The 112,723-nt window shown below is 71.4% G+C and carries 96 protein-coding genes, 2 rRNA genes, 2 other RNA genes and 6 pseudogenes (2 of these 106 running past the window's edge); 74 read left to right on the top strand and 32 right to left on the bottom strand.

Annotated elements, in window-relative coordinates:
• Together FPZ22_RS09315 and rrf are read left to right on the top strand one after the other, a co-directional pair.
• Nucleotides 1-2,873 (top strand): 23S ribosomal RNA (locus FPZ22_RS09315); it begins 6 nt to the left of the window's first position.
• A 171-nt stretch (nucleotides 2,874-3,044) separates the two neighbouring features.
• Nucleotides 3,045-3,158 (top strand): 5S ribosomal RNA (rrf, locus tag FPZ22_RS09320).
• A 322-nt stretch (nucleotides 3,159-3,480) separates the two neighbouring features.
• On the opposite strand, the gene rpiA is transcribed toward rrf, so the two are convergent.
• The 7 genes from rpiA to FPZ22_RS09355 form a co-directional block, all read right to left on the bottom strand.
• A complete protein-coding gene (gene rpiA / locus FPZ22_RS09325; RefSeq protein ID WP_144892398.1) occupies nucleotides 3,481-4,128 on the bottom strand; it encodes a ribose-5-phosphate isomerase RpiA in 648 nt (215 codons plus the stop codon).
• Nucleotides 4,125-4,610, bottom strand: coding sequence for an EVE domain-containing protein (locus tag FPZ22_RS09330; protein ID WP_144892400.1), 486 nt, complete (start codon nucleotides 4,608-4,610; stop codon nucleotides 4,125-4,127). Before FPZ22_RS09330 ends, rpiA begins: the two co-directional genes overlap by 4 nt.
• Entirely contained in the window at nucleotides 4,607-5,155 is a 549-nt protein-coding gene (locus FPZ22_RS09335; RefSeq protein ID WP_246121030.1) for a 5-formyltetrahydrofolate cyclo-ligase, read from the bottom strand. The genes FPZ22_RS09330 and FPZ22_RS09335 overlap by 4 nt, the downstream gene beginning before the upstream one ends.
• Before the next feature lie 78 nt (nucleotides 5,156-5,233).
• Nucleotides 5,234-5,419, bottom strand: a non-coding RNA gene (gene ssrS / locus FPZ22_RS09340) — 6S RNA.
• A 90-nt stretch (nucleotides 5,420-5,509) separates the two neighbouring features.
• Nucleotides 5,510-5,803: a cell division protein ZapA gene (locus FPZ22_RS09345; protein WP_144892404.1), complete on the bottom strand. Its 294-nt coding sequence runs from the start codon at nucleotides 5,801-5,803 to the stop codon at nucleotides 5,510-5,512.
• Complete coding sequence (locus FPZ22_RS09350) at nucleotides 5,800-6,021, bottom strand: TIGR02449 family protein (RefSeq protein ID WP_144892406.1); 222 nt, start codon at nucleotides 6,019-6,021, stop codon at nucleotides 5,800-5,802. Before FPZ22_RS09350 ends, FPZ22_RS09345 begins: the two co-directional genes overlap by 4 nt.
• A gap of 32 nt (nucleotides 6,022-6,053) precedes the next feature.
• Nucleotides 6,054-8,186, bottom strand: coding sequence for a putative bifunctional diguanylate cyclase/phosphodiesterase (locus FPZ22_RS09355; RefSeq protein WP_168198978.1), 2,133 nt, complete (start codon nucleotides 8,184-8,186; stop codon nucleotides 6,054-6,056).
• A 214-nt stretch (nucleotides 8,187-8,400) separates the two neighbouring features.
• On the opposite strand from FPZ22_RS09355, the gene FPZ22_RS09360 reads away from it, so the two are divergent.
• A complete protein-coding gene (locus FPZ22_RS09360; protein ID WP_425462999.1) occupies nucleotides 8,401-8,934 on the top strand; it encodes a UPF0149 family protein in 534 nt (177 codons plus the stop codon).
• Between the two features lie 59 nt (nucleotides 8,935-8,993).
• Complete coding sequence (locus FPZ22_RS09365) at nucleotides 8,994-10,259, top strand: aminopeptidase P N-terminal domain-containing protein (RefSeq protein WP_144894095.1); 1,266 nt, start codon at nucleotides 8,994-8,996, stop codon at nucleotides 10,257-10,259.
• Between the two features lie 7 nt (nucleotides 10,260-10,266).
• On the opposite strand, the gene pepQ is transcribed toward FPZ22_RS09365, so the two are convergent.
• The 6 genes and pseudogenes from pepQ to rph form a co-directional block, all read right to left on the bottom strand.
• On the bottom strand, nucleotides 10,267-11,607 hold the full coding sequence (gene pepQ, locus FPZ22_RS09370; protein ID WP_144892412.1) for a Xaa-Pro dipeptidase: 1,341 nt from the start codon (nucleotides 11,605-11,607) through the stop codon (nucleotides 10,267-10,269).
• A gap of 64 nt (nucleotides 11,608-11,671) precedes the next feature.
• A complete protein-coding gene (locus FPZ22_RS09375) occupies nucleotides 11,672-12,022 on the bottom strand; it encodes a PilZ domain-containing protein (RefSeq protein WP_144892414.1) in 351 nt (116 codons plus the stop codon).
• On the bottom strand, nucleotides 12,019-14,376 hold the full coding sequence (locus tag FPZ22_RS09380) for a DUF1631 family protein (RefSeq protein WP_168198979.1): 2,358 nt from the start codon (nucleotides 14,374-14,376) through the stop codon (nucleotides 12,019-12,021). Before FPZ22_RS09380 ends, FPZ22_RS09375 begins: the two co-directional genes overlap by 4 nt.
• A 122-nt stretch (nucleotides 14,377-14,498) precedes the next feature.
• Nucleotides 14,499-15,649, bottom strand: a pseudogene (gene hemW / locus FPZ22_RS09385) (radical SAM family heme chaperone HemW).
• Nucleotides 15,649-16,248 carry an RdgB/HAM1 family non-canonical purine NTP pyrophosphatase gene (gene rdgB, locus FPZ22_RS09390; protein WP_144892418.1) on the bottom strand — a complete coding sequence of 200 codons (600 nt, stop codon included), beginning with the start codon at nucleotides 16,246-16,248 and terminating at the stop codon, nucleotides 15,649-15,651. Before rdgB ends, hemW begins: the two are co-directional and overlap by 1 nt.
• A 3-nt stretch (nucleotides 16,249-16,251) precedes the next feature.
• Nucleotides 16,252-16,983, bottom strand: coding sequence for a ribonuclease PH (gene rph, locus FPZ22_RS09395; RefSeq protein WP_144892420.1), 732 nt, complete (start codon nucleotides 16,981-16,983; stop codon nucleotides 16,252-16,254).
• Between the two features lie 64 nt (nucleotides 16,984-17,047).
• On the opposite strand from rph, the gene FPZ22_RS09400 reads away from it, so the two are divergent.
• From FPZ22_RS09400 to FPZ22_RS09440, 9 genes are all read left to right on the top strand, one after another.
• Nucleotides 17,048-17,908 (top strand): YicC/YloC family endoribonuclease, encoded by an 861-nt coding sequence (locus FPZ22_RS09400; RefSeq protein WP_144892422.1) that lies wholly within the window; start codon nucleotides 17,048-17,050, stop codon nucleotides 17,906-17,908.
• Between the two features lie 7 nt (nucleotides 17,909-17,915).
• Nucleotides 17,916-18,566, top strand: coding sequence for a guanylate kinase (gene gmk, locus FPZ22_RS09405; protein WP_425463044.1), 651 nt, complete (start codon nucleotides 17,916-17,918; stop codon nucleotides 18,564-18,566).
• Nucleotides 18,567-18,659: 93 nt separating this feature from the next.
• Nucleotides 18,660-18,959 (top strand): DNA-directed RNA polymerase subunit omega, encoded by a 300-nt coding sequence (gene rpoZ / locus FPZ22_RS09410; RefSeq protein ID WP_144892426.1) that lies wholly within the window; start codon nucleotides 18,660-18,662, stop codon nucleotides 18,957-18,959.
• Between the two features lie 133 nt (nucleotides 18,960-19,092).
• Nucleotides 19,093-21,249 carry a RelA/SpoT family protein gene (locus FPZ22_RS09415; RefSeq protein ID WP_144892428.1) on the top strand — a complete coding sequence of 719 codons (2,157 nt, stop codon included), beginning with the start codon at nucleotides 19,093-19,095 and terminating at the stop codon, nucleotides 21,247-21,249.
• A 69-nt stretch (nucleotides 21,250-21,318) separates the two neighbouring features.
• Nucleotides 21,319-21,702 (top strand): RidA family protein, encoded by a 384-nt coding sequence (locus FPZ22_RS09420; RefSeq protein ID WP_144892430.1) that lies wholly within the window; start codon nucleotides 21,319-21,321, stop codon nucleotides 21,700-21,702.
• 4 nt (nucleotides 21,703-21,706) lie between these two features.
• Nucleotides 21,707-23,827 carry an ATP-dependent DNA helicase RecG gene (recG, locus tag FPZ22_RS09425; RefSeq protein WP_144892432.1) on the top strand — a complete coding sequence of 707 codons (2,121 nt, stop codon included), beginning with the start codon at nucleotides 21,707-21,709 and terminating at the stop codon, nucleotides 23,825-23,827.
• An 18-nt stretch (nucleotides 23,828-23,845) separates the two neighbouring features.
• Entirely contained in the window at nucleotides 23,846-24,784 is a 939-nt protein-coding gene (locus tag FPZ22_RS09430) for a nucleoside hydrolase (protein ID WP_144892434.1), read from the top strand.
• A 64-nt stretch (nucleotides 24,785-24,848) separates the two neighbouring features.
• Nucleotides 24,849-25,091 (top strand): type B 50S ribosomal protein L31, encoded by a 243-nt coding sequence (locus FPZ22_RS09435; RefSeq protein ID WP_144892436.1) that lies wholly within the window; start codon nucleotides 24,849-24,851, stop codon nucleotides 25,089-25,091.
• A 258-nt stretch (nucleotides 25,092-25,349) separates the two neighbouring features.
• A complete protein-coding gene (locus tag FPZ22_RS09440; protein ID WP_144894096.1) occupies nucleotides 25,350-26,624 on the top strand; it encodes a citrate synthase in 1,275 nt (424 codons plus the stop codon).
• Nucleotides 26,625-26,692: 68 nt separating this feature from the next.
• On the opposite strand, the gene FPZ22_RS09445 is transcribed toward FPZ22_RS09440, so the two are convergent.
• Together FPZ22_RS09445 and FPZ22_RS09450 are read right to left on the bottom strand one after the other, a co-directional pair.
• The gene (locus FPZ22_RS09445; protein WP_144892438.1) at nucleotides 26,693-27,349 is read right to left on the bottom strand and encodes a hypothetical protein; all 657 of its coding nucleotides are present in this window, start codon (nucleotides 27,347-27,349) and stop codon (nucleotides 26,693-26,695) included.
• Nucleotides 27,350-27,393: 44 nt separating this feature from the next.
• Nucleotides 27,394-29,878: pseudogene (locus tag FPZ22_RS09450) on the bottom strand (penicillin-binding protein 1A).
• 241 nt (nucleotides 29,879-30,119) lie between these two features.
• On the opposite strand from FPZ22_RS09450, the gene FPZ22_RS09455 reads away from it, so the two are divergent.
• The 17 genes and pseudogenes from FPZ22_RS09455 to FPZ22_RS09530 all read left to right on the top strand — a co-directional run bounded on the left by FPZ22_RS09455 (nucleotide 30,120) and on the right by FPZ22_RS09530 (nucleotide 49,260).
• Nucleotides 30,120-31,178, top strand: coding sequence for a pilus assembly protein PilM (locus FPZ22_RS09455; protein ID WP_144892440.1), 1,059 nt, complete (start codon nucleotides 30,120-30,122; stop codon nucleotides 31,176-31,178).
• Nucleotides 31,178-31,810: a PilN domain-containing protein gene (locus FPZ22_RS09460; RefSeq protein WP_144892442.1), complete on the top strand. Its 633-nt coding sequence runs from the start codon at nucleotides 31,178-31,180 to the stop codon at nucleotides 31,808-31,810. The genes FPZ22_RS09455 and FPZ22_RS09460 overlap by 1 nt, the downstream gene beginning before the upstream one ends.
• Nucleotides 31,807-32,474, top strand: a pseudogene (locus FPZ22_RS09465) (type IV pilus inner membrane component PilO). Before FPZ22_RS09460 ends, FPZ22_RS09465 begins: the two are co-directional and overlap by 4 nt.
• A gap of 7 nt (nucleotides 32,475-32,481) precedes the next feature.
• The gene (locus tag FPZ22_RS09470) at nucleotides 32,482-33,015 is read left to right on the top strand and encodes a pilus assembly protein PilP (protein ID WP_144894098.1); all 534 of its coding nucleotides are present in this window, start codon (nucleotides 32,482-32,484) and stop codon (nucleotides 33,013-33,015) included.
• A 14-nt stretch (nucleotides 33,016-33,029) separates the two neighbouring features.
• Nucleotides 33,030-34,963 (top strand): annotated as a pseudogene (locus FPZ22_RS09475) (type IV pilus secretin PilQ).
• A 145-nt stretch (nucleotides 34,964-35,108) separates the two neighbouring features.
• Nucleotides 35,109-36,101 carry an AAA family ATPase gene (locus FPZ22_RS09480; RefSeq protein ID WP_144892443.1) on the top strand — a complete coding sequence of 331 codons (993 nt, stop codon included), beginning with the start codon at nucleotides 35,109-35,111 and terminating at the stop codon, nucleotides 36,099-36,101.
• A 110-nt stretch (nucleotides 36,102-36,211) separates the two neighbouring features.
• Nucleotides 36,212-37,090, top strand: a complete 879-nt coding sequence (locus tag FPZ22_RS09485; protein WP_246121031.1) for a DUF58 domain-containing protein — start codon at nucleotides 36,212-36,214, stop codon at nucleotides 37,088-37,090.
• A complete protein-coding gene (locus FPZ22_RS09490; RefSeq protein WP_144892444.1) occupies nucleotides 37,090-37,545 on the top strand; it encodes a DUF4381 domain-containing protein in 456 nt (151 codons plus the stop codon). The genes FPZ22_RS09485 and FPZ22_RS09490 overlap by 1 nt, the downstream gene beginning before the upstream one ends.
• Complete coding sequence (locus FPZ22_RS09495) at nucleotides 37,542-38,555, top strand: vWA domain-containing protein (RefSeq protein ID WP_144892449.1); 1,014 nt, start codon at nucleotides 37,542-37,544, stop codon at nucleotides 38,553-38,555. The genes FPZ22_RS09490 and FPZ22_RS09495 overlap by 4 nt, the downstream gene beginning before the upstream one ends.
• Nucleotides 38,552-38,845, top strand: coding sequence for a hypothetical protein (locus FPZ22_RS14100; protein ID WP_246120681.1), 294 nt, complete (start codon nucleotides 38,552-38,554; stop codon nucleotides 38,843-38,845). Before FPZ22_RS09495 ends, FPZ22_RS14100 begins: the two co-directional genes overlap by 4 nt.
• On the top strand, nucleotides 38,842-40,383 hold the full coding sequence (locus FPZ22_RS09500; protein WP_246120682.1) for a vWA domain-containing protein: 1,542 nt from the start codon (nucleotides 38,842-38,844) through the stop codon (nucleotides 40,381-40,383). Before FPZ22_RS14100 ends, FPZ22_RS09500 begins: the two co-directional genes overlap by 4 nt.
• A gap of 4 nt (nucleotides 40,384-40,387) precedes the next feature.
• The gene (locus FPZ22_RS09505; RefSeq protein ID WP_144892451.1) at nucleotides 40,388-42,064 is read left to right on the top strand and encodes a BatD family protein; all 1,677 of its coding nucleotides are present in this window, start codon (nucleotides 40,388-40,390) and stop codon (nucleotides 42,062-42,064) included.
• Between the two features lie 61 nt (nucleotides 42,065-42,125).
• Nucleotides 42,126-43,463: a dicarboxylate/amino acid:cation symporter gene (locus tag FPZ22_RS09510; RefSeq protein WP_144892453.1), complete on the top strand. Its 1,338-nt coding sequence runs from the start codon at nucleotides 42,126-42,128 to the stop codon at nucleotides 43,461-43,463.
• Between the two features lie 133 nt (nucleotides 43,464-43,596).
• Nucleotides 43,597-45,585, top strand: a complete 1,989-nt coding sequence (gene tkt, locus FPZ22_RS09515) for a transketolase (RefSeq protein ID WP_144892455.1) — start codon at nucleotides 43,597-43,599, stop codon at nucleotides 45,583-45,585.
• Nucleotides 45,586-45,605: 20 nt separating this feature from the next.
• Nucleotides 45,606-46,709 (top strand): PLP-dependent cysteine synthase family protein, encoded by a 1,104-nt coding sequence (locus FPZ22_RS09520; protein WP_144892457.1) that lies wholly within the window; start codon nucleotides 45,606-45,608, stop codon nucleotides 46,707-46,709.
• A gap of 636 nt (nucleotides 46,710-47,345) precedes the next feature.
• Complete coding sequence (locus tag FPZ22_RS09525) at nucleotides 47,346-47,717, top strand: BlaI/MecI/CopY family transcriptional regulator (protein WP_144892459.1); 372 nt, start codon at nucleotides 47,346-47,348, stop codon at nucleotides 47,715-47,717.
• Nucleotides 47,704-49,260, top strand: coding sequence for a TonB family protein (locus FPZ22_RS09530; protein WP_144892461.1), 1,557 nt, complete (start codon nucleotides 47,704-47,706; stop codon nucleotides 49,258-49,260). Before FPZ22_RS09525 ends, FPZ22_RS09530 begins: the two co-directional genes overlap by 14 nt.
• 34 nt (nucleotides 49,261-49,294) lie before the next feature.
• On the opposite strand, the gene FPZ22_RS09535 is transcribed toward FPZ22_RS09530, so the two are convergent.
• From FPZ22_RS09535 to FPZ22_RS09560, 6 genes are read right to left on the bottom strand one after another with little or no spacing between them, the layout of a single operon-like run.
• Nucleotides 49,295-49,915, bottom strand: a complete 621-nt coding sequence (locus FPZ22_RS09535) for a molybdenum ABC transporter ATP-binding protein (RefSeq protein WP_144892463.1) — start codon at nucleotides 49,913-49,915, stop codon at nucleotides 49,295-49,297.
• On the bottom strand, nucleotides 49,909-50,619 hold the full coding sequence (gene modB / locus FPZ22_RS09540) for a molybdate ABC transporter permease subunit (protein ID WP_144892466.1): 711 nt from the start codon (nucleotides 50,617-50,619) through the stop codon (nucleotides 49,909-49,911). The genes FPZ22_RS09535 and modB overlap by 7 nt, the downstream gene beginning before the upstream one ends.
• A 34-nt stretch (nucleotides 50,620-50,653) precedes the next feature.
• Nucleotides 50,654-51,439, bottom strand: a complete 786-nt coding sequence (gene modA / locus FPZ22_RS09545) for a molybdate ABC transporter substrate-binding protein (protein WP_144892468.1) — start codon at nucleotides 51,437-51,439, stop codon at nucleotides 50,654-50,656.
• A 38-nt stretch (nucleotides 51,440-51,477) separates the two neighbouring features.
• Nucleotides 51,478-52,356 (bottom strand): MBL fold metallo-hydrolase, encoded by an 879-nt coding sequence (locus tag FPZ22_RS09550; protein ID WP_144892470.1) that lies wholly within the window; start codon nucleotides 52,354-52,356, stop codon nucleotides 51,478-51,480.
• A complete protein-coding gene (locus tag FPZ22_RS09555) occupies nucleotides 52,353-53,192 on the bottom strand; it encodes a S1/P1 nuclease (protein ID WP_144892472.1) in 840 nt (279 codons plus the stop codon). The genes FPZ22_RS09550 and FPZ22_RS09555 overlap by 4 nt, the downstream gene beginning before the upstream one ends.
• A gap of 36 nt (nucleotides 53,193-53,228) precedes the next feature.
• Complete coding sequence (locus FPZ22_RS09560) at nucleotides 53,229-53,855, bottom strand: OmpW/AlkL family protein (protein WP_144892474.1); 627 nt, start codon at nucleotides 53,853-53,855, stop codon at nucleotides 53,229-53,231.
• 169 nt (nucleotides 53,856-54,024) lie between these two features.
• On the opposite strand from FPZ22_RS09560, the gene gap reads away from it, so the two are divergent.
• Nucleotides 54,025-55,029 (top strand): type I glyceraldehyde-3-phosphate dehydrogenase, encoded by a 1,005-nt coding sequence (gene gap / locus FPZ22_RS09565; RefSeq protein WP_144892476.1) that lies wholly within the window; start codon nucleotides 54,025-54,027, stop codon nucleotides 55,027-55,029.
• Nucleotides 55,030-55,630: 601 nt separating this feature from the next.
• On the opposite strand, the gene FPZ22_RS09570 is transcribed toward gap, so the two are convergent.
• Both FPZ22_RS09570 and FPZ22_RS09575 read right to left on the bottom strand, forming a co-directional pair.
• Nucleotides 55,631-56,356: a DsbA family oxidoreductase gene (locus FPZ22_RS09570; RefSeq protein WP_144892478.1), complete on the bottom strand. Its 726-nt coding sequence runs from the start codon at nucleotides 56,354-56,356 to the stop codon at nucleotides 55,631-55,633.
• A 5-nt stretch (nucleotides 56,357-56,361) separates the two neighbouring features.
• Entirely contained in the window at nucleotides 56,362-56,859 is a 498-nt protein-coding gene (locus FPZ22_RS09575; RefSeq protein WP_144892480.1) for an RDD family protein, read from the bottom strand.
• A gap of 47 nt (nucleotides 56,860-56,906) precedes the next feature.
• On the opposite strand from FPZ22_RS09575, the pseudogene xerD reads away from it, so the two are divergent.
• From xerD to FPZ22_RS09660, 16 genes and pseudogenes are all read left to right on the top strand, one after another.
• Nucleotides 56,907-57,855 (top strand): annotated as a pseudogene (xerD, locus tag FPZ22_RS13670) (site-specific tyrosine recombinase XerD).
• Nucleotides 57,856-57,958: 103 nt separating this feature from the next.
• Nucleotides 57,959-58,810 (top strand): DsbC family protein, encoded by an 852-nt coding sequence (locus tag FPZ22_RS09590; protein ID WP_144892484.1) that lies wholly within the window; start codon nucleotides 57,959-57,961, stop codon nucleotides 58,808-58,810.
• A gap of 73 nt (nucleotides 58,811-58,883) precedes the next feature.
• Nucleotides 58,884-62,888, top strand: a complete 4,005-nt coding sequence (gene purL / locus FPZ22_RS09595) for a phosphoribosylformylglycinamidine synthase (RefSeq protein ID WP_144892486.1) — start codon at nucleotides 58,884-58,886, stop codon at nucleotides 62,886-62,888.
• Between the two features lie 201 nt (nucleotides 62,889-63,089).
• On the top strand, nucleotides 63,090-64,799 hold the full coding sequence (gene gspE, locus FPZ22_RS09600) for a type II secretion system ATPase GspE (RefSeq protein WP_144892488.1): 1,710 nt from the start codon (nucleotides 63,090-63,092) through the stop codon (nucleotides 64,797-64,799).
• A gap of 2 nt (nucleotides 64,800-64,801) precedes the next feature.
• Nucleotides 64,802-66,019: a type II secretion system protein XpsF gene (xpsF, locus tag FPZ22_RS09605; RefSeq protein ID WP_144892490.1), complete on the top strand. Its 1,218-nt coding sequence runs from the start codon at nucleotides 64,802-64,804 to the stop codon at nucleotides 66,017-66,019.
• A gap of 52 nt (nucleotides 66,020-66,071) precedes the next feature.
• Nucleotides 66,072-66,503, top strand: coding sequence for a type II secretion system major pseudopilin GspG (gspG, locus tag FPZ22_RS09610; protein ID WP_144892492.1), 432 nt, complete (start codon nucleotides 66,072-66,074; stop codon nucleotides 66,501-66,503).
• A 216-nt stretch (nucleotides 66,504-66,719) separates the two neighbouring features.
• Nucleotides 66,720-66,986, top strand: coding sequence for a hypothetical protein (locus tag FPZ22_RS14440; RefSeq protein ID WP_425463000.1), 267 nt, complete (start codon nucleotides 66,720-66,722; stop codon nucleotides 66,984-66,986).
• Nucleotides 66,983-67,423 carry a type II secretion system protein XpsI gene (xpsI, locus tag FPZ22_RS09620; protein WP_144892494.1) on the top strand — a complete coding sequence of 147 codons (441 nt, stop codon included), beginning with the start codon at nucleotides 66,983-66,985 and terminating at the stop codon, nucleotides 67,421-67,423. Before FPZ22_RS14440 ends, xpsI begins: the two co-directional genes overlap by 4 nt.
• On the top strand, nucleotides 67,420-68,040 hold the full coding sequence (locus tag FPZ22_RS09625) for a prepilin-type N-terminal cleavage/methylation domain-containing protein (protein WP_144892496.1): 621 nt from the start codon (nucleotides 67,420-67,422) through the stop codon (nucleotides 68,038-68,040). Before xpsI ends, FPZ22_RS09625 begins: the two co-directional genes overlap by 4 nt.
• Nucleotides 68,040-68,894: a type II secretion system minor pseudopilin gene (locus FPZ22_RS09630; RefSeq protein ID WP_144892498.1), complete on the top strand. Its 855-nt coding sequence runs from the start codon at nucleotides 68,040-68,042 to the stop codon at nucleotides 68,892-68,894. Before FPZ22_RS09625 ends, FPZ22_RS09630 begins: the two co-directional genes overlap by 1 nt.
• A gap of 48 nt (nucleotides 68,895-68,942) precedes the next feature.
• Nucleotides 68,943-70,067 carry a PilN domain-containing protein gene (locus FPZ22_RS09635; RefSeq protein ID WP_144892500.1) on the top strand — a complete coding sequence of 375 codons (1,125 nt, stop codon included), beginning with the start codon at nucleotides 68,943-68,945 and terminating at the stop codon, nucleotides 70,065-70,067.
• Nucleotides 70,048-70,680 carry a type II secretion system protein GspM gene (gene gspM, locus FPZ22_RS09640; protein ID WP_246120684.1) on the top strand — a complete coding sequence of 211 codons (633 nt, stop codon included), beginning with the start codon at nucleotides 70,048-70,050 and terminating at the stop codon, nucleotides 70,678-70,680. The genes FPZ22_RS09635 and gspM overlap by 20 nt, the downstream gene beginning before the upstream one ends.
• Entirely contained in the window at nucleotides 70,670-71,557 is an 888-nt protein-coding gene (locus FPZ22_RS09645; RefSeq protein ID WP_144892502.1) for a hypothetical protein, read from the top strand. The genes gspM and FPZ22_RS09645 overlap by 11 nt, the downstream gene beginning before the upstream one ends.
• Before the next feature lie 10 nt (nucleotides 71,558-71,567).
• Nucleotides 71,568-73,763, top strand: a complete 2,196-nt coding sequence (gspD, locus tag FPZ22_RS09650; RefSeq protein WP_144894106.1) for a type II secretion system secretin GspD — start codon at nucleotides 71,568-71,570, stop codon at nucleotides 73,761-73,763.
• A 2-nt stretch (nucleotides 73,764-73,765) separates the two neighbouring features.
• Complete coding sequence (locus tag FPZ22_RS09655) at nucleotides 73,766-74,629, top strand: glycosyltransferase family 2 protein (RefSeq protein ID WP_144892504.1); 864 nt, start codon at nucleotides 73,766-73,768, stop codon at nucleotides 74,627-74,629.
• Nucleotides 74,626-75,522 (top strand): glycosyltransferase family 2 protein, encoded by an 897-nt coding sequence (locus tag FPZ22_RS09660; protein WP_144892505.1) that lies wholly within the window; start codon nucleotides 74,626-74,628, stop codon nucleotides 75,520-75,522. Before FPZ22_RS09655 ends, FPZ22_RS09660 begins: the two co-directional genes overlap by 4 nt.
• Before the next feature lie 22 nt (nucleotides 75,523-75,544).
• On the opposite strand, the gene pyrF is transcribed toward FPZ22_RS09660, so the two are convergent.
• Nucleotides 75,545-76,363 (bottom strand): orotidine-5'-phosphate decarboxylase, encoded by an 819-nt coding sequence (gene pyrF / locus FPZ22_RS09665; RefSeq protein ID WP_144892507.1) that lies wholly within the window; start codon nucleotides 76,361-76,363, stop codon nucleotides 75,545-75,547.
• Nucleotides 76,364-76,663: 300 nt separating this feature from the next.
• Nucleotides 76,664-78,325: an energy-dependent translational throttle protein EttA gene (gene ettA / locus FPZ22_RS09670; RefSeq protein ID WP_144892510.1), complete on the bottom strand. Its 1,662-nt coding sequence runs from the start codon at nucleotides 78,323-78,325 to the stop codon at nucleotides 76,664-76,666.
• Between the two features lie 211 nt (nucleotides 78,326-78,536).
• On the opposite strand from ettA, the gene FPZ22_RS09675 reads away from it, so the two are divergent.
• A complete protein-coding gene (locus FPZ22_RS09675; protein WP_144892512.1) occupies nucleotides 78,537-79,040 on the top strand; it encodes an RcnB family protein in 504 nt (167 codons plus the stop codon).
• Between the two features lie 36 nt (nucleotides 79,041-79,076).
• Here the strand turns inward: FPZ22_RS09675 and FPZ22_RS09680 are convergent, their stop codons facing one another.
• From FPZ22_RS09680 to FPZ22_RS09690, 3 genes are read right to left on the bottom strand one after another with little or no spacing between them, the layout of a single operon-like run.
• On the bottom strand, nucleotides 79,077-80,258 hold the full coding sequence (locus FPZ22_RS09680) for an efflux RND transporter periplasmic adaptor subunit (protein WP_144892514.1): 1,182 nt from the start codon (nucleotides 80,256-80,258) through the stop codon (nucleotides 79,077-79,079).
• A gap of 4 nt (nucleotides 80,259-80,262) precedes the next feature.
• Nucleotides 80,263-82,623 (bottom strand): ABC transporter permease, encoded by a 2,361-nt coding sequence (locus FPZ22_RS09685; protein ID WP_144892516.1) that lies wholly within the window; start codon nucleotides 82,621-82,623, stop codon nucleotides 80,263-80,265.
• Nucleotides 82,620-83,345, bottom strand: a complete 726-nt coding sequence (locus tag FPZ22_RS09690; protein WP_144892517.1) for an ABC transporter ATP-binding protein — start codon at nucleotides 83,343-83,345, stop codon at nucleotides 82,620-82,622. The genes FPZ22_RS09685 and FPZ22_RS09690 overlap by 4 nt, the downstream gene beginning before the upstream one ends.
• 146 nt (nucleotides 83,346-83,491) lie before the next feature.
• Here FPZ22_RS09690 and glyA point away from each other — a divergent pair, with 146 nt between their 5' ends.
• From glyA to thiL, 8 genes and pseudogenes are all read left to right on the top strand, one after another.
• Nucleotides 83,492-84,760, top strand: coding sequence for a serine hydroxymethyltransferase (gene glyA / locus FPZ22_RS09695; protein WP_144892519.1), 1,269 nt, complete (start codon nucleotides 83,492-83,494; stop codon nucleotides 84,758-84,760).
• 24 nt (nucleotides 84,761-84,784) lie between these two features.
• Nucleotides 84,785-85,318, top strand: coding sequence for a transcriptional regulator NrdR (gene nrdR / locus FPZ22_RS09700; protein ID WP_144892521.1), 534 nt, complete (start codon nucleotides 84,785-84,787; stop codon nucleotides 85,316-85,318).
• 34 nt (nucleotides 85,319-85,352) lie between these two features.
• Nucleotides 85,353-86,501, top strand: coding sequence for a bifunctional diaminohydroxyphosphoribosylaminopyrimidine deaminase/5-amino-6-(5-phosphoribosylamino)uracil reductase RibD (ribD, locus tag FPZ22_RS09705; protein ID WP_144892523.1), 1,149 nt, complete (start codon nucleotides 85,353-85,355; stop codon nucleotides 86,499-86,501).
• Nucleotides 86,502-86,503: 2 nt separating this feature from the next.
• Complete coding sequence (locus FPZ22_RS09710; RefSeq protein ID WP_144892525.1) at nucleotides 86,504-87,097, top strand: riboflavin synthase; 594 nt, start codon at nucleotides 86,504-86,506, stop codon at nucleotides 87,095-87,097.
• Nucleotides 87,098-87,196: 99 nt separating this feature from the next.
• Complete coding sequence (ribB, locus tag FPZ22_RS09715) at nucleotides 87,197-88,312, top strand: 3,4-dihydroxy-2-butanone-4-phosphate synthase (protein ID WP_144892527.1); 1,116 nt, start codon at nucleotides 87,197-87,199, stop codon at nucleotides 88,310-88,312.
• Nucleotides 88,313-88,401: 89 nt separating this feature from the next.
• The gene (gene ribH / locus FPZ22_RS09720; protein ID WP_144892529.1) at nucleotides 88,402-88,869 is read left to right on the top strand and encodes a 6,7-dimethyl-8-ribityllumazine synthase; all 468 of its coding nucleotides are present in this window, start codon (nucleotides 88,402-88,404) and stop codon (nucleotides 88,867-88,869) included.
• A complete protein-coding gene (nusB, locus tag FPZ22_RS09725) occupies nucleotides 88,818-89,336 on the top strand; it encodes a transcription antitermination factor NusB (protein ID WP_144892531.1) in 519 nt (172 codons plus the stop codon). The genes ribH and nusB overlap by 52 nt, the downstream gene beginning before the upstream one ends.
• Before the next feature lie 30 nt (nucleotides 89,337-89,366).
• A pseudogene (gene thiL, locus FPZ22_RS09730) lies at nucleotides 89,367-90,381 on the top strand (thiamine-phosphate kinase).
• 28 nt (nucleotides 90,382-90,409) lie between these two features.
• Here the strand turns inward: thiL and FPZ22_RS09735 are convergent.
• Together FPZ22_RS09735 and FPZ22_RS09740 are read right to left on the bottom strand one after the other, a co-directional pair.
• Nucleotides 90,410-90,781 carry a YraN family protein gene (locus FPZ22_RS09735; protein ID WP_144892532.1) on the bottom strand — a complete coding sequence of 124 codons (372 nt, stop codon included), beginning with the start codon at nucleotides 90,779-90,781 and terminating at the stop codon, nucleotides 90,410-90,412.
• 61 nt (nucleotides 90,782-90,842) lie between these two features.
• Nucleotides 90,843-92,024, bottom strand: coding sequence for a penicillin-binding protein activator (locus FPZ22_RS09740; RefSeq protein ID WP_144892534.1), 1,182 nt, complete (start codon nucleotides 92,022-92,024; stop codon nucleotides 90,843-90,845).
• 55 nt (nucleotides 92,025-92,079) lie between these two features.
• Between FPZ22_RS09740 and rsmI the strand changes: the two genes are divergently transcribed.
• The 16 genes from rsmI (at nucleotide 92,080) to ftsZ (ending at nucleotide 109,088) form a co-directional block, all read left to right on the top strand.
• Entirely contained in the window at nucleotides 92,080-92,907 is an 828-nt protein-coding gene (gene rsmI / locus FPZ22_RS09745; protein WP_144892536.1) for a 16S rRNA (cytidine(1402)-2'-O)-methyltransferase, read from the top strand.
• A gap of 61 nt (nucleotides 92,908-92,968) precedes the next feature.
• Nucleotides 92,969-93,904 carry an alpha/beta hydrolase gene (locus FPZ22_RS09750; protein ID WP_144892538.1) on the top strand — a complete coding sequence of 312 codons (936 nt, stop codon included), beginning with the start codon at nucleotides 92,969-92,971 and terminating at the stop codon, nucleotides 93,902-93,904.
• Nucleotides 93,905-93,911: 7 nt separating this feature from the next.
• An RNA gene (gene rnpB / locus FPZ22_RS09755) (RNase P RNA component class A) lies at nucleotides 93,912-94,264 on the top strand.
• A 362-nt stretch (nucleotides 94,265-94,626) separates the two neighbouring features.
• Entirely contained in the window at nucleotides 94,627-95,073 is a 447-nt protein-coding gene (locus tag FPZ22_RS09760; protein WP_144892540.1) for a division/cell wall cluster transcriptional repressor MraZ, read from the top strand.
• A gap of 56 nt (nucleotides 95,074-95,129) precedes the next feature.
• Nucleotides 95,130-96,026, top strand: coding sequence for a 16S rRNA (cytosine(1402)-N(4))-methyltransferase RsmH (rsmH, locus tag FPZ22_RS09765; RefSeq protein WP_144894108.1), 897 nt, complete (start codon nucleotides 95,130-95,132; stop codon nucleotides 96,024-96,026).
• Nucleotides 96,023-96,286: a cell division protein FtsL gene (gene ftsL / locus FPZ22_RS09770; protein ID WP_144892542.1), complete on the top strand. Its 264-nt coding sequence runs from the start codon at nucleotides 96,023-96,025 to the stop codon at nucleotides 96,284-96,286. The genes rsmH and ftsL overlap by 4 nt, the downstream gene beginning before the upstream one ends.
• Nucleotides 96,283-98,073, top strand: a complete 1,791-nt coding sequence (locus FPZ22_RS09775; protein WP_144892544.1) for a peptidoglycan D,D-transpeptidase FtsI family protein — start codon at nucleotides 96,283-96,285, stop codon at nucleotides 98,071-98,073. Before ftsL ends, FPZ22_RS09775 begins: the two co-directional genes overlap by 4 nt.
• On the top strand, nucleotides 98,070-99,545 hold the full coding sequence (locus tag FPZ22_RS09780) for a UDP-N-acetylmuramoyl-L-alanyl-D-glutamate--2,6-diaminopimelate ligase (protein ID WP_144892545.1): 1,476 nt from the start codon (nucleotides 98,070-98,072) through the stop codon (nucleotides 99,543-99,545). The genes FPZ22_RS09775 and FPZ22_RS09780 overlap by 4 nt, the downstream gene beginning before the upstream one ends.
• Complete coding sequence (locus FPZ22_RS09785) at nucleotides 99,542-100,972, top strand: UDP-N-acetylmuramoyl-tripeptide--D-alanyl-D-alanine ligase (RefSeq protein ID WP_144892547.1); 1,431 nt, start codon at nucleotides 99,542-99,544, stop codon at nucleotides 100,970-100,972. Before FPZ22_RS09780 ends, FPZ22_RS09785 begins: the two co-directional genes overlap by 4 nt.
• Nucleotides 100,962-102,047 carry a phospho-N-acetylmuramoyl-pentapeptide-transferase gene (mraY, locus tag FPZ22_RS09790; protein ID WP_144892548.1) on the top strand — a complete coding sequence of 362 codons (1,086 nt, stop codon included), beginning with the start codon at nucleotides 100,962-100,964 and terminating at the stop codon, nucleotides 102,045-102,047. The genes FPZ22_RS09785 and mraY overlap by 11 nt, the downstream gene beginning before the upstream one ends.
• Complete coding sequence (gene ftsW / locus FPZ22_RS09795; RefSeq protein ID WP_144892550.1) at nucleotides 102,047-103,351, top strand: putative lipid II flippase FtsW; 1,305 nt, start codon at nucleotides 102,047-102,049, stop codon at nucleotides 103,349-103,351. Before mraY ends, ftsW begins: the two co-directional genes overlap by 1 nt.
• Nucleotides 103,348-104,802 (top strand): UDP-N-acetylmuramate--L-alanine ligase, encoded by a 1,455-nt coding sequence (murC, locus tag FPZ22_RS09800; protein ID WP_144892552.1) that lies wholly within the window; start codon nucleotides 103,348-103,350, stop codon nucleotides 104,800-104,802. Before ftsW ends, murC begins: the two co-directional genes overlap by 4 nt.
• On the top strand, nucleotides 104,799-105,737 hold the full coding sequence (locus tag FPZ22_RS09805; RefSeq protein ID WP_144892554.1) for a D-alanine--D-alanine ligase: 939 nt from the start codon (nucleotides 104,799-104,801) through the stop codon (nucleotides 105,735-105,737). The genes murC and FPZ22_RS09805 overlap by 4 nt, the downstream gene beginning before the upstream one ends.
• A complete protein-coding gene (locus FPZ22_RS09810; protein ID WP_144892556.1) occupies nucleotides 105,734-106,438 on the top strand; it encodes a cell division protein FtsQ/DivIB in 705 nt (234 codons plus the stop codon). Before FPZ22_RS09805 ends, FPZ22_RS09810 begins: the two co-directional genes overlap by 4 nt.
• Nucleotides 106,435-107,670: a cell division protein FtsA gene (gene ftsA / locus FPZ22_RS09815; RefSeq protein WP_144892558.1), complete on the top strand. Its 1,236-nt coding sequence runs from the start codon at nucleotides 106,435-106,437 to the stop codon at nucleotides 107,668-107,670. Before FPZ22_RS09810 ends, ftsA begins: the two co-directional genes overlap by 4 nt.
• 158 nt (nucleotides 107,671-107,828) lie before the next feature.
• Nucleotides 107,829-109,088, top strand: coding sequence for a cell division protein FtsZ (gene ftsZ / locus FPZ22_RS09820; protein ID WP_144892561.1), 1,260 nt, complete (start codon nucleotides 107,829-107,831; stop codon nucleotides 109,086-109,088).
• A gap of 49 nt (nucleotides 109,089-109,137) precedes the next feature.
• On the opposite strand, the gene FPZ22_RS09825 is transcribed toward ftsZ, so the two are convergent.
• The gene (locus FPZ22_RS09825) at nucleotides 109,138-110,067 is read right to left on the bottom strand and encodes an IS110 family RNA-guided transposase (protein WP_144890969.1); all 930 of its coding nucleotides are present in this window, start codon (nucleotides 110,065-110,067) and stop codon (nucleotides 109,138-109,140) included.
• 415 nt (nucleotides 110,068-110,482) lie between these two features.
• On the opposite strand from FPZ22_RS09825, the gene lpxC reads away from it, so the two are divergent.
• Nucleotides 110,483-111,394, top strand: coding sequence for a UDP-3-O-acyl-N-acetylglucosamine deacetylase (gene lpxC / locus FPZ22_RS09830; RefSeq protein ID WP_144892563.1), 912 nt, complete (start codon nucleotides 110,483-110,485; stop codon nucleotides 111,392-111,394).
• A gap of 110 nt (nucleotides 111,395-111,504) precedes the next feature.
• Here the strand turns inward: lpxC and FPZ22_RS09835 are convergent, their stop codons facing one another.
• Nucleotides 111,505-112,014: a DciA family protein gene (locus tag FPZ22_RS09835; protein ID WP_144892565.1), complete on the bottom strand. Its 510-nt coding sequence runs from the start codon at nucleotides 112,012-112,014 to the stop codon at nucleotides 111,505-111,507.
• 4 nt (nucleotides 112,015-112,018) lie between these two features.
• Between FPZ22_RS09835 and FPZ22_RS09840 the strand changes: the two genes are divergently transcribed.
• A protein-coding gene (locus tag FPZ22_RS09840) for a M23 family metallopeptidase (RefSeq protein WP_144892567.1) crosses the window boundary here: on the top strand, nucleotides 112,019-112,723 show its 5' portion. Its footprint extends 210 nt past the window's final position; only the first 705 of its 915 coding nucleotides appear in the window; the start codon lies at nucleotides 112,019-112,021; the stop codon falls past the right edge of the window.

A 112,723-nucleotide genomic window follows, 5' to 3' on the forward strand; every position in this document is an offset into this window, starting at 1 on the left:
GCGAATAAGCGCACACGGTGGATGCCTTGGCGGTCAGAGGCGATGAAGGACGTGGCAGCCTGCGAAAAGTGTCGGGGAGCTGGCAACAAGCTTTGATCCGGCAATGTCCGAATGGGGAAACCCACTCCGCAAGGAGTATTGCATGGTGAATACATAGCCATGCAAGGCGAACCCGGGGAACTGAAATATCTAAGTACCCGGAGGAAAAGAAATCAACCGAGATTCCCCCAGTAGCGACGAGCGAACGGGGAGCAGCCCAAAAGTTGTTCCGGTTCTAGCAAAACAGTCTGGAAAGACTGGCCATAGAAGGTGACAGCCCTGTATGCGAAAGGGCCGGAATGATGAAAAGTGAGTAGGGCGGGGCACGAGAAACCCTGTCTGAACATGGGGGGACCATCCTCCAAGGCTAAATACTCCTGACCGACCGATAGTGAACCAGTACCGTGAGGGAAAGGCGAAAAGAACCCCGGAGAGGGGAGTGAAATAGACCCTGAAACCGTGTGCGTACAAGCAGTAGGAGCCCTTCGGGGTGACTGCGTACCTTTTGTATAATGGGTCAGCGACTTACTGTTCGTGGCGAGCTTAACCGTATAGGGGAGGCGAAGGGAAACCGAGTCTGATAAGGGCGCATAGTCGCGGGCAGTAGACCCGAAACCGGGTGATCTAGTCATGCCCAGGGTGAAGGTACCGTAACAGGTACTGGAGGCCCGAACCCACTCCCGTTGCAAAGGTAGGGGATGAGGTGTGATTAGGAGTGAAAAGCTAATCGAACCCGGAGATAGCTGGTTCTCCTCGAAAGCTATTTAGGTAGCGCCTCGCACGAATCTTCCTGGGGGTAGAGCACTGTTATGGCTAGGGGGTCATTGCGACTTACCAAACCATTGCAAACTCCGAATACCAGGACAGAATATGCGGGAGACACACGGCGGGTGCTAACGTTCGTCGTGAAAAGGGAAACAACCCAGACCCACAGCTAAGGTCCCAAATTCCATGCTGAGTGGAAAACCATGTGGAAAGGCACAGACAGCCAGGAGGTTGGCTTAGAAGCAGCCATCCTTTAAAGAAAGCGTAATAGCTCACTGGTCGAGTCGGTCTGCGGGGAAGATTTAACGGGGCTAAGCATGGAACCGAAGCTTGGGGTGCATACTTTGTATGCGCGGTAGAGGAGCGTTCCGTAAGCCGTTGAAGGTGGATCGAGAGGTCTGCTGGAGGTATCGGAAGTGCGAATGCTGACATGAGTAACGATAATGCGGGTGAAAAGCCCGCACGCCGAAAGCCCAAGGTTTCCTTGCGCAACGTTAATCGACGCAGGGTGAGTCGGCCCCTAAGGCGAGGCAGAAATGCGTAGTCGATGGGAAGCTGGTTAATATTCCAGCACCTCGCACAAGTGCGATGGAGGGACGGAGAAGGTTAGGTCTACCGGGCGTTGGTTGTCCCGGGGAAAGGCGGTAGGTTTGGGTCTTTGGCAAATCCGGGACCCTTCAAGACCGAGCACCGAGACGAGCTCATTAGAGCGAAGTGACTGATACCACGCTTCCAGGAAAAGCTCCTAAGCTTCAGCTTGTGCAGACCGTACCGTAAACCGACACAGGTGGGTAGGATGAGAATTCTCAGGCGCTTGAGAGAACTCGGGTGAAGGAACTAGGCAAAATGGTACCGTAACTTCGGGAGAAGGTACGCCCCCTTTGGTGGCCACATGCGTGGCTGGGCTGAGGGGGGCCGCAGATACCAGGCCGCTGCGACTGTTTATCAAAAACACAGGACTCTGCAAACACGAAAGTGGACGTATAGGGTCTGACGCCTGCCCGGTGCCGGAAGGTTAATTGATGGGGTCAGCCGCAAGGCGAAGCTCTTGATCGAAGCCCCGGTAAACGGCGGCCGTAACTATAACGGTCCTAAGGTAGCGAAATTCCTTGTCGGGTAAGTTCCGACCTGCACGAATGGCGTAACGATGGCGGCACTGTCTCCACCCGAGACTCAGTGAAATTGAAATCGCTGTGAAGATGCAGCGTTCCCGTGGCAAGACGGAAAGACCCCGTGAACCTTTACTATAGCTTTACACTGAACGTTGAGTTCGTCTGTGTAGGATAGGTGGGAGGCTGTGAAGTGCTGGCGCCAGCTGGCATGGAGCCATCCTTGAAATACCACCCTGTCGTGCTTGACGTTCTAACCTAGGTCCGTGATCCGGATCGGGGACCGTGTATGGTGGGTAGTTTGACTGGGGCGGTCTCCTCCCAAAGAGTAACGGAGGAGCTCGAAGGTACGCTCAGCGCGGTCGGACATCGCGCACTGTGTGCAAAGGCATAAGCGTGCTTGACTGCAAGATCGACGGATCAAGCAGGTACGAAAGTAGGACTTAGTGATCCGGTGGTTCTGTATGGAAGGGCCATCGCTCAACGGATAAAAGGTACTCCGGGGATAACAGGCTGATACCGCCCAAGAGTTCATATCGACGGCGGTGTTTGGCACCTCGATGTCGGCTCATCACATCCTGGGGCTGTAGTCGGTCCCAAGGGTATGGCTGTTCGCCATTTAAAGTGGTACGCGAGCTGGGTTCAGAACGTCGTGAGACAGTTCGGTCCCTATCTGCCATGGGCGTTGGAGATTTGAGAGGGGCTGCTCCTAGTACGAGAGGACCGGAGTGGACGAACCTCTGGTGTTCCGGTTGTCACGCCAGTGGCACTGCCGGGTAGCTACGTTCGGAAGCGATAACCGCTGAAAGCATCTAAGCGGGAAGCGCGCCTCAAGATGAGATCTCCCGGGGCACAAGCCCCCTGAAGGAACCATCAAGACCAGGTGGTTGATAGGCTGGGTGTGTAAGCGCTGCAAGGCGTTGAGCTAACCAGTACTAATGATCCGTGTGGCTTGACCATATAACCTCAAGTGGCCTTGGACTCGACGACGCGTCGATGTTCGGCACAAAAGCTTCGCTACGTCCCTGACTTATTCGCCAAGGGCGGAACCGTATCCGGTTTCGTTCCGAGGCAACCAACGAGAGCGTGTGCGCGTCAAACCGGCAACGGTCCGCGACCCTCCACCCTCTCCCTGGTGACAATAGCTTCATGGAACCACCCGATCCCATTCCGAACTCGGAAGTGAAACGTGAACGCGCCGATGGTAGTGTGCATTCAGCATGCGAGAGTAGGTCATCGCCAGGGTTTTCACCCAAAACCCCGCAGCCAAGGCTGCGGGGTTTTTCTTTGCTTCTTCGCCTGACCCGGGGCGATGCCCCATTGCTGTTGGCGCGTTTGCTGCTGGCGCCTTGTCGCGCCTTGAAGGCGTCCGTTGGGGATCGCACAGTAGGGTCGAAGTCTGCTACCCGGGCAGGACTCACCCCCACGCGCGCGCAGCACCACGTTCGCGGCGCCACTGCCATGGCGAGCATGGCCAGGGGTCCGGCCCGGACTCTGCTTCTCGCGAAGGGTTCAGTTCAGTCCGCAGTGGAGAGGCGGACTCGAGGCTCAACGCACCAGCGGAGGCTCAACGCACCAGCGGAGGATTGCCGCCGACGATCACCACGTCGGCCGGCCGGCGTGCGAACAGGCCCACGCTGACGACGCCCGGGATCTGGTTGAGCGCCCGTTCCATCGCCACGGGGTCGGTGATCGCGAGCCCGTGGATATCCAGGATCCAGTTGCCGTTGTCGGTCACCGTGCCCTGGCGCCAGACGGGCTGGCCGCCGGTCATCGCGAGAATCTCGCGCGCCACGAGGCTGCGTGCCATCGGAATCACCTCGACCGGCAACGGGAAGCGCCCGAGCACGGGGACTTCCTTGGACGGGTCGATGATGCAGATGAACTTCTCCGCCGCCTCGGCGATGATCTTCTCGCGCGTGAGGGCCGCGCCGCCGCCCTTGATCAGACGCTTCCCCGGGTCGCACTCGTCGGCGCCATCGACGTACAGCGGGATCGGACCGCAGGCATTCAGGTCCAACACTTCGATACCGTGGCCGCGCAATCGCGCGGTGCTCTGGTCGGAGCTCGAGACCGCGCCGGCGATGCGGTCGCGCAGCTCCGCGAGCGCGTCGATGAAGAACGCGACCGTCGAGCCCGTGCCCACGCCGACCACCATGCCATCCTCGACATGCTCGATGGCCTTTTCGCCGGCCAGGCGCTTTGCGTCGCTCATTTCGGCTCCATGGCCAGAAGGATCTTCCACTGCGCGGCGTTGACCGGCAGGACTGACAGACGGCTTCCCTTGCGGATCAGGGCGAAGTCCTCGCCCAGCGCTTCGGCGCGGCCGCGGATGGCCTCCAGGGTGACCGGGGCCGCGAAGCTGCGCACGAAGCCCACGTCCACCAGCATCCAGCGCGGCTCTTCGCGCGTCGCCTTGGGATCGAAGTACTTCGACGTGCGGTCGAACTGCGTGGGGTCCGGATACGCGGAGCTGGCCACTTCGGCGATGCCGTAGATGCCGGGCACTGCGCAGTTCGAATGATAGAAGAGGACTCCATCGCCGCGCCGCATCCCGTCGCGCATGAAATTGCGCGCCTGATAGTTGCGGACGCCGGTCCAGGGCTCGGTGCCGACCCGTTCGAGGTCGTCGATCGAGAAGTCCTCGGGCTCGGATTTCATCAGCCAGTAGCGCCTGCGCATGCCTGTCGTGCTCATGTCGGACGGAAGAGGGTGCCGCGTTCGGTGCACACCGCATCGAGCTGCACATCCCAATCTTCGCTGCGCAACTCGCCTTCGACCTGCTGGAACGCGAACCCGGCTCCGACGAGGAGCGGTGGCGCGGGGCGATGGTGGCGGAACGCGAAGCTGCGATCGTACCAGCCGCCGCCCATGCCGAGCCGATGGCAGCGCGCATCGAAGCCCACCAACGGCACCACGACGAGGTCCAGCGACGAGGGGTCCAGCAGTGCGTCCGGCGCAGCCACCGGTTCGGGAATGCCGAAGCGGTTCGGCGCGACGGGTTCGCCCGGCCGCCAGGGTGCGAAGCGCAGATAGCCCCCCTCGTGCAGCACGGGCAGGCAATAGGTGCAGCGGGGTGGCAGCCGCAACTGCCAGGTGTGCAGCGGGATCTCGCCGTCGGCAGCCCAGTAGCCAGCCACCTTCGCACCCGGCGCCAGCGGCAGCGCCAGCAGTTGTGCGGCCAGGCCATCCGCCGCGCCAATGCGAGCGGCCGGCGGAACCTCCCGGCGCCGCTCACGCATGACGCGGCGCTGGTCGGCGCGCGCCACGGTCACGCGGCCTGCGGCGCGCGATCGGCGGCCGCAGGGCAAAGAAGGGATACGTCCTCCGCCATGTCGATGCGTGCGAAACGACCTTGAACCCGGGGTTCAAGTGGGAACGCTTGGCTGCCTTCGGGCTTCCCGCTCGCGGGCGGACTTGCGCACCAGGCTTCCGTCGCGTCCCCGAGGTCGTCATTAAGGGACAAGGCGAATGTTTGCGCACGCCGTCGATCACGGCAGAGGACGCGAACGAAGTATACCGCGCGAGCGGAGACTGCCGCGGCCATCCGTCGGCCGGCGTTCACTTCGCGCATGGCAGGCCTGACGCGCACGCGTTCAGGCATCGAGCAGGGTATCGAGCCTGGCCTGCAGTGCCGACAGTGCGCGGGCCACCTCGCGCTCCCGCTGTTCGCCTTCGCGCCGCAGTTGCTCCAGTTCGTGTGCGAGGTTGAGCGCCGCGAGCACGGCCACGCGGTCGATCGCGGCCATGCGGTTGGCACCGCGGACCTCGCGCATGCGCGCATCGAGCACGCGCGCGGCCGCCATCAGCCCGTCGACCTCGCCGCTGCCGACGCCTACGGTGTATTCGCGGTCGAGGACACGGACGCTGACGGCTTCGGTGCTGCTCACGTGTGCTGCTCCAGCGATTTCAGGCGCGCGATCATCGCTTCCACGCGACTGCGCGCCTGCTCGTTCTTGGCCAGCAGCTGTGCGCGCTCGCCGGACACCTGTTCGTGCTGCTGGCGCAGGCTGCGGTTCTCCTCCGCCAGCCGGCGGGTATGCACCGCCAGCTCCTCGAAGCGTTCTGAGAGCCGCTGCAACTGGGCGAGCACGTCGGGGGTGTCCATCCCGGGCACGATAGGCAGGCGGAAGGAGACGGTCAAGAAGCGGCGGGCGCGGGCAGGGCGACGGCGGCCGCCGACGGAGGCCGGGCGTGGATGAAGGCCATGCACGAGGCGGCATCCATCGGTTCGGACACCCAGAATCCCTGGATCTCGTCGCAGTGGCAGCGCGTCAGGTATCGCGCCTGGGCCTCGCTCTCGACGCCCTCGGCGACGACGCCCAGCCCCAGTCCGTGGGCCATCGCGATCACCGTGGTCGTGATCGAGGCCCCCTCGGGAGCGTGGCCAAGGTCGGCGATGAACGACTGGTCGATCTTGATCGTGGTGATCGGCAGCCGTTTCAGGTACGCCAGCGAGGAGTAGCCGGTCCCGAAGTCGTCGATGGCCAGCGCCACGCCGAGTTCGCGGAAGGCGCGCAGCCTGTGCGCGGCCTGGTCCGCATTCGCCATGAGCATGCTCTCGGTCAGCTCCAGCTCGAGCGCATGCGGCGGCAGGCCGGTGTCGTCCAGCATCCGCCGCACCACTTCGGCGAAGTCGCCGCGCAACAGCTGCAGCGCCGACATGTTCACCGACACGGCGACGTCGAGCAGCCCGTGGTCCCGCCAGTGGCGCGCCGCCAGGCATGCCTCGCGCAGGACCCATTCGCCGATCTCGAAGATCATCCCGTTTTCTTCCGCCAGCGGGATGAACTCCGCCGGCGGAATCTCGCCGTGTTCGGGGCTGGTCCAGCGCAGCAGCGCTTCGGCCCCGGTGATGCGCGACGTCGCAAGCGCCTGGCGGGGCTGGTAGACGACGCGCAGCTCGCCGCGGTCGATGGCCTTGTGCAGTGCGCCGGAAAGGACGGCGCGCCTGCGGATCGCGGCCTCCATGCTGTCGTCGTAGCGCATCCATGTGCGGCGGCCGGCGGCCTTGGCCTGGTACATGGCGGCGTCGGCGCGCTTGAGCAGTTCGGTCGGCACCTGGGCGTGGTCCGGATAGAGGCTGATGCCGATCGACGCCGACACCGACACCTCGCGGCCGTCCCCCGGTGCCACGGGCACCTCGAAGGCCATGATGATCTCGCGCGCCACCCGTTCGGCATCCGCAGGATCGGCGACGTTTTCGAGCACCACGGTGAATTCGTCGCCCGACAGTCGCGCCACCGTCTGTCCGGGGCCGACGGTCTGCTGCAGGCGTTCGGCCACGGCGCGCAGGATGCGGTCGCCCATGGCGTGGCCGAGCGAGTCGTTGATGTCCTTGAAGCGGTCGAGATCGACGAACAGGACCGCCACGCGCGCCCCCGCGCGCCGCGCGCGTACGACCGCGCGCGAGAGGCGTTCGGCGAGCAACGACCGGTTGGGCAGGTTGGTGAGCGCGTCGAAGCTCGCGAGGTACCTCAGCTCCTCCTCGGCGCGCTTGTGCTGGGTGATGTCGTTGAGCACGAGCACGTGCATGGGCTCGCCACCATCGTCCGGGGCCGGGACGGTGACCGCCTCGACCGCGCACAGGAACTCTTCCCCGTCGTCCTTGCACTGCCACGTCTCGCCGGACCAGTGGCCTTCGCGGGCCAGGGCCGCACGCATGGCCACGCCGGGAGAGGGCTGGTGCCGGGGGCTGTCGAGCATGCGGGCGTCGCGCCCGACGACCTCGGCCGCGGCATAGCCCGTGATCCGGGAGAAGGCCGGGTTGACCGAGAGGAAGTTGAAGCGCGCATCGAGCACCGCCACCGCTTCATTCATGCTGCGCAGCACTTCGCTGGCGATACGGTTCTCGCGCTCCACCGCGCGGCTGCGGTCGATGTCCAGCGAGGTGCCGGCCACGCGCAGGATCGAGCCGTCGGGGCCGTGTTCGACCGCGCGGCCGCGCGCGCGGACCCAGACCCAGTTGTTTCGGCCCGTCGCGCGACCGTCGACGCGGACCCGGTACTCGGAAAGGAACTCGGATGCATCGCCGGCCACATAGCGCTGCATCGCGTCGGCGACCGCCGGCAGGTCGTCGGGATGGATCACCGCCGCGGGGTCGGCCTCTCCGGAACCGAAGTGGGGGCCCTGGCCCCCGTCGTCGCGCCTGGCCACCAGGTAGCGCAGGCGCCGGTCCGGTATGTGGAAGTCCCAATGGCGCTGGCCGCCGGCCCACAGTGCCAGCCGGAAGCTTCGTTCGCATTCGTGCAGCCATACGACGACACGCCGCATCCTGCGCAGGCGCAGCGCCAGAACGATGCACGCTGCAAGCAGTGCGATCGCGACAGCGGTTGCCAGACCCGTTTCTATGGCCGACGGCAAGGCATGGTCCTCTCCGCCTCCCTGGCGGTCGTCGCAGTGTAGGCATGGCCGCATACCGGCAACAAGACACGCTCGGCGCTACACTGCGCCAGCCGTCCGCCGTGCCCGTACCATGTCCGAATCCATGCCCTCCCTGTCCGAAGTAGAGCAGGCCAGCCGCGAAGCCGGTCTCGCCACGTCAGCGCCCGAACTCCACGGCAGCCTCTGCGGCTGGCTGGCCGGCGGCGGCGACACCGGCGGCAACTGGCTGGCGCGGGTGATGGTCGACGATGCCTTGCCGGCGCCGGCCGAGGGGTCGCCGCTGGCGCGCCTGCATGCGGCGGCGCGCGCGCAGTTCGAGGATCGCGACTTCGGCCTGGTGCTGCTTGGCCCGGGCGACGATGCGTCCCTGGCCGCGCGCAGCGGCGCGCTGTTCGACTGGTGTCGAGGCTTCGTCGGCGCCTTCGGCCTGGCGGCGGGCGCCGACCCCAGGCTGTCCGGCGAGGGCGAGGAGGCGCTGGCCGACCTCGCGCGGCTGGCACGCGCCACCGCGCAGGACGACGGCGACGAGGAGGACGAGGAGGCGCTGGCCGAGATCGAGGAGTTCGTCCGCGTCGCCGCCCTGCTCCTGCATGGTGATTGCGCGCTGGCCGCCCGCCACCGCAACCGGCTCAACTGAGGACCGCCGTGGCCCTGGCACTGCCCCTCGGCAGCTACAAGCGCCGTCGTCGCCAGCTCATGCGGATGGCGGGCGACGACGCCATCCTGGTCCTGCCGGCGGCCCCCGAGCGCGTGCGCAGTCGCGACACCTTCCACCCCTACCGGCAGGACTCCGACGTCCTCTATCTGTGCGGCTTCGAGGAGCCGGACGCCGTGCTGGTGCTGGTGCCGGGCCGCAGCCATGGCGAAAGCCTGTTGTTCTGCCGCGAACGCGACCCCGAGCGGGAAGCCTGGGACGGTGCCCGCATCGGGCCGGATGGCGCGCCGGACGCGCTCGGAGTCGACGATGCCTACGACATCGAGGACCTCGACGACATCCTTCCCGGCCTGCTCGAGGGGCGCCGCCGCGTCTATTACCACTTCGGGCGTGACACCGGCTTCGACCTCAAGCTGATCGGTTGGCTCAACCGCGTCCGCGCCGAGGTGCGCCACGGCGCGCAACCTCCGCACGAGTTCCTGGAATTGGGACACCTGCTCGACGAAATGCGCCTGATCAAGGGCGCGGACGAGCTGAAGCTGATGCGCAGGGCCGCGAAGATCAGCGTGCAGGCGCACCAGGCGGCAATGCGCGCCGTACGTGCGGGCATGCATGAGTACGAACTGCAGGCCGAGCTCGAACGGGTGTTCCGCGCCGCCGGCTGCGTACCCGCCTACGGCAGCATCGTGGGTGCCGGAGCCAACGCCTGCGTGCTGCACTATCGTGCCAACGATGCGCAGGCGCGCCGTGGCGACCTGGTGCTGATCGACGCCGGCGCCGAGCACCGCGGCTACGCCGCCGACATCACCCGTACCTTCCCGGTCGACGGCCGCTTCAGCCGCGAGCAGCGCGCGCTGCACGATCTGGTGGGCGCGGCGCATGCGGCGGCGCTGGCCGAAGCGCGACCGGGCGTGCCCTGGGAGGCCGGCCACAATGCCGCCGTCGAGGTGCTCACCGAGGGCATGCTCTCGCTGGGCCTGCTCAAGGGCAGGCTGCGCAAGGCCCTGGCCGACCAGGCGTACAAGCGCTTCTATCCGCACAAGACGGGCCATTGGCTGGGGCTGGACGTGCATGACGTCGGCGATTACCGCATCGACGGCGAATCGCGGCTGCTCGAACCGGGGATGGTCTACACCATCGAGCCCGGCATCTACATTCCGCCCGGCGACACCGGCGTGGCGGAGAAGTGGCGGGGCATCGGCATCCGCACCGAGGACGACGTGGTGATCACCCGCGACGGGCACGAGGTGCTCACGGCGGGGCTCGCGCGCAGCGCCGACGAGATCGAGGCCTTCATGGCGGGGTGAGCGCGCTTTACGCGCTGCCCGCCGCGAACTCTTCCCGGGTCAGGTTGACCGGTTCGCCGTCGGTGCACACCACGTTGTCCTCGATGCGCACGCCGCCGTAGGAGCGGAAGGCCTCGACCCGGTTCCAGTCGACCCTGCCGGCGTTGCTTCCGGCCTTCAGGTCCTCCAGAAGCATGTCGGCGAAATACAGCCCCGGCTCGATCGTCACCACCATGCCCGGGGCCAGTTCGCGGGTCAGGCGCAGGTAGGGATGGCCCTGCGGCTTGTCGATGGTGCCGCCGGCGTCGGAGGCGGCGAAGCCCGCGACGTCATGCACCTGCAGTCCCAGCCCGTGGCCGATGCCATGCGGGAAGAAGCTCGAGCTCAGGCCGGTGGCCACGGCCTCCTCGGCGCCGCAGGTGATGAAGCCGAAGTCCTCCAGCACGCGGGCCAGCGCGATGTGCGCGTCGAGGTGCAGCTGGCGGTAGTCCATGCCGGCCCGCACCTTGCCGCAAAGCTCCAGCTCCGCGCGCTCGACGGCGTCGATGAAGGCCTGGAATTCGCTTCCACGATCCATGGCGTGGGTGCGGGTGATGTCGGCCGCGTAGCCGCCGTGGCTGGCGCCCGCATCGAGCAGGAAGCTGCGTACGGACTTCGGCGGCACGCGGTCGAGCTCGGTGTAGTGCAGCACGGCCCCGTGGGCGTCGAGCGCGACGATGTTGCCGTACGGCAGCTCGTTCGCGTCCTGGCCGACCGCCTGGCAGTAGGCGAGGTGGATCCCGAACTCGCTGGCGCCGGCGCGGAACAGGCGCTCGGCCGCGCGATGCCCGCGCACCGCGCGGCGCGTGGCCTCGCGCATCATCGCGATCTCGTAGGGCGTCTTGTAGGCGCGGTGGTACTCGAGGTAGTCGAGCACCGGCTGCGGGTTGTTCGGCGCGAAGGCGCCATAGCGGCCGAGCGCGCTCTGCGGTTCGCCGAGGATGGCGCAGCGGGTGGCGTTGCGCGGCAGGTGCTGCAGGGCGTCGTCCGGCTTGCGGATCACCGCGATGTCGAAGTGTTCCGCCCAGTAGCCCGACGGCGCCTCCGGCACCACGTGCCAGTAGTCGCGCGGCTGCAGGTACACCAGCTTCGGCCGCTCGCCCGGCGTGAACGCCAGCCAGCTGCCCGGGTTCCGCACCAGCGGTACCCAGTGCTTGAACTGGGGGTTGGCCGCGTAGGGGTAGTCGCGGTCGTCGAAGACCTGGTAGTGGAGCGTGCCGCTGGGGACCAGAAGATGGTCGAACCCGCCGCGTTCCAGCGCGACCGTGGCGCGCGCGATCAGCGTCTCGAGGTGGGCGGGATACAGGGCGGCGAGGGACTCGGCGATCATGGCGGCAGCGGCAGCGGGAGGTGCCCCATTCTGCCGCATCGCCCGCGACATCGCCGGCCCGCGGCTATTCGTATCGGCTTCCGGGCGCGTCGATCCAGGCGCGCAGCGGACCGGCCTGGGCCTCGGTCATGCCGATGAACCTCAGTCCGGCCCAGGCCTGGCCCGGCGCGCTGGCGCGATCCATCCACAGCAGATGGACGCCGATCTCGATCGTCGATTCGCTGCCGCCTTCCAGCGGCAGGCTGAAACGGAACTGGTACAGCGAGTCCTCCGCCAGCGGCACGCTCGCCATCAGCAGCATTCCGCTCATCGACAGGTTGCCGATGCGGCCGACCACGCGTTCAGACATGGCGTCCATCACCAGGATGGTCCCGGGGGCCTTGCGTCGCCGGGCACGGCGGAATTCGTCCATCATGCGTGGGCCCCCCCTCCGATGGCGGGCGCCTCGGCGCGGCCGGCGAAGCTGCGCAGGGTGCGCACGGCGGACTGCCACGCGCGGTCGACCAGGCGCCCACGCTCGGCGGTCACGACGCGGGCCTGTCCGGCAACGATCATGCGCGCCAGCGAATCCAGCGAGTGCTCGCCGATGCGCTGGCCGCGCTGGTTCACGAACAGCGCGTTGTCGGTCACCGGGCTGAACCACGACATGCGCCTGCGCACCACGTCGCCCTGCTGGTTGGTGGTGAACTCGATCCAGGTGCCGAAGGGCAGGACTCGCAGCTGCTCGTAGCGCGCCTGCTCCTCGGGCGAGCGCGGCGGCAGGGCGGGCCGGCGGGCGCGCTCGGCGTCCTCGCCGAGGCGGGTGCGCGCCTTGAGCTTCATCGCCAGCTCGGTGCGCGAGGCGGGGTCACCGTCGTCGCCGCCGTCGCTGCCGGTCAGGCGCGCGGCGATGATGGCGGCCTCGTCGGCGTGGTATCCGACCTGGGACAGCGAAGTTTCGATGTAGGCGGCCAGCGCAGGATCGCCGGCCTGTTCCCCGCGGGCGCAGGCAGCGACGATCCGTCGGGTGGCGTCGAGCAGCGCCTGCCATTCCGGAGAATCCTCGCCCTGGCGCAGCAGGGTCAGGGTCAGCACATCCGCCCAGGCCTGGTTGAGCAGCGCGCGCGAGAACTTCGGGATGCGGTGGTCGCCGAGCAGTTCCTCGAGCGTGGCCGCCGAACGCAGCTTGGCGACCTCCAGCCTGTCCTTGCCGCGCGCGGCTTCGATGTGCCTGCGCTCGAGCATCTCCGCCTTGCGCACCTGCGCCTGCAGGTGGGTCTGCAGCCGCCCGTTGCTGGCCTCGAACACCGCGCTGTCGCCGTCGTAACGGTCGACGACTTCACTGACGGCCTGCTGCAGCGGAAACAGGAGCTGCGGATCCAGGTCGTCCTTGTCGAGCCAACTGGCGGCGGCCTCGGCAACGGTGTTGAGCAGCGCACGCGCCGGATGCGCGGGCTCGACGAAGAATGTCTGGTCCTGCAGCGCCGCCCGCAGCAGCGGCAACTGCAGTCGCTGGATCAGGGCCGCCGCGGGGGCGTCCGCGCGCATCTCGCTTTCGAGTCGCCCGTACAGCAGATGCAGCAGCTCGAAGGTATCGTTGTCGCGCTGCGCCAGGGTCGCACCTCGTCCATGTCGCTGGCGCGCCTGCGCCAGCAACATCTGGCGCACGTCCATCAGGCTCGGCCGCGAAGCACCGAGGCCCGGCGGCTGGCGCTGGATCTTGCCCAGCGCATCCATCAACTCGCCGGTGTCGAGCGTGGTCTCCGCGCTGCCGGCCCGGCCGGCGCGCAGCTTGCCGATCAGCTCGCGCCGCTCGGCCAGCAGCTCCTGCAGGGTCTCGTACGAAGCCTCCCCGTCGCCGCCGGTGAGGGCGGTGGTGGTCTCGGCCATCCAGGCGGTGTGTGGCTGGTCCGGTGTGATCCGCGCACCCCGGGGCTTCCGGCGTGCGCCGCGGGAGCCGTCGCTGCGGTCGTCACGGATGTCGCGGACGTCGTCGCCGGTGCCCCGCGCACGGCGGCCGGAGACAGCCCCCGGAGCCGCGTTCGCGGCGGCCTCCTCGGCCTCCCTGAGTGACGAGGCGCGCAGGCGGACGGGAACATGGGTCAGTCCCCTGAGGATGCCCGCCTGGTCGAGCATCGCGTCGAGCCTTTCCAGGAACGGGGCGTAGTGGGTCATGACCACCCGATCGAACAGCCGGTACAGCAGCTCGCGGGTTTCGTCGGGGACCTGCAGCGACCGGCAGGCGTTGCGCAGCGCCCGGCACATGCACTGGGGGCCCAGCGGCAGGCGCGCGGCGTCGAGCGCCGGTGTCCCGGCGAGCACGCCGAAGCGCTGGCCCAGCAGATGCATCGACAGGCTGGCGCGGCTTTCCTGCCGGGTGGCGATCTCGCCGAGCAGCGTGTCCTCGTCCAGCTGCGAGTCGTCGATGAGACCCAGTACACGTTCACCGGCGGGCGCGCCCGCGGCGGCCGGCGTCCCGCCGTCGGCGGAAGGGCTCCGCAGCAACGCCAGCTCGCATTCGAGTTCGAGCATGAGCTGGGGGATCAGGTCCGGGCGGCAGACCCGGAAGCTGCGCAGGGCCTGCACATAGGTGGACTCGCTGCCCGGGTGGCGCGCCTGCTCGGCCAGGCGGAACAGCTCCTGTTCGTATTCATCGAGCAGGGCATGGAGGAAGGGGTCGAGTTCGACCGAGGCCAGGTTGAGCGCTGCGTCAAGCACCTTGCGGACGCGGCGCGGCAGGTCGACGGTCGCCAGGGTCCGCCGGGCGGCGCCGTCATGGATGTAGGTCATGGATGACATTGCGAGCTGCCGATTCCCCCCCGGAAGGCTTCATAGCACGGGACGGAGTGTGACAGCTAGCACGCTCCTGGGCCGTCCTCTCGAACCGGCCCGCCGAGCGCCGCCTGCCGGGCTCAGCGCAGGAACAGGGAGACCACGTCGTTGCCCAGGCGCCGTCCGGTCGCGGTCGGGACCGCGCGTCCGCCGGCCACGTCCAGCCAGCCGCGGGCCACGGCATCCCCCAGCTCGGCGGCGATCGCGGAGCGGGGCAGGCCGGTGCGCGCCTCGAAATCGTCCAGCGCGAAGCCTTCGTGCAGGCGCAGGACGTTGAGCATGAATTCGAAGGGCAGGCGTGCGGCGTCCACGTCCGCGTCGCCCCCCAGCGCCGCCGTGGTGCCGGCCGCCGCCATCCAGGCCGCGGGGTGCTTCAGCTTCCAGCGCCTGCGGACGGTCTGCGCGGCGCCGAGGCTGATCTTGCCGTGGGCGCCGGCGCCGATGCCCAGGTAGTCGCCGAAGCGCCAGTAGTTGAGGTTGTGCGCGCACTGGAGGCCCGGCCGTGCGTAGGCGCTGACCTCGTAGTGCTCGAAGCCGGCGTCGGCCAGCATGGCCTGGCAGTGCTCCTGCATGTCCCAGGCGAGATCCTCGTCGGGAATGGCGTCCGGGGGCGCGCGGCGAACAGCGTGTTGGGCTCGAGGGTCAGCTGGTAGTGCGAGACGTGCGCCGGCTGGAGGGCGACAGCGCGCTCGAGATCGGACGCGGCACCGGCCAGGTCCTGGCCGGGAAGGGCGTACATCAGGTCGAGGTTGATGTTGTCGAAGCCGGCGTCCTGGGCGAGTTTCACCGCCGCCTCCGCCTCGCCGCTGTCGTGGATCCGGCCCAGGCGCCGCAGGCAGCCGTCGTCGAAGCTCTGGATGCCGAAACTCAGGCGGTTCACGCCGGCCGCGAGGTAGCCCTCGAAGCGATCGTGCTCGGCGGTCCCGGGATTGGTCTCCAGGGTGATCTCGCAGCCGGGCGCGAAGCGCAGGCGCGCGCTGGCCTGCTGCAGGAAGTCGTCGATGGCGTCGGCGGGAAACAGCGACGGCGTGCCGCCGCCGAAGAACACGCTGTGCACGGTGCGGCCCCAGGCCAGCGGCAGGTCGTGCTCGAGGTCGGCGACCAGTGCCCCGACGTACTCGCGGAACGGAAGCGCACCGCGCTGCTCGTGCGAATTGAAGTCGCAGTACGGGCATTTGCGCACGCACCAGGGCAGGTGCACGTATAGCGACAGCGGCGGCGGAACCAGCATCAGGCCTCGGCCAGTTCGTGCAGGCGTTCGCGCAGGGTCGCCAGGGCGAGCCCGCGGTGGCTGATCGCGTTCTTGCGGGCGGCCGGAAGCTCGGCGGCGGTCAGTCCGCTGGCGGGATCGAGGAAGACCGGGTCGTAGCCGAATCCACCGGCGCCCCGTGGCGCGTGCAGGACGCGCCCGTGCCACCGGCCCTCGACCACCAGCGGCCGCGGGTCGGTGGCGTGGCGCAGCAGCACGATGCAGCAGTGGAAGCTGGCGCCGCGGGCTTCGTCGGGCACGCCATCGAGCTCGCGCAGCAGGCGCTCGATGTTGCGCGCGGCGTCGCCGCCGGGGCCGGCGTAGCGCGCCGAGTAGAGGCCGGGCGCCCCGCCGAGCGCGTCCACGCACAGGCCGGAATCGTCGCCCAGTGCGGGCAGGCCGGTGGCCCGCGCCGCATTGCGCGCCTTGAGCAGGGCATTCTCGATGAAGGTCAGGCCGGTTTCCTCGACGTCCCCGACGCCGAACTCCGACTGCGCGCGCAGGCTGAGGCCGCGGTCGCCGAGCAACTGCCGCAGTTCGGCCAGCTTGCCGGCGTTGCCGCTGGCCAGCACCAGGTCCATGGCTCAGCCAGCGGCCAGCGCGGCCTGCTGCGCCGCGAACAGCTCGCCGCAGCCGTGGGCGGCGAGTTCGAGCATGGCGTCGAGTTCGTCGCGGCGGAAGGCGTGTCCTTCGGCCGTTCCCTGCAGCTCGATGAAGCCGCCGCCGTCGTTCATCACCACGTTCATGTCGGTGTCGCAGGCGCTGTCCTCGGCGTAGTCGAGGTCGAGCACGGGCACGCCACCGTGGACGCCCACCGAGACCGCGGCGACCGCGCCGTGGATCGGATCGCCGGCGATCTCGCGGCGCTTCCGCAGCCAGCGCACGGCGTCGACCAGGGCCACGTAGGCGCCGGTGATCGCCGCGGTGCGGGTGCCCCCGTCGGCCTGCAGCACGTCGCAGTCCAGTGTGATGGTGCGCTCGCCGAGGGCGTCGCGGTCGACGCAGGCGCGCAGGCTGCGGCCGATCAGGCGCTGGATCTCGAGCGTGCGCCCGCCCTGCTTGCCGCGGGCCGCCTCGCGGTCGTTGCGGGTGTTGGTGGCGCGCGGGAGCATGCCGTATTCGGCGGTGACCCAGCCGCTGCCCTTGCCGCGCAGGAAGCCCGGCACGCGGTTCTCGACGCTGGCGGTGCACAGCACCCGGGTGTCACCGAAGCTGACCAGCACCGAGCCCTCGGCGTGGCGGGTGTAGCCGCGCTCGAACCGCACCTCGCGCATCTGCGCCGGTGCCCGGCCGCTGGGGCGTGGGGTCTGGGACATGTCGATTACCGCTGGGGAGGTCGGCGAGTTTACCATCGGCACCCCCGCACCAACGGACGCCCGAATGATCCGCAGCATGACCGCCTACGCCTCGGGCGAGCGCGCCACCCCGTGGGGCACGCTCGCCTGCGAGCTGCGCGCGGTCAACCATCGTTTCCTCGAGATCGGCCTGCGCGCGCCCGATGAGCTGCGGGTGCTGGAGCCGCAGCTGCGGGAGCGGATCTCGACCCGGGTCTCGCGCGGCAAGCTGGACCTGACGCTGCGCCTGCGCGCCGCCGAGGGCGCGGCCACCCTGCACGTCGACGAGGCCCTGCTGCGCCGGCTGTCGGCGATCGCGCTGGACGCCGCGCCTCACTTCCCGGGCCTGCGCACCCAGTTCACCGACCTGCTGCAGTTCCCCGGCGTGCTGCGCTCGGCCGCTCCGGAGCCCGAGGCCCTGCAGGCCGAGGTGCAGGTGCTGCTCGACCAGGTGCTGGACGGCTTCATCGCGGCCCGCGAGCGCGAGGGCGCGAAGCTGGTGGCGGCCATGCTCGAGCGCGTGGACGGAATCGAGGCGCGTGCGGCCGAGGTCCGCGGGCTGGTGCCGGTGATCCGCGCCGGCCAGCGGGCCAAGCTCGAAGCGCGCCTGGCCGACCTTGTCCAGGCCGCCGATCCCGGGCGGGTCGAGCAGGAGCTGGTGCTGTCGCTGCAGAAGCTCGACGTGGACGAGGAGCTCGACCGGCTCGACAGCCACGTCGCCGAGATCCGCCGCGTGCTCGGCCAGCGCGAGCCGGCCGGCCGCCGCCTCGACTTCCTGCTGCAGGAGTTCAACCGCGAGGCCAACACCCTGGGCTCGAAGTCGGTCGATGCGCGCACCACGAACATCGCGGTGGAACTGAAGGTGCTGATCGACCAGATCCGCGAGCAGGTGCAGAACATTGAATAGCGCCGACATCCCAACGCGCGGAACCCTGTTCATCGTCGCGGCGCCCTCGGGCGCCGGCAAGTCGAGCATCGTCAACGCCTGCCTGGCGCGCGATCCGGGCATCAGCCTGTCGATCTCGTTCACCTCGCGCCCGCCGCGCCCCGGCGAGCGACAAGGCGAGCACTACCACTTCGTCGACGATGCGCGCTTCCAGCGCATGATCGACGCCGGCGACTTCTTCGAATACGCGCGCGTCCACGGTGACTGGAAGGGCACCGCGCGCCAGTCGGTGGAGCCGCAGCTGGCCGCCGGCCGCGACGTGCTGCTGGAGATCGACTGGCAGGGCGCGCGCCAGGTGCGCGCGGCGGTGCCCGACGCGGTCGGCGTGTTCATCCTGCCGCCCTCGCGCGCCGCGCTCGACGAGCGCATGCGCAAGCGCGGCCAGGACAGCGAAGAGGTGATGGCCCGGCGCCTTGCGGCGGCGCGCGAGGAGATGTCCCACTACGGCGAGTTCGACTACGTCATCGTCAACGAGGACTTCGCCACCGCGGTGGACGAGATGTGCGCCGTATTCACCGCCAGCCGGCTGCGGCGCGAGGCACAGGCCATCCGCCACGCCGGCCTCATCGCCGCGCTTCTGGACGGTTCGGCGGACGCCGGGCAGGCCGCAAGTCGCTGATTCGTCGGGGTTTGCTTGCGGTGGGGAGCGGCTTGGCCTATCATTTCCGGTCCCTCATCCCGCATCGACGGCCCGCCGGCCGCCCGGAGACTTATGGCCCGCATCACCGTTGAAGACTGCCTCGAAGTCATCGACAACCGCTTCGAGCTGGTCATGATGGCCGCCAAGCGCGCCCGCCAGCTCGCCAACGGCGTCGAGCCGCAGCTGGACAACAGCGAGAACGACGACAAGCCGACCGTGCTGGCGCTGCGCGAGATCGCCGCCCGCCGCATCGACGCCGACTACGTCGAGGCGGTCGAGAAGTCCGAGCGCGAGCGCCGCGAGCGCGAGGCGATGGAATGGGCCGCCGCCGAAGTGGTGGCCGACGACGATCTCTCCAAGGGCGACGACTGATCTCCCGCGCATGCGCCCTCGGGCGCGGCGATGTTCCGACGGCCCCGCCACGGTGGGGCCGTTTGCGTTGCGCCGCCCGCTGCCGGGCGCGGCCTCCGTTGCCGGCTGCCGGGCGCGCGCGTAGGCTCGCAGCATGAATTCCGCCGAGCTCGCGCTGCTCCAGGTCGCCGTGCCCGGGGACGAGGACGTCCCCGGTTACATGCGCGAGCTCGAACGGATCGCCGCCTACCTGCCGGCGGACCAGCTGCAGCAGTTGCGCCGTGCCTGGGCGGTGGGAGCGGCCGCGCATGCCGGCCAGACGCGCAGGTCCGGCGAGCCCTATATCACCCATCCGGTCGCCGTGGCCGCCGTGCTCGCCGAGCAGAAGGTCGACCTCGAGACGCTGGTCGCGTCGATCCTGCACGACACCATCGAGGACACTCCGCTCACCCGCGACGCGCTCGCCAGCGAGTTCGGCGAGACCGTGGCCGAACTCGTCGAGGGCGTCACCAAGCTCGACAAGCTGCAGTTCGGCAGCCGCCACGAGGCCGACGCGGAGAGTTTCCGCAAGATGATGCTGGCGATGGCGCGCGACCTGCGCGTGATCCTGATCAAGCTCGCGGACCGCCTGCACAACATGCGCACCCTGGGCGCGCAGACGGCCGAGGCGCGCGCGCGCATCGCCCGCGAGACGCTGGAGATCTATGCGCCGATCGCGCAGCGCCTGGGCATGAACCTGATCAAGGCCGAGCTGCAGGACCTGGGCTTCCGCGCGCTGCACCCCATGCGGCACCGCATCCTCGAGAAGCACATCCGCACCCAGCCGCTGGTGCGCCGCGAGGCCATGGCCAAGATCGAGGCCCAGCTGGCACAGCGACTGACCAAGGAAGGCCTGAGCTACCGGCTGGTGAGCCGGGTGAAGTCGCCGTGGAGCATCTACAACAAGATGCGGGCCGAGGCGAAGACCTTCGCCCAGGTGATCGACGTCTTCGGCTTCCGGATCGTCGTCGGAACGGTCGCCGAGTGCTACCACGCGCTTGGCGTCGCGCATTCGGTCTACAAGCCGGTGGACGGCCGCTTCCGCGACTTCATCGCCATTCCCAAGGCCAACGGCTACCAGTCGCTGCACACGGTGCTGTTCGGGCCCTACGGCTCGCCGATCGAAGTCCAGATCCGCACCGCGGAGATGGACCTGATCGCCGAGCGCGGCATCGCCGCCCACTGGGCCTACAAGCACGGCGGCGGGGGGCCCAACAGTGCGCAGCAGCGCGCGCATTCGTGGATCTCCGGCCTGCTCGAGGCGCAGAGCGGAACCGGCTCGTCGCTGGAGTTCCTGGAGAACGTCAAGGTCGACCTGTTCCCGGACGAGGTCTACCTGTTCACGCCCAAGGGCGAGATCATGTCGCTGCCGCGCAACGCCACCGCGGTCGACTTCGCCTACGCAGTGCATACCGACGTCGGCAACCGGACGGTGGCCGCGCGCGTGGACCGCAGGCTTGTGCCGCTGCGCACGCGCCTGTCCAGCGGGCAGACGGTCGAGATCGTGACCGCGAAGTCGTCGCAGCCGCGGCCGCAGTGGCTGGAGTTCGTGGTCACCGGCAAGGCGCGCACCGCCATCCGCCAGCAGCTCAAGCAACTCGAGCACGAGGACGCCGTGCAGCTGGGCCACCGCATGCTCGACAGCGCGCTCGAGGATCTCGACAGCTCGCTCGAGCGGCTGCCCGCCGCCGAACTGGAGGCCTACCTGGCGGAGCATCGCTATCCGCGTCTGGAGGCCCTGTTGTCCGACGTCGCGCTGGGCACCCGGATGCCGGCGCAGGTGGCGCAGTCGCTCACCAACAAGGATCCGGCGCGCGCGCGGACGCATCGCGAGGACCGGATCCTGATCACCGGCGCCGAGCGCGGCGTCGTGACCTTCGCCAACTGCTGCATGCCGATCCCGCGCGACGAGATCATGGGTTACCACACCGCCGGCCGCGGCGTGGTGGTCCACCGGATCGAATGCCCGAACGTGGCCGAGTACCGGAAGTCGCCGGAGCGCTGGGTCGACATCGGCTGGGACCGGGAGGTCACCGGCGACTACCACGTGGCGCTGCGCTTCCAGGTCGAGAACCGGCCGGGCGTGCTGGCGCAGGTGGCCGCGGCGGTGGCCCAGGCCGATTCCAACATCGACGCGGTCGAGTATCTCGAGCGCGACACCAACGCCGCGGTGATCCAGTTCGCCATCGAAGTGCGCGACCGCACCCATCTGGCGGACGTGATCCGCAGGGTGCGCCGGCTCGGCGTGGTGCATGGGGTGCAGCGCCTGTAACCGCCCGGGCGATGGCCGCGGGCGAGGACGGCGGTCATAATCGCCTGCCACGCATCAGAGGATCCGCGCATGCCCAGGCAACCCGTCCGCACCGCCGACGCACCCGCCGCCATCGGCCCGTACTCGCAGGCCGTGCGCGCCGGCGCCACCGTCTTCCTCTCCGGGCAGATCCCGCTCGACCCGGCCACCGGCGAACTGGTCCCGGGCGATCTCGCCGCCCAGGCGCGGCGTGCCTTCGACAACCTGCGCGCGGTCTGCCAGGCCGCTGGCGGCTCGCTGGACGACATCGCCCGCGTCGGCCTCTATCTCACCGACCTGTCGCAGTTCGCGGTGGTCAATTCGGTGATGGCGGAGTACTTCAGCGAGCCGTATCCCGCGCGCTCGACCATCGAAGTGTCGGCTCTGCCCAAGGGCGCGCAGTTCGAGGTCGACGCGGTGATGGTCCTCGACTGAGGCGGTGGCGACGCCGCGGCGTCCGACCGGCCAGCCGGCGCCCGACCTGGCGCCGGCCGGCGCGAGCCCGCTTTCCACGCTCGCCGGCGTCGGTCCGCGGATCGCGGAGAAGCTGGCCGCGCGCGGGCTCGGGACCCTGCAGGACCTCTGGCTGCAGCTGCCACGCGGCTATGAGGACCGCACCGCGCTGACGCCGATGCGTGCGCTGCAGCCCGGCGTCGCGGCCCAGGTCGAGGGCCGGGTCGAGGCGGTCGAGCGCGGTTTCCGCTACCGGCCGATGCTGCGGGTCGCGCTCGGAGACGATTCGCGCACCACCGTGGTGCTGCGCTTCTTCCACTTCCGGGCCGCGCAGGCCGCGCAGTTCCAGCCGGGCGTACGGGTGCGCGCCTACGGAACGCCGCGGCCCGGGCAGCGCGGGCTGGAGATCGTGCACCCCAGCTACACCCTCCTCGGCGACGACGACGATGCCGGCCTCGGCGACCGCCTGGACCCCGTCTATCCCACCGTGGACGGCGTCGGCCCGGCCACGATGAAACGCCTGATCGCACAGGCGCTCGATCGTCTCCCGGGCGACGATGTGCTCGAACTGTTGCCGGCGCCGTTGCTGCGCGCGCAGCGCCTGCCGGGCCTGCGCGAGGCGCTGCTCACCGTGCATCGGCCGCCGCGCGATGCCGACGTCTCCGCCCTGCTTGCCGGCACCCATCCCGCGCAGCGCAGGCTGGCGTTCGAAGAGCTGCTCGCGCACCACCTCAGCATGCGCGGCCAGCGGCTGGCCCGGCAGGGGGATGCCGCCGCGCCGCTAGCCGATGACCGACTGGCCGCGCGGCTGCGCGAACGCCTGCCGTTCACGCTCACGGCCGCGCAGGAGCGCGTGCTGGCCGAAGTCCGCGCCGACCTGGCGCGGCCGGTGCCGATGCTCCGCCTGGTGCAGGGCGACGTCGGCTCCGGCAAGACCGTGGTCGCCGCGATGGCGGCGCTGCTGGCGGCCGCGGAAGGCAGGCAGGCGGCGCTGATGGCGCCCACCGAGCTTCTGGCCGAGCAGCACCTCGGAAACCTGCGCGCCTGGCTCGAGCCGCTGGGCGTGGAGCTCGCCTGGCTCGCCGGCAAGGTCACCGGCCGTGGCCGGAGCGCGGCGCTGGCCCGGGTCGCCGACGGCCGCGCCCGGGTGGTGGTCGGGACCCATGCGCTGATGCAGCAGGGCGTGGCCTTCCACGACCTCGCGCTGGCGATCATCGACGAACAGCATCGGTTCGGCGTGCACCAGCGCCTGGCGCTGCGCGACAAGGGCGGGGAGGGCGGCCGGGTGCCGCACCAGCTGGTGATGACCGCGACTCCCATCCCGCGCACCCTGGCCATGGCCGCCTACGCCGACCTCGACGTCTCCGCCATCGATGAGCTGCCGCCGGGGCGCACGCCGGTGCAGACGGTGGTCCTGGCCGAGGGGCGTCGCCCGGAGCTGATCGAGCGTATCCGCGCCGCCTGCGCCGAGGGCCGCCAGGCCTACTGGGTGTGCACGATCATCGACGAGTCCGACGAGGTGGTGGCGCAGGCCGCGCAGGCGACCTTCGAGGCGCTGTCCGCCGCGCTGCCCGGGCTGCGCGTGGGGCTCGTGCACGGCCGCATGAAGGCGGCGGAGAAGCAGGCCGCCATGGCCGGCTTCACGCAGGGCGACGTCGACCTGCTGGTGGCGACCACGGTGATCGAAGTCGGCGTGGACGTGCCCAACGCCTCGCTGATGGTGATCGAGAACGCCGAGCGCCTGGGCCTGGCGCAGCTGCACCAGCTCCGCGGGCGGGTGGGGCGGGGCAGCGAGGCCTCCACCTGCGTGCTGCTCTACCAGCCACCGCTGTCGCGGATGGCGCGCGAGCGGCTGGAGACGATGCGCGCGACCAGCGACGGGTTCGTGATCGCCGAGAAGGACCTGGAACTGCGCGGTCCGGGCGAGCTGCTGGGCACGCGCCAGACCGGGCTCGCGGCGTTCCGCGTCGCCGACCTGGCGCGCGACGCCGGCATGCTGCCGCTGGTGCACGAGCTCGGCGAGGGGCTGCTGCGCGATGACCCGGCCCTGGCCGCGCGGCTGGTCGCGCGCTGGGTCGGGGGCGCCACCCGCTACGCGTCGGCCTGATGGCGACATAATGCCGCGATGGACGGACGCATCCCCCTGCTGATCGATACCGACCCGGGCGTCGACGACGCACTGGCCCTGCTGATGGCTTTCGCCGATCCGCGGCACGAGGTGGTCGGGCTGACCATCGCCGCCGGCAACGTGGGGCTGAGGCATACCGTGCGCAACGCGCTGAAGCTCTGCGAAGTGGTGGGTCGAAGCGATGTGCCGGTGTTCCCAGGCTGCGACCGGCCGCTGCTGCATCCGTCGCCGGATGCCGCCAACGTACACGGCGAGGACGGCTTCGGCGACGCCGGCCTCCCGGCCGCGAAGCACGCCGCGCAGGCGCGCCATGCCGCCGAGGCGATCATCGAACTCTCGCATCGTCATGCCGGCCGCCTGCTGCTGGTCGCCCTCGGGCCGCTGACCAATCTCGCCCTGGCGCTGCGCCTGGACCCCTCTCTGCCGTCCCGCGTCGCCCGGCTGGTGGTGATGGGCGGGGCGGTCACCGGCCACGGCAACATCACGCCTTCGGCCGAGTTCAACGTGTACTTCGATCCCGAGGCCGCGCACATCGTGTTCGGGGCCTTCCCGCGTTTCGACCTCTGCGACTGGGAGGCGGCCGTGGCCCACGGATACCTCCAGGCCGACGTCGAGCGCTGGCTGGCTGGGCCGGGTCCGGTGGCGGCGTTCTACGAGGCGGTGTCGCGCCACACCCGGCGCTGGTCGGCCGACGTGCGCGGCGATCGCTGGTTCTCCGCGGACTCGCTGGCCATGGCCATGGCGCTGCGCTCCGATGGCGTGGTCGAGGCCGCGGAGCGTCCCGTCGAGGTGGTGCTGGGGCATTCGCCCGCCCGCGGTGCCACCCTGGTGGACTGGCAGCGCCAGCTGGGCCGGCCCGACCGCGCGCGGATCCTGCTGCGCTACGACCAGCGCACGCTCGAGGATCTGGTGCAGGCCGCCCTGCTGGCCGGCTGACTTGCGGGGCGCGGAGGCGCCGGCTATAATGCCGCTCTTTCCCCGCTCAATTCCGGTGCCCGCCATGAAGGCCGACATCCATCCCCAGTACCGCGACGTCGTCTTCCAGGACGTCACCTCGGACTTCAAGATCCTCACCCGTTCCACGCTCTCCAGCAAGGAGACCGTGAAGTGGGAGGACGGCAACGAGTACCCGCTGATCAAGATCGAAGTCAGCTCGGCCTCGCATCCGTTCTACACCGGCCAGAACAAGCTGATGGACACCAGCGGCCGCGTCGACAAGTTCCGCAAGCGCTACGCCAAGTAGGCGCCTGCCGCGTCGCACCCAGACGGCCGCCTCCGGGCGGCCGTCGTCGTTCCGGGGACCCGCCGGCCTGGCGACGCACTGTCCCGCGGCGGCCGGCCTTCCGTGGATACGGTGGCGCACGTCGCTATGCGATAATCGCGGCATCGCCAGAGCCGCGATCCGCCTGATCCCCGCCCGCCCGCGCATCGCGCCGGCGCGGACCCACGAAGGAGTGCGAGAGTGTCCGCCAACCAGAACACGGCCGGCAGCGAGCCGACCATTGCCACCCTGCAGGTCGACGGCGCTTCCGTCGAGCTCCCGGTCATCAAGCCCACCCTCGGCAACGAGTGCATCGACATCGCGAAGCTGCCGAAGGCGACGGGGCGCTTCACCTACGACTCCGGCTTCACCGCCACCGCCAGCTGCAAATCCGCCATCACCTACATCGACGGCGACGAAGGCGTGCTGCTGTACCGCGGCTACCCGATCGAACAGCTGGCCGAGCACTCGAATTTCCTCGAGGTCGCCTATCTGCTGATGAACGGCGATCTGCCGGATACGAAGCAGATGGCCGCGTTCGACCACGACGTCACCCACCACACGCTGATGCACGAGGCGTTCAAGAGCTTCATCGGGGGCTTCCGCCATGACGCCCACCCGATGGCGATGCTGGTCGGCATGCTCGGCTCGATGGCGAGCTTCTACCACAACGACCTCGACTACGACGATCCGGAGCAGCGCCGCCTGGCCGGCATCCGCCTGATCGCCAAGCTGCCGACCATCGCTGCGGCCTGCTACCGCTATTCGATGGGCTGGCCGCTCAACTACCCGCGCAACGATCTCGGCTACGTCGAGCGCTTCCTGCACATGATGTTCGAGCTGCCCAGCGGCCCGCTGGAACTGTCGCCGGTCGCGGCCAAGGCGATGGACCTGCTCTTCATCCTGCACGCCGACCACGAGCAGAACGCGTCGACCTCCACCGTCCGCCTGGTCGGCTCCACCGGTGCCAACCCGTATGCCTGCATCGCCTCGGGCGTGGCCGCGCTGTGGGGGCCCGCCCACGGCGGCGCCAACGAGGCGGTGCTGAAGATGCTGGCCGAGATCGGCGACGTGAAGAACGTGCAGTCCGCCGTCGATCGCGCCAAGGACAAGGCGTCGGGCTTCCGCCTGATGGGCTTCGGCCACCGTGTCTACAAGAACTTCGACCCGCGCGCGAAGATCATCCGCGAGATGACCCACAAGGTGCTCGGCGAACTCGGCATCGACGACCCGATGCTCGAGGTCGCGATGCGTCTGGAGGAGGCGGCGCTGAAGGACGACTACTTCGTGCAGCGCAAGCTGTACCCGAACGTCGATTTCTACAGCGGCATCATCTACAAGGCGCTGAGGATCCCGACCGACATGTTCACGGTGATGTTCGCGATCGCGCGCACCGCAGGCTGGGTCTCGCACTGGCTCGAGCAGCAGGTGGACCCGGAATTCAAGATCGGCCGCCCGCGTCAGGTCTATACCGGCGCCGCCCCGCGCGACTACGTCGCGCTGGGAAACCGCTGAGTCCGCGAAGCCCGCGGCATCCACCACCCGAACGCCCCGCGACCGCGGGGCGTTTTCCGTTCCGGCGGCTACACCCCCGGGCCGCCGCCCTCGCGGTCGGCCGTGTCCTCCCCGGACAGGAGATCGCGCACCTGGGCCAGCGTGGCGCGCTGCATCGGTCGTTCGTCGATGCCCGAAAGCGGCGCCTGGCGCAGCGTGTCCAGCGGCAGGACGGTCAGGTCGAAGGCAAGGCCGTCCGCGCTGAACACCCAGACCGGCACGTCGCATTCGCGCGTCCTGTCCAGGCGCACGCGGCGCCAGCGGGGCTCGGCCGGAATCGCGGCGTCGGCGAGGAAGTGTGCGACCTCGTCGGCGTCGTCGGCATGGAGGTGCAGTGCGACCGGAGTGTTGCCGTCCGCGGTGCCGTCGAGTACCCGGCCGACCAGGCGTGGCTGGAAGCGCTGGAAGAAGGTCAGCGACTGCAGAGCGGCCTCGCGCCGCACCCGCAGTGCGTCGGCCTGGGTATCGCCCAGGAACAGCCGCTGGTACTCGCGCAGCGCGTCCTCGATCTCGCGGTTGCGCGGCAGCGAGGCGTCGTCGTGGATGCCGAGGCGGTCGGCGGCCTTGAGCTTGGCCTGGTGGTAATCGCGGATGCCGCCCTCGGCCATCAGCCGGGCGGCTTCATGGGCGAGGCGGTGGCGACGCTCGCGGGTGCGTCGCTCGGCGTGCTGTCGGGCGCGGTGCATGCGGAGCCCTCCGGACTGCAGGCTCCAAGCCTAACGGATGCGCGTCAGAAGATGTCGAAGGCCTCTTCGGCCGGCATCTCGTCGCCGAAGTCGTCGAAGGTCGACTCCATGCGCTCCAGGTCCTCGACCTTCACCCATTCGGCGATGCCGCCCTCGCCGGAGGGAAGCAGGCGCCCGCTCTCGCTGACGGCGACCCGCACCATGCCCTCTGGAGGTTCATTGGTCGCCAGCGGCATGCCGTCCAGCGCCACCCGCATGTAGTCGATCCAGATCGGCAGAGCCGAGCGGCCGCCATATTCGCGGTTGCCGAGCGAGCGGTTGTCGTCGCGCCCGACCCAGACCACGGTCGACAGGCTGCCGCCGAATCCGGAGAACCAGGCGTCGCGGTGGTCGTTGGTGGAGCCGGTCTTGCCGCCCACGTCCTCGCGACCAAGCACCCGCGCCTGGGCGCCGGTGCCGCGCAGGACCACGTCGCGCATCATCGACACCAACTGGTAGGCCACGCGCGGGTCGATCGCGCGCGGCGCGAGCGCCGCGTCGGGATCGGGTTCCTGCATCGGCCCGGGCCGGGCTTCGGCCACCTGCGCCGGCGCAGGTGCCGGTGCCGACGGGCCGAGGTTGAAGCCGTCGATGACGGTCGCCGGAGCACCCGGCCGGCCGCCGGCGCCGCAGCTGCGGCAGGCCACGGCAGGGTTCTCCTTGAAGATCACCTGGCCGTCGCGGTCCCGGACCTCGTCGATGTACCAGGGCGTGATCCGGAAGCCGCCGTTGGAGAAGACGCTGTAGCCGCCCGCGATGTCCAGCGGCGCCAGCGACGGCGTGCCCAGCGCGATCGAGAGGTTGGGCGGCAGCTCGGACTCGTCGAAGCCCATGTGGCTGATGTAGCGGCGCGCGTAGTCCACCCCGATGGCGTCGAGCAGGCGCACCGAGACCAGGTTGCGGGAGCGGACCAGGGCTTCGCGCAGGCGCATCGGGCCCATGAACTTGCCGTCGTCGTTCTGCGGTCGCCAGTCCTCGCCGCGGCGCATGCGGAACACGACGGGCGCGTCGGGGACGATCGACGCCGGATTGAAGCCGCGCTCGAAGGCCGCGGCGTAGATGAAGGGCTTGAAGCTGGAGCCCGGCTGCCGACGCGCCTGGGTGGCGCGGTTGAATTTCTGCCCGGCGAAGCTGAAGCCGCCCACCAGGGCGCGCAGCGCGCCGGTGTCGTGCTCCAGCGAAACCAGCGTCGCCTGCGCCCGCGGCAGCTGGTCGAGCTGCCAGGTCGGCTTCGCGTCCGCGGGCGGTGACGCACCGCTCCTGCGCGCGGGTTCGACCCGGCGCACGCGGGTGAGGTCGCCGCGCTTGAGCAGGGCGGCCGGGCTGCGGCCGGTCCAGCGGCTGGACGCTGCGTCGAGGGTGATCACCGTGGCATCGGACAGCACCACGTCGGCCGTGCCGCCGCCGGTGCGCAGCACGATGGCCGGCAGCAGGCCCGCCTGAGCCGGAATGCCGCGCAGGCGCGCCGCGGCGGTGGCGGCATCCTCGCCTTCGCCGAGCTCGAAGGTCTGCTCCACCTTCGACCAGCCGTGGCGGTGGTCGTAGGTCGTCAGTCCGGTGCGCACGGCCTGGTCGGCCGCCGCCTGCATGACCGGGTCGATGGTCGTGGTGACGTGGTAGCCGCGGGTGAGCACGTCCCCGCCGTAGCGCGCGACCATCTCCAGCCGCACCATCTCCGCGACGTAGGGTGCGTAGACCTCCACCGGCCGCTCGTGGGGGCTGGCGTGCATCGCCACCGCCTGCGCCTGCGCCGCCTGCGCGCGGGTGATGAAGCCGAGCTCGGCCATCCGTTCCAGCACGTAGTCGCGGCGGATGCGCGCGCGCTCGGGATTGGTGATCGGGTTGCCGCTGGAGGGGGAACTTGGGGATCGCGGCCAGGGACGCGACCTCGTCGAGGTCGAGCTCGTCGAGCCGCTTGCCGTAGTAGAACTCGGCGGCCGCCGCGATGCCGTAGGCGCGGTTGCCGAAAAAGCTCTTGTTGAGGTAGAGCTCGAAGATCTCGTCCTTGGTGAGCTCGCGCTCCATCTTCATCGCCAGCAGCATTTCGGCGAACTTGCGGGTATAGCTGACCTCGGGGCTGAGGAAGATCTGGCGCGCGACCTGCTGGGTGATGGTCGAGCCGCCGGGGACGCCCTCCTTCGAGCCGGTCTTCGCGATCAGCCACACCGCGCGCGCCACGCCCTTGTAGTCGACTCCGCCATGCTCGTAGAAGCGCGCGTCCTCGATCGCCAGGAAGGCCTGCCGGACCTGCTCCGGCACGTCCGCGATCTCGACCGGGTAGCGCCGCATCTCGCCGAACAGGGCCATCAGGCGGCCGTCCCGGGCATACACGTACATCGGCTCCTGGAGCTCGAGATCACGCAGGGACTCGACCTCCGGCAGTCGGGACGACACGATGTAATAGGCCGTGCCGGCGGCAAGGAGGCCGAGGACAAGGGCGATCGCGGCGAGCAGCAGCAGCCAGCGGAGCAGGCGGCGGAAAGAAGTCATGTGGGGGTCGGTCCTGGACCGGTCGGCTTGGCGGGTCTGGGCGAGTCGCGCAGTATATAGAGGTGGGGCCCCGCGCCAGTCCGCTCCCTCCGGGCGGGGTGACGCGGCGCGTCAGGACGTGACCAAGCGCGCAATGCGGCACGGTTTCATGTGCCGCTTGTTGCCAATCGGTAAAAACTCCGTTATTTAATGCAACGGGGCACGAAGCGCGCGTAAGCGCCCGTGACATGGGGAGAATAGCGTGGGGCTGATCACAAAAAGCCAGACACCACTGGTCGGGGTCGACATCAGTTCGACCGCGGTCAAGCTGCTGCAGCTGTCACGGTCGGGCGACCGCTACCGGGTCGAGCACTACGCCGTCGAGCCCCTGCCGCCGAATGCGGTGGTCGAGAAGGGCATCGTCGAGGTGGAGGCCGTGGGCGAGGCGATCCGCCGCGCGATGTCGCGGTCGGGCAGCAGGGCGAAGTATGCCGCCGCCGCGGTCGCCGGCTCCGCGGTCATCATCAAGCAGATCCCGATGCCGGCCGACCTCGACGAGGAGGAGATGGAGTCCCAGGTCGAGCTCGAGGCGGTCAACTACATTCCGTACCCGATCGAGGAAGTGAACCTGGACTTCGAGGTGCTCGGGCCGATGCCCGGCAACCCGGAAATGGTGCAGGTGCTGCTCGCGGCTTCGCGTTCGGAGGGCGTCGAGATGCGCGCCTCGGCGCTGGAGCTCGGCGGCCTCACCGCCAGGGTCATGGACGTCGAGGCCTTCGCGATCGAGAACGCCTTCGCGCTGCTGGCCGACACGCTCAGCGTCCCCCGCGACGGCATCGTCGCGCTGGTCGACATCGGCGCCACCATGACCACGCTCAGCATCCTGCGCAACGGTCGCAGCCTGTACACCCGCGAGCAGGTGTTCGGCGGCAAGCAGCTCACCGACGAGGTGATGCGCCGCTACGGCCTGTCCTACGAGGAGGCCGGCCTTGCGAAGCGCCAGGGCGGGCTGCCGGAGAGCTACGAGATCGAAGTGCTCGAGCCCTTCAAGGAGGCGCTGGTCCAGCAGATCAGCCGCCTCCTGCAGTTCTTCTACGCGGGCAGCGAGTTCAACCGCGTCGACCAGGTGGTCCTGGCCGGCGGCTGCGCCTCCATCGCCGGCATCGCCGAGATGGTCGAGGAGCAGCTCGGCGTTCAGACCGTGGTGGCCAACCCGCTGGCGCAGATGACGCTCGGCCCGCGCGTCCAGGCCCATGCGCTGGCACAGGATGCCCCGGCACTGATGATCGCCTGCGGACTGGCCCTGAGGAGCTTCGACTGATGGCCCGCATCAACCTCCTCCCCTGGCGCGCCGAACGCCGCAAGCAGCGGCAGAAGGAGTTCGGCGTCATGCTGGCCGCCGCCGCGCTCGCCGGCGTCGTGCTCTGGTTCCTCGTCAACAGCTACTACAACGGCCAGATCGACGGCCAGAACGCCCGCAACGCGTTCCTGCAGGGCGAGATCAAGCAGGTGGAGGCGCGCATCGCCGAGATCGAGGAGCTCGATCGCCAGAAGGCCCGCCTGCTGGCGCGCAAGGAAGTGATCGAGCAGCTGCAGGCCAACCGCTCGCAGATGGTCCATCTTTTCGACTCCCTGGTGCGCACCATCCCCGACGGCGTGGTCCTGACCTCGATCAAGCAGGTCGGGGAGAGGCTGACCCTCGAGGGACGCTCCCAGTCCAATGCGCGCGTCAGCACCTACATGCGCAACCTCGAAGGCTCGGGCTGGATGACCAAGCCCGACCTCTCGATCATCGAGGCCCGCGACGGCGTCGCCGGCCTGCCCTATGTCTTCAACCTGGCGGTGCAGCTGGCCAACCCCAACGCGCCCAAGGACGAGGATGGCGACGGCATCCCGGATCCGGTGCCGCCGGTCGACGCGGCGCCCGCCGCTGAAGAAGGAGCCGCCCCGTGAGCAAGCGCAGGATGTCGCTCAAGGAACTCGACTTCAACAACATCGGCTCGTGGCCGCGCGAGTACAAGATCGGGTTCTGCGTGATCGTGGGCCTGCTGATCTTCGGCCTGCTGTGGTGGGTGCTGACGCGCCAGAAGGGTGACCAGCTCGAAAGCCTGGAGCGCACCGAGGCCGACCTGCGAGCCGAGTTCGAAACCAAGCAGGGCCGCGCGGCCAACCTCGAGCCCCTCAAGCTCCAGCTGGCGCAGATGGAGCAGCAGCTGCAGCAGATGCTGCGCCAGCTGCCCAGCCGCACCGAGATGCCGGACCTGATCGTCGACATCTCGCAGACGGCGCTGGCCACCGGCATCCAGAACGACCTGTTCCAGCCGGGCCCCGAGACGCCGAAGGAGTTCTACGCCGAGAAGCCGATCGCGCTGCGGATGGTGGGCACCTACCACCAGTTCGGCGCCTTCGTCAGCGGCGTGGCCTCGCTGCCGCGCGTGGTGATCCTGACCATGCACGACACCAGCTGCGCCCCCGCGGCGGCGACTCGGATCCGCGCGCGGGCATCCGCCCGAACTCCGCGCTGGAGCTGGCCGGCACCGTGAAGACGTATCGCTATCTGGACGAGGACGAGGCCGCCGCGCAGCAGGCGGCGGCCGCCGCCGGGGGGAGCCGCTGACATGGGCATGACATCCAACGCCGTCCGCGGCCTGGCCCTTGCGGCGGCCGTGGTGGTGCTTGCCGGCTGCGGCCGCGGGATCACCAGCGAGCCAGGCGGTGCGCCGAACCTGGAGGAGTGGGTCGCCAACGTGCAGGCCCGCCCGGCGCCGCCCCTGGATCCGCTGCCGGTGATGCAGCAGTTCGAAACCTTCGAATACGCGGCCCAGAACATGCGCGACCCGTTCAGCGCCGCCTTCACCAATGAAGGCGGCGGCAGCGGTCCGCGTCCCGATTCCAACCGGCGCAAGCAGACGCTGGAGCAGTTCCCGCTCGACAGCCTCGACATGGTCGGGTCGCTCGGCGCGGGCAGCAACCTGACGGCGCTGGTGATGGCGCCGGACAAGGTCACCTACCGGGTCAGCCCCGGCGTGTACATGGGCCAGAACGACGGCCGCGTTACCAGCGTCCAGGAAGATCGCATCGAACTCGTGGAACTCGTGCCCGACGGCGCGGGTGGCTGGCTGGAACGGCCGGCGTCGATCGCGCTCGAAGACAATTGATCAGGGGAAGCCAGATGACCTTCACCAACGCGCAACGCCGTCCGTCCACTCCGCGGCTCTTTCCGCTCCGGGCAGGCGCCTGCGGTCTCCTCGCCGGCCTGGTCGCGGCCATCGGTCCGGTCAGCGCCGAGCCCGCCCCGGGCCTGTCCCTGGCGGGCATCGCGCAGTCCTCGATGGTCGCGGTCGACCCGGCCAAGCAGGTCCCGGCCGAGGTGGCCGTGACCGACATCGACTTCAAGCGCGGCGACGGCGGTGCCGGCAAGCTGGTGCTCCGTTTCGATGGCGAGGGCGCGGCCCCCGACCTGCGCACCGAAGGCGGGACGATCGTCGTCAGCGTCGGCAACGCTTCGCTGCCGGCCGCGCTGCAGCGCCCGCTCGACGTCACGGATTTCGCGACGCCCGTGCAGCGCATCGACGCCAACCAGGGCACGCAGGGCGCACGGATCGTGCTGAGCACCGACGGTGCCTTCGAGCCTCTGGCCTACCAGACCGGCCGCGATTACATCGTGGAGATCGTGCCGCGCGCCGCCGCCCCGGCGCGCGCGGTCGGCGCGGCCGCGGCCAACGCCGTGGCCGCCACGGGACAGGCCGCAACCGCCCGGGCCGACACCCGCAGCTACCGCGGGAAGCCGGTCACCTTCAACTTCCAGGACGTCCCGGTGCGCACGGTGCTGCAGCTCATCGCCGAGCTGTCGGACCTGAACATCGTCGCCAGCGACAGCGTCGCCGGCAACGTGACCCTGCGCCTGATCAACGTGCCCTGGGACCAGGCGCTGGACATCGTCCTGCAGGCCAAGTCGCTGGACAAGCGCCGCAGCGGCAACGTGATCTGGGTGGCACCGCAGTCCGAGATCGCCAAGTTCGAACAGGACATCGCCAACGCCCGCATCGCGCTGGAAGAGAGCGCGGAAATGGTCACCGAGTACATCCCGATCTCCTACGGCAGCGCCGAGGAGATCGCCAGGCTGCTGACCGACGAGAGCAAGAACAGCCAGGGCGGCGGCGGCGGACAGGCGGGCACGAGCCGCGGCTTCCTGTCCTCGCGCGGCAGCCTGAGCTTCGACCGCCGCACCAACACCCTGCTGGTGATCGACATCCCGCAGCGGGTCGGGGAGATCCAGCGCCTCGTCGACACGCTCGACAAGCCGGTGGACCAGGTGGTGATCGAGTCGCGCATCGTGATCGCCAACGAATCGTTCGCCCGGGACCTTGGCGCCCGCTTCGGCGTGAGGGGGTGAAGGACCGCGTGATCACATCCGGTTCGATCGAGGCCAACCAGGGCCTGATCTCGTCTGCCGCCACCGCCCAGCCCGGGGACCTGCTCGAATGGGGCGACAACGCGCTGAACAACGACTTCAGCATCCGGAACCTCAACCCCGGCTCCATCGCCTTCACCATTCTCGGCAACACCATCGACTGGGATCTCGAACTGCAGGCGCTGCAGCAGGAGCAGCGCGGTGAAGTGGTGTCGAACCCGCGCGTGGTGACCAGCAACCAGCGCGAGGCGATCATCCGCCAGGGCCGCGAGGTCGGTTACCTGACCGTGACCGGCGGCCAGAGCAACAACGTGCCGACCGTGCAGTTCAAGGAGGCCCTGCTCGAGCTGAAGGTCACGCCGACCATCACTGCGGACGGCCGCGTGTTCCTGACGCTCGGGGTGAAGAAGGACGAGATCGAGGACTTCACCGAGATCTCCGGTTTCGGTTCGGTCCCCAACCTGGCCAAGCGCGAGGTCACCACCGCGGTGCTGATCGAGGATGGCCAGACCGTGGTGATCGGCGGCGTCTACGAGTTCAGCGACCGCAATTCGATGTCGAAGATCCCCTTCCTCGGCGACCTTCCGATCCTCGGAAACCTGTTCCGCACCAAGGGCCGCTCAAAGGCCAAGGCCGAGCTGCTGATCTTCGTGACGCCGCGCGTGCTCCGCGTGGCGCAGCGCAGCCACTGACCTCTTTTCGGAAGGCGTGAAGCGACGGGGCCCGGGAAGGCCCCGTCGTCGTTTCAGCCGGCGCGCGGCGCATGGATTTGAACCATCGTCGCCGGATCGGGTCAAACTGGCCCCCGGCGCAGCCTGCGCCGCAGACCGGCACTCCATGGACACCACACGCGACGACGGCGCCCGGCTCCACCGCCTTTTCAGCGACCTGCGCGAGGCGCTCGCGGGCGAGATCATCGGCCAGGCGGCCCTGGTCGAACGCCTGCTGATCGCCCTGCTGGCCGATGGCCACCTGCTGGTCGAGGGCGCGCCGGGCCTGGCCAAGACCAGCGCCATCCGCGCCCTGGCCGCACGCATCGAGGCCGATTTCGCGCGCGTGCAGTTCACTCCGGACCTGCTCCCGGCGGACCTCACCGGGACCGAGGTGTGGCGTCCGCAGGACGGCCGCTTCGAGTTCCTGCCGGGGCCGATCTTCCATTCGCTGCTGCTGGCCGACGAGGTCAACCGGGCGCCGGCCAAGGTGCAATCGGCGCTGCTGGAGGCCATGGGCGAGCGTCAGGTCACGGTGGGCCGGCAGACCTATGCGCTGCCAACGCTGTTCCTGGTGATGGCGACGCAGAATCCGATCGAGCAGGAAGGGACCTTCCCGCTGCCCGAGGCCCAGCTCGACCGCTTCCTGATGCACGTGCGCATCGGCTATCCCGAGGCCGAGGCCGAGGCTGCGATCCTGCGCCTGGCGCGGGAGCGCGCGCTGTCGATGCTGCAGGCGCCGTCGGTGCCCGCGGGGCGCATCGCCCAGGCCGACGTCATGGCCGCGCGCGCCGCGGTGCTGGGCCTGCACATGGCACCGGCGGTGGAGCGCTACCTGGTCGAGATCGTGCTGGCCTCGCGCGACGCCGGGCGCTACGACGCGGCCCTGGCGCGGCGCATCGCCTGGGGCGCCAGCCCGCGCGGGTCGATCGCCCTGGAGCGCTGCGCGCGCGCCCATGCCTGGCTGGCGGGCCGCGACTTCGTCACCCCTGAGGACGTGCGCGCGGTCGCCCCGGACGTGCTTCGCCATCGCGTGCTGCCCAGTTACGAAGCCACCGCCGAGGGCTGGGACGGCGAGCGCCTGGTGCAGGCCCTGCTGGCGCAGGTGCCGCTGCCGTGATCGGCGTCCCCGCCGCCGCCCTGCGTGCGCGGCCCGGGAGCAGGGTCGCGGCCGTCGCGCATGCCGCGCCCGGGCAGCCCGGTCCGCCGGAGCCGCCGGCGGGCGACGGCATTGTTCCCACCCTCGCCGAACTGATCGCGCTGCGCGGGCTGGCTCGTGCGCGCGGGCGCGTGGCCGCCGGCAGCTCGGGGCTGCGCGCGCAGGCACCCTCGATGCTGCGTGGCCGCGGCATGGAATACGCCGAGTCCCGCGGCTACACGCCCGGCGACGACGCCCGCCACATCGACTGGCGCCTGACCGCGCGCAGCGGCAAGCCGCACACCAAGCTGTTCCAGGCCGAGCGCGAACGCCTGACCCTGGTCGTGGCCGACACCGCGCCAGCGCTCTATTTCGGCACCCGGGTCCGCTTCAAGTCGGTCCAGGCGGCGCGCGCCGGCGCGATCGCCGCATGGCGAGCGGTAGCCGACGGTGACCGGGTCGCGGCGCTGCGCGGCAGCGGCCTGGCGCCGCCGGTGCCGGCGGCCTCGGGCGCCCGCGGCGCGCTGCGCGTTCTGGATGCACTGGTGCGCTGGTACGCGCGTCCTCCGGACGACGACGCCGGCCTCGAGGTCGCGCTCGACCAGGCCGTCCGCCTGCTGCGGCCCGGTTCGCGCCTGCTGCTGCTGGCCGATCCGGCCAGCGTGGAGGCCGTGCCGGTCGCGCGCTGGTCGGGCCTGGCCACCCATCACCAGGTGGTCGTCCTGCTGCTGACCGATCCGCTGGAGATGGATCCGCCCGGGGCGCTGCTCGCGTTCGAGACTGCGCCGGGCGATCGCCTCGAGCTCGACATGGCCGCACCCGCACAGCGCCGGCGCTGGCAGGAGACGTTTTCCGGCCGGCTGTCGTCCCTGACGGCCACTCTGGAAGCGCGCGGCGTGCGCGCGGTGGCGCTGTCCTGCGACGCCCCCAGCGACGCCTGGCTGGACGCCATCGGAGCAGGACGCGGCTGATGGGCGACGGCCTGGTCCTGCGCGATATCCACCCATCGGCGGCGCCGTCCTGGTGGCCGCCGGCGCCGGGCTGGTGGCTGCTGGCGGCGGGGCTGCTCTTCGCCGCGGCGGCGCTCCTGGGCTGGCACTTGCTGCGCGCCCGCCGCCGGCGACGGCTGCTGGCCCTGTTCGACGCGGAAGCCGATGCCGCCGCCGGCCCGGTGGCCGAGGTGGCGGCGATGTCCACCCTGTTGCGCCGCGCCGCGCGGCGTCGCGATCCGGCCGCGGACCGCCTCCAGGGCCAGGCCTGGCTCGACTTCCTCGATGCCGGCCGCGACACACCGCGCTTCGATGGCTCGCGCGGCGAACTCCTGATCGAGGGCGCGTTCCGCCCCGACGCCGATCCGGCCCGCGTCGCCGATCTGCGCGCGGCCGCGCGCGAGCGTTTCGTCGAATGGATGGAGGGCCGCGCATGAACGCGCTCGGCGCAGTCTGGCCGGCCTTTGCCGGCTTCGCCTGGCCCTGGCTGCTGCTGGCCCTGCCGCTGCCGTGGCTGCTGCGCACCGTGCTGCCGCCGGTGCGCGACGCCGGACCGGCCCTGCGGGTGCCCTGGGGCGATCGCCTGGGCGAGGTGGGGGCCGGATCCGGCGCGCGCGTCCCGATGCGCGGCCAGCCTTGGCTGGCCTGGGCCGGCTGGGCGCTGCTGTGCCTGGCCGCGGCACGGCCCCTGGCCTGGGGCGAGGCGGTGCAGCCGCCGCACAGCGCGCGCGAGTTGATGCTGGCCGTGGATCTGTCGGCCAGCATGGGCGAGCGCGACGTGCTGATCGGCAACGAGGTGGTCGATCGCCTGACTGCCGCCAAGGCGGTGATCGCGGACTTCCTCACGCGCCGCGAAGGCGATCGCGTCGGCCTGCTGGTGTTCGGCCGCGCCGCGTACGTGCTGGCCCCGGCGACGGCCGACCTCGACACGGTCCGTGGGCAGCTGCTGGCGACCGAGGTCGCGCTGGCGGGCCGCGAGACCGCGATCGGCGATGCCATCGGCCTCGCCGTCAAGCGGTTGCAGGGCCAGGAGGCGGGCGAGCGGGTCCTCGTCCTGCTCACCGACGGGGTCAACACCGCAGGCGTGCTCGACCCGATGCGCGCGGCCGAGATCGCCCGCGACGAGGGCGTGCGCATCCACACCATCGCCTTCGGCGGCGAGGGCGAGGCCCTGTCGGTGTTCGGCTTCCAGCTGCCGTCCGGCGGTCCGGGGATCGAGGAGGACAGCCTCCGCGAGATCGCGGAGATGACCGGGGGCCGCAGCTTCCGCGCCCGCGACACCGCCGCGCTGGCCGGCATCTACGCCGAGATCGACAGGATCGAGCCGGTCGAAAGCCCGGGTGAGGCGCTGCGCCCGCGACTCGAGCGCTACTACTGGCCGCTGGCCCTGGCGTTGGCCTGCGGACTGCTGGCGGCGGCGCTGGCGCCGCGGAGCTCCCGGGCATGACCGGACTCGCCGGCCTGCAGTTCCTGCGTCCGGCGTGGCTGCTGGCGCTGTTGCTGCTGCCGCTGCTGGCCTGGGCCTGGCGTCGGCGCGCGCGGCGGCGCAGCGCCTGGCATTCGGCGGTGGACCCGCACCTGCTGCCTCACCTGCTCGCAGCGGGTGGTGGCGGGCGCGGTGCGTCGCTGGCGGGCCTGGCGATGCTGGCCGGGCTGGCGGTGGCGATCATGGCGCTGGCGGGGCCGAGCTGGCGCGGGGTTCCGCAGCCGCTGCAGGGGGAGGCGGCGCGCTGGTGATCGCGCTCGACCTGTCGAGCGCGACCCTGGCCAATGACCTGCCGCCGTCGCGGCTGGCGCAGGCGCGTGCGCGCATCGACGCGCTGCTGCGCGCCCATCGGGGCGACGTCGCCCTGGTCGCGTACGCGGACGATGCCTTCGTCGTCTCGCCGGTCACTCCGGAGGCGGCCAACGTCGCCGTCTTCCTCGACGCGCTGGCCCCGGACGTGATGCCGGTGGACGGGCAACGGCCGGAGCGGGCCATCGACCTGGCCAGTGGGCTGCTGGCGAGGGCGGGACATCCGCGCGGCGACATCCTGCTGCTGGCGCCCGCGGTCGGGCAGGCCGCGATCCGCGCCGCGACCCGTGCGACAGCGGCAGGCCATCGCGTCTCCGTGTTGGCGATGGGCACGCCCGCCGGCGCCGGCTATCGCGGCCGCGACGGAGCGATCCACCACAGCGCGCTCGACCTCGCGTCCTTGAGCGCCCTGGCGGCCGCGGGTGGCGGTCGCCTCCATGAATGGAGCACGCCGCCGGAAGTCGTCGTGGCGGGCCCGGGCGGCGCCCCTGCCGGCACCCGCCCCACGACCAGCCGCGGTGGGCACGTGCGTGAGGACGGCGGCTACTGGCTGCTGCCGCTGGCGATGCTCCTCCTGCTGGCCGCGTTCCGGCGCGGGGTCGGCCTTGCCGCAGTCGCACTATGCCTGCTGCTGCCGCTGCAGCCTGCGTTCGCGGCCGTCGACGCCCGGGTCGTCGAGGCCGACGCCGCCACCGCGGATGTCCGCGCGCCTGTCGCCCGCGCCTCCGACGCCGGCACGCCCGACGCGGGGCGACCGGCGGGCGATCTCTGGCGCCGCGCCGACCAGGCCGCGCACGCGCGCAGCGTCGAGGCCGAGGCCGCCTACCGTGAAGGCGATTTCGCGACCGCCGCGAGCGGGTTCGCCGGCCTGCCGGGCGCCGATGCCGCCTACAACCGCGGCAACGCCCTCGCCCGTGCGGGTCGCTACGAGGAGGCCCTGGCGGCCTATGACGAGGCGCTGGCAGCCGCCCCCGGCATGCCCGACGCGGTGGCCAACCGCGCCGCGGTCGAGGCGGCGATGCGCCGTCAGCCGCAGCCTCCGGGCGGCGGCGGGAGCGGTGGGATGCCCGCGCAGGGCGACCAGCGGCAGCCCGGCGAAGCTGCCGGCAGTCGTGGCGACGAAGAAGCGCAAGAGCCCGATGCCGGCACCAACGACTCCGCGACCGCGCCGCCGGAGCAGCGCGATGACGACCCTGGCGCCGAGTCGGAGCCGGCTCCCGAGGGCATCGAATCCGACGCCGATGCCCAGGCCCGCCAGCAGGCCGCCGACGAGGCCCAGCACGACGCCATGCAGCGCGCGCTGGAGGCCGGCGCGGACGGCCAGCCCCAACCTGCTTCCGCGCAGGGGGAAACCCGGCCCGGCGACGAGCGCGAACAGGCCAACGCCGCCTGGCTGCGCCGCGTTCCCGACGATCCCGGTGCGCTGCTGCGCGCGCGCTTCCGCAACGAACACCTGCGCCGCCGCGCCGAGGAGCGCTGACCGCATGTCCGCTGCCGCCCTGACCGGATGCCTCGTGAAGATCCTGCTCGTCGGCGTGCTGCTGCTGACGCCCGGGCTCGCCGGCGCCGAGGTGCGCGCCTGGCTCGATCGCGACCGTATCGAACTCGGCGAGTCCGCCACCCTGAACATCGAGACCGACGGCGGCGGCCGTCCCGACTACGCGCCGCTGGAAGACGACTTCCGCATCGAACAACAGAGCAGCCGGCATTCCTACGAGCAGCACGGCGGCGCGGCCGTGACCCGCACGCTGTACGCAGTGGCGCTGCGCCCGGACCGCACCGGGGAGCTCACCGTGCCGTCGCTGCAGGTCGGTGGCGAGCGCACCGCGCCGCTGACCCTGATCGTGACCGCGGCCAGCGCGGCGCCGGCACGCACCCGCGATCCGGCCTTCATCGAAGCCGAAGTCGACGATGTGGCGCCCTATGTGCAGCAGGCGGTCGGACTGCGCCTGCGCCTGTACTACGCGCCCCGGCTGCTGTCGGGGCAGCTCGAGCAGCCGGAGCCGGACGGTGGCGCGCTGCGGCGCAGCGGAAACGACCTGCAGTACACGCGCGACATCGGTGGCCGTCGCTACCAGGTGGTGGAGCGCCGCTACCTGCTGGTGCCCGAGCGCAGCGGGCGGCTCGAGGTTCCCGCGGCGCGCTTCCATGGGCGCGGCGTCGGCGGCTGGCTCGACGATCTGTTCGGCGAAGGCCAGCGATCGGTGGCCGCCGAAGGCCCCGTGCTGGTGCTCGATGTCAAGCCGCTGCCCGCCGCCGCGCCGCGCCCCTGGCTGCCGCTGCACAACCTCCAGCTGCGCTGGCTGGAGCGTCCTTCCACGGTGCGCGCGGGCGATGCGGCCACCATCGAACTGGAACTCGTGGCGGACGGCGCGACCGCGGCCCAGCTGGAACCTCCCGCGCTGAGCGCGGACCAGGGCGCACAGATCTTTCCCGAACCGCCCCGGCACGATGAGACGGTCGAGGAGGGGCGGCCGCGCGTGCGCATGGTCCGGCGCTTCTCGGTGCTGCCGGCGCGCGAGGGCCGGCTGCGCGTGGAGATGCCGGGGGTGGAGTGGTGGGACGTCGACGCCGACCGCTTGCGGGTCGCGACCCTGCCGGCGCTGGAGTTCGACGTGGCGCCTGCGGCGCCTGCGGCGCCGGAGTCGCCCGGCGTCGCGTGGCGATCCGGCGAAGAGACCCTGGTCCGGGTGCCCGGAGTCCAGGGCGGAGCCCGTGCCTGGGCGCTGGCGACGGTGGCATTCGCCTTCCTGTGGCTGGCCACCCTGGCCTGGGCGCTGCAGCTCCGCTCGCGCGGTGCCGCCTCCGGCCGCACCATCGCTGGCGCCGGGGCCGGCGCACCGCCGGACGCCGCGCACCGCAGCGGTCCCGGCCCGACGCTGCGCAAGGCGCTGGTCGCCGGCGAACTGGGCGATATCGCCGCCGCACTGTGCGCGCTGTCCTCGCCGCCGGCCACCGACCTCGACACGCTGGCGCGGATGCTGGCGCCGGGACCGCAGCGCGAGGCCATCGCCGCCCTGCAACGCGCACGCTGGGGCCAGGGCGAGGGCGCCGCCGCGGCGGCGCGGACCGCGGTCCGCGAGGCCTTCGCACGGGGTCCGGACTGGCGTGTCGGCGACGATGGCGGCGATGCCACGCTGCCGCCGCTCTATCCGCGCTGAGAGGGGGCCGGAAAGCGGCTTTGCTAAGCTCCCGCGTCCGCAACGTTCCGGGGAACACCGCATGATCGAACCGACCGCGCCCACGAGGCAGCGCATGCCGCTGCACTGGAAGATCGCCATCGGCTTCGTCGCGGGCCTGGTCCTCGGCCTGGTGGTGCATTACGGCGTCGGCACCGGCGCCGCCTGGGTGCAGGGCCTGACGCGGTATGTGACACAGCCGTTCTCGACCCTGTTCCTCAGCCTGATCTTCATGATGATCGTGCCGCTGCTGTTCTCGGCGCTGGTGGTGGGTGTGTCGGAAATGGGCGACGTGCGCTCGCTCGGCAGGATCGGCTGGCGCACGCTGATCGCGACCGTGGTGCTGTCGGGCATCGCGGTGCTGATCGGCCTGGTGCTCGTGAACGTGTTCAAGCCCGGCGCCGGCGTCGATCCGGTGCTGGCCCAGCAGCTGCTGGCCGAAGGCGCCGAGAGGACCGCGGCGATCGTCCGCGACAGCAGCATGCAGCCCACCGGCATGCAGATGCTGCTCGACATCGTGCCGCAGAACGTGGTCGGCGCGGCCGCCAACAACGCCAACATCCTGGCGCTGATGTTCTTCGCGCTGATGTTCGGCGTCGGCATCGTGCTGAGCCCGGACACGCCGCAGATCCGGACGCTGCGCCGCGGCATCGAGGGCATCTTCGAGATCTCGATGACCCTCATCGGCCTGATCATCCGCCTCGCGCCCGCGGCGGTGTTCTGCTTCATGTTCAACCTCGCCGTGCTGTTCGGCTGGGAACTGCTGGCGCGGCTGGGCGTCTACGTGCTGGTGGTGGTCGGCGCGCTGGCGCTGCACATGGTCGTCAGCTACTCGCTGGCGCTGAAGTTCGTCGGTGGCTACTCCCCGGTGAAGTTCTTCAGGGGCGTGCAGGAAGCCATGCTGATGGCCTTCTCCACCGCGTCGAGCAACGCCACCCTGCCGACCGCGCTCAAGGTCGCCGACCAGGAGCTGAACCTGCCGACCAAGGTCTCGCGCTTCGTGCTGACCATCGGGGCCACCGCCAACCAGAACGGGACCGCGCTGTTCGAGGGCGTGACGGTGATCTTCCTGGCGCAGTTCTTCGGCGTCGACCTGACCTGGGGCCAGCAGTTCATGGTGATGATGATCTGCATCCTCGGCGGCATCGGCACCGCGGGGGTGCCCTCGGGCTCGCTGCCCGTGGTGGCGCTGATCTGCGCCATGGTGGGCGTGCCCCCGGAAGGCATCGGCCTGATCCTGGGCGTGAACCATTTCCTCGACATGTGCCGCACCACCGTGAATGTGACCGGGGACCTGGGCATCGCCGCGATCGTGTCGAAGGGCGAGGTGGACGCGCCGGCGGAGCTGGCGGAGGACAGGGCACCCCGACCGGCCGCCTGAATCCCGTGGGAGCGGCCAGACGCCCAATGTGGGAGCGGCTATAGCCGCTCCTGCCGTTCCCCTTCGGGGGAGACGCGGGGGGCGGGGGATGGGACAATGGCGGCTTCGCCCGCCGTCCCCGCCGCCCGAGAACATGACCAGCCCCAGCCGCCGCGACCTCGCCAATGCCATCCGTATCCTCGCCATTGACGCCGTCCAGGCGGCCAATTCCGGCCATCCCGGCATGCCCATGGGCATGGCGGACATCGCCGAGGTGCTCTGGAACGATTACCTGAGCCACAATCCGGGCAACCCGAAGTGGTTCAACCGCGACCGCTTCGTGCTGTCCAACGGCCATGGCTCGATGCTGCAGTACGCGCTGCTGCATCTTTCCGGCTACGACCTGCCGATCGAGCAGCTGAAGAACTTCCGCCAGCTCGGCTTCCGCACCCCCGGCCACCCCGAGAACTTCGTCACGCCCGGCGTCGAGACCACGACCGGCCCGCTGGGCCAGGGCTTCGCCAACGCCGTCGGCTTCGCGCTGGCCGAGAAGCTGCTCGCACAGCGCTTCAACCGTCCTGAATACGCCGTGGTCGACCACCGCACCTGGGTGTTCCTGGGCGACGGCTGCCTGATGGAAGGCATCTCGCATGAAGCCGCGTCGCTCGCCGGCACCTGGGGCCTGGGCAAGCTGGTGGCGTTCTGGGACGACAACCATATTTCCATCGACGGCGACACCGCCGGCTGGTTCACCGACGACACCCCGGCCCGCTTCGAGGCCTACGGCTGGCGCGTGATCCGCGACGTCGACGGCCACGACGCCAGCGCGATCAAGGCCGCGATCGACCGGGCCATGCAGCACGACGACAGGCCGGTGCTGGTCTGCTGCCGCACCACGATTGGTTTTGGCTCGCCGGCCAAGGCGGGCAGCGAGTCCTCGCACGGCGCGCCGCTGGGGAAGGACGAGATCGTCGCCACGCGCAAGGCGCTGGGCTGGGAGCACGGTGACTTCGAGATCCCCGAGGCCATCTACGACGGCTGGCGCGCCAGCAACGCCGGCACCGTGCGCGAGGAACAGTGGAACCGCCTGTTCGACGCCTATGCGCAGCGCCATCCGGAGCTTGCCGCCGAACTGTCCCGTCGCTCGCATGGCGATCTGCCCGAGGGCTTCGCCGCCGCCGCCGATGCGTACATCGCGAAGCTGCAGGCCGACAGCCCGAAGGTCGCCTCGCGCAAGGCCTCGCAGATGGCGATCGAGGCCTACGCGCCGCACCTGCCGGAGCTGGTGGGCGGCTCGGCCGACCTCGCCGGCTCCAACCTCACGCTGTGGAGCGGCAGCAAGTCGGTGGCGGGCGATGATCCCGACGCCAACTACGTCTACTACGGCGTGCGCGAGTTCGCGATGACCGCGATCTCCAACGGCCTGGCGCTGCACGGCGGCTTCATCCCGTACGACGCCACCTTCCTGGTGTTCAGCGACTACGCCCGGAACGCCGTGCGCATGAGCGCGCTGATGGGCGCGCACGCGATCCACGTCTACACCCACGACTCCATCGGCCTCGGCGAGGACGGCCCGACCCACCAGCCGGTCGAGCACCTGGCCAGCCTGCGCGCCATCCCCGGCAACGACGTCTGGCGCCCCTGCGACGCGGTCGAATCGGCGGTGTGCTGGAAGGCCGCCATCGAGCGGCGCGACGGCCCCGCCTGCCTGGTGTTCTCGCGCCAGAACCTCGCGCCGCAGGCGCGCGACGAGGCGCAGGTCGCCGCGATCGCACGCGGCGGCTACGTGCTGAAGGATTCTGTGGGCACGCCCGAGATCATCCTGATCGCCACCGGCTCCGAGGTGGAGCTTGCGATGCAGGCCGCCGCGCAGCTGGGCGAGAAAGCGCGCGTGGTGTCGATGCCCTCGACGGACGTCTTCGACCGCCAGGATGCGGCGTACCGCGAATCGGTGCTGCCGGACGCCTGCCGCAAGCGCGTCGCCGTCGAAGCCGGCATTTCCGACTTCTGGCGCAAGTACGTCGGCCTCGACGGGGCGGTGATCGGCATCGACCGCTTCGGCGCCAGCGCGCCGGCCGAGGTGCTGTTCCCGCACTTCGGCTTCACCGTCGAGGCGGTGGTCGCCGCCGCCCGCGCGCTGTAGCGCGCGGGGAGGGCGGCGACATGGCGCAGCGCGAGTGGGTGGCACATGCGATCCACACCATCGAGGCCGACTTCAACCGGTCGGCCGACACCCATCTGATCCCGATGCCGCTGCCCGGGTACCCGGGCATCGACGTGTACCTCAAGGACGAGTCCAGCCATCCCACCGGAAGCCTCAAGCACCGGCTGGCGCGCTCGCTGTTCCTGTACGCGCTGGCCAATGGCTGGCTGCGGGAAGGGCGGCCCGTGGTGGAGGCGTCCAGCGGGTCGACCGCGGTATCGGAAGCCTATTTCGCGCGGCTGCTCGGGCTGCCCTTCATCGCCGTGATCCCGGCCGGCACTTCGCCGGAAAAGATCGCGGCGATCGAGTTCCAGGGCGGCCGCTGCCACCTGGTCGAACGCGCCTGCGAACTCGACGCCGAGTCGCACCGCGTGGCCGCGGAGACCGGCGGCCACTTCATGGACCAGTTCACCTACGCCGAGCGTGCGACCGACTGGCGCGCGAACAACAACATCGCCGAGTCGATCTTCCGGCAGATGGCCGAGGAGCCGCATCCGGTCCCGGCCTGGATCGTCTGCAGCCCGGGCACGGGCGGCACCGCCGCCACGCTGGGCCGCTATGCGCGCTACCGGCGCCACGACACCCGCGTGCTGTGCGCGGACCCGCAGGAATCGGTCTTCCATGACGCCTATCGCGCGGCCCTGGCCGGCGAGCCGTGGCGCGGGTTCACCCATCCCTGCGGCTCGCGCATCGAAGGCATCGGCCGGCCGCGCGTGGAGCCCAGCTTCATCCCCAGCTGCGTCGACGGCATGGTCAAGGTGCCCGACGCGCTGGCACTGGCGGCGATGCGCCACGTCAGCACCACCCTCGGCCGCCGCGTGGGCGGGTCCACCGGTACCAACTTCGTCGGCGTGCTGCACGCGGCGAAGCGCATGTCGGACGAGGGGCGTGACGGTTCGATCGTGACCATCCTCTGCGACAGCGGCGACCGCTACGCGCACAGCTACTACGACCCGGGCTGGTACGCGGCCAACCGCATCGACACCGAAGCCGCGGACGCGGTCATCGCCTCCGCCGTGGCCGGCGGCCCCATCTACGGCCTGGACGCCCTGGGCGAGGCCTGACGGCCGGAAGGTGCGGTTGGCGCGTTGTCGCGCTCCTGGCGCACCGTCGCGCCCTGAAATCGCTTCGTTGGGGTCCGCGCAGCCCGTCCCGCGCTCAGGAGCGCCTCCGTTGGGGCCCGCGCCGCCCGTCCCGCGCTCAGGCGGCTCCGTTGTGGTCCGCGCCGCCCGTCCCGCGCTCAGGCGGCTTCGTTGTGGTCCGCGCGGCCCGTCCCGCGCACAGGGGGTGTGCTCCCCCGGCAGTCTCCGCGTCCTGCTGCCACTGCCGGCCGCCGGCCATCCATGGCCGGCTGTCCGCACACCCCCTGTGCGCGGGACGGGCTCCGACGTTCTGCGGCTTCGGGACGGAAGATCCAAAGCGGCGAAACCGGGCAGCTCCCGGTCATGACGCTCTCCGTTTCCACGTTGTGGACGTCGACGTGGCCCGCTTCCCGACCGCGACCAAAGGTCGTGCCCCCCCTGCGTCCGCGGCGGGAGGCCCGGACTTGAACGGAGCGTCCCGTAGTGGGCAGCCCGGACTTCACCGAAGCGATCCCCTGGATCGGCAGAAGACCCGAGGAGAAAGCCCGACAAGCAGGGGCTTGACAGTGCCGTCGTTTACGCATGTAATCGACCGCAGGATTTACAGGTGTAATCGATATGCCGGTCAGCGATTCCGAAGCCGTGGTGATGGAAGTCCTCTGGAGCGGACATCCGCTCGCCGCCGAGGACGTGGTGGCGCGGCTGTCCGCGCACAGCGACTGGGCCGAGCCCACCATCAAGACCCTCCTCAACCGCCTGCTGAAGAAGGGCGCGGTGCGCGCCGAGCGCGACGGCCGCCGCTACCTCTACTCCCCGGTGCTGACCCGCGAGGCCTGGGTGGCCAGCCAGAGCGAATCCGTGCTCGACCGGCTGTTCGGCGGCCGCGTGGCGCCGCTGGTCGCGCACTTCAGCGAGCGCGGCAGGCTCAGCCAGGCCGACATCGACGAACTGCGCCGCCTGGTCGAGGAGCTCGACGATGACCGCGGCTGAAACCCTGCTGCGCTGGCTGGTCGATGGCAGCCTGGCGGCGAGCGTGGCCGTGCTGCTGGTACTGGCGATGCGGCGCCCGCTGCGACGCGCCTTCGGCGCACACGTGGCCTATGCGGCCTGGGCGCTGGTGCCCTTGGCGCTGCTGGCGACCATGCTGCCGCGGCCGCAGGCGGTGCAGCTGCTTGCGCCGGGACTGGTGGCCCTGCATCCCGGCATCCTGGTGACCGCACCGGGCGAGGTCGCCACGGGTGCGGTCGCCGCAACGGGCATCGGATGGATGACCGTCCTCTGCGGTCTCTGGCTGCTTGGCGCCCTGGTCGTCGCCTGCCGCCTGGCCGGCCGGCAGCGACGCTTCGTCGCGCGCCTGGGCCGCCTCCAGCGCGACGCGCAGGGCCACTGGCGCGGTGACCGCGTGGAGGGCCCGGCGGTGGTCGGTGCGCTGCGCCCGCGCATCGTGCTGCCCGCGGACTTCGAGCTCCGCCACGCTCCCGAAGAGGCCGCACTGGTCGTTGCCCACGAGCGCGCCCACCTGTCCCGCGGCGACACCCGGGCCAACCTGCTGGCCGTCGTCCTGCGCTGCCTGCACTGGTTCAATCCCCTCCTGTACCTGGCCGAGCGCGCGTTCCGCCTCGACCAGGAGCTGGCCTGCGACGCCACCGTGCTCGCCCGCCATCCCCATGCCCGCCGTCGTTACGCGGCCGCGATGTTGAACGTGCAGCTGGCCGTCCCTGGACTGCCGGTCGGCTGCCATTGGCAGTCCAGCCAATCCTTGAAGGAGCGCATCCAGATGTTGAAGCAACCCCAACCCGGCGCCCTGCGCCGCCGTACCGGCATCCTGGTGCTGGGCCTCGTGCTCGCCGGCAGCAGCTATGCCGCCTGGGCCGTGCGCCCGGCGGAAATGCCCGAGGCTCCGCCGGCGCCACCCGCCCCGCAGTTGCCCGACGCGCCGCCGGCACCACCGGCGCCGCCTCCGCTGCCCGCTCCGCTGGACGGGAAGGCGCCTCCGCCGCCGCCCCCACCCCCGGCGCAGCCCACGACCATTGCGCCAAAACCGCCCGCGCCTCCCGCGCCTCCCGCAACGCCCGCGACGCGGGCAACGCCCGCCGCGCCCGCAACACCCGCAACACCCGTCATGCTGCCGCCGAAGTACCCCGCGGGTGCAGCGGCGTCCGGGCAGGATGGTCGCGTGATGCTGAAACTGCTGGTCGGTATCGATGGCCGCGTCAAGGATGTGGTGGTGGAGCAATCGGAGCCGGCGGGTGTGTTCGATGCCGGCACCGTCGAAGCCGCCAGGGCATGGGTGCTCGAGCCGGCGCGCAAGGACGGCAAGCCGGTCGAGGGCTGGGTCCGCGTCCCGGTCGAGTTCAAGGCCCCTGGGCGGGCGGCCAGTCCGCCTGGGGGGTACCAGCTCAACTGGATCCAGCTGGATGCGGCGGCGGGGAACCCTGTCAGGGAAATAACCTGCGACTCGATAGTCGTGGACGAATCGGACGCCGGGGGCGTGCACTGCGGCGTTGCCAAGGCGGCGGCCCGACCGGACTGACCGGTCGGCTCCGGACGCCGCCGAGGGCTCGCGTTCAGTCCAGGTGGTGCGTCGCCTCGGCGAGCTGCCGTATTTCTTCGGCGCGGTGGCTGACGTAGAGCATCGGCAGCCGTACCTCGTCACGCACGCGCTGCAGGTAGGGGATCAGCTCCTCGCGCCGCGCCTGGTCCAGCGCCGACAGCGGCTCGTCGAACAACAGGATCGCCGGCTGCGACAGCAGTGCGCGGCCGATGGCCACGCGCTGCGCCTCGCCGCCGGAGAGGTTGGTGGTGCGCCGCGCGAGCAGCGCGCCGATGCCGAGCAGCGCCACCACGGCGTCGAGCTCGAAGCGCGGCGCGCCCTCGGCCGCTGCGTGGCGCCCGTAGAGCAGGTTGCCGCGCACGTCGAGGTGCGGGAACAGGCGCGCATCCTGGAAGACGTAACCCACGCGCCGCCGGTGCGCGGGCAGGTCGATGCCGTGCGCGCTGTCGAACAGCACGCGGCCGTCGACCTCGATGCGGCCGGAGCGCGGACGCACGAGTCCGGCGATGGCGTTGAGCACCGTGGTCTTGCCCGCGCCCGACGGCCCGGTGAGCGCGATCACGCGCGCCTCGTCATCGATCCGCACGTGGCGTTCGAAGCGGCCACGCTTCAGCTGGATATCGAGCTTCAGCATGCAGCGTCGTCTCCCTCATCGCGGCGCCCCTGCTGGCGCCGAACCAGCCACTCGGATGCGAGCAGTGCGGCCAGCGAGATCGCCACCGCCACCAGCGCCAGGCGCCAGATCCCGCTCTCGCCGCCGGGCACCTGCATCAGCCCGTAGATCGCCGAGGAGATGGTCTGGGTCTCGCCGGGGATGTTGGACACGAAGGTGATGGTGGCACCGAACTCGCCCAGCGCCTTGGCGAAGGCCAGCACCGCGCCGGCGACGATGCCCGGCCAGGCAAGCGGCAGGGTCACGGTGGCGAACACACGCCAGGGTCCGGCGCCCAGTGTGGCCGCCGCATGCTCCAGCCTGCGGTCGACGGATTCGATCGACAGGCGGATCGCGCGCACCATCAAGGGAAAGCCCATGATCGCGCTGGCCAGTGCCGCGCCGGTCCAGCGGAAGGCGAGGGTGATGCCGAACTGTCCGGCGAGGAAGGCGCCGACCGCGCCCTGGCTGCCGAAGGTCACCAGCAGCGCATAGCCCACCACCACCGGCGGCAGCACCAGCGGCAGGTGCACCAGCGCGTCGAGCAGCGCCTTGCCCGGGAAGCGCCTGCGCGCCAGCAGCCAGGCCACCGCGATGCCGGCCGGCAGGCTGGCCAATGCGGCGAGCAGCGCCACCTTCAGGCTGAGCGCGATGGCGTCGAGTTCGGCGGGGCTGAAGTCGGGCATTCGATGGATCCGGGCGCGGGGCTGCGGTCGTGGTTCAGCGCGGGCTGAAACCGTGCCGGACGAAGATCGCCCGGGCCTCGGGCTGCCGCAGCCAGGCGACGAAGCCGGCGGCACGCGGATGCCGGCTGGCCGTCACCCGCGCCGCCGGATACGCGATCTCCGGATGCGAACCGGCCGGGAAGGTGGCGAGCACGCGCACCCGCGGCTCGGCCCTGGCGTCGCTGCCGTAGACCACGCCCAGCGGTGCCTCGCCGCGCGCGACCAGCATCAAGGCCGCGCGCACGTTCTCCACGCCGGCCACCCGCGGCTCGATCGCCTGCCACATGCCCAGCGATTCGAAGCCGGCCTTCGCATACCTGCCCGCGGGGACGCTGTCGACCATGCCCAGCGCGATGCGCCCGCGCCCGCCCAGAAGCGGCCGCAGGTCCAGGCCTTTCCGCAGTGCGAGCGGCTTCGTGGTCGAGGCCGCGGGCGCGATCAGCACCAGGGTGTTGCCGAGGATCGGGCTGCGGGTGCCGGCATCGATCAGCCCCTTGCCCTGCAACACGTCCATCCAGTCGAGGTCGGCGGAAATGAAGACGTCGGCCGGGGCACCCTGCTCGATCTGCCGCGCCAGCGCGGAGCTGGCGGCGTAGGACACGCGCACGGCCTGGCCGGTGTCGGCCTGGTACGCCGCCGCGGCCTCGTCCAGCGACTCCTTGAGGCTGGCGGCGGCGAACACGGTCAGCGGCGCTTCGGCGGCGCGCCCGGTGTATGGCGCCGACAGCGCGAGCGCGGCGACGAAGAAGCAGAACGCGGCGATGGATCGGAGTGCGGGCATCGGATGGCTCCTGCGGCGGATGCGGCGCGGCCGGGCGGCTACAGCGTGTCCAGCGGATAGTCGAGGTAGCGGATGCCATTCTCGCGCGGCGCGGGCAGCGCGCCGGCCCGGAGATTGACCTGCACGGACGGAATGATCAGCGCCGGCAACGCCAGCGTCGCATCGCGCGCCTCGCGCAGGGACACGAACGTGGCTTCGTCGATGCCCTCGCGGACGTGGATGTTGTCCCGCTTCTGGGCGCCGATGGTGGTCTCGCAGGCGGCTTCGCGACCGTTGGGGCAGTAGTCGTGGCAGACGAAGACGCGGGTGGTGTCGGGCAACTCGTCGAACAGGCGGCGGATCGAGCGATACAGGGTCCCGGCGCTGCCGCCGGGAAAATCGCAGCGCGCGGTGCCGGCATCGGGCATGAACAGGGAGTCGCCGGTGAACAGCGCGTCGCCGATGAGATAGGCGCTGCTGTCGCTGGTGTGCCCGGGCACCGGGAGCGTCCGGCAGGAGATGCCGCCAAGCGCGAACGCTTCGTCGGCGGCGAACAGATGATCGAACTGCGACCCGTCGACGGGGAAGTCCGCGCCGAGGTCGAAGACGTCGCGGAAGCGCGCCTGCACCAGCCCGATGCCTTCGCCGATCGCCACCCGCGCCTGCGGCCAGTGCGCGCCCTTCAGCCACTGCGCCGCGGACAGGTGGTCGGCGTGGGCGTGCGTCTCCAGCAGCCACCGCACGCGGTAGCCGTGCGCGCCCACGCAGTCGACCAGTGCCTGGGCCGAGGTCGTCGCCGTGCGCCCCGAGGCCATGTCGAAATCGAGCACCGGGTCGATGATCGCGGCCTCGCCGCCCGCCGGATCCGCGACCACGTAGCTCCAGCTGCCGGTCCCGGCATGGTGGAACGGATGGACCCGGAGAGGATTCGCGTTCACGGCGTGGTCGGTGGCGCCAGCGCGTGGTTGAGCATGGCCGCCAGCCGGGCGCCGGCCTGGCGCAGGCGCTGCTCGGCGAGCGGCAGACGCGCGTCCAGGAAGGCATCGTCGATGACGTGGCGGCCCGCGGATGGATAGACCCGGCCGTCCTCGACCAGGCGGCAGGATTCCAGCGCCCAGTCCAGCGCCGGCGTCTGCGAGCGCAGCGTGGGATCGGCAGGCAGCGGCGCCTGCGCCAGCAGCCGGGCGGCATGCGCGCCCGACTCCAGGCCGCGACGCTCGAGGATGGTGCCGTCCCAGATCCTGTGCAGGTTGCTGCCCTTCCCGCGCAGGCTGACCTGGTAGCGGTTTCCGCCGGCGTCGTCGCGCGGACCGGCGTGCAGCGGCTGGTGGGCGTCGCCGACGAAATGCACGAGGAACTTCAGCGCTTCGCGGCGTTCGTCGTCCGGGCGGCCGCGCTGCGCCAGCATCAGGTAATGGCGGTTGATGGCGCCGACCACGCAGTCGTTGCCGGGGCAGTCGAGGGCGGGCTGGAATTCGCAGCGGCCCTGGAAGTTGACGTAGTGCCAGCGCGCGGAGGTCTTCGCAGCCTCTGGGTCGGTCTCGCGGAGTTCATCGGCCCATGCGGCGATGCCCGCCAGGGTGGGGTCGGCTTCGCCCGCAAGCAGGCGATCGATTTCCGCACGCGCGGCGGGCGTCAGCCCGGCCTCGGCGATGTGGCCGACGATGCGGTGGCCTTCCGCGCTCCAGGCCAGCGCGTCGCCGGCGCACAGGGCGCCGGCGAGCACGAGGATGGAGAGGAGGCGGTTCGGGAAGAGGGGGCGGTTCGGGCGCATGCGGCGATTCTAGCCCGCGTGCGCCCGTGGCTCCGTTCAGAAGCGCCAGACGTAGGCGGCGCCGTAGACCAGCGGGTCGATCTTCGCGCTGCCGAGCTTCGCGCCGTCGAGCTTGACGTCGGTGTCGATGTCCATCCAGCGCACGTCCACGCGGATCGCGCCCGTGTCGCCGACCTTGAAGTCGACGCCGGCGTGCAGCGCCAGGCCGAAGGAGTCGTCGAGCTCCAGCTTCGAGCCCGCGAGCGCGCCGCGGGTGTCCTCGCTGAAGAAGGTGGTGTAGTTCAGGCCGACTCCCAGCAGCGGGGAGACCTTGCCGCCGCCGTTGAAGTGGTACTGCAGGCTGATGGTCGGCGGCAGCTGCTTCGTGCTGCCCACGTGGCCGAGGCCGTCGATGTCGATGTCGTGCAGGAACGGCAGCGCCGCCAGGACTTCCAGGCCCAGGTTGTCGCGCAGGAAGTACTCGAACGCGAAGGTCGGGCGCACGCTGGAATCGATGTCCAGCGGCAGGGTGCCGCCGGCCAGGGCGCCGTTGTCGGAGTCCGGGTTCACCTGGTGGGCACCCACGGCGACGGTCCAGTCGCCCGCGGACTGAGCGAAGGCGGACGGGGCGGCCAGGGCGCCGGCAATGGCGAGGGCGAGGAGGGGGAGGATCTTGCGGGGCATGCGTGAAGCCTTTCCTGTTGTGGGGGTGGCGCCATGCTGCGCGCTTCCATCCGCTACCGCATTGATCGCGGTCAAGGTCCGGCCCGCCCCGCGCGGGCCTGCTAAAATAGGCGTCCTGCGAGTTCCATCCACCCTGCCGCGGCGCGCGGCGTTACGGAGTCAGCATCCCATGGCGATCAAGGTAGGCATCAACGGTTTCGGGCGCATCGGGCGCAACGTCCTGCGCTCGGCGCTGGCGAACTTCGGCAACGACATCGAGGTCGTCGCCATCAACGACCTGCTGGAGCCGGACTACCTGGCCTACATGCTGAAGTACGACTCCGTGCATGGCCGCTTCGACGGCAGCGTCGAGGTCGACGGCAACATGCTGGTGGTGAACGGCAAGAAGATCCGCCTCACCCAGGAGCGCGACCCGGCCAACCTGAAGTGGGGCGAGGTCGGCGCCGACGTCGTCATCGAGTCCACCGGCCTGTTCCTGGACAAGGCCAGTGCGCAGAAGCACCTCGACGCCGGCGCGAAGAAGGTGATCCTGTCGGCCCCGTCGAAGGACGACACGCCGATGTTCGTGTACGGCGTCAACCACGAGAAGTACGCCGGCGAGGCCATCGTCTCCAACGCCTCGTGCACCACCAACTGCCTGGCGCCGGTGGCCAAGGTGCTGAACGACAAGTGGGGCATCAAGCGCGGGCTGATGACCACGGTGCACGCCGCCACCGCCAGCCAGAAGGTGGTCGACGGCCCGTCCAACAAGGACTGGCGCGGCGGCCGCGGCATCCTCGAGAACATCATTCCCTCGTCCACCGGGGCCGCGAAGGCGGTGGGCAAGGTGATTCCCGAGCTCAACGGCAAGCTGACCGGCATGAGCTTCCGGATCCCGACGTCGGACGTGTCCGTGGTCGACCTGACCGTCGAGCTCGAGAAGGGCGCGAGCTACGCCGAGATCTGCGCCGAGATGAAGGCGCAGTCCGAAGGCGCGCTCAAGGGCATCCTCGGCTACACCGAGGACAAGGTGGTCGCCACCGACTTCCGCGGCGACGCCCGCACCTCGATCTTCGACGCCGAGGCCGGCATCCAGCTCGACGACACCTTCGTCAAGCTGGTGGCGTGGTACGACAACGAGTGGGGCTATTCCAACAAGTGCCTGGAGCTGGCCCGCGTGGTGGCCGCCAGGTAACGCGCCGCCGCTGCAGGAGTTTTTCCGGAAGCCCCGCCCAGTGCGGGGCTTTCTTTTTGGCTCTTCTCCCGATCGAGGGGACGCTCCGTTCGAGTCCGGGGCGACCGCCAGGGGCGCTCCGGTGAAGTCCGGGCCGCCCGCCACGGACGCAGGGGGGATGCCCAGCCGGATTCTCCGCGTCCTGCTCCCGGATCCGGCCGCCGGCCATCCATGGCCGGCTCTGGGCATCCCCCTGCATCCGCGGCGGACACGACCTTGGGTCGCGGTCTGGAAGAAGGTCAACGCCGAAACGGTCGCGTCGTCATGATCAGGAGCGGCCCCGAGCCGCGACCGCTCTTGATCTTTCCTCCCGAAGCCGGAGAACGCCGGAGCCCGTCCCGCGCACAGGGGGTGTGCGGACAGCCGGCCATGGATGGCCGGCGGCCGGCAGTGGCAGCAGGACGCGGAGACTGCCGGGGGAGCACACCCCCTGTGCGCGGGACGGGCGGCGCGGACCACAACGGGGCCGCTCCTGTGCGCGGGACGGGCTGCGCGGACCCCAACGAAGCCTGCCCACTCCCCCCCGGCCAGCCGCATCATGCGGGCACGGACGTCACCGCGCTCAGGCGTCGCAGCCGTCCGGGCCGCAGGCGGGATCGACGTCCGCGTCGGGGGAGGCATCACGCGCGGGCCCGGCACCGTTGGAAGCGTCGGCCGGAGAAGGCGCCAGCCTGCGCAGGGCTTCGGCCAGCGCCTCCGGCGGGTGCGCGCCCTGGATCCCGTGGCGGCCGTCGATGACGAAGGTCGGCACGGCGCGGATGCCCATTGCCTGCGCGCGGCCCAGCGCGGCCTGCACCTCCGCCTTGCCTTCGTCCGACTCCAGCAACGCGCGCACGCGCGAGGCGTCGAGGCCGCCGGCGATGCCCGCTGCGACCAGCACCTTCGGGTCGGCGAGGTTGCGGCCTTCGGCGAAGTGCGCACGGAACAGCGCCTCGCCCACGGCCGCGGCATCGCCTTCGCGCGCTGCCAGCCACATCAGGCGGTGGCCGGGCAGGGTGGTGACCCGCACCTGGCCGCGGTCGAAGTCTATCGGCAGGCCTTCGGCACGCGCGGTGGCCTGGGTCTGCGCGAGGATCTCCGCGGCGCGGCCGGCGCCACCGAACTTCGCCGCATAGGCCTCGCGCAGCGCAACCGGCGTCGCGTCCGCCCCGGGATCGAGGAGGAAGGGATGCCAGTGCACTTCCACCGCGGGCGCGTCGTCGCCCAGCAGCTCCAGGGCGCGCGCGAGGCGATGCTTGCCGATCCAGCACCAGGGGCAGACCAGGTCGGACCAGATGTCGATGCGCATGGGGTTCACCTCCGTGGCTTGCGCTCGTGGAGCATGCGGGTGCCGGCCGCCCGGTCGTGCCAGGTCAGGCGGTCGCGGTCGATCCAGGCCCACCAGAAGCCGAATCCGGCGGCCGCCAGCGACAGCGTGGCCACGGCATAGCGCAGCCACAGCATGCGCCACGCCGGTGCGGAGCCGTCGGCGGTGACCAGGCGCAGCCGCCAGGGGCGCATGCCCAGGGTCTGGCCGCCGCGTCGCCAGCTCAGGGTGGCGTAGCCGCCGGTGACCGCCCAGCAGCACAGCCAGAGCAGCCATTGCAGCGGGCTCCATGGCGCGATGTTCTCGCGCGGCGCATGCCCGGCCACGGTGTAGCCGAGTGCGAACAGGAAGCCGAGCAGGAACCACAGCGACAGCACCGGCAGCAGGTCGTAGAGCATCGCCAGCAGGCGGCGGCCGATGAAGGCACCCTGGCGGGTGCCCGCGGCGGCGGCGTGTGCGGCGTCGGGGTGGGGAGCGGAAGCCATCGCGCAAGGATAGCCGGCGACGTCCGCGCGCCGCTAAGCTTGGGGCGATGACCGCGACCACGCCCGCCGAGCGCCGCGCGCGCGCGATGCGGCTGTCACCGCTCCGTGACACCGATGCGCGCGCCATCGACGCCTTCCTCGACGCCTGGTGGGCCGAATCCGGTGCCGCCCGACAGACCCTGGACGGCTACCGCCGCGATCTGCAGGGCTTTGCGCGCTGGCGCGACCGTGGCGACATCGCCGTCGCGACCCGCGGCGACCTGTTCGACTACCTCGCCTGGCGCAGCCGCGAAGGCTGGGCGGCGCGCAGCAACGCGCGCCTGCTGTCGGCGCTGCGCGCGTTCTACGGCTGGCAGCTGCGCCAGCGCGTCCGCGGTGACGATCCGACCGCGCTGCTGGAGCCGCCAAGGCTGCCGCGGCTGCTGCCGAAGGCGCTGTCCGAAAGCGAGGTCGATCGCCTGCTCGCGGCGCCCGATGTCGATGCCTCCGAAGGCCTGCGCGACCGCGCCATGCTCGAGCTGATGTACGGCTGCGGCCTGCGCGTGAGTGAACTGGTGGGTCTGCCGGCCACTGCGGTCAACCTGCGCCAGGGCGTGCTGCGGGTGACCGGCAAGGGGGGGCCGGGAGCGGGTGGTGCCGCTGGGCGAGCAGGCCCAGGACTGGCTGGAGCGCTGGCTCGACGGCGCGCGTCCTGCGTTCGCCGGCGGCCGCGCGCCGGCGGAACTGTTCCTCGCCGCGCGCGGGGAGCCGCTGACCCGGCAGGCCTTCTGGACCGTGGTCAAGCGCCACGCCGCGGCCGCGGGGATCGACCCGGCGCGGATCAGCCCGCATGGACTGCGACACAGCTTCGCCACCCACCTCCTCAACCGCGGCGCCGACCTGCGCTCGCTGCAGATGCTGCTCGGGCACAGCTCGCTCTCGACCACCCAGATCTACACCCTGGTGGCCCGCGAGCAGCTCAAGCGCCTGCATGCGCGCCACCATCCGCGGGCCTGAAGGTCTCCGCAACCAGCGGCCCGCGCTCGCCGCGGCGCCCGGAGCGGCGTGCGAGAATGGCCGCTTCGGCGCTCCCCCGAGGCGCCCCGAGCCGAGACCGCGAATGAAGTCCCTGCTGCCCCTCCTGCTGTGCGCCGTCAGCCTCACCGCCTGTGCCCGGGCGCCGGACGATGCGTCCGCCGCGGCGTCGCCGCAGGCCGGGCAGGGCCTGGCGCGTGCGGCCGCCGGCTCCGTCGACGAACGCGCGATCCGGGCGCTGCAGTCCATCAACCCGCGCATCGAGGTCGACCACGTCGGCAAGGCGCCACTGCCGGGCTTCCGCGAGGCGGTGGTCGGTGGGCAGATGGTCTACATCAGCGACGACGGCCGCTACCTGCTGCAGGGCGCGCTGTTCGACGTGGTGGAGAAGAAGGATCTCAGCCAGGCCGGCATGGCCGAGGTGCGGCGCCGGCTGCTGGCGACCATCCCGGCCTCGGAGCGCATCGTGTTCGCGCCCGCGGACCCGGACTACACAGTCAGCGTCTTCACCGACGTCGAGTGCGGCTACTGCCGCAAGCTCCATCAGGAGATCGACGAGTACAACCGCCTCGGCATCGCGGTGGAGTACCTGGCTTTTCCGCGCATGGGGCCGGCCAGCGAGGACTTCACGAAGATGGTCTCGGTGTGGTGCGCGAGCGACCGCCGCCAGGCGCTGTCCGCGGCCAAGGCGGACCTGCCGGTGCCGAAGCGCGACTGCACCAGCCCCGTCGCCCGCCACTACGACATCGGCCAGCGCGTGGGCCTGACCGGCACGCCGATGATCGTGACCGCCGACGGAACCCAGATGCCCGGCTACATGCCTCCGGCCGACCTCCGCGCCGCGCTCGACCGGCTGGCCGCCGAGGCCGGGGCCGCACCTGCCGCGGCGCCGTCCCCGTCGCCGGCCCGGGCGCCGGGTTCGGGGGGCAGCTCCTGACCCGTCCGGACCGGCACCAGCGCCGCGCCGGCTTCGCTACAATGGCCGGCCCGTTCCACGGTCGAACCCGGACATGATCGTCCTCGAGGGCGCTCCCGCCCTGCCGCCTTTCCGGCGCGAACGCCTCCAGGCCCGCCTGCAAGCCATCGATCCCGGCATCCGCGTCAGCGGTGCCTGGCACGTCTACTGGGTCGTCGCCGAGCCGGGCGCCGACCTCGACCGGGCGACGCTGCACCGCATCCTCAAGGCCACCGACACCTCCGTGGCCGCCGAGCCCGGCAGCACCACCCGCTACGTCTCGCCGCGGCTGGGCACCCTGTCGCCCTGGGCCAGCAAGGCCGGCGAACTGCTGCACGGCGCCGGGCTGCCGGTCAGGCGCGTCGAGCGCGGCACCCGCCTGGACGTCGTGGGCTGGCCGTCCGACCCGGCCGCCGCCACGGCCCTTGCCCGGGTGCTGCACGACCCGATGACCCAGTCGCTGCTGGCCTCGCACGACGAGGCGGCGGCGCTGTTCACCGTTCCCGGGCGCGGTGCGGTCGAAGTGGTGCCCCTGGCGGAGCTCGAGGAGGCCAACCGGCGCCTCGGCCTGGCGCTCGCCGACGACGAGATCGCCTACCTGCGAGAGCGCTACTCCACGCTCGGCCGCGACCCGCACGACGTCGAGCTGATGATGTTCGCGCAGGCCAATTCCGAGCACTGCCGGCACAAGATCTTCAACGCCTCGTGGACCATCGACGGCGAGGACATGCGCGCGCCGGGCGGCGGCCCGCAGTCGCTGTTCCGGATGATCCGGCACACCCACGCGCAGACGCCGCAGCACACACTGTCGGCCTACAGCGACAACGCCGCGGTGGTCGAAGGCTACGCGGCGCGCCGCTTCCGCCCCGACCCGGACACGGCCGTGTACCGCGCCGAGGCCGAGCGCGACAGCGCCTTCTGCATCAAGGTCGAGACCCACAACCATCCGACTGCGATCTCGCCGTTCGCAGGCGCTTCCACCGGCGCCGGCGGCGAGATCCGCGACGAGGGCGCGACCGGCCGCGGCGGCCGACCCAAGGCCGGCCTGGTCGGCTTCAGCGTCTCGCACCTGCGCATTCCGGCGCTGCCGCAGCCGTGGGAGCGGCCGCGCGCGCTGAACCCGCGGATGGCACCGGCGCTGGAGATCATGACCGAGGGCCCGCTGGGCGCGGCGGCGTTCAACAACGAATTCGGCCGGCCCAATCTTGCCGGCTACTTCCGCAGCTTCGAGCTGGCGGAGGCTGACGGCCTGGTGCGCGCCTACGACAAGCCGATCATGCTGGCCGGCGGCCTCGGCGCCATCGACCGCGACCAGGTCGCCAAGCGCCGGCTGGCGCCCGGCGACGCCGTGGTGGTGCTCGGCGGCCCGGCCATGCTGATCGGCCTGGGCGGCGGTGCCGCGAGCTCGGTGGCCTCGGGCGAGAGCGCCGAAGAGCTCGACTTCGCCAGCGTGCAGCGCGACAACCCCGAAATGGAGCGCCGCTGCCAGGAGGTCATCGACCGCTGTGCGGCGCTTGGCGAGGACGGCAATCCGATCAAGTGGTGCCACGACGTCGGCGCGGGCGGGCTCTCGAACGCGATCCCGGAGCTGCTGCACGATTCCGGCGTGGGCGGGGTCATCGACCTCGACCGCGTGCCCAGCGACGATCCCTCGCTGTCGCCGATGCAGCTGTGGTGCAACGAATCGCAGGAGCGCTACGTGCTGGGCATCGCCCCGGACCGCGTGGCGGAGTTCGCCGCGCTGTGCGCGCGCGAGCGCTGCCCGTTCGCGGTGGTCGGCTATGCCACGGCCGAGGAGCGGCTGGTGGTCGGCTACGGCGTGCTGCCGCCGGCCGGCGCGGCAGAGCACCATGAGACCGCCTCGGTGCCCGGGTTCGAAGTGGATGCGGCGGGGACTGTCGAGGGCGGCAACGGTGCGCGCAAGCCCGCTCCGATCGACCTGCCGATGGACGTGATCTTCGGCAAGCCGCCGAAGATGCATCGCGACACCGCGCGCGTCGCGCCGCACCGCTGGCCCCAGCTCGACGCCACCGCCCTGGCCGCCGTCGGGCGCCCCGGCGAGGCCCTGCACGAGGCCGGCCTGCGCGTGCTCTCGCACCCCACGGTCGCATCCAAGCAGTTCCTGATCACCATCGGCGACCGCAGCGTGGGCGGCCTGACCGTGCGCGACCAGATGGTCGGGCCCTGGCAGCTGCCGGTGGCGGACTGCGCGATCACCCTGGCCGGTTTCCATGGCCACGCCGGCGAGGCGATGGCGATCGGCGAGCGCACGCCGCTGGCCCTGATCGACGCCGCCGCCAGCGCGCGCATGGCCGTGGGCGAGGCGATCACCAATCTGTGCGCGGCGCCGGTGGAATCGCTCGCGCGCACCAAGCTCTCCGCCAACTGGATGGCGGCCGCCGGCCACCCGGGCGAGGATGCGCGCCTGTACGACGCCGTGCGCGCCGTGGGCATGGAGCTGTGCCCGGAGATCGAGCTGTCGATCCCGGTGGGCAAGGATTCGCTGTCGATGCAGGCGCAGTGGCAGGCCGACGGCGTCGCGCAGGCCTCGGTGTCGCCGGTATCGCTGGTGGTCAGCGCCTTCGCCCCGGTGGCCGACGTGCGCGACCAGCTCACGCCGCTGCTCGCGCGCCGGCCGGGCACCGAGCTGTGGCTGATCGGCCTGGGTGCCGGCAAGCAGCGCCTCGGCGGATCGATCCTGGCCCAGTGCCATGATGCCTTCGGCGGTGCCTGCCCGGACCTCGACGATCCGCAGCGCCTGCGCGCGCTGTTCGAGCTGATCCGCGATGCGCGCGAGGCCGGCCTGTTGCTGGCCTACCACGACCGTTCCGACGGCGGCGTGTTCGCCGCCCTCTGCGAAATGGCGTTCTGCTCGCGCGTGGGCCTGGACATCGACCTCGACGTCTGGGGCGACGACCGCACCGCGGACGTGTTCCGCACCCTGTTCAATGAAGAGCTGGGCGCGGTGGTCCAGATCGCGGCCGACGACCGCGTGGAGTTCGCCGACCTGGTCGCGCGCCATGGCCTGGTGGAGTGCGCCCAGCGCATCGCCCGCCCGACCTCCGCGTCTTCGGTGCGGGTGCTCGCCGACGGCGAAGTGATGGCGGAGTGGGCCTGGGAGGACCTCTTCGGCGCCTGGTGGTCGGTCAGCCACGCCATGCAGCGGCAGCGCGACAACCCCGACTGCGCCGACGCCGAGCGCGCCTCCGCACAGCGCTTCGATGCGCCGGGCCTGCAGCCGGAGCTGACCTTCGATCCCGCGGAGGACATCGCCGCGCCGTACGTGGCCAAGGGCGCCGCGCCGCGGGTGGCGATCCTGCGCGAGCAGGGCGTCAACGGCCAGGTCGAGATGGCCGCCGCGTTCACGCTCGCCGGCTTCGAGGCCGTGGACGTGCACATGAGCGACCTGGTCGCGGGGCGCACCACGCTGGACGGTTTCGCCGGCCTCGCCGCCGGTGGCGGCTTCAGCTACGGCGACGTGCTCGGCGCCGGTCGCGGCTGGGCGACGTCCATCCTCGAGCGCGATGGACTGCGCGAGATGTTCGCGCGCTTCTTCGCCCGCGGCGACAGCTTCGCGCTTGGCGTCTGCAACGGCTGCCAGATGCTCTCGCAGCTGAAGGAGATCGTGCCTGGTGCGGCGCACTGGCCGCGCTTCCAGCGCAACCTCAGCGAGCAGTACGAGGCGCGCCTGGTCATGCTCGCGGTGGAGGAGTCGCCGTCGCTGTTCCTGCGCGGCATGGCGGGATCGCGGATCCCGGTGGTGGTCTCGCACGGCGAGGGCCGGGCGGAGTTCGACACCCCGGCCGCGGCGGCCGCCGCGTGCGTGGCGCTGCGTTACGTCGAGGGCGACGGCCGTCCGGGGCTGGCCTATCCCGCCAACCCGAACGGATCCGACGGTGCCGTCGCCGGCCTGACCAGCGACGACGGCCGCGTGACCCTGCTGATGCCGCATCCCGAGCGCACCCTCGCGACCGCCAACTTCAGCTGGGCGCCCGCGGACTGGCCGGCGGCGTCGCCCTGGCTGCGGATGTTCCGCAACGCCCGCGCCGCCGTCGGCTGACAACCATCCTGTGGGAGCAGCTACAGCTGCGACCCGGACCCGCCGGATGGCCGCGTTGCCGGGGCCAGTTCCGGTCGCAGCTGTAGCTGCTCCTGCAGGACAGCTTTGTGGGCAGGGTCGGGAGTGTCGCGGGGTTAACGGGACGCTGCGGGGGGCTTTGCTAGAGTCCCCGGTCCCAGCCAGCCCGGTGCAGGCAATGCGATGAACGTCGCCGTGGAGCAGACCAGCGGGAGCGTCGACGAACGCATCGTCGCCGCCCTGCTCGAGAAGGGACGTCTCAAGGACGCCGACCTGGGACGTGCGCGCCGGCTGCAGGAGGAAACCGGGGGCAGCCTGCTGTCGCTGCTCGGGCGCCTCGGGCTGGTGTCCGAGCGCGACCACGCCGAAACCTCGGCGGAGGTGCTGGGCCTGCCGCTGGCCAGCGTCAAGGACATGCCCGAGATTCCCCCGGAAGGCACGCCGCTGACGGTGCGCTTCATGACCCAGTTCAACGTCGTGCCGGTCGCCGAGGACGACGAGGCGGTCCAGGTGCTGGTCGCGGACCCGCAGGATCCCTACGCCCTGGACGCCGTGCGCCTGGCCACCGGCAAGCAGGTGCGCGCCAGCGTGGCGCTGCGCTCCGAGATCGCCGACCTGGTCGAGCGCTGGTACGGCCAGGGCCGCAGCGCGATGGGCGCGATCATCGAGACCGCCGAGGGCGAGGGTGGCGACCTCGACGACGTCGAGCACCTGCGCGACCTGGCCAGCGAGGCGCCGGTCATCCGGCTGGTGAACCTGCTGATCCAGCGTGCGGTCGAACTGCGCGCATCCGACATCCACATCGAGCCGTTCGAAAACCGGCTCAAGGTGCGCTACCGCATCGACGGCGTGCTCGAGGAGGGCGAGAGCCCGCCGGCGAACCTCACCGCCGCGGTGATCAGCCGCGTCAAGATCATGGCGAAGCTCAACATCGCCGAGCGCCGGCTGCCCCAGGACGGCCGCATCATGCTGCGCGTGCAGGGCAGGGAGCTGGACCTGCGCGTGAGCACCGTGCCGACCGCCCATGGCGAGAGCGTGGTGATGCGCCTGCTCGACCGTGAGACGGTGGTCTTCGACTTCGAACGCCTGGGCTTCACCGATGAGTTCCTGCCGCGCTTCCGCCGGGTGCTGGAGCAGCCGCACGGCATCCTTCTGGTCACCGGTCCCACCGGTTCGGGCAAGACCACCACGCTGTACGCCGCGCTGCAGAAACTCAACCAGCCGGCGGTCAAGATCATCACCGTCGAGGACCCGGTCGAATACCAGATCGAGGGCATCAACCAGATCCAGGCCAGGCCGCAGATCGGCCTGGATTTCGCCAACGCCCTGCGCAGCATCGTGCGCCAGGACCCGGACATCATCATGATCGGCGAGATGCGCGACCTCGAGACCGCGCGCATCGCGATCCAGTCGGCGCTGACCGGCCACCTGGTGCTCAGCACCCTGCACACCAACAACGCCGCCGGCGGCATCACCCGCATGCTCGACATGGGGGTGGAGGACTACCTGCTGACCTCGACCGTGAACGGCATCCTCGCCCAGCGCCTGGTGCGCCGGCTCGAGCCGACGCACGCCGAGCGCTACCCGGCCACGCCGGAGGAGATCGAGCGCTTCGAGCTGCGCCGCTTCCAGCCCGAGGGCGAGATCTTCCTCCACCGCCCGCGGGGTTCCGCGATCGCGCCCACCGGCTACCTCGGCCGCACCACCATCGTCGAGTTCCTGGTGATGGACGATGTCCTGCGCGGCGCGGTCATGCGCCACGCCGGCATGGGCGAGCTCGAGCGGATCGCGCGCGACGCCGGCATGCAGACCATGTACGAGGACGGCATCCGCAAGGCGCTGGCGGGCCTGACCACCATCGAGGAAGTGCTGCGCGTCACCGAGGACGCCTGACCATGCCGCTGTACCGCTACAAGGCGCTCAACAGCCGCGGCGAGACGCTCGACGGCCGGATGGAGGCCGCCAGCGACGCCGAGGTCGCGCTGCGCCTGCAGGAACAGGGCCACCTGCCGGTCGAGGCGCGGCTGGCCAGCGAAGGTGGCGGGGATGGCGCGTTCAAGGCCCTGTTCCGGCGCGGCGGATTCGCCGGCGAACGCCTGGTGCAGTTCACGCGGCAGCTGGCGACCCTGCTCGGGGCCGGCCAGCCCCTGGACCGCGCGCTCACCATCCTGCTCGACCTGCCCGAGGACGAGACCGCGCGGCGCATCGTGGCCGACGTCCGCGACCAGGTGCGCGGCGGCACGTCCCTGTCGACGGCGCTCGAGCGCCAGCACGGGAGCTTCTCGCGCCTGTACGTGAACATGGTCCGTGCCGGCGAGGCCGGCGGCACCCTGCAGGAGACGCTGGAACGCCTCGCGGACTACCTCGAGCGTTCGCGCGCGCTGCGCGGGCGGGTGCTGAACGCGCTCATCTATCCCGCCATCCTCGTGGTGATGGTCGGCCTGGCCCTGCTGTTCCTGCTCGGCTACGTGGTGCCGCAGTTCGGCGTGATGTACGAAAGCCTGGACGCGGAACTGCCGCTCTTCACGAAGATCGTGCTCGGACTGGGCACGGTCGTCCGCGACTGGTGGCTGGCGCTGCTGGCGGTGCCGGCGCTGGCCGCCCTGTGGTTCGATCGCAGGCTGCGCGCCCCCGCCTTCCGCGCCGGCTTCGACGACTGGCTGCTGCGGCAGCGGGTCGCCGGAACCCTGGTGGCACGCATCGAGACCGCGCGCCTGGCGCGCACCCTGGGCACCCTGCTGAAGAACGGCGTGCCGCTGATCACGGCCCTGGGCATCGGTCGCAACGTGCTCGGCAACCACGCGCTCGCGGCCGACGTCGAAGCCGCCGCCGAGGAGGTCAGGAACGGCGTGCCGCTGTCGGCCGCGCTGGCGCGCGGCAAGCGCTTTCCCCGGCTGGCGCTGCAGATGGTGCAGGTCGGCGAGGAGTCCGGCGCGCTCGACGCGATGCTGCTCCGGACCGCCGACACGTACGATGCGCAGACGGCGCAGGCGCTGGACCGCATGCTCGCCGCCCTCGTCCCCGCCATCACCCTCGTACTGGCCGTGGTGGTGATGGTGGTGATCCTGGCGGTGCTGGTGCCGATCTACGATCTCACCAGTGTCATCGGCTAGCGCGCAGGCCGTGGCGCGCACGCCCTCCTTTTCCCAGACAGGCAGGAACTCCATGCACACGCCTTTCCCCGTCCGTCCTCCCAGGCCGTCCGCGCAGGGCGGATTCAGCCTCATCGAGATCATCATCGTGGTCGTGCTGATGGGCGCGATCGTCGCCTTCGCCACGTCGCGCATCATCGGCGGCGGCAACCGCGCCAAGGTGCGCCTGGCCGAGGCCCAGGTGCAGACCCTGGCCGAGAAGATCAACCAGTACGAGATGGACACCGGTGCGCTGCCGGGCGCGCTGTCCGACCTGCTCAAGGCGCCGGGCGGCGTCGGCGGCTGGCTCGGACCCTATGCCAAGCCTGCCGAGCTCAACGATCCCTGGAACACCCCCTACGAGTACCGGGTGCCCGGTGATGCCGGCCCCTTCGAGATCGTCAGTTACGGTGCCGACCGCCGTCCCGGCGGGGAAAGCGTCGATGCGGACATCCGCTCCGAATAGGCCCGGCCGGCCGACGGACGCCGGGCGGAGCGGGTCGCACCGCGCCGCCGGCTTCTCGCTGCTCGAGGTGCTGCTGGTGGTCGTGCTGATCGCAGCCACCGGCGTGCTGGCCGCGGGCATGGTCGGCGGCGGTTTCGCGCGCCTGGAGCTGCGCTCGAGCGTGCGCGATGTCGCGACCCAGCTGCGCCACCGCGCGCGCGCGCACTGGCCACCGGCGTGCCGCAGACCTTCAGCATCGATCCCGCCGCGCACGCCTGGCGGGGCGCCGATGGACGCGCCGGCGAGCTGCCGGAGTCGCTGGGCATCCACTTCACCGGCGCGCGCGAGGCGCAGCCGGCCGAGGGCGTGGGCGCGATCGTGTTCTTCGGCGACGGCGCGTCCACCGGCGGCCAGGTGCGCCTGAGTCGCGGCCCGGCGGCCTTCGACGTCGGCGTGGCCTGGCTGACCGGCGAAGTCACCGTGCGGCGGGTGGACGCGAGATGACTGGCCCGGGCGCAGCCGCGGCACGGCCGCAGGCCGGCTTCACCCTGATCGAAGTGCTGGTCGCTTTCGCGGTGCTGGCGCTGGCGCTGACCTTCCTCCTCGGCACGCTCTCCGGCGCCACGCGCCAGGTGCGCTGGTCGTCGGATGCGGCGCGCGCGTCCCTGCACGCGCAGTCGCTGCTGGCCGATGCCGGCGTCGGCGAGGTGCTGCAGCCGGGACGGGAGGAGGGCGAGCTCGAAGATGGCCGCTACCGCTGGCAGCTCGAGGTCGCGCCCTATGCCGACCCGCTGCATCCGGCGGCGGTGCTCGATGACCCCTTCGCCCCGCGCCTGCTGCAGCTGCGTCTGGAGCTGGCCTGGGGTGAGGGCGGGCGGGCCGAGCGCCTGGTGGTGGATTCGCTGCGGCTGGTCCAGCCACAGCCGGGTGACACACCGTGAACCGCGCCCGCGCCACCGGTTTCACCCTGATCGAAGTGCTGCTGGCGATCGCGCTGCTGGCCACCGGACTGGCGCTGGGCTTCGCCACCCTGCGCGCGGCCACGGCCACGGTCGAACGCGGCGAGACCTTGGCCGCGCGCAGCGAACGCATGCGCGCCGTCGAAGGCTTCCTGCGCCGGCGCCTGGCGTCGGCGCTCCCGATCGTCTTCGCCCGCGACGCCGACACCGGCAACGCGCTGCGCTTCGTCGGCGAACCCGACCGCATCCGCTTCGTCGCCGACCTGCCGGACTACCTCGGCCGCGGCGGCCCGCACCTGCACGATGTCGCCGTGGTCGGCGAGGGCGCGGAGGCGGCCCTGGCGGTCTCGTTCACCATGGTGCTGGCCGGGGAGACCATCGTCGAGGATGCGCCGCGACCGCCCGAGCCGCTGGTCGAGGGCCTGACCGGCCTGCGCATCCGCTACCGGGGCCTGGACGAGGACGGGTCGGCGGAGTGGCTCGACGCCTGGGACGCACACGACAGCCTCCCGCTGCAGGTCTCGATCGAGATCGAAAGCGCACAGGGCGGAACCTGGCCGCCGCTGGTCGTCGCGCTGCCGCAGGGCGGGTCGCCGTGATGGCCGCGCCAGTGCAACGGGGCGCGGCCCTGGTGCTCGTGATGTGGCTGGTGGCGCTCATGGTTGCGCTGATCGGTGCCTACGCCGCAACTGCGCGCATCGAATACATGCAGGGTCGCGTGCTGCACGGTGCGGTGGTCGCCGAGGCCGCGGCGCGCGCGGGCCTGGAGTACGCGCTGTTGAGGGTGCAGGCGCAGGAGCCGGACATCGCCTGGCTGGCGGACGGACGACGGTACGACTGGAGCTTCGGCGCGGCCACGGTGGAGGTCCGCGTCGCCGACGAGTCCGGCCGGCTCGACCTCAACGCCGCGGATCCGGCACTGCTTTCCTCGCTGTTCCGCGTGCTCGGCGCCGAGGCCGGCCAGGCCGATGCGGTCGCGGCGGCGATCGTGGACTGGCGCGACTCCGACGATCTGGTCCAGCCGATGGGCGGCGCCGAGGCCCGGCAGTACGCCCAGGCCGGGCTTCCCTATGGCGCCAAGAACGCGCCGTTCGAGACCGTGGCCGAGGTCGCCCAGGTCCTGGGCATGGACCGCAGGCTGTTCGCCGCGGCGGTCCCGCACCTGACCGCGTTCACGGGCCTGCCGCGGCCCGAGCCGCGTTTCGCCAGCGACGAGGTGCTGGAGGCGATGGGCCTGGACCCGGCGCTGGTCCACCAGCAGCGCGAGCAGGCGCCGGAGTCGCTCCATGGCCTCTTCGGCGCCGGCAGCGGCACGTACAGTATCGACAGCCGGGCGCGGCTGGCCGACGGTCGACAGTCGGTGCTGCGCGCGGTGGTGCGCGCCGGTGGCAGTGGATTGCCGGGTTCGGCGTATGTTCCGTTGGTATGGGAAGAAGGAGCGCCCCCCCGCTGATGGCCACTGCAGATCCCACCACCGCCGGCCCCCCCCGCCGGAGCCCCCCTGTCGGCCGCGCTGGGCGGTTCGCTGCGCGCGCGGATCGCCGGATTCTGGCGCTGGTGGACTCAGGCGCTGTCCACCTGGCTGCCGCTGCGACTGCGCGAGCTGTTCGGGCTCGCGCGCGAGCGCCTGCTCCTGCAGCCCGCCGGCGAGGGCCTGCGCATCTCGGTCGAGGGCGCGGACGGCGTGAGCCCGCTGGCGGAGCTGCCGCAGCTGGCCGAGGGCGTGGGTGACCCGCTGGCCTCGCTGCTGGTGCAGCGGGTGGCGAGGCTGCCGCGCTGGCTGCTGCTGCCCCCGGACGCGGTGCTGCGTCGCCGCCTGCCGCTCCCCGCCGCCGCCGGCGATCGGCTGCGCGAGGTGCTCGGCTTCGAGATCGAACGGCAGACGCCGTTCCAGGCGGCGTCCGTCGAGTACGACGCCCGCGTCCTCGGTCGCCGCGGCGACGGCCAGGTCGAGACCGAACTCGTGGTGGTGCCGCGCCCGGTGCTCGAGGCCCGGCTGGCCGCGCTCGGGGCCGCGGCCACGACCCTGACCGGGGTCGATGTCGACGCCGGCGACGGCGAGGCGCTCGGCGTGAACCTGCTGCCGGGTGCCCGCCGCCATCGCCGAGTCGACCCGTGGCTGCGCTGGAACCTGGTCCTGGGCGCGGTGGCGCTGGCCGCCACCGTCGCCGGCTTCTGGCAGATGCTGGACAACCGCCGCGCGGCGGCGGACGCCTTCGAGGCGGAGGTCGGCCAGGCCGCCGAGCGTGCCCGCGGCGCCTCGGCCCAGCGCCAGGCCCTGGTCGACCTGGTCGAGGGCATGGCCTTCCTGCAGGCCGCGCGCGCCGCGCGTCCGACCACGGTCGAAGTGATGGACGAACTGGCCCGCCGCCTGCCCGACTCGACCTGGCTGGAGAAGCTCACCATCGAGGACACCCGGATCCTGCTGATCGGGCTCAGCAACGAAGCGCCGGCGCTGGTGCAGCGGCTCGAAGGTTCTCCGCTGTGGCGCTCGCCGGCGCTGGCCGGCGCCCTGCAGCCGGACCCGCGCAGCGGCCGCGACCGCTTCACGCTGACCGCGGAGCTGGTGGTCGCGCCGACCGCCGGGCAGACTCGGGAGAGCGCACGTGCGCGAAGCAATCCCTGACCGCGATCGCTGGCTGGCGCTGGCGATCCTGGCCGGTGCGCTGGTGCTGGCGTATCTGCTGCTGGTGCATCCTTGGTGGACCGTGCCGATGCGCGAGGTCGGCGAGCGCATCGATGGCCTGCAGCAGCGCGACCTGCGCGTGCGCATGGAGCTCGAGCAGGCGCCGGAGGTGCAGGCGCGGCTCGCGGAAGCGCGCGAGGTCGCCGCGGGCGCACCCGGCTTCATGGCCGAACGCAGCACCGAGCTCGCAACCGCGGCGCTGATCGCGCGGCTGGAGACGGTGGTCCTCGAGGCCAGCCCGCGCAACCGCAGCTGCGTGATCCGCAACCGCTCGCCGATGAGCGAGCCGCGCCCGGGCCGTTTTCCGCGCGCCGTGGTGCAGGTGCGGCTGCTCTGCGGCCAACCCGAACTGACCGCGGTGCTGCATTCGCTGGAAAGCGGCTCGCCGCGACTGTTCGTCGACAACCTCAACGTGCTCTCGCCCCGCATGGGCTTCGGCGGCATCGACGGCGGCGCGCAGGGCGCGGGACTGGACGTCACCTTCGATCTCTACGGCTACCTGCAACCGATCGTGGCGCCGCCGGGCGCCCCGGGAGGCAACGATGCCGGTTGAGTCCGCGGGCGCGCGCACCTGGCTGCTGGCGGCGGTGGCGCTGTGGGCGCTGGCGACCTGGCTGCTCGGCCTTGCCGGCCTCGGCGGACGCATCGAGCGCCTGCCGCCGGATCCCGGGCTGGTACAGGACCTGCCCGCGATGGTGCAGCCCGGCGACGGGCGTCCGGGACCGCTGGCGCAGTACACCGAGTCCCGCGACCGGCCGCTGTTCGCGCCCGACCGCAGGCCGCAATCCTTCGTCCTCGATCCGCAGGCGGAAGACGCCCCCGCAGGATTCGAGTACGTGCTCACGAGCGTGCTGATCAGCCCCGGGCTCGAGGTGGCGATCGTGCGACCCGCGCAGGGTGGAGAGCCCGTGCGCCTGAAGGTGGGCGAAGCCGCCGAGGGCGCTCCCGGCTGGCAGCTGGCGTCGGTGGAACCGCGCCGCGCGGTGTTCGAGGGCCCGGAGGGCCGGCGCGCGCTCGAGCTGCGCGTGTTCGACGGCGTCGGCGGCGAACCGCCGACCCCGATCTCCGTGGTGCCGCGTCCTTCGCAGCCGCAGTCGCCCGCGTCCACGCGGGCATCGACACAGGCGCCGACACCAGGATCCATGACACCGCCCACGTCCACGCCCACGCCGGTCACGGCTCCGCCCGGCAACGGCGCGCGGCGGCCGGCTGCCGAGCCGGTGCGTGGCGAGGGCGCCAACGGAGTGCCGGAGTCCCAGCCCACGCCCCAACCACCCACGCCGGCGCCGCAGACGGGAGCACCCGTCGACGCCTCCGGCACCCCCAGCCCCGAGGCGCAGGTGGAAGCGATCCGCCGGCGCATCGAAGAGCGTCGCGCACGCATGCGCGAACAGGGCCGGCAGGGCCAGCCCCCGGGAGGATCGCCCTAGAATGAACACGATGCCCCTGTCGATCACATGCCGGCCGGCCATTGCCGCGCTCCTCGCCACCCTGCTGGCGGCCTGCGCCTCGGTGCCTGCGCCGGAGGTGCGCCGCGACGCGCGCCCCGCGGCCCCCGTGATGCAGGTCGGGGGCGTCCCGCGCGATGCCGCGGCCGACACGGTCGCCGTCGAGGCGCTTGCCGACGGCCCGCGCCCGCGCAAGCACCTCGGCGACGGCCGGGTGATCAACGAGTCGCTCGCGGCCGCGCCGCCGCGTGACCTCGGCGGCACCAGCGGCGAGGCCACCTTCAACTTCGAGGGCGAGTCGCTGCACGCCGTGGTCAAGGTGATCCTCGGCGACATGCTCGGCCAGAACTACGTGATCGCACCGGGCGTGCAGGGCACCGTCACCCTGGCCACGCCGAAGCCGGTCGGCGCGGCGCAGGCGCTCAGCCTGCTGGAGATGGTGCTTGGCTGGAACAACGCGCGCCTGGTCTACGCCGACGGCCGCTACAACATCGTGCCCGCCGAGGGGGCCGTGGCCAGCGGCGCGGTGCCGGCGCGCACCGGTCCGGCGGGCGGCGCGCGCGGCTTCGAGACCCGCGTGGTGCCGCTGAAGTACATCTCGGCGACGGAGATGGAGAAGGTGCTGCAGCCCTATGCGCGGCCCGAGGCCATCGTCGGCGTCGACGCCGGCCGCAACGTCATCACCGTCGCCGGCTCGCGCCGCGAGCTGGAGAACTACCTGCGCACGATCGAGATCTTCGACGTCGACTGGCTCGCGGGCATGAGCGTGGGCGTGTTCCCGCTGGTCGCCGGGCGGGCGCCCGGCGTCGTTTCCGACCTCGAGAAGGTCTTCGGCGCGGAAAGCGGCTCGCCGGTCGCGGGCATGTTCCGCTTCATGCCGCTGGAGGGTGCGAACTCGGTGCTGGTGATCACGTCGCAGCCGGCCTACCTCGACCAGATCGAGCAGTGGATCGCGCGCATCGACGGCGCCGGCGGCGGTGTCCAGCTGTTCTCCTACGAACTCGACTACATCACGGCCAAGGATCTGGCCGAACGCCTGGCCGAGGTCTACGGCGGTCGCGGACGGGGCGGCAGCAACGCCGACAGCCGCCGCGGCGGCTCGCTGATGCCGGACCTGGAGCCCGTCCAGCTCAGCGACGGCGGCCTGGAGGGGCGCGGCAGCAGCGCGACCATCGGCGGCAGCCGCAGCGGCGGCCTGGGCGAGGGCGAACTGTCCCTGGAAGAGCGGGAGGGCGGCAACGCCGCGCTCTCGTTCGAAGTCGACGGCAGCGAGGTCGGCGTGTCCGCGGTGGACGAGACCAACACCCTGCTGGTCCGCTCCACCGGCCAGGCCTGGCGCTCGATCCGCGAGGTCATCGAGCGCCTGGACGTGATGCCGCTGCAGGTGCACATCGAGGCACAGGTGGTCGAGGTGACGCTCAGCGGCGAGCTCAGCTACGGCGTCAACTGGTTCTTCGAACGCGCGGTGACCGACGCCGGGCTGCCGAACGCGGTCGGCCGCACCACCTGGAGCGCGATCGCCGGCAACGTGACCGGCACCGACACAGGCGCCGGCCCCGCCGGACTGGCCTGGACCTTCCTCGGCCGCAACGCCGCCGCGATCATCAGCGCCCTCGACGAGGTCAGCGACGTGCAGATGCTGCAGACGCCGTCCATCCTGGTGCGCAACAACTACGAGGCCACGCTCAATGTCGGCAGCAGCATCCCGATCTCCTCGGTGACGGTCAATCCGGGGCTGGCGGGCGACACCGCCTACAGCCAGGTGCAGTACCTGGACACCGGCACCATCCTCAAGGTGCGGCCGCGGGTCACCCGCGACGGCACCGTGTTCCTGGACATCGTGCAGGAGGTGAGCTCGCCCACCGGCCAGCCGGACCGCAACGGCAACGTGCGCATCGACACCCGGCGCATGAAGACCAATGCCGTGGTGCAGAGCGGCGACACCGTGATGCTGGCCGGCCTGATCCAGGACTCCACCACCCGCGGCTCCACCGGATTCCCGGGCCTGAGCCGGATCCCGGTGCTGGGCGGCCTGTTCGGGCGCCAGGCGTCGAACACCACGCGCAGCGAAGTGATCGTGCTGCTCACGCCATCGCTGGTCCGTAACCACCAGGATGCGCGCGACCTGACCGACGAGTACGGCCGGCGCTTCCGTGCGCTCGAACCGCTGCAGGGGGCGTCCCACTGAGCATGGCGGACGCACAGGGCAGGGGGGTGCCCGGACTTCCAATCGTACTGCTCCCCGTGACGGTGGACGATGGCGCCCTCGACGCCTGCCTGGCCGCGCTCGATGCCGGCACGCCGGCGGGCACGCGGGTCTGGCTGGCCGACGACGCCCAGGCCGGGCCGCGTGCGATGGCGATCATCGAGCGCTGGCTCGACGGCACGCCGCTGTGCGCGGAGTACACGCGGCGGCAGCGCCGCCTGGGCGAGGTCGCCCATCTCGACGAGGCCCTGGCCGCCTGCGGTGACGCCGACGTGATCGTGCTCGCGCCCGACGCCGTCCCCGGGCCGGGCTGGGCCGGCCAGCTGGCCGCCTGCGCCGCGCGCGATCCGGCGATCGCCACCGCCACGTCCTGGAGCAACGCCGGCGAGACCGCGGCCTGGCCGCACTGCGGCGAGGTCGCGCCGGCCCCCGGAACCGCGGAACTCGCGCGCCTGGCGCGCGCCGCCGCCGACATGCCGCCTGCGCACCCGGAGCTTCCTGCGGCCGTCGACCATGCGGTGTTCATCCGCGGCCGTGCGCGCGCGAAGGCCGGCGGACTCGATGCCGCCAGCTACGCCTCCCGCTATGCCGCGCTGATCGACCTGTCGCTGCGCATGGCCGGCCTCGGCTGGCGCAACGCGCTGTGCGAGACCGCGTTCGTGGCCCGTGGCGGCGAGGGCGGCCCGGCCGAGGGCGACCTCGCCGCGCTCGCCGCGCGCTGGCCCGGCTGGCAGCCGCGGCTGGCGCGGTTCCTGATGGAGGATCCGGTGGCCGACCGCCGCCGGGAGCTGGCGCGCCGGCTGGACGGCCTGGAACCGCCGTCGCAGCACGAGCTGTTCGCGCAATGAACGCCGTGGATGCCGCACGCGCCCCGGGCGCCGACGCCATTGTCGCCGTGGTGGTCACCCACGAGAGCGGGTCGAGCATCGATGCCTGCCTGGCGCGTCTGCGCGCAGCCCCGGGCGTGGCCGGGATCCGCGTGGTCGACAACGGCTCCAGCGACGACACCCTGGCGGTGGTCCAGCGCCACGCCGTGGCCGACGCGCGGCTGCGCTTCATCGCCAATCCGGACAATCCCGGTTTCGCCACCGCCTGCAACCAGGGCGCGGCGGACAGCAGCGAGCCATGGCTGGCCTTCGTGAACCCCGACTGCCTGGTCGAGCGGGACACGTTCCAGAGCCTGCTTGCGCATTCCCGCGCGCTCGGCGGCGAGGCGCTGCTCGGCGCCGACCTGGTCGACCTGTCGGGCGTCCGCGACGGTGCCGCGCGCCGCAACGACCCCGACTTCGCGGCCATGCTGCGCGGGCCGCTGGACGCCGGCAGCGGCCGGCCGCTGGACGTGGCCGTGGACGAACGCCTGGCGCTGCAGCCGGTCGATGCGGTGTCGGGGGCGCTGATGCTGCTGCCGCGGACGCTGTTCACGCGCATCGGGGGTTTCGATGCCGGCTACCGCCTGCACGTCGAGGACCTCGACCTCTGCCGTCGCGCGCGCGAGGCCGGCGCCGTGGTGGCGGTGGCCAACGACGTCCGCGTGCTGCACCTGCGCGGGGTCTCCGCGCGCTCCCGCCCCGGCTTCGTCGAGTGGCACAAGCATCGCGGGCTGTGGCGCTACTTCCGGCGCTTCGAAGCGCCGGCGCGCGGGCCGATGGTCCGCGTCGGCGTCTGGCTCGCGGTCTGGCTGCACTGGCTTTCGCGCCAGCCGCGGATCCTGGCGGAGGCCCTGCGGACCGGCGGCCGATGACCGTTCCGCCGACCGACCCGGTTCAGTCCCTGGCGCGGCGCAGGAGGTCGCGGAGCTCGCGCGCCGCGCGCGCGGCGGCTTCGGCGTAGTCCTCGCCGGAGGAGGCGTAGAGGATTCCGCGGGAGGAATTCACCACCAGGCCGGTGCCGTCGGCGGTCGCCCCGTTGCGCACCACCGCCAGGGCGTCGCCGCCCTGCGCACCCACGCCGGGGATCAGCAGCGGCATGTCGCCGACGAGGCCGCGGATCACCTTCAGCTCCTCCGGGAAGGTCGCGCCGACCACCAGGGCGCAGTTGCCTGCGGCGTTCCACTCGCCGGCGATGGTGCGGGCGATGCGCTGGTACAGCGGTTCGCCGCCGACGTCGAGCTCCTGGAAGTCGCGGGCCCCGGGGTTGGAGGTGTGGCACAGGAAGACGCAGCCGCGGTCGGCGCGGCGCAGGAAGGGCTCGGCCGAGTCCCGGCCCATGTACGGATTCAGCGTGACCGCGTCGGCTCCGAAGCGGTCGAAGGCCTCCACCGCATACTGCTCGGCGGTGCTGCCGATGTCGCCACGCTTGGCGTCCAGGATCACCGGCACGTCCGGATGCGCCGCCTTGAGGTGCGCGAGCAGCCGTTGCAGCGCCGACTCGCCGCCGTCGTGCGCGGCGAAGTAGGCGATCTGCGGCTTGAACGCGCAGGCGTACTCCGCCGTGGCGTCGGCGATGTCGCGGCAGAACGCGAACAGTGCCTCCCCGTCATCGCGGAACGCGGCGGGAAACCTGGCCGGGTCGGGATCGAGGCCGACACAGAGCAGGCTGTCGGCCGTCCGCCAGCGGGCGCGGAGCATGTCGATGAAGTTCATGGTGCGGATTTTCCCCCAACGGCCGCGGTCGTGTCGCGTGGCGTCATGGATCCAGGCGCCGCCTCCTTGTGGTCCGCGCCGCCCGTCCCACGCACAGGGGGTGTGCTCCCCCGGCAGTCTCCGCGTCCTGCTCCCACTGCCGGCCGCCGGCCATCCATGGCCGGCTGTCCGCACACCCCCTGTGCGCGGGACGGGCTCCATCGTTCTCCGGCTTCGGGGCGGAAGATCAAGAGCGGCGGGCGGCCAGGACTCGAACGGAGCGTCTCCTCCACCACAGCGCCTCTGGTCGGGAAAGGAACCCTATTTCAACGCCTTGAAGCGCAGCCGCTTGGGGCCGGCGTCGTCGCCCATGCGGCGCCTCTTGTCTTCCTCGTACTCGCGGTAGTTGCCCTGGAAGAACTCCACGTGCGAGTCGCCCTCGAACGCCAGGATGTGGGTCGCGATGCGGTCCAGGAACCAGCGGTCGTGGCTGATCACGAAGGTGTTGCCCGGGAACTCCAGCAGCGCGTCTTCCAGCGCGCGCAGGGTCTCGATGTCGAGGTCGTTGGACGGTTCGTCGAGCAGCAACACGTTGCCGCCCTGCAGCAGGGTCTTGGCCAGGTGCAGGCGGCCGCGCTCGCCGCCCGACAGGCTGCCGACCATCTTCTGCTGGTCCTGGCCCTTGAAGTTGAAGCGGCCGATGTAGGCGCGCGACTGGATCTCGACGCCGTTGATGTTGAGGATGTCGGCACCGCCGGAGACTTCCTGGAAGACGTTGTGGTTGCCTTCCAGCGTGTCGCGGCTCTGGTCCACGTAGGCGATGTTCACCGTCGGGCCCATCTCGATCGTGCCCGAGTCCGGCTTCTCCTGGCCGGTGATCATCTTGAACAGGGTCGACTTGCCGGCGCCGTTGGGGCCGATGATGCCGACGATGGCGCCCGGCGGCACCAGGAAGCTCAGGTTGTCGATCAGCAGGCGGTCGCCGAAGCTCTTGGAGACGTTCTTGAACTCGATCACCTTGCTGCCCAGGCGCTCGCCCGGCGGGATGAAGATCTCGTTGGTCTCCTGGCGCTTCTGGTAGTCGACCGACTGCAGCTCCTCGATCCGCGCCAGGCGCGCCTTGCCCTTGGAGCGGCCGCCCTTGGCGTTGCTGCGCGCCCACTCGAGCTCCTTGGCGATCGCCTTCTGGCGCGCCTTCTCCTGCGACTCCTCGCGCTTGAGGCGGTCTTCCTTCTGCACCAGCCACTCGGTGTAGTTGCCCTTCCACGGGATACCGCGGCCGCGGTCGAGCTCGAGGATCCACTCGGCGGCGTTGTCCAGGAAGTAGCGGTCGTGGGTGACGGCGACCACGGTGCCGGAGTAGCGGGCGAGGAACTGCTCCAGCCACTCCACCGATTCGGCGTCGAGGTGGTTGGTGGGTTCGTCGAGCAGCAGCATGTCCGGCTTCTGCAGCAGCAGCCGGCACAGCGCCACGCGGCGCTTCTCGCCGCCGGACAGGTTGCCGATCTTCGCGTCCCAGGGCGGCAGGCGCAGCGCGTCGGCGGCCACTTCCAGCTGGTTCTCCAGCGTGTGCGCGTCGCCGGCGGCGAGGATCGCCTCCAGGCGCTCCTGCTCCTTGGCCAGGGCGTCGAAGTCGGCGCCTTCCTCGGCGTAGGCGGCGTAGACCTCGTCCAGGCGCTTCTGCGCCTGCAGGATCTCGCCCACGCCTTCCTCGACCGACTCGCGCACGGTCTTTTCCGGATCCAGCTGCGGCTCCTGCGCCAGATAGCCGACCTTGATGCCGGGCTGCGGGCGCGCCTCGCCGGAGAAATCGGTGTCGACGCCGGCCATGATCTTGAGCACCGTCGACTTGCCGGCGCCGTTCAGGCCCAGCAGGCCGATCTTGGCGCCGGGGAAAAAGGACAGAGAGATGTCCTTGATGATCTGGCGCTTCGGCGGAACGGTCTTGGAGACGCCGTTCATGGTGTAGATGTATTGCGACATGGGGGCTCCGGTGCAGCGTGGCCGCCGCCCTTGACCGGGTCAGGGGCGGAAACGGTGAGTGGGGATCGCTGCAATTATAGGGCCTGAGGGCCCCGTCCCAAGCCATTGCCGTGCCGCGGCATGAACGTGGCCGCCGCGAACGGCCCGGTACCGCATCCGTTCAGTCACGGCGCGTGATAGTCGTGTCACGACATTCGACCGGAGAGCCGCAATGAAGCCCAGCAACCTTCTTGGACTCGCCACCCTCGCGCTCGCGCTGGGCCTGGCTTTTGCGACCCCCGCCGAAGCCCGGGACAACGACCGCCGCGGCTACGACCGCGGCCATTCCGGCCAGGAGTGGCGCCGCGACCGCGACCGCCGCGACCATCGCCGCGACGATCGTCATGACCGCCGCGCCGATTACCGTCATGACCGCCGGTACGACCGCGATCACCGCCATGACCGCAGGTACGACCGCCGTGACACCCGCGTGGTCTACGTCCCGCGCCCGGTCGTCGTCCATCACCCGAGCGCCTACCGCGGCCCGCCCCCGTGGGCGCGCGGCCGCCACTACGGCTATGCCGGCTACGCCCCGACCTACGTCGTCAGCGATTACCGCTACTACGGGCTGCGCCATCCGCCGCGCGGCTATCACTGGCGCCGCAGCGATGCCGGCGACTTCCTGATGGTGGCCATCGCCACCGGGATCATCGCCGACGTCATCCTCGGCCGGTAGGTCTCGCCCGGGCCACGGCGCGCGAGGCGCCGTGGCTCAGCGCGCATCCACGCGGTCGCCGTCGGCCAGCGCGTTGTCGGGATGCACGACCACGCGCTCGCCGGGCGAAAGGCCCTCCAGCACCTCGACCCAGCCGCTCCCCGCCAGCCCCGTCCTCACGGGGCGCAGGCGCGACCGGCGTCCGTCGATGGCGAACACCGCGTGGCCCTCGCCGTGGCGGAAGATCGCGCCGCCCGGCACCCGCACGGTGTCGTCGTGGGCCTCCAGCACGAAGCGTGCGTTGATCCGATATGCATCGCCCAGCTGCCGGTGCTCCTCCGGCGCACCTGCCAGTTCCACGACCACCCAGACCCGCTGCTCCTCGACGCCCAGCGCCGAAACCTTGGTGAAGCCGCCCGGCTCGATGCGCCGGACGCGCCCGTGCAGCGGCGGTTCCCCGCCCCAGCGCAGCAGCTCCACCTCCATGCCTTCGCGCAGGCGCACGGCGTCGGCGGACAGCACGTCGACCTCGACCTCGAGCGCCGACGGGTCGCCGACCTCGAACAGCGGCTCGCCCGCCTGCACCGGCCGCGCGCTCTCGAAGTGCCGGCGCAGGAGCACGCCGTCCACGGGCGAGGCCAGCTCCAGCTCCATCGCGCCGCCGCCCAGGCCGCGGGCCAGCATCGCCTCGGCCGAGCGCAACTGGTATTCGGCGGTCGACTGCCGGTGGCGGGCGGCCTCGGCCTCGCGTGCGGCGCGCTGGCGCCCGGTACCCGCCTGTTCGGCGGTTTCCACGGCGACCAGGCGGTCGCGGACCAGGGTTTCGAGGCGGTCGGCCTCGGCGTCGGCCTGGCGCGCGGCGGCGGCCGCGGCGCCGGCCTCCTCGCGCGCGGCCGCCAGGGTCGAGCGTGCGCCCGCGACCCAGGCCTCCAGCGCCGCCCGCGTGCGGGCGTCCAGCGGCGCCGGCGCGGCTGCGTCCAGCACCGCGACCACCTCGCCCGCCGCGACCGTGTCGCCCGGTTCGAACCGGATCCTGCGCACGCTGGCCGACACCGGCGCGGCGATCACATAGCGATCGCGCAGGCGCGTGCGGCCCTCGGCCTCGAGCGTCGCGCGCACCGCTCCGCGGTCGACCGTGGCCGTGTCCACCTCGCGCGCGTCCGGCCACAGCGCCACCGCGAGCAGCACGAGCACGACTGCGGCGGCGACGGCGTAACGCAGGCGGCGTGGGAAGGTCATGGGGTTACTCCCTGGTCTTGAGCACGGCGACGAGGTCGAGGCGGTCCAGGCGGCGCACCACCAGCAGGCCGGCCAGCGCGGTGATGGCGAGCACGATCAGCCCGGCGATGGCGAAGCCCGAGGGTGCCAGCACCAGCGGGATCCGGTAGAGGTCGGTGGCCAGACCGCCGACCAGCAGCGCCGACATCCCCCAGCCCAGGGCGAATCCCGGCAGCAGGGCGAGGAAGGCGAGGGCCAGCAGTTCGCCGAACAGCAGCCCGCGCACTTCGCCGCGGGTATATCCGAGCACGCGCAGGCTGGCGAGTTCGCGGCCGCGCTCGGCCAGGGTGATGCGGGCGCTGTTGTATACGACGCCGGCGGCGATGCTGGCGGCCATGGCGGTGATCGCGAAGACGAAGGTCAGCATTGTGCGGGCGATGGTGTCGCGGAAGCTGCGTATGGTGGCCCCGCGGTCGGCGACCGCGGCCACGCGGGGCCAATCGCGCAGCTCACGCACCACACCGGCGCGGGCTTCGGGCGCCTCCAACGCCAGCCACGCGCCCGACAGCGCTCCGCCTTCGCCGAGCAGGCGGTTCACCGTGTCCTGGTGGGCGTAGGCGCCCAGCCCCAGATACTCGCTGACCAGGCCGGCGACCGGCACCTGCAGCGTATGGCGGTGACCTTCCAGGAATTCCACCTCGACGCTGTCTCCCGGTCGCAGCGCCAGCAGCTCGCCCAGGTGATCCGTCAGCAGCAGGCCCTGGGCGGGTGGTGCCACCGGCCGCAGATCGCGGTCGAGCACCCGCCGGAGCGTCGCCCCGTCGGGCAGGCCCTGCAGCGCGGTGCGGTATTCGCGATGGCCGTTGCGGAGGCGCACCGCGGCGGTCCGGAACGGTTCCACCGCGCTCACGCCGGGCAGGGCGGCCAGTTCCTGCGCGGCGCGTGCCGAGACCGGGTCGGTGAAGGTGACCGTCAGGTCGTCGCGCTGGGCGATGCCGAACTGCACGTCGACGATGCGATCCATCGCGCCGCCCATGAACCCGGCCATCACCAGCACGCCAATGCCCATGCCGATGCCGGCCACCGAGAGCACGGTGCGCAGCGGCCGCCGCTCCAGGTTCCGCAGGAGCATGCGCGCGGTCGGATCGAGCAGTCGGCCCAGGCCGAGGCGTTCGGCGAGCGTGGTGCGGAACGTCGAGGGCGCCTCCGGGCGCATGGCCTCGGCCGGCGGCAGCGCCCAGGCCCGGCGCAGCCCGTTGGAGGTGCCGATCGCCGCCGCCCCGGCCGCGAACGCGACCGCGGCCAGCACCAGCGAAGGCCGCAGCGACCACTGCAGGAAGGGAAAGCTGAAGTACTCCATGTACAGGTCGGCGATCGCGCGCCCCGCCCATGCGCCCAGTGCCAGCCCGGGCAGTACGCCGACCGCGGCGAGCAGCAGCGCCAGCTGGCCGTAGTGCACCGCCACCTGCCATCGCCCGTAGCCGAAGGCCTTGAGCAGGGCGATCTGCTCGCGCTCGGCGCCGATCAGCCGTCCCATCACCACGTTGAGCAGGAACGCGGCCACGCCGAGGAAGATCACGGTGAACATGCGCGACATCGCGCCGAGCTGGGCCAGCTCCCCGTCCAGCAGCTGCCAGGACACATGGTCGCTGCGGCCGTATGCGCCGGTGCCGCCGTAGGGTGCGAGCAGGTCGTCGAGGGCATCGATCACGTCGTCCTCGCGGGCGCCGCGCTCCAGCACCAGGGCCAGGTCGTTGAAGGCGCCCTCGAGATCGAAGGCGCTCGCGAGCGCCTCGCGCTGCATCCACAGCACGCCGAAGCGCTTGAAGTCGGGGAAGATCTCGCCCGGCCGCACCGGATAGATGAACTCCGGCGACAGCCCGATGCCGCTGATCGCCAGCGGTTGCCTGCGGCCGTTCAGGACCGCATCGAGAGTGTCCCCCGGACGCAGCCCGTGGGCGCGCGCGAAGGCCTCGCCGAGCACGACCTCGTGCTCGGCCACCGGCAGCGCGCCCTCGCGCAGGAAGACCCCGTTGAGTCCGGCGTCGCCCGGGCCGGGCAGGGACATGATCCGCCCCGACACGGCATCGTCGAAACCGGCCACTTCGAGGTTGGCGAAGCCGGTCACCCGCAGGTCGGCGCCGCGCACGCCGGGGAGTGCGCGCACCGCCTCGCCCAGGGACAGGGGCGCGCGCCGGGCGGAGGCGAACACCTCGGCGAAGCGGAATTCGGCGTAGTAGCGCGCGCGGGTTTCGGACAGCGCGCGGTGGTTGCCCTGGGCCATCACCATGGTGGCGATCCCTGCCACCATCACCGCCGCGATCGCCAGCGCCTGGCCGCGCAGCTGCCCGAGCTCCCGCCACAGCTTGAGGTGCAGCGCCCTCACCAGTGCAGTTCCCGTGGCGGGGCCCGGCGCGCGTTGCGCTCGTCGCTCTCGATGCGGCCGTCGCTGAGCCGGATCACGCGGTCGGCCATGCCCGCGATCACGGCGTTGTGGGTGATCACCACCGTCAGCGCGCCGATCTCGCGGTTGGTGGCCTCCAGCGCCTCCAGTACGCGGATGCCGGTCCTTGAATCCAGGGAACCCGTGGGCTCGTCGCACAGCAGCACGCTGGGCCGCTTGGCGATCGCGCGCGCGATCGCCACCCGCTGCTGCTCGCCGCCCGAGAGCTGGGCCGGGAAGTGGTCCATGCGCGCCTCGAGGCCGACCATGGCCAGCGCCGCCTCGGGCGTCATCGGGTCGTGCGCGATCTCGGTCACCAGGGCGACGTTCTCGCGCGCGGTCAGGCTCGGGACCAGGTTGTAGAACTGGAAGACGAAGCCGACGTGCTCGCGGCGGAAGCGGGTCAGGGCCGCGTCGCCGGCGCCAGTGAGCGCGTGCCCGCGGCACTCCACGGTGCCCGCGGTGGGGGCGTCGAGGCCGCCGAGGATGTTGAGCAGGGTCGACTTGCCGCTGCCGGAGGCGCCCAGCAGGACCACGAACTCGCCCTCGTGGAGGTCGAGGTCGATCCCGCGCAGCGCATGCACTTCCACCTCGCCCATGCGGTAGGTCCGGGTCAGCCCGCGGGCCCGGAACACCGCGGCCGGGGCAGGGTGGTGGTTGGCCATGGCCGGATTCTAGGCGGAGGTGGCCTGCAGACGGCCCCGGAAGCGGCGAAAGGGCGCCGGGAACGGACCGGAGCGTCCCGGCCGCCCGGCCGCCGCCCCCGCCCGGGAGGGCTACAATGCCGCCTCCCCATGGTCCTGGAGCCGGCATGTTCCCGCGCGACGCACGCATCGAAGGTTACGACCCCGAACTGGCCGCGGCGATCGCCGCCGAGAACCGCCGCCAGGAAGACCACGTCGAGCTGATCGCCAGCGAGAACTACGCCAGCCCGCGGGTCATGGAGGCCCAGGGCAGCCAGCTGACCAACAAGTACGCGGAAGGGTATCCGGGCAAGCGCTACTACGGCGGCTGCGAACATGTCGACGTCGCCGAGCAGCTGGCGATCGACCGCGTGAAGCAGCTCTTCGGCGCCGACTACGCCAACGTCCAGCCGCACTCCGGCTCGCAGGCCAACCAGGCCGTGTACCTGGCCCTGCTCGAGCCGGGCGACACCATCCTCGGCATGTCGCTGGCCCACGGCGGCCACCTGACCCACGGCGCCAGGGTCAACATCAGCGGCAAGCTGTTCAAGGCCGTGCAGTACGGCGTCGACGACCACGGCCTGATCGACTACGACGAGGTCGAGCGCCTCGCGGTCGAGCACCGGCCGAAGATGCTGGTGGGCGGCTTCAGCGCCTATTCGCAGGAGATCGACTGGGCGCGCTTCCGCGCGATCGCCGACAAGGTCGGCGCGATCCTGTTCGTCGACATGGCCCACGTCGCCGGCCTGGTGGCCGCGGGCGTGTACCCGAACCCGGTGCCGCACGCGCACGTCGTGACCTCGACCACCCACAAGACCCTGCGCGGCCCGCGCGGCGGCATCATCGTCGCCAGCCGCAAGGCCATGGGCGAGGGCGCCGACGACATGGTCAAGAAGCTGCAGTCGATCGTCTTCCCGGGCATCCAGGGCGGTCCGCTCATGCACGTCATCGCCGCCAAGGCGGTGGCCTTCAAGGAAGCGCTGGAGCCGGAGTTCAAGGCCTACCAGCAGCAGGTGGTGAAGAACGCGCAGGCGATGGCGAAGGTGATCATCGACCGCGGCTACAAGATCGTCTCCGGCGGCACCAAGAACCACCTGATGCTGGTCGACATGATCGGCAAGGGCGTCACCGGCAAGGCCGCCGAAGAAGCGCTCGGCCGCGCCCACATCACCGTCAACAAGAACGCGGTACCCAACGACCCGCAGAAGCCCTTCGTGACCTCGGGCCTGCGCCTGGGCACGCCGGCGGTGACCACGCGCGGCTACCGCGAGCAGGACTGCATCGAGCTGGCCGGCTGGATCTGCGACATCCTGGACAACCCCGGGGACGAAGCCACCATCGCCCGCGTGCGCGAGGCCGTGACGGCGCAGTGCCGCAAGTATCCGGTCTACGGCTGATCGGATCCCGGGTCCCGGCCTTCGATGCACTGTCCCTTCTGCCAGCACGTCGACACCCGCGTCATCGACTCCCGCGTGAGCGATGACGGCGCGACCATCCGGCGCCGGCGCGAGTGCGAGGCCTGCGGCGAACGCTTCTCGACGCTGGAGACCATCGAGCTCAAGCTGCCGGCGATCATCAAGTCCGACGGTCGCCGCGACACCTTCGACGCGCGCAAGCTGCGCCAGAGCTTCGACCGCGCGCTGCACAAGCGCCCGGTGTCGGAGGAGCAGATCGAGGCCGCGGTGCGCGCCGTCATCAACCAGATGCGCATGACCACCGAGCGCGAGCTGGCCTCGCGCCGGGTGGGCGAGTTCGTGATGGCCGAGCTGCGCAAGCTCGACCATGTCGCCTACGTGCGTTTCGCCTCGGTCTACCGTTCGTTCCAGGACGTGGCCGACTTCCGCGAGGAGCTCGACCGGCTCGAGCGCGACCTGCCCGGCGAAGCCCAGCTGCCGCTGCTCGGCGGCGAGGTCGTCGCCTTCGATCCGCGTCCCGGCCGGGGCCGGAAGCGTTGAGCGGCGTGCGCGGGTCGCGCCGGGGCATCGCCCGATGAGGGGATATTCCGCGACCGATCACGTGATGATGGCGCGCGCGTTGCGCCTTGCGGAGCGCGGTGCCTGGACCACCCGCCCGAACCCGATGGTGGGCTGCGTGCTGGCGCACGGCGACGAGGTGGTGGGCGAGGGCTGGCATGTGCGGCCCGGCGGGCCGCATGCCGAGATCATCGCGATCGAAGCGGCCGGCGAACGCGCCCGCGGCGCCACCGCCTACGTCAGCCTGGAACCCTGCGCCCACACTGGCCGCACCGGCCCCTGCGCCGACGCACTGGTCGCCGCCGGCGTCGCGCGCGTGGTGGCGGCGATGCGCGATCCGTTCCCGCAGGTCGACGGCAGCGGCTTCGACCGCCTGCGCGCGGCCGGGATCGAGATCGTGCACGGCCTGATGGAGACGCAGGCGCAGGCGCTCAACCGCGGCTACGTCTCGCGCCTGGTGCGCGGACGGCCATGGCTGCGGGTGAAGCTGGCGATGAGCCTGGACGGCCACACCGCGATGGAGAGCGGCGAGTCGAAATGGATCAGCGGCGAGGCCGCGCGCATGGACGTGATGCGCTGGCGCGCGCGCAGCGGCGCGCTGCTGACCGGTTCCGGCACCGTGATGGCCGACGACCCGCAGTTGACGGTGCGCCTGGACGGGCCGGCGGAGTTCTCGCCCCCGCTGCGCGTGGTGCTCGACCCGGGCCTGGCGACCGTCGCACGTGGCCGGGTGCGCGAGGGCGAGGCACCGACGCTGTACGTGCATGCCGCCAATGCCAAGCCGCCGCGCGACTTCGCCAGCGAGCGGGTGGCGGTGCCGGCCGACGGCAACGCGCTCGACCTGGCCGCGGTGCTGCGCGTGCTCGCCGACCGCGGCATCAACGAGGTCCAGGTCGAGGCCGGCGCCACCCTGGCCGGCGCTTTCCTGCGCGCGGGCCTGGTGGACGAGGTGCTGCTCTACGTGGCACCGGTGTTGCTGGGCACGCAGGCGCGACCGCTGTTCTCCGGACTGCAGATCCAGGACATGACGCAGCGCATGGCGATGCGCCTCGAGGAATCGGTGAGCGTGGGCGGCGACCTGCGCCTGCGCCTGTACCCGGTGTGCGAGGTCGCGGCGGACGCGGGCGCTGCCGCGTTCGCCGGCGCGGCAGGACAGGAGGCTTAGACGTGTTCACCGGAATCATCGAGGCCGTCGGACGCCTGGACGCACGCGAGCAGCGCGGCGGCGACGCCCGCCTGCGCATCGCGGTGGGTGCGCTGCCCTTCGCGGACGCGCGGCTGGGCGAGAGCATCGCGGTCAACGGCGTCTGCCTGACCGTGGTCGCCTTCGACGCCGGCCATTTCGAGGCCGACGCCTCCAACGAGACCCTGGCCCTGACCACGCTCGGCGGCCTGGCCCCGGGCACGCCCTTGAACCTGGAGCGCGCGATGCGGCCGACCGACCGCCTCGGTGGCCATCTGGTCAGCGGCCACGTCGACGGCGTCGGCCGCGTGCTGGACGTCCGCGAGGACGCACGCGCCCAGCGCTGGCGCTTCGCCATGCCCCCGGCGCTGGCGAAGTACGTCGCGCAGAAAGGCTCGATCTGCGTCGACGGCGTCAGCCTCACGGTCAATGCCGCCGGTGCCGACGATTTCGAGGTGGCGCTGGTGCCGCACACCGTCGCCAACACCGCGTTCGCGGTCGCCCGCACCGGCGACGCGGTGAACCTCGAGGTCGACCTGGTCGCGCGCTACCTCGAACGCCTTCGCACCACGCCCTGATCGGCCCGCCCGCAGGCCATCCCTGTGGAAGCGGCTCCGATCCTCGCAGTCCATGTCGCGGCCATGGCCGCTCCCACAAACCACAGGTCGCAGTCCGCCATGTCTTTCGCCCCCATCCCCGAACTGCTCGAAGAACTCCGCGCCGGCCGCATGGTCGTCATCGTCGACGACGAGGACCGCGAGAACGAGGGCGACCTGATCATGGCCGCCGAACTCGTGCGCCCGGCCGACATCAACTTCATGGTCACCCACGCCCGCGGCCTGGTCTGCCTGTCGCTGACCCGCGAGCGCTGCGCCCAGCTCGGGCTGCCGCCGATGGTCCGCGACAACACGTCGTCGCACCACACCAACTTCACCGTCTCGATCGAGGCCGCCGAGGGCGTGACCACCGGCATCTCCGCCTACGACCGCGCGCACACCATCCGCACCGCGGTCCGGCCGAACGCGCAGCCGTCCGACCTCGCGCAGCCGGGGCACATCTTCCCGCTGGCCGCGCAGCCCGGCGGGGTCCTCGCCCGCGCGGGCCATACCGAGGCCGCGGCCGATCTCGCGCTGCTCGCGGGGCTGGAGCCGGCCGGCGTGCTGGTCGAGATCCTCAACCCCGACGGGACCATGGCGCGGCGGCCGGAGCTCGAAGTGTTCGCGCGCGAACACGGGCTGAAGATGGGCTCGATCGAGGCCCTGATCCGCCACCGCCTGGAGACCGAGCACACGGTCGAACGCGTGGACAGCCGCGACATCGAGACCGAGCACGGCCCGTTCCGGCTGTACACCTACCGCGACCGCCTGGGCCACGGGCTGCACTTCGCCCTTGTCCGCGGCGAACCCGACGCCGCCACGCCCACCCTGGTGCGGGTGCAGGTGCGCAACGCCCTCGCCGACGTGCTGCGCTGGCGCCGCCCGGACTTCGGGCCGGCCGTCGGCGACGTGCTCGCCGCGATCGCCGCCGAGGGCCGGGGTGCGCTGGTGCTGCTCGACGGCGGCCAGACGCCCGACGCCCTGCTCCAGCGCCTGCGCGCGGCCGATGCGCCGCCGGACGCCGGCGGCCGCGGCGAGGCCGGTGGTCTGGTCGAGTGGCGCCGCAACGGCGCCGGCAGCCAGATCCTCGCCGACCTCGGCCTCGGCCGGCTGCGCGTGATGGGCACCGCCCGCAAGCAGGTCGGCCTGGCGGGCTTCGGCCTCGAGGTGGTGGAATACATCGAGCACGCGGGCTGAACCTCCGCTTCATCGCCTGCAGCCGCGGGCGATGGGCGGCACCGCCGCGGCGCAGGGCTTAGAATGCGCCCTCGTCCAAGGAACCCGACATGACGCATCACGAAGGCGACCTGCGCGCCCCTGAAGGCGCGCGCTTCGCGATCATCGCCAGCCGCTGGAACTCGCGCATCGTCGATGCCCTGGTGGCCGGCGCGCGCGCCACCTTCGAGCGCCACGGCGTGGACGCCGGGTCGGTCGACGTGATCCGCGTGCCCGGCGCCTGGGAGATCCCGGTGGTGGCATCCCGCCTCGCCCGCGACGGCCGCCATGCCGCCCTGGTCGCGCTGGGCTGCGTCGTGCGCGGGGACACCCGCCACTTCGAGCATGTCGCCGACAGCTGCGCCCAGGCGCTGGCCCGGCTGCAGGTCGAACACGGCCTGCCGGTGGCCAACGGCGTACTCGCCGTCGACGACCTCGCCGATGCCGAGAACCGCGCCGGCGGCAGCCATGGCCACAAGGGCGAGGAATGCGCCCTGGTGGTGATCGAGATGGCCAACCTGCTGGGCAGGCTGTCGTGAGGCCGCCGCGCGGCGGCCGCGGCAGCGGCGGCATCGACACCGTCGGGCGCTCGCGCTCGCGCCGGCGCGCGCTGCAGGCGGTCTATGCCATGCAGCTCTCGGGCGTGGACGCGCGCAACGCCATCGCCCAGTTCGCGCACGAGCAGGCCCACGAAGTGGCCGACCTGGAGTACTTCGAAGACCTGGTGCGCGGCGTGGAGACCCATCGCCGCGACCTCGACGCCGCGCTGCAGCCCTTCCTCGACCGCCCCATCGCCGACGTCGACCCGATCGAGCGCGCCATGCTGCGCATCGCCGCCTACGAACTGCGGCACCGCATCGACGTGCCCTACCGGGTGGTGATCGACGAGGCGCTGAAGACGGTCAAGCGCTTCGGCTCCGAGCACGGGCACACCTACGTCAACGGCGTGCTCGACCACGCCGCCGCCGACTGGCGTGCGGCCGAGGTGCGGGCCGCCCGCGGCTGAGCCCGCGCGGCCGGCCCAGCGGCCACTGCGATGGCCGAGTTCTCTCTCATCGACCTGATCCGGACGCGTGCCGCCACGCAGGCGCGCGACGACGTGGTGCTGGGCATCGGCGACGACGCCGCGCTGCTGCAGCCGCCGCCCGGCATGCAGCTGGCGGTGGCCATGGACACGCTCAATGCGGGCGTGCACTTCCCCGCCGGCACCGCCGCGGCCGACATCGGCTGGAAGGCGCTGGCGGTGAACCTGTCCGATCTTGCGGCGATGGGTGCCGAACCGGCCTGGTGCACGCTGTCGCTGTCGCTGCCCGATGGCGACCCGGACTGGATGATCGGCTTCCTCGACGGCTTCCTCGCGCTCGCGCGGGCGCATCGCGTCGCCCTGGTTGGCGGCGACACCACGCGCGGGCCGCTGTCGGTGTCGGTCACCGTGCACGGTTTCGTCGCCCCGGGTCGCGCGCTGCGCCGCGATGGCGCGCGGGCGGGCGACACCGTGTGGGTCAGCGGTGCCCTGGGCGGCGCGGCGGGCGCGCTGGAGCAGTGGCGCCGTGGCATGGCGCCCGGACAGGGGCCGGGCAGAGAAACGCGGATCGATCCGGCGCTGCGCCAGCGCCTGGACCGGCCGCTGCCGCGGGTCGCGCTGGGCCGGGCGCTGACCGGCACGGCCACGGCCTGCATCGACATCTCCGACGGCGTGCTCGCCGACCTCGGCCATGTCTGTGCCGCCAGCGGCATCGGCGCACGGCTGGACGTCGATGCCCTGCCGGGCCGCGAGGCGCTGCGTCCACACTTCGACGGTGACCTCCTGCGCACCCTGCAGGCCACCGGCGGCGACGACTACGAGCTCTGCTTCCACCGCGCCTGCGGGCCTGGACGACGCCGTGCGCGCGGCCGCGGCCGCGGCGGGCGTGGAGGTCACCCGCGTGGGCGGGATCGTCGCGGGGCAGGGCGTGCGCGCTTTCGATGCCGCCGGCGAGCCCTGGCGGCCGGCGCGCACCGGCCATGAACACTTCGCCGCCTCGCCGGCGCCCCCGCCGGGCCTTCCATAGGCGGGAATCGCGGTCGCGCTGCGGGGCCTCAGGCGTCGTCGGCGCGGAAGGCGTCGCGGTGCCAGGTGAAGTCCGGTGCGTCGGGATCGCCGAGGGCCTCGACCACGTCGAAGCGGCAGAACGCTTCCGCCAGGGCCGGATGCTGCAGCAGGAACAGTTCCGCCGCGCGCACCAGCTTCCGGCGCTTGCCGCGGTCGACCGACTCCGCGCCGCCGCCGTAGTCGGCGCTGGCCCGATAGCGCACCTCCACGAACACCAGGGTGTCGCCGTCGCGCATCACCAGGTCGAGTTCGCCGAGGCGGTAGCCGGCGTTGGCCGCGACCTCGTCCAGTCCGGCGCGCAACAGGTGCGTGCGCGCCGCCGCCTCGACGCGGGCGCCACGCCGGCGCGCCTCGCTCATCGGCCTGCTTCCGGGCGACGCGCCCCGCCGATCGCCCGGCACACCGCCGCCGGGCTCCGGTTCACCGCCCGGCGCCGGCCAGCGGCACCACCTGGCCGCCGCTGAAGGTCGACCAGGCCGGTGTGCGCAGCACGTGCCCGCCGGGACCCATGCGCAGCACGCCGCTGGCGCTGGAGACGGAGGCTTCCGGGCTGCTGGCCAGGTGGCCGAGGTAGGCCGAGAGCAGCCAGGCGTCGTAGCCGAAGGCGAACAGGCGCGCGGCCGGGCCCCGCGCGGTCGGCAGCGCCTCGGCAACGCCGCGCGCCGCCGGCAGTCCGGGGGCTCCGGACACGGTCCATGCGTCGCTGGGGAAGGCGATGCCGTCCAGCGCCGCGTCCTCTTCGGGATTCCCGGTGCCCGACAGCAGCTGCGACGTCGCCGCGCGGGGACGGCCGTGCAGCCCGGCCGCGGAAACCTGCGCCGCCATCAGCCGCGCCTGCGGCCCGCGCAGGGCCATGTACACCGCGTCCACGCCGCCCTCCCGCTGCAGCGCCGCCTGCATCGCGCCGACGAGATCCGGTGGCTCGTCGCCGACCACGGCCAGCGTCTGCACGACGCCGCCGCCCAGTTCCCCCAGCCTGGCGGCCAGTGCCCCGGTGCTGCGGCGGGCGTTGTCGTCGCCCGAACTCAGCACCAGCACGCGCAGGGCGTTGCGCGCGGCGAAGAAGTCCGCCGCCGCGGTGCCTTCGTCTTCCGGCGCAAGCGCGTAGCTGGCGCTGTTCACGGGCGGCGCGCCGGCGCGGTTGAGCGCCAGGACCGGCACCGTGGCCACGGTCTGCGCGAACACCGCGTCCACCTCCTCGCGGCCCAGCGGCCCGACCACCTGGTCGGCGCCCTCGGCCACCGCGCGCCGGTACGCGTCCACCGCGCCCCGGGCGGTGCCGGCGGTGTCGTAGAACTCGAGGTCGGGGCGGCGCCGGTATTCGCCGTAGTAGCCGGCCAGCAGGCCGTCGCGCACCGGGCCGGCCGCGGTGGCCAGGCTGCCGGACAGCGGCAGCAGCACGGCCAGCCTGCGCGGCGGGCGATAGCCGTCGCGTTCGGCGGGCGGGCGGTCGCCGGCGTCGAACTGCCAGTGTCCCGTGGCCGCCGGTTCCGGCCGGCCCGACGGTGCCTCGACCGGCCGCGCGACCTGCACGGTCGAGCAGCCCGCGACCGCGAGCGCGGCGAGGGTTGCGGTCAGGACCTGCTTCCAGGGATGGCGCATCGAAGCGCTCCGGCTGCGAGAATGCCCGGATTCTACCGTCACCCGCAGGGACACGATGCAGCCCGCCGCCGGAACCCTCCACGTCGTCGCCACGCCGATCGGCAACCTCGCCGACCTGTCGCCGCGCGCGCTGGAGACGCTGCGCAGCGTGGACGCGGTCTGCGCCGAAGACACCCGCCACACCCGCCATCTGTTGGCCCACTTCGGCATCGAGCGACCGCTGCAGGCACTGCACGAGCACAACGAGGCCGAGGTGGCGGAACGGCTGGTGGCGCGGCTCGCCGCGGGCGAATCGCTGGCCCTCGTGTCCGACGCAGGCACGCCGCTGGTCAGCGATCCCGGCTTCCGCCTGGTGCGCGCCGCGCGCGAGGCCGGAATCCGCGTCAGCCCGGTGCCCGGGCCCAGCGCGATCATCGCCGCGCTGAGCGTGGCCGGGTTGCCCAGCGACCGCTTCGCCTTCGAAGGCTTCCTGCCGGCGAAGGCCGGCGCGCGCCGCGAGCGCCTGGCCGCGCTGGCCGGCGAGGTGCGGACGCTGGTGTTCTACGAGTCCTCCCATCGCATCGCCGACACCCTTGCCGACTGCGTGGCGGCGTTCGGCGGTGAGCGCCCGGCGGTGCTGGCGCGCGAGCTGACCAAGCTGTTCGAGACCGTGCTCGACGGGCCGCTTTCCGGTCTGCAGGCGCGGGTGGACGCCGACCCGGACCAGCGCAGGGGCGAGTTCGTGCTGCTGGTGCAGGGCGCCGGCGATGACGCCGATGCGAAGATCGCCGAGGGACGGCGGATCTACGCGCTGCTGGCCACCGAACTGAAGCCGTCCGTCGCCGCGAAACTGGCCGCCGAGATCAGCGGCGCGCCGCGCAAGGCCCTGTACGGCGGACGGTAGAAGCGGCGACAGCACGAGCGGCCTGCAGCGTACGGACATCAACGAAAGGGAGTTCAAACCAGTGAAGCGAATCCTGTTCTTCGCCTGGCTGTTGCTGGCCACCGGCTGCACCTTCAACTACCGCGAGTCCTACCTGGTCAGCCCGCAGCCGGCGCCGGCGCCGGAGCTTGACGCCCTTCGTGAAGCTTTCCCGCAGCATGGTTTCGAAGACGGGCGGATCGAGGTCGACGGCGCGTCGCTCTACACGCTGTCGATGACCCGACCCGATGCGCGCGCCACCGTGCTCTATTTCGGCGGCAACGCCTACCGCACCGGCCGCGCCGCGCGTTTCAGCGCCGGGGTCTACGGCCCTCTCCCGGTGGATCTCGTGCTGGTCGACCACCGCGGCTACGGCGCCAGCACCGGCAGCCCCGGGATCGCCGCGATGATGGACGACGCTCTGCGCGTCCACGACCACGTCGCGGAGGAGGCTGCGCGACGGGGGCGGCCGCTCATCGTCCATGGGCAGTCGCTGGGCAGCTTCATGGCTGGGCACGTGGCGGCGCGGCGCACGCTGGGCGGGCTGGTGCTGGAGAGCAGCGCCACCACCACCGAGGACTGGGTCGCTTGGCAGCGCTCGCAGCTGCCGTGGTGGCAGCGCATGTGGATCCGCAGGATCGCGGTCGAGGGCAGCTTGGCCCGGCAGGGCAACCTGCCGGTGGTGCCGGGCCTGGACGAGCCGGTGCTCTACGTCGTCGGCGAAGCCGATCCGGCGACGCCCCCCGCGTTCAGCCGGCGGCTCTACGAGGCCACGCCGCTGCCGGTGGCGTGCCGGACGCTGTTGGTGGTCCCCGGCAAGTCACACAACGACGCGAGCCGATCGCCAGAGTTCCACGCGGCGATGGCCGCGCTGGTGGAGCGCGTGGCCGGAGCGCCGGCAGCAGCGGTCGATTGCCGGCCGCAGGTGGAAGGCCTGGCTTGGTGGTCGCCCCGCCACGCGCGCGCCGTGACACAATGACCGCGGCGGAGCCGGCCAGACAGTCGCGTCACCCCTTGCGGGTGCCGAGGAAAGTCCGGGCTCCACAGGGCACGGTGCCAGGTAACGCCTGGGCGGCGCGAGCCGACGGAAAGTGCAACAGAGAGCAGACCGCCGAACGGCTCGAAAGAGTGCGTGGCAAGGGTGAAACGGTGCGGTAAGAGCGCACCGCGAGTCCGGCAACGGACCGGCACGGCAAACCCCACCGGGAGCAAGGCCAAATAGGGAGACGATGCCGCGGCCCGCGGTGTCTCCGGGTAGGCTGCTTGAGCGTATCGGTGACGATGCGCCGAGAGGAATGACTGTCCACGACAGAACCCGGCTTATCGGCCGGCTCCGCCACCTCATTCGGATCACCGGAAGACCCTCTCCCGATCGGGGCGGGCTCCGGGTGGGCGCGTGCCGCCCGCCGCGGACGCAGGGCGGGAGGGCTGCGCAGGAGCAGCGCCGCCGGATGTAAAAACATCGTGAAGATGATCACGATTCTCATAAAGTGAGACTAAACAGCAGCTTGTGGATAAAGCTTGAACAAGTCTCTCAAGTCTGGCGCAAGTCATTGAGCTGCCTGACGAAAATTCCCCCACGACCTTGTTGACAAGGGTGTTGGCCGCTCCTAAGGTGGCGTTGCGTGGGAAGTCATGGGATATCGTGGTTTCCGAGCGCATGAAGCCCGCCGCAGACGGGTATGGAGTGGGCAGGCAGACGTGTTGCAGGGCGAGAACGCCATCACGATCGACGACAAGGGACGGCTGGCGATTCCGACCGGCTACCGGGAGATCGTTGCGTCCGAATTCGGCAATCGCCTGGTCATCACCTACAACCCGTTCGAAACGGGCTCTCTCTACATCTATCCCTACGAGGCTTGGGAGAGAGTGCGCGACGGCGTCAACGCGCTGCCCCGGGTCAAGCAGGCCAACCGCCGCCTGCAGCTGAAGCTGGTCGGCGCGGCGGCGATCGTCGAGCCCGACGGCAACGGCCGCATCTCCATCCCGGCCAGTCATCGCAACGCGATCGGCATCGAGAAGAAGGCCGTGCTGCTGGGCATGGGCGACAAGTTCGAGCTCTGGAGCGAGCAGGCGCACCGCGCGCAGATCGAGACGCCGTTGGGCGACGACGATTTCGGCGACGACCTGGTCGGGCTGCAGCTGTGACGGGGGGTGCCGCGGATGTCCGCTCCGCGCACCTTCCGGTCTTGTTCAAGCAGGTCATGGAAGGGCTGCGCGTGCATGCGGAAGGAACCTACCTGGATGGCACCTTCGGCCGCGGCGGCCATGCCCGCGGTGTGCTGGGGGCGTTGGGGAGCGGAGGCCGGCTGCTGCTGATGGACAAGGATCCCGAAGCGATCGCCGTCGCCGGACGGGAGTTCGGCGCGGATCCGCGCGTGTCGATCATGCGCGGCAGCTTCGCGGACCTCGGACGCTGGGACGCCGTCGCCGCCGGCCTGGACGGCGTGCTGTTCGATCTCGGCGTGTCCTCGCCCCAGCTCGATGTCGCCGAGCGGGGCTTCAGCTTCGGCAAGGACGGTCCGCTGGACATGCGCATGGATCCGGACGCGGGCGAGAGCGCCGCGGAGTGGCTGGCGCGCGCCTCCGCGGACGAGATCGCCGACGTGCTCTGGACGTACGGCGAGGAGCGCATGAGCCGGCGCATCGCGCGCGCCATCGTCGAGCGCCGCGCGCAGGCGCCGATCGCGCGGACCGGCGAACTGGCCGCGCTGATCGCCTCGGTGATGCCGAAGCCGAGGGCCGGCCGCCACGAGATCCATCCCGCCACGCGCTCGTTCCAGGCCATCCGCATCCACGTCAACCGCGAGCTGGCGGACCTGGAGGCCGGACTGGACGCCGCGCACGCTGCGCTGCGGCCCGGTGGCCGCCTCGCCGTGATCAGCTTCCACTCGCTCGAGGACCGCATCGTCAAGCGCTTCATCGCGAGCCGTTCGAAGGCGCCCGCGGGCAACCGCAGGCTGCCGGAGGCCACCGGCTTCGTGCCGACCCTGCGCGCCGTGGGCGGCGCGCAGAAGGCCGACGCCGAGGAAGTCGCCGCCAACCCGCGCGCGCGCAGCGCCGTGCTGCGCGTGGCCGAGAAACTGGAGGCGGCGGCATGACCCGCTTCCTCGTCATCGTGCTGCTGCTCGCCAACGTGGTCGCCGCGATCGGCGTGGTGCATGCGCGCCATCAGCACCGCCAGCTGTTCGTCGAGCTGACCCGGCTGGTGGACGAGCGCGACGAGCTCAACATCGACTTCGGCCGCCTGCAGCTCGAACAGGCCACCTGGGCCGAGGCCAACCGCATCGACCAGGTCGCGCGCGCGCGCCTGGGCATGAAGTTCCCCGAGGCCGGGGAAATCGTGGTGGTGCGGCCATGAAGTTCCGTCGCGACCGCAACGGCGTGGTCCGGCCCCGCGGCCGCGCGCAGTTCGACCTGCGCGGCCGGCTGACGCTGGTGACCGGCGTGCTCGGCCTGTGCGGCGTGGTGCTGGTGGCGCGCGCCGTCGACCTGCAGCTGGTCGACAACGCCTACTACCAGCAGAAGGCCGACGCCCGCTTCCTGCGCGAGATCCCGATCCCGACCTCGCGCGGCATGATCACCGACCGCAACGGCGAACCGCTGGCGGTGTCCTCGCCCGTGGACAGCGTCTGGGGCAATCCCCAGGAGCTGCTCAAGCATCCCGACCGCCTGCCGGAGCTGGCGAAGGCGCTGGGCGTGCCGCTGGACCACCTCGAGCGCCGCCTCACGCAGCGCGCGGACAAGGAGTTCGTCTACCTCAAGCGGCGCATCAACCCGAGCGAGGCCGAGGCGATCCTGGCGCACAAAGTGCCGGGCGTGTTCTCGCAGCGCGAGTTCCGCCGCTTCTACCCGCAGGGCGAGGCCCTGGCGCACGTGCTGGGCTTCACCAACATCGACGACGCCGGGCAGGAGGGCGTGGAGCTCGCCTTCGATGAATGGCTGAGCGGCGTGCCCGGTGCGCAGCGCGTCATCCGCGACCGCCGCGGCCGCATCGTCGAGAACGTGGACCTGGTGCGCGCGGCGCAGCCGGGCAAGGACCTCACGCTCAGCATCGACCGGCGCATCCAGTATCTGGCGCACAGGGAGCTTCGCGCGACCCTGCAGCGCACCGGCGCAAGCGCCGGATCGGCGGTGGTACTCGACATCGCCACCGGCGAGATCCTCGCCATGGCCAACCTGCCCACGTACAACCCGAATGCGGTCACCGGCGAGCATCGCGATGCGCGCCGCAACCGTGCGGTCACCGACCTGATCGAGCCCGGCTCGACCATCAAGCCGATCACCGTGGCCGCCGGCCTGTCCGCCGGCGTGATCACGCCGCACACGATCTTCGACACCAACCCGGGCTGGATCCCGAACGGCCGCTACCGCACCACCGACCATCGCAACCTTGGCGTGCTCGACACCACGGGCGTCATCACCAAGAGCTCGAACATCGGCACTTCGCGGATCGTGGAGAAGCTGGACAACGCCTATTACCACGACTACCTGGCGCGGCTGGGCTTCGGCCGCGTCACCGGCAGCGGCTTCCCCGGCGAGGCCTCGGGCCTGCTGCCGCCGGTGTCGGTCTGGAGCGGAACCCACAAGCAGACCATGAGCTACGGCTACGGGCTCTCGGCGACGCCGCTGCAGATCGCGCGCGCCTACGCCACGCTGGCCAACCACGGTCGCGCGGTGCGTCCGACTTTGGTCAAGGGCCAGCATGAAGAACCGGTGCAGGTGATGGAGGCGGCGGTCGCCGACACCGTGCTGAAGATGATGCAGACGGTCACCGAACCCGGTGGCACCGCCATCCAGGCCGCGATTCCCGGCTACCACGTCGCCGGCAAGACCGGCACCGCGCGCAAGGCCTCGGGCGGCGGCTATTCGCGCCGCTATTTCTCGTTCTTCGCCGGCGTGGTGCCGGTGGAGAACCCGCGCTTCTCGATGGTCGTGGTGATCGACGACCCGGACCCGACCAAGGGCATCTACGGCGGCTTCGTTTCCGCGCCGGTGTTCAAGAGCGTGATGGACGGTGCGCTGCGGCTGATGGACGTGCCGCCCGACGACATCGAGACCTGGCTGGCGGAGCAGGCGAAGCAGCAGGAGAAGGAGCGCGCGCGCAGCGCGCCGCGCATGGCGACCACCGCCGGAGGTCGCCCGTGAGCCGCCGCATGCGTCTGCGCGAACTGCTGCCCGACGTCGCCGGCGTGCCGGAGGCGCTGGAGGTGTCGGGCCTGGTGCTCGACAGCCGCTCGGTGCGTCCCGGCGACGGCTTCGTGGCCATCGCCGGCTTCGGCACCCACGGCCTGCACTTCGCCGCGCAGGCGCTGGCCGCCGGCGCGGCCGCGGTGATGTACGAGCCGCCGGTGCCCGCCGACGTGCCCGCGCCGCCGGCCGACGCGATCGCCGTTCCCGGCCTGCGCGCGCGCATGGGCGCGATGGCGGATGCGTTCCACGGCCGCCCCTCCGCGGCGATGTCGACGGTCGCGGTCACCGGCACCAACGGGAAGACCTCCACCGTGCAGCTGCTGGCCCAGGCCTGGGAGCTGCTCGGTCGCCGCGCCGCGACCATCGGCACGCTCGGTGCCGGCCTCCACGGCGAGGTGCGCCCGACCGGCTTCACCACGCCGCTGGTCCTGCAGGTCCACGAACTGCTGGCGCAGCTGCGCGACGCGGGCGCCCGGGCGGTGGCGATGGAGACCAGCTCGCACGCGCTCGACCAGGGTCGCGTCGACGCCGTGCATTTCCAGGTCGGCGTGTTCACCAACCTCACCCGCGACCATCTCGACTACCACGGCGACATGGCCGGCTACGGCGCCGCCAAGGCGCGCCTGTTCTCGGCGCCCGGGCTGGCGGCCGCCGTGGTGAACATCGACGACGGGTTCGGACGCGAGCTGTTCGCGCGCCTGCCGGCGGCGCTGCGCCGGATCGGCACCAGCGCGCGCGACGACGCTCAGGCCTCGGTCGCGGCCGGAGGCATCGTGCTCGACGCCGCCGGCATCGCCTTCGACCTCCGCATCGGCGACGAGGTGCATCCGGTGCGCTCGCCCCTGCTCGGCCGTTTCAACGTCGAGAACCTGCTCGCGGTGGCCGGCGTGCTGCATGCCCAGGACGTGGCCGCGGCCGACATCGCGCGCGTGCTCGGCCGGTTGCAGCCGATCCCGGGCCGCATGAACCGCCTCGGCGGCCGCGACCGCCAGCCCCTGGTGGTGGTCGACTACGCGCACACGCCCGACGCCCTGGCGCAGGCGCTGGCCGCGGTGCGCGCGCATGCTGCCGGCGCCATCACCTGCGTGTTCGGCTGCGGGGGCGAGCGGGACCGCGGCAAGCGTCCCGAGATGGCCGCGGCGGCCGAGGCCGGCGCCGACGTCGTGGTGGTCACCGACGACAACCCGCGCCGCGAGGACGGCGACGCCATCGTCGCCGACATCATGCGCGGCTTCCGCGATCCCGCGGCGGTGACGGTCGAGCGCGACCGCGCCGCCGCCATCCGCCGTGCCGTGGGCGCCGCCGGAGCCGGCGACATCGTGCTCGTCGCGGGCAAGGGCCACGAGCCCTGCCAGGAGATCGAGGGCGTGCTCCATCCCTTCGACGACAGCGACGTCGCGCGTCGCGCGCTGGAGGCGCGGGCATGAGGCCGCTCGCGCTCTCGCGCATCGCCCGCGCCTGCAACGGCCGCCTGCAGGGCGCCGACGCCACGGTGGATGCGATCGCGACCGACAGCCGCACCTTCCGGCCTGGCCCCGGCGCGACGCTGTTCGTGGCGATCGCCGGCGAACACTTCGACGGGCACGAGCACGTCGCCGCAGTCGCCGCGGCGGGCGCCGCCGCCGCATTGGTCTCGCGTCCGCTGGACCTGGACCTGCCGCAGGTGGTGGTCGGCGACACGGTCGAGGCCCTGGGCGCGCTGGCCGCCTCGCTGCAGGCCGAGCGCCCCGGGCAGACGGTGGTCGCGATCACCGGCAGCAACGGCAAGACCAGCGTCAAGGAGCTCACGATCTCGATCCTGGAGCGCGTGGCCGGCGTCACCTTCAGTCCCGGCAACCGCAACAACGAGATCGGTCTGCCGCTGGCGATCATCGAGGCCGACGACGAGGCTCCGTTCGCGGTCTACGAGATGGGCGCCGGCAAGCCCGGCGACATCGCCTATCTGGCGGCGATCGCGCGCCCACGGGTCGCACTGGTGAACAACATCGCGCCCGCGCACCTCGAGCGCATGGGCAGCCTGCAGGGCGTGGCCGATACCAAGGCCGCGATCTACGACGCGCTGCCGTCCGACGGCACCGCGGTGATCAACGCCGACGACGCCTTCGCGCCGTTCTTCGCCGAACGCGCGCACGGCCGGCGGCTGCTGCGCTTCGGCTTCGGCGAGCGCGCCGACGTGCGCGTCCGCGAACTCGTGCCGGGCGAGGGCGGCAGCGAGTTCGTGCTGGTGACGCCGGAGGGCGAGGCGCGGATCTCGCTGGCGCTGCCCGGCCGGCACAACGTCGCCAATGCGATGGCGGCCGCGGCGCTGGCCCTGGCCTGCGGCGCACCGCTGCTGGCGATCGCCGAAGGCCTGACCCGGGCACAGCCGGTCGCGGGCCGCCTGGTCCGCCGCCGGCTGCCCGGCGGCGCCTGGCTGGTGGACGACAGCTACAACGCCAACCCGGGCTCGCTGGCCGCGGCCATCGACATCCTGGCCGTCGCTCCGGGCGAGGGCTGGCTGGTGCTCGGCGACATGCGCGAGCTCGGCGCGGACGCCGTTGCGCTGCACCGCGCCGCGGGCCGCCGTGCGCGCGAGGCGGGGGTGGCGCGGGTGTTCGCGCTGGGTGCGCTGGCCGCGGAGGCGGCTGAGGCGTTCGGGGAGGGTGGGTGCGTGTTCGCTTCGCACGAGGAACTGGCGGCGGCGCTGGTCGCAGCTGTCGCTGCTCCTGCGGAAGGAGGGGACACCGCTGCACCCGTAGGAGCAGCTACAGCTGCGACCCCGCCCCCCACCATCCTCGTCAAGGGTTCGCGCGGCAGCGCGATGGATCGCGTGGTCCGCGCGCTGCTTGAAGGAGTCGATGACGATGCTGCTTGAAATCACCCGCTGGCTGGAGCAGCTCGACGGCCTCTTCGGGCTGTTCAACTACCTGACCTTCCGCGGCATCCTCGCGGCGCTGACCGCGCTCTTCCTGTCGCTGTGGTGGGGTCCGGCGGTGATCCGCAGGCTCGCCCAGTACAAGGGCGGGCAGCCGATCCGCCAGGACGGTCCGCAGACGCATTTCTCCAAGGCCGGCACGCCGACCATGGGGGGTGGCCTGATCCTGATCACGGTGCTGGCCTCGGTGCTGCTGTGGGGCGACCTGCGCAACAGGCACGTGTGGCTGGTGCTGCTGGTGATGGCCGGGTTCGGTGCCATCGGCTGGTGGGACGACTGGATCAAGATCGTCAGGCGCGACCCCAACGGCATGCGCTCGCGCACCAAGTACGCGCTGCAGTCGATCATCGGACTCGCCGCCGGCCTGTTCCTGTGGTTCACCGCCGACACCCCGGTGGCGACCACCTTCTACATCCCGTTCTTCAAGGCGGTGGCCCTGCCGCTGGCCGGCGTCTCGTTCGTCGCCATCGCGTACTTCTGGATCGTCGGTTTCTCCAACGCGGTCAACCTCACCGACGGCCTCGACGGCCTGGCGATCATGCCCACGGTGCTGGTGGCCTGCGCCCTGGGCGTCTTCGCCTACGCCTCCGGCCACGCCCAGTTCGCCGAGTACCTGCAGATCCCGCGCGTGCCCGGCGCGGGCGAGCTGGTGATCATCTGCGCCGCGATAGCGGGGGCGGGGCTCGGCTTCCTCTGGTTCAACACCTATCCCGCCATGGTCTTCATGGGCGACATCGGCGCGCTGGCGCTGGGCGCGGTGCTGGGCACCATCGCCGTGATCGTGCGCCAGGAGCTGGTGCTGGTGGTGATGGGCGGCATCTTCGTGATCGAGACGCTGTCGGTGATGATCCAGGTGGCGAGCTTCAAGCTCACCGGCAAGCGCGTGTTCCGCATGGCGCCGATCCACCACCACTTCGAGCTGAAGGGCTGGCCGGAGCCGCGCGTGATCGTGCGCTTCTGGATCATCTCGGTGATCCTCGTCCTCGTCGGCCTGGCCACGCTGAAGGTGCGCTGATGGACGGCAGCCACGACCGCGGCACGCAGGCAGTGAGGCTCGAGGCCATCGGCGGGCGCTACGACCCGTGGATGCTCGGCGCCGCGCTGGGCCTGGGTGCGCTCGGCATCGTGATGGTGGCGTCGAGCTCGATCGCCGTGGGCGAGGAGCTGGGTGTGGGCCCGTACTACTTCCTCGTGCGCCACGTGCTGTTCATGGCCGCCGGCAGCGGGCTCGCGTTCTGGGCCATGCGCACCGAGCTCAAGACCGTCGAGCGCTTCGACCGGCTGCTGCTGGTCGGCTGCGTCGTGGCCCTGCTGCTGGTGTTCGTGCCGGGCCTGGGAAGCAGCGTCAACGGCGCGCAGCGCTGGATCAACCTCGGGGTCTCGAAGTTCCAGGCGGTCGAGGCGGTGAAGGTGATGTACATCGTCTGGCTGGCCAGCTACCTGGTGCGCTTCCGCGACGAGGTCAACGCCACCTGGGGCGCGATGATGAAGCCGATCGGCGTGGCGATCGTGCTGATGGCGCTGCTCGCGCTGCAGCCCGACTTCGGATCGCTGGCGCTGCTGCTGGCGATCACCGCCGGCATGCTGGTGCTGGGCGGCGTGCACCTGCCGCGCATGGCCGCGCCGGTGCTCGCGCTGCTGCCGCTGCTGGCCGTGGTGGCGATCGCCGAGCCTTACCGCATGCGCCGGCTGACCTCGTTCATGGACCCCTTCGCGGATCCCTTCAACAGCGGCTACCAGCTCGCCAACGCGCTGATGGCGGTCGGCCGCGGCGAGTTCTGGGGCGTGGGCCTGGGCGCGTCGATCCAGAAGCTCAACTACCTGCCCGAGGCGCATACCGACTTCATCCTGGCGGTGATCGCCGAGGAGCTGGGCTTCGTCGGCGTCTGCCTGGTGATCGGCCTGTACGCGCTGCTCGTGGGGCGCGCCTTCCTCGTCGGGCTGCGCTGCGTGGAGACGCGCCGCCACTTCGCCGGCTACGTGGCCTTCGGCATCGCGCTGTGGATGAGCCTGCAGGCGCTGGTCTCGATCGGCGTCAACCTGGGCCTGCTGCCGACCAAGGGCCTGACCCTGCCGCTGGTCTCGTCCGGAGGCTCCAGCGTGATGATGACCTGCGTCGCCGTGGGCCTGCTGCTGCGCGTGTCCTACGAGCTCGACCGCACCCAGCGCCAGGTCGCGCGGCTGCGCGGCGAGGCCGCGGCACCCGCCGCCACGTCGCCGCCACCCACCGCGCAGCCGGTGCCGTCGCTGGCCGCGCGCGGAACCAGCCGCCTGCGGCAGCGGGTCGAGCCCAGGCTGATGCCGGAGGCGAAGGCATGATCCGCCGCCTCCACGACACCCATGGCGTGCCGATGGCCGACTTCGCGCGCCGCCATTCGCGCGTGCACTTCATCGGCATCGGCGGCACCGGCATGAGCGGCATCGCCGAGGTGCTGTGCACGCTCGGCTACCAGGTCTCGGGCTCGGACACCGCCGACAGCCTGGTCACCCGCCGCCTGGCCAGCCTCGGCGCCACCGTGCATCGCGGCCACGCCGCGTCCAACGTGCTGGGCACCGACTGCGTGGTCGTCTCCAGCGCGATCCGGCCCGACAACCCGGAACTCCTGGAAGCGCGCGCGCAGCGCATCCCGGTGGTGCCGCGCGCGGAGATGCTGGCCGAGCTGATGCGCTTCCGCCGCGGCGTGGCGGTCGCCGGCACGCACGGCAAGACCACCACCACTTCGCTGCTCGCCAGCGTGCTGGCCGAGGGCGGGCTCGACCCGACCTTCGTGATCGGCGGCAAGCTGCTCGCTGCCGGCGCCAACGCGCGCCTGGGCGGCGGCGACTGGCTGGTGGCCGAGGCCGACGAGAGCGACGGCAGCTTCCTGCGCCTGAACCCGCTGGTGGCGATCGTCACCAACATCGACGTCGACCATCTCGAGAACTACGGCGGCGACTTCGCGCGCGTGCAGCAGGCCTTCTCCGAGTTCCTGCACCGGCTGCCCTTCTACGGCCTCGCGGTGCTGTGCATCGACGACCCGGAGGTCGAGGCCCTGTCCGGCACCGTCTCGCGCCACGTCATGACCTACGGCTTCCACGCCGACGCCGACGTGCGCGCCGAGAACGTGCGCCAGGACGGCCCGACCATGCTGTTCGACCTGGTGCTCCCCGACGCCTCGGCCACGCCGATGGAGCTGGCCCTGCCGGGCCGGCACAACGTGCAGAACGCCCTGGCCGCGGCCGCCGTGGCCTGGCAGCTGGGCGTGCAGCCCGAGGCGATCCGCAGCGCGCTGGCGAAGTTCCAGGGCATCGGCCGTCGCTTCAACCGGCTGGGCGAGCTCACCACCGCGCGCGGTGCCACCGTGCAGCTGGTCGACGACTACGGCCACCACCCGCGCGAACTCGCGGCGGTGTTCGAGGCCGCCCGCGGCGGCTGGCCGGAGCGGCGCCTGGTGGTCGCGTTCCAGCCCCACCGCTACAGCCGCACCCGCGATCTGCTCGACGACTTCGCCGGCGTACTGTCCGACGTCGACGCCCTGGTGCTGACCGAGGTCTATCCGGCGGGCGAGCAGCCGCTGGCGAACGCCGATGCGCGGGCGCTGGCGCGCGCGATCCGCGCCCGCGGCCGGATCGACCCGGTGGTGGTCAACGGCCCTGCCGAACTGCGCGACGTGCTGCCCGACATCCTCGAGGACGGCGACCTGCTGCTGGTGATGGGCGCCGGCGACATCGGCCACCTCGCGCAGCAGCTGGCCGTCGAAGGCTTCCCGAAGGCCGGGGAGGGCGCATGAGCGGCCGCCTGCCCGCGCTGCGCTGCACCGATGCCGCCGCCTTTGGCCGCGTGGCCGTGCTCATGGGCGGGGACACCAGCGAGCGTGCGGTGTCGCTGGACTCCGGCCGCAACGTGCTCGCGGCCCTGCGTTCGCGCGGCGTGGACGCGGACGGCGTCGACGGTGTGCCGGCGCTGCTGGACGCGCTGCAGGCCGGCCGCTTCCAGCGCGTGTTCAACATCCTCCATGGCGGCGTGGGCGAGAACGGCGTGCTGCAGGGCCTGCTGCAGGCGCTGGGCGTTCCGTTCACCGGCTCCGGCGTGCTCGGCAGCGCGCTGACCATGGACAAGATCCGCACCAAGCAGGTCTGGCTGTCCGAAGGCCTGCCCACGCCGCGCTACGAGCGTCTTCCGAAGGGCGCCGACCTGCGCGCCGCGGCGGACCGCCTGGGCTACCCGGTGTTCGTGAAGCCTTCGGGCGAAGGCTCCAGCGTCGGCGTGTTCCGGGTGCTGTCGGAGGCGGACCTCGTTCCCGCCATCGACTTCGCGGCCGCCTACGACGGCGAGCTGCTGATGGAGCAGATGGTGCGCGGCGACGAGCTGACCGTCGGCATCCTCGGCGGCATCGCGCTGCCGTCGATCCGCATCGTGCCGGCCGGCGAGTGGTACGACTACCACGCCAAGTACATCGCCGACGATACGCAGTACCTCTGCCCCGGCCTCGAGGGCGACGACGAGGCGGACATCCGCGACCTCGCGCTGCGCGCCTTCCACGCCGCCGCCTGCAGCGGATGGGGCCGCGTGGACGTGATGCGCGACCGCGAGCGCGGCCTGCAGCTGATCGAGATCAACACCGCGCCTGGCATGACCGGCCATTCGCTGGTGCCCAAGGCCGCGGCACAGCTGGGCTGCGACTACGCCGAACTGTGCTGGCGCGTGCTGGAGCAGACGCTGTGAGCGCGCTGCTGCGGATCCTGGCGTGGACGCTCGCGGTGGCGCTGATCGCGCTGCCGGTGGTCGCGGTGCTCGAGGGCTGGATCGGCGCCGAGCGCTGGCCGCTGCGCACGCTGCGCATCAACGACGGCCTGCAGCAGGTCGATCCTGCGCAGGTGCGCGAGGCGGTGCTGCCGTATGCGCGGCAGGGCTTCTTCGCCGTGCGCCTGGACGAGGCGCGCGCGGACGTGGCGCGCCTGCCCTGGGTGGAACAGGCCGACGTCGGCAAGCGCTGGCCGGACGTGCTCGAGGTGCGGGTGCGGGAACACCGTCCGTTCGCGCGCTGGGGCGAGGACCGCCTGCTGTCGCAGCAGGGCCGCCTGTTCCCCGCGGAAGGCATCGAGACGCCGGCGGGACTGCCCTTGCTGCATGGCCCGGACGCGCGCAGCGACGAAGTCGTCGAACTTTACGGGGCCGCGCGCGAACTGTTCGCGCCGGCCGGCATCGGCGTACGCGCGCTGCTGCTCGACAGCCGCGGCAGCTGGGCCATGGTCCTGTCCAACGGCACCGAGGTGGTGATCGGCAGCCACCAGGTCCGCACCCGCATGGCCCGCTTCGCGCGCCTGCTGCCGCAGCTCCTGCAGCGGCGGCAGCCGCTGTCACGCGCCGACCTTCGCTACACCAATGGATTCGCCCTGACATGGGCCGAGGAAAGCAGCGCATGAACCGCAAGGGAGACAAGGCCCTCATCGTCGGCCTCGACATCGGCACCTCCAAGGTGGTGGCCCTGGTCGGCGAGTACTCGCCGGGCAACCCCATCGAGGTGATCGGCATCGGCAGCCACGAATCGCGCGGGCTCAAGCGCGGCGTGGTGGTGGACATCGAATCCACCGTGCAGTCGATCCAGCGCGCGATCGAGGAGGCCGAGCTCATGGCCGGCTGCGACATCCGCTCCGTCTACGCCTCGATCTCGGGCAGCCACGTGCAGTGCAAGAACTCGCCGGGCATCGTCCCGATCCGCGACGGCGAGGTCACCTGGAGCGACCTCGACCGGGTGCTCGACGCCGCCAAGGCGGTCGCGATCCCGGCCGACCAGAAGATCCTGCATGCCATCCCGCGCGAGTACGTGCTCGACGACTCGCAGGAAGGCATCCGCAACCCGGTCGGCATGACCGGCGTGCGCCTGGAGGTGCATGCCCACCTCGTGGTCTGCGCGCAGTCGGCGGCGGCCAACATCAGCAAGTGCGTCCAGCGCTGCGACCTGCAGATCGACGATCTGGTGCTGTCGTCGCTGGCATCGAGCACCGCGGTGCTGACCAGCGACGAGCGCGAGCTGGGCGTGGTGATGGTGGACATCGGCGCCGGCACCACCGACCTGGCGGTGTTCGTGCAGGGCGCGATCTGCCATACCTCCAGCCTGCCGATCGCCGGCGACAAGGTCACCGAGGACATCGCGCACATGCTGCGCACGCCCACCCCCGAGGCCGAGCAGATCAAGGTCCGCTACGCCTGCGCGCTGGCCCAGCTCGCGACCAGCGAGGAATCGATCCAGGTGCCCAGCGTCGGCGACCGTCCGCCGCGCCGCCTGCCGCGGCAGTCGCTGGCCCAGGCCGTGCAGGCACGCTACGAGGAGATCTTCGAGATGGTGCAGGCCGAACTGCGCCGCTCGGGCTTCGAGCAGCACGTGCGCGCCGGCATGGTGCTGACCGGCGGCGCCGCGAAGATGGAAGGCGTGGTCGAGCTGGCCGAGGAAATGCTGCAGATGCCGGTGCGGGTGGGCATCCCGCAGCACGTCACCGGCCTGGGCGAAGTGGTCAACAACCCGGTGCACGCCACCGGCGTCGGCCTGCTGCTGATGGGCAGCCAGATCGAGCACCCGCGCCGCCCGGTGCTGCCCACGGGGCGCGCCGGCAGCCTGCTCAAGAAGCTCAAGACCTGGTTCAACGGGGAGTTCTGACCATGGACGGCCGGCAAGCAACGGGGACACCACTCACGTGGGAGCGGCCATGGCCGCGGAAACGGCGGGGGCGAAAACGGAAACGACCAACAGCACTCCACGACACCCGATAACAAGAAAAACCAGCAACACATAACGACATCGAGAGGACTACGGACATGGCGCACTTCGAACTGGTTGAAAAGATGGCTCCCAACGCCGTCATCAAGGTCATCGGCGTGGGCGGCGGCGGTGGCAACGCCGTCAACCACATGGTCAACAGCAGCGTGGACGGCGTGGAGTTCATCACCGCCAACACCGACGCCCAGGCGATCAAGAACAACGGCTCCAAGCTGCAGCTGCAGCTCGGCAACGGCGTCACCAAGGGCCTCGGCGCGGGCGCCAACCCCGAGGTCGGCCGCCAGGCCGCGCTCGAGGACCGCGACCAGATCATGGAAGCGCTGCATGGCGCCGACATGGTGTTCATCACCGCCGGCATGGGCGGTGGCACCGGCACCGGCGCGGCGCCGGTGGTGGCGCAGCTGGCCAAGGAGATGGGCATCCTGACCGTGGCCGTGGTCACCAAGCCGTTCCCGTTCGAAGGCCGCCGCCGCATGCAGGTGGCGCTGAAGGGCATCGAGGAGCTGTCGGCGCACTGCGACTCGCTGATCACCATCCCCAACGAGAAGCTGATCACCGTGCTCGGCCGCAACGCCACCATGGTGCAGGCCTTCCGCGCCGCCAACGACGTGCTGCTGGGCGCCGTGCAGGGCATTGCCGACCTGATCGTGCGCCCGGGCCTGATCAACGTCGACTTCGCCGACGTGCGCACCGTGATGTCCGAGATGGGCCTGGCGATGATGGGCACGGGCCACGCCCGCGGCGACGACCGCGCCCAGGCCGCCGCCGAGTCGGCGATCCAGAACCCGCTGCTCGACGACGTCAACCTGGCCGGCGCCAACGGCATCCTGGTCAACATCACCGCCGGCCCGGACTTCACCATGGCCGAGTTCGACGAGGTCGGCCGCACGGTGGAGAACTTCGCCAGCGAGGACGCCACCATCGTCATCGGTACCGTGCTCGACCCGGACATGCAGGACGATGTGCGCGTGACCGTGGTCGCGACCGGCCTCAACCGCGCCCAGGCCCGCGGAGTCGTCCGCGACACGGGCTACGGACGCGACGCCGGCTTCGACGCGCCGGCGCGCCGCCCGCACGTGCAGCTGATCAACACCGGCGGCCGCCGCGACGGCACCACCGGCATGCTGATCGAGGACGAGCCGCACCACGCGGTGGCCCACGGCGGCATGGGCGTCGGCCTGCGCCGGGGCGCGGCCGACCCCGTCGCCCCGGTGACCCCGGCGGTGGCCGACTTCGGAGGCGGCGGCGATTCGGGTTACCTGGACATTCCGGCGTTCCTGCGCCGGCAGGCGGACTGACCCTCCCCGGGATCCCCGCCACCGATCCTGTAGGAGCAACTGTCTTTTTTCAGACCGAGGCTGGCTGCCAGGGTTTGCCATCCCTGAGCATGGCGTTGATCTGCCCGAGGAAGGCGCGCATGCAGGCAACCAGGGCCACCTTGGCGCATTTGCCGCGGCTCCTTAGAGCCTCATAGCGTCGCTTCAGGGCGGGCTGGGCGCGGATGGCGCTCCATGTGGCCATGTACAGCACGCGCCGGATTCCGGCACGGCCGCCCTGGATGCGCCGCAAGCCGCGCTTGCCGCCGCTGTCGGCGTTGTAGGGAGCAACGCCGACCAGGGCGGCGATCTGCCGGCGTTCGATCTGCCCCAGCTCGGGCAGGAAGGCGATCAGGGTGGCGGCGGTCACCGGGCCGATCCCGGGTACGGCCCGCAGTTGGGCGGAACGCTCGCTGTCGGCGTCAGCCACGGCTTGGGTGATGGCCTTGTCCAGCAGCGCGATCTCCGCCTGCTGCGCGCGCAGCAGGCGCTTCAGGCTGGCCACCACCAGCGGCTGGCCCTGTACCTGCTGCAGCCGACGCCGATCGTCGTCGCGTTGCTGCACCACCTGCGCACGGCGTTGCACCAACGCCTGCAGCCGCTGCTGTTGCGGCGTTTCCGCAGCGGCCGGCGGCATTTCGGTCACCTCCGCCATATGGGCCAGCATGGCCGCGTCGATCGGGTCGGTCTTGGCGGTCCGGCCCATCGCAGTGGCAAACGAGCGCGCCCGGTGCGGTGGCACGCGCACCACCGGCCATTCATCCTGCAGGGCAGCCATCACCGCCCGCTCGTAGCCGCCGGTCGCCTCCAGCAGCACCCGTTCCACCGGCAGCTTCCGCAGCCGCTGCGCCAGCGACCGGTGCCCGGCCGAGCTGTTGGCCACCTCGAACACCTCTCCGTTGGGCCGCAGCGCCACCGCCAGCGTGGCCTTGGCCACGTCGATCCCCACGAACACAGACATCTGCTTCTCTCCTAGACTGGACGGGAGAGCACTCTTGCCGGCCCATGCTTGTGCAGTGCGAGCTGCTGACTCGTTCAACTGTTCGGGCTCTGGCAAGAGCGTGGAGTGCGGGCGCCCTGGCTCCTACACGTGCTTCAGGGCACCCCAGCTTGTCGGCGTCCCGCACTCCGCTCTCACCTGCACGCTAGGCCAAAGCGAAGACACAAGCAGCTACAGCTGCGACCGGAGCTGCGACCGGCACGCACGTAACGCGGTCGCAGCTGTAGCTGCTCCTACAGTAAAGCGGTCGCAGCTGTAGCTGCTCCTGCAGGGGGCTCGTTTCTGTTCAGGTTCAGCGTCGCGCGTGCTAAATTGCGAGTCGTTTTCATTCACGGGCCGCGCCAGCGCGTCCCGCGTCCCCTCCCAGACACCGCCCATGGTCCAGCAGCGCACCATCCAGAACGTCACCCGCGCCACCGGCGTGGGGCTGCACAGCGGCGAAAAGGTCTACATGACCCTGCGTCCGGCGCCTGCCGACACCGGCATCGTCTTCCGCCGGATCGACGTCGAGCCGCCGGTCACGATCCCCGCCACGGCCACCCTGGTCACCGAGACCACGCTGTGCACCGGCCTCGCCACCGGCGGCGCCAACGTGCAGACCGTCGAACACCTGATGTCGGCGCTCGCCGGCCTGGGCATCGACAACATCATGGTCGAGCTGTCCGCGGCCGAGGTGCCGATCATGGACGGCTCCTCGGGCCCCTTCGTGTTCCTGCTGCAGTCCGCCGGCATCGTCGAGCAGGGCGCGCCCAAGCGCTTCCTCCGCGTCACGCGCCCGGTGGAAGTGCGCGACGGCGACAAGATCGCCCGCTTCGAGCCCTTCGACGGCTACCGCCTGGGCTTCACCATCGACTTCAACCACCCCGCCATTCCGACCACGCGGTCGCGGGCGGTGGTGGAGTTCTCCACGGAGAACTACATCCGCGAGGTCAGCCGCGCCCGGACCTTCGGTTTCATGCGCGACCTCGAGTACATGCGCGACCGCAACCTGGGGCTCGGCGGCTCGATGGACAACGCCATCGTGCTCGACGACTTCCGGGTCCTGAACGAGGACGGCCTGCGCTACGCCGACGAGTTCGTGCGCCACAAGATCCTCGACGCCGTCGGCGACCTGTACCTGGCCGGCCGGCCGATCATCGGCGCCTTCGAGGGCTACAAGTCCGGGCACGCCCTCAACAACATGCTGGTGCGCGCGCTGCTGGCCGACGAGGCCGCGTGGGAGGAAGTCACCTTCCCGGAGGCGGTCGAGGGGCCGGTGGCCTACGGAGCGCTGCAGCCCGCGGCGTGACACCGGCTTCACCCCCCTGTCCGGCGCCTGTCCGCGTTCACCCGATCTCCGCACCGGGTTCCCGGTTTAATGGAAATTTAACGGATTTCACATGAAATCCGGCGGCTCGCTTAACGTTTCGGCCGTCGGGCGCCGTTAGGATGCCCCGTCGGCGTGAACGCGCCGTCGAGTTCCAGGACCCCGTCCCTGCCGTCGCCCGTGGGTGCGCGCAGTGACGCCAAGGCACTCCGCAGCCCTTCCGGTGCGGACGCCGACAGTGGAAGTGCGGTCGCTTCGACCCGCGCAGGCGGGAACAGCGGCTGGGTGGTCGTCCTGACCCTGAGCTCCCGGACATCCAGCCCGTGCGAACGGGCGGCGTCCAGAAGCGATGGAGCGGCGAGCCTCAGGCTCGCGTTCCACAGCGGCGAATCCACCAGATAGACCAGCCGTGCGCCATCCACATTCGCCAGCCGCGCGTGCGCGGCCAGTGAAGGGGAAAGATGGGGGCGCAGGGTGCGGTCGAGCGCGTCGAGCCACAGGGCGCGCTGGATCGGGGAGCGGCCGGAAACATCGGCCGCGAGCGCGTCGAAGGCGGCGCGCAGACCTTTGGGGGACGCCGATTTGGCATTGCCGACAGACATCGTGATGACTCTACACCGTACGCTCCAGCACTCACATCAATGGTTCCTCCACTACGCCCGACGCGGCGCACGGGGCCTGGCCCGGGCCGTCGGCAGCCGGCCGCTGCTCGCCGCCGGCGCCACCCTGGTGCTCGGTGCCGCGGTCGGCGCCGGCGTGCAGTGGGGCGAGGTGAACGCGCTGCGCGCGGAGCTCGCCGGCCAGGACGCCAGGCTCGAGGAGACCCGCCGCGCCGCGCAGCGCGAGGTCAATGCCCTGGCCGCCCGCCTGGGCGAGCTGCAGGCGCAGGCCAACCGCCTCAACGCCCTCGGCGACCGCCTGACCCGGGTCGCCCAGCTCGGCGACGGCGAATTCGATTTCAACAGCCCGGTGGCCGTCGGTGGCCACGGCCCGGTGGACGACATGGCCGCCGGCGAACTGCGCAGCGGCATCGCCGACGTCGGCATGGAGTTCAATGCCGCCGGCGGCCAGCTCTCGGTGCTGGAGATGCTGCTCTTCAACCGCGAGCTCGACCGCAATGCGGTGCCATCGCGCTGGCCGGTCTCCGGCAGCTACATCAGCTCGGGCTTCGGCCGCCGCGCCGATCCCTTCGGCGGCGGCGCCGCCTGGCACAAGGGCATCGACTTCAGCGCGAGGACCGGCGATCCGGTCCTGGCCGTGGCCGACGGCGTGGTCAGCTACTCGGGCCGCCGCTCCGGCTACGGCAACGTG

The organism is Luteimonas granuli, from assembly GCF_007795095.1.
GTDB lineage: Bacteria > Pseudomonadota > Gammaproteobacteria > Xanthomonadales > Xanthomonadaceae > Luteimonas > Luteimonas granuli.

What these genes read in the sequence shown, in the direction of transcription:
- FPZ22_RS09435 (WP_144892436.1), top strand. Translation starts at nt 24,849, where the DNA reads ATGAAGGCCGACATCCATCCCCAGTACCGCGACGTCGTCTTCCAGGAC.
- FPZ22_RS09415 (WP_144892428.1), top strand. Translation starts at nt 19,093, where the DNA reads ATGAATTCCGCCGAGCTCGCGCTGCTCCAGGTCGCCGTGCCCGGGGAC.
- ftsA (WP_144892558.1), top strand. Translation starts at nt 106,435, where the DNA reads ATGAACCGCAAGGGAGACAAGGCCCTCATCGTCGGCCTCGACATCGGC.
- rpoZ (WP_144892426.1), top strand. Translation starts at nt 18,660, where the DNA reads ATGGCCCGCATCACCGTTGAAGACTGCCTCGAAGTCATCGACAACCGC.
- FPZ22_RS09460 (WP_144892442.1), top strand. Translation starts at nt 31,178, where the DNA reads ATGGCCCGCATCAACCTCCTCCCCTGGCGCGCCGAACGCCGCAAGCAG.
- FPZ22_RS09360 (WP_425462999.1), top strand. Translation starts at nt 8,401, where the DNA reads ATGCCCTCCCTGTCCGAAGTAGAGCAGGCCAGCCGCGAAGCCGGTCTC.
- FPZ22_RS09505 (WP_144892451.1), top strand. Translation starts at nt 40,388, where the DNA reads ATGTCCGCTGCCGCCCTGACCGGATGCCTCGTGAAGATCCTGCTCGTC.
- FPZ22_RS09530 (WP_144892461.1), top strand. Translation starts at nt 47,704, where the DNA reads ATGACCGCGGCTGAAACCCTGCTGCGCTGGCTGGTCGATGGCAGCCTG.
- FPZ22_RS09560 (WP_144892474.1), bottom strand. Translation starts at nt 53,855, where the DNA reads ATGCCCCGCAAGATCCTCCCCCTCCTCGCCCTCGCCATTGCCGGCGCC.
- FPZ22_RS09590 (WP_144892484.1), top strand. Translation starts at nt 57,959, where the DNA reads ATGAAGTCCCTGCTGCCCCTCCTGCTGTGCGCCGTCAGCCTCACCGCC.
- gspD (WP_144894106.1), top strand. Translation starts at nt 71,568, where the DNA reads ATGCCCCTGTCGATCACATGCCGGCCGGCCATTGCCGCGCTCCTCGCC.
- murC (WP_144892552.1), top strand. Translation starts at nt 103,348, where the DNA reads ATGATCCGCCGCCTCCACGACACCCATGGCGTGCCGATGGCCGACTTC.
- FPZ22_RS09420 (WP_144892430.1), top strand. Translation starts at nt 21,319, where the DNA reads ATGCCCAGGCAACCCGTCCGCACCGCCGACGCACCCGCCGCCATCGGC.
- FPZ22_RS09805 (WP_144892554.1), top strand. Translation starts at nt 104,799, where the DNA reads ATGAGCGGCCGCCTGCCCGCGCTGCGCTGCACCGATGCCGCCGCCTTT.
- FPZ22_RS09675 (WP_144892512.1), top strand. Translation starts at nt 78,537, where the DNA reads ATGAAGCCCAGCAACCTTCTTGGACTCGCCACCCTCGCGCTCGCGCTG.
- FPZ22_RS09480 (WP_144892443.1), top strand. Translation starts at nt 35,109, where the DNA reads ATGGACACCACACGCGACGACGGCGCCCGGCTCCACCGCCTTTTCAGC.
- nusB (WP_144892531.1), top strand. Translation starts at nt 88,818, where the DNA reads ATGCGCCCTGGTGGTGATCGAGATGGCCAACCTGCTGGGCAGGCTGTC.
- FPZ22_RS09660 (WP_144892505.1), top strand. Translation starts at nt 74,626, where the DNA reads ATGAACGCCGTGGATGCCGCACGCGCCCCGGGCGCCGACGCCATTGTC.
- FPZ22_RS09535 (WP_144892463.1), bottom strand. Translation starts at nt 49,915, where the DNA reads ATGCTGAAGCTCGATATCCAGCTGAAGCGTGGCCGCTTCGAACGCCAC.
- xpsI (WP_144892494.1), top strand. Translation starts at nt 66,983, where the DNA reads ATGACTGGCCCGGGCGCAGCCGCGGCACGGCCGCAGGCCGGCTTCACC.
- FPZ22_RS14100 (WP_246120681.1), top strand. Translation starts at nt 38,552, where the DNA reads ATGACCGGACTCGCCGGCCTGCAGTTCCTGCGTCCGGCGTGGCTGCTG.
- FPZ22_RS09510 (WP_144892453.1), top strand. Translation starts at nt 42,126, where the DNA reads ATGATCGAACCGACCGCGCCCACGAGGCAGCGCATGCCGCTGCACTGG.
- gspG (WP_144892492.1), top strand. Translation starts at nt 66,072, where the DNA reads ATGCACACGCCTTTCCCCGTCCGTCCTCCCAGGCCGTCCGCGCAGGGC.
- rpiA (WP_144892398.1), bottom strand. Translation starts at nt 4,128, where the DNA reads ATGAGCGACGCAAAGCGCCTGGCCGGCGAAAAGGCCATCGAGCATGTC.
- FPZ22_RS09680 (WP_144892514.1), bottom strand. Translation starts at nt 80,258, where the DNA reads ATGACCTTCCCACGCCGCCTGCGTTACGCCGTCGCCGCCGCAGTCGTG.
- FPZ22_RS09430 (WP_144892434.1), top strand. Translation starts at nt 23,846, where the DNA reads ATGGACGGACGCATCCCCCTGCTGATCGATACCGACCCGGGCGTCGAC.
- rph (WP_144892420.1), bottom strand. Translation starts at nt 16,983, where the DNA reads ATGTCCCAGACCCCACGCCCCAGCGGCCGGGCACCGGCGCAGATGCGC.
- purL (WP_144892486.1), top strand. Translation starts at nt 58,884, where the DNA reads ATGATCGTCCTCGAGGGCGCTCCCGCCCTGCCGCCTTTCCGGCGCGAA.
- FPZ22_RS09785 (WP_144892547.1), top strand. Translation starts at nt 99,542, where the DNA reads ATGAGGCCGCTCGCGCTCTCGCGCATCGCCCGCGCCTGCAACGGCCGC.
- ribH (WP_144892529.1), top strand. Translation starts at nt 88,402, where the DNA reads ATGACGCATCACGAAGGCGACCTGCGCGCCCCTGAAGGCGCGCGCTTC.
- xpsF (WP_144892490.1), top strand. Translation starts at nt 64,802, where the DNA reads ATGCCGCTGTACCGCTACAAGGCGCTCAACAGCCGCGGCGAGACGCTC.
- FPZ22_RS09690 (WP_144892517.1), bottom strand. Translation starts at nt 83,345, where the DNA reads ATGGCCAACCACCACCCTGCCCCGGCCGCGGTGTTCCGGGCCCGCGGG.
- FPZ22_RS09740 (WP_144892534.1), bottom strand. Translation starts at nt 92,024, where the DNA reads ATGCGCCATCCCTGGAAGCAGGTCCTGACCGCAACCCTCGCCGCGCTC.
- FPZ22_RS09575 (WP_144892480.1), bottom strand. Translation starts at nt 56,859, where the DNA reads ATGGCTTCCGCTCCCCACCCCGACGCCGCACACGCCGCCGCCGCGGGC.
- ftsL (WP_144892542.1), top strand. Translation starts at nt 96,023, where the DNA reads ATGACCCGCTTCCTCGTCATCGTGCTGCTGCTCGCCAACGTGGTCGCC.
- ettA (WP_144892510.1), bottom strand. Translation starts at nt 78,325, where the DNA reads ATGTCGCAATACATCTACACCATGAACGGCGTCTCCAAGACCGTTCCG.
- gap (WP_144892476.1), top strand. Translation starts at nt 54,025, where the DNA reads ATGGCGATCAAGGTAGGCATCAACGGTTTCGGGCGCATCGGGCGCAAC.
- tkt (WP_144892455.1), top strand. Translation starts at nt 43,597, where the DNA reads ATGACCAGCCCCAGCCGCCGCGACCTCGCCAATGCCATCCGTATCCTC.
- lpxC (WP_144892563.1), top strand. Translation starts at nt 110,483, where the DNA reads ATGGTCCAGCAGCGCACCATCCAGAACGTCACCCGCGCCACCGGCGTG.
- ftsZ (WP_144892561.1), top strand. Translation starts at nt 107,829, where the DNA reads ATGGCGCACTTCGAACTGGTTGAAAAGATGGCTCCCAACGCCGTCATC.
- FPZ22_RS09490 (WP_144892444.1), top strand. Translation starts at nt 37,090, where the DNA reads ATGGGCGACGGCCTGGTCCTGCGCGATATCCACCCATCGGCGGCGCCG.
- FPZ22_RS09495 (WP_144892449.1), top strand. Translation starts at nt 37,542, where the DNA reads ATGAACGCGCTCGGCGCAGTCTGGCCGGCCTTTGCCGGCTTCGCCTGG.
- FPZ22_RS09380 (WP_168198979.1), bottom strand. Translation starts at nt 14,376, where the DNA reads ATGACCTACATCCATGACGGCGCCGCCCGGCGGACCCTGGCGACCGTC.
- glyA (WP_144892519.1), top strand. Translation starts at nt 83,492, where the DNA reads ATGTTCCCGCGCGACGCACGCATCGAAGGTTACGACCCCGAACTGGCC.
- FPZ22_RS09655 (WP_144892504.1), top strand. Translation starts at nt 73,766, where the DNA reads ATGGCGGACGCACAGGGCAGGGGGGTGCCCGGACTTCCAATCGTACTG.
- FPZ22_RS09365 (WP_144894095.1), top strand. Translation starts at nt 8,994, where the DNA reads ATGCGGATGGCGGGCGACGACGCCATCCTGGTCCTGCCGGCGGCCCCC.
- FPZ22_RS09645 (WP_144892502.1), top strand. Translation starts at nt 70,670, where the DNA reads ATGCCGGTTGAGTCCGCGGGCGCGCGCACCTGGCTGCTGGCGGCGGTG.
- rdgB (WP_144892418.1), bottom strand. Translation starts at nt 16,248, where the DNA reads ATGGACCTGGTGCTGGCCAGCGGCAACGCCGGCAAGCTGGCCGAACTG.
- rsmH (WP_144894108.1), top strand. Translation starts at nt 95,130, where the DNA reads ATGGAAGGGCTGCGCGTGCATGCGGAAGGAACCTACCTGGATGGCACC.
- FPZ22_RS09835 (WP_144892565.1), bottom strand. Translation starts at nt 112,014, where the DNA reads ATGTCTGTCGGCAATGCCAAATCGGCGTCCCCCAAAGGTCTGCGCGCC.
- rsmI (WP_144892536.1), top strand. Translation starts at nt 92,080, where the DNA reads ATGCAGCCCGCCGCCGGAACCCTCCACGTCGTCGCCACGCCGATCGGC.
- pepQ (WP_144892412.1), bottom strand. Translation starts at nt 11,607, where the DNA reads ATGATCGCCGAGTCCCTCGCCGCCCTGTATCCCGCCCACCTCGAGACG.
- FPZ22_RS09355 (WP_168198978.1), bottom strand. Translation starts at nt 8,186, where the DNA reads ATGCGGCGTGTCGTCGTATGGCTGCACGAATGCGAACGAAGCTTCCGG.
- ribD (WP_144892523.1), top strand. Translation starts at nt 85,353, where the DNA reads ATGAGGGGATATTCCGCGACCGATCACGTGATGATGGCGCGCGCGTTG.
- FPZ22_RS09555 (WP_144892472.1), bottom strand. Translation starts at nt 53,192, where the DNA reads ATGCGCCCGAACCGCCCCCTCTTCCCGAACCGCCTCCTCTCCATCCTC.
- FPZ22_RS09330 (WP_144892400.1), bottom strand. Translation starts at nt 4,610, where the DNA reads ATGAGCACGACAGGCATGCGCAGGCGCTACTGGCTGATGAAATCCGAG.
- ftsW (WP_144892550.1), top strand. Translation starts at nt 102,047, where the DNA reads ATGGACGGCAGCCACGACCGCGGCACGCAGGCAGTGAGGCTCGAGGCC.
- gspE (WP_144892488.1), top strand. Translation starts at nt 63,090, where the DNA reads ATGAACGTCGCCGTGGAGCAGACCAGCGGGAGCGTCGACGAACGCATC.
- FPZ22_RS09400 (WP_144892422.1), top strand. Translation starts at nt 17,048, where the DNA reads ATGATCCGCAGCATGACCGCCTACGCCTCGGGCGAGCGCGCCACCCCG.
- FPZ22_RS09570 (WP_144892478.1), bottom strand. Translation starts at nt 56,356, where the DNA reads ATGCGCATCGACATCTGGTCCGACCTGGTCTGCCCCTGGTGCTGGATC.
- modB (WP_144892466.1), bottom strand. Translation starts at nt 50,619, where the DNA reads ATGCCCGACTTCAGCCCCGCCGAACTCGACGCCATCGCGCTCAGCCTG.
- FPZ22_RS09775 (WP_144892544.1), top strand. Translation starts at nt 96,283, where the DNA reads ATGAAGTTCCGTCGCGACCGCAACGGCGTGGTCCGGCCCCGCGGCCGC.
- FPZ22_RS09470 (WP_144894098.1), top strand. Translation starts at nt 32,482, where the DNA reads ATGACATCCAACGCCGTCCGCGGCCTGGCCCTTGCGGCGGCCGTGGTG.
- FPZ22_RS09825 (WP_144890969.1), bottom strand. Translation starts at nt 110,067, where the DNA reads ATGTCTGTGTTCGTGGGGATCGACGTGGCCAAGGCCACGCTGGCGGTG.
- FPZ22_RS09350 (WP_144892406.1), bottom strand. Translation starts at nt 6,021, where the DNA reads ATGGACACCCCCGACGTGCTCGCCCAGTTGCAGCGGCTCTCAGAACGC.
- FPZ22_RS09735 (WP_144892532.1), bottom strand. Translation starts at nt 90,781, where the DNA reads ATGAGCGAGGCGCGCCGGCGTGGCGCCCGCGTCGAGGCGGCGGCGCGC.
- nrdR (WP_144892521.1), top strand. Translation starts at nt 84,785, where the DNA reads ATGCACTGTCCCTTCTGCCAGCACGTCGACACCCGCGTCATCGACTCC.
- FPZ22_RS09445 (WP_144892438.1), bottom strand. Translation starts at nt 27,349, where the DNA reads ATGCACCGCGCCCGACAGCACGCCGAGCGACGCACCCGCGAGCGTCGC.
- FPZ22_RS09335 (WP_246121030.1), bottom strand. Translation starts at nt 5,155, where the DNA reads ATGCGTGAGCGGCGCCGGGAGGTTCCGCCGGCCGCTCGCATTGGCGCG.
- mraY (WP_144892548.1), top strand. Translation starts at nt 100,962, where the DNA reads ATGCTGCTTGAAATCACCCGCTGGCTGGAGCAGCTCGACGGCCTCTTC.
- modA (WP_144892468.1), bottom strand. Translation starts at nt 51,439, where the DNA reads ATGCCCGCACTCCGATCCATCGCCGCGTTCTGCTTCTTCGTCGCCGCG.
- pyrF (WP_144892507.1), bottom strand. Translation starts at nt 76,363, where the DNA reads ATGAACTTCATCGACATGCTCCGCGCCCGCTGGCGGACGGCCGACAGC.
- ribB (WP_144892527.1), top strand. Translation starts at nt 87,197, where the DNA reads ATGTCTTTCGCCCCCATCCCCGAACTGCTCGAAGAACTCCGCGCCGGC.
- FPZ22_RS09630 (WP_144892498.1), top strand. Translation starts at nt 68,040, where the DNA reads ATGGCCGCGCCAGTGCAACGGGGCGCGGCCCTGGTGCTCGTGATGTGG.
- FPZ22_RS09525 (WP_144892459.1), top strand. Translation starts at nt 47,346, where the DNA reads ATGCCGGTCAGCGATTCCGAAGCCGTGGTGATGGAAGTCCTCTGGAGC.
- FPZ22_RS09520 (WP_144892457.1), top strand. Translation starts at nt 45,606, where the DNA reads ATGGCGCAGCGCGAGTGGGTGGCACATGCGATCCACACCATCGAGGCC.
- FPZ22_RS09375 (WP_144892414.1), bottom strand. Translation starts at nt 12,022, where the DNA reads ATGATGGACGAATTCCGCCGTGCCCGGCGACGCAAGGCCCCCGGGACC.